The organism is Massilia sp. PAMC28688 (genome assembly GCF_019443445.1).
GTDB lineage: Bacteria > Pseudomonadota > Gammaproteobacteria > Burkholderiales > Burkholderiaceae_D > Telluria_A.
Window position 1 is genome coordinate 857,846 of record NZ_CP080378.1, and the last position, 112,916, is coordinate 970,761.

General features: G+C 62.7%; 109 protein-coding genes and 1 other RNA gene (2 of these 110 running past the window's edge). 41 read left to right on the plus strand and 69 right to left on the minus strand.

Features of this window, described 5'->3' with window-relative positions; all coding sequences use genetic code 11:
- Positions 1–1,446: the 5' portion of a xanthine dehydrogenase small subunit gene (gene xdhA / locus KY495_RS03740; RefSeq protein ID WP_219882418.1), read on the minus strand. 18 nt of this gene lie to the left of the window's left edge; only the first 1,446 of its 1,464 coding nucleotides appear in the window; its start codon is at positions 1,444–1,446; its stop codon lies beyond the left edge, outside the window.
- Positions 1,447–1,525: 79 nt separating this feature from the next.
- Positions 1,526–2,488 (minus strand): allantoinase PuuE, encoded by a 963-nt coding sequence (puuE, locus tag KY495_RS03745; protein WP_219882419.1) that lies wholly within the window; start codon positions 2,486–2,488, stop codon positions 1,526–1,528.
- 103 nt (positions 2,489–2,591) lie between these two features.
- Here puuE and uraH point away from each other — a divergent pair, with 103 nt between their 5' ends.
- Together uraH and KY495_RS03755 are read left to right on the plus strand one after the other, a co-directional pair.
- Positions 2,592–2,945, plus strand: a complete 354-nt coding sequence (uraH, locus tag KY495_RS03750) for a hydroxyisourate hydrolase (protein ID WP_219882420.1) — start codon at positions 2,592–2,594, stop codon at positions 2,943–2,945.
- A 49-nt stretch (positions 2,946–2,994) separates the two neighbouring features.
- Positions 2,995–3,555, plus strand: coding sequence for an ATP-dependent Clp protease proteolytic subunit (locus KY495_RS03755; RefSeq protein ID WP_219882421.1), 561 nt, complete (start codon positions 2,995–2,997; stop codon positions 3,553–3,555).
- A 5-nt stretch (positions 3,556–3,560) separates the two neighbouring features.
- Here KY495_RS03755 and KY495_RS03760 read toward each other — a convergent pair whose 3' ends face one another.
- Together KY495_RS03760 and KY495_RS03765 are read right to left on the minus strand one after the other, a co-directional pair.
- Positions 3,561–3,923: a hypothetical protein gene (locus tag KY495_RS03760; protein WP_219882422.1), complete on the minus strand. Its 363-nt coding sequence runs from the start codon at positions 3,921–3,923 to the stop codon at positions 3,561–3,563.
- A 105-nt stretch (positions 3,924–4,028) separates the two neighbouring features.
- Positions 4,029–5,723, minus strand: coding sequence for a methyl-accepting chemotaxis protein (locus KY495_RS03765; protein ID WP_219882423.1), 1,695 nt, complete (start codon positions 5,721–5,723; stop codon positions 4,029–4,031).
- 369 nt (positions 5,724–6,092) lie between these two features.
- On the opposite strand from KY495_RS03765, the gene KY495_RS03770 reads away from it, so the two are divergent.
- From KY495_RS03770 to yacG, 7 genes are all read left to right on the plus strand, one after another.
- A complete protein-coding gene (locus KY495_RS03770) occupies positions 6,093–7,376 on the plus strand; it encodes an HlyC/CorC family transporter (RefSeq protein ID WP_219882424.1) in 1,284 nt (427 codons plus the stop codon).
- A gap of 224 nt (positions 7,377–7,600) precedes the next feature.
- A complete protein-coding gene (gene pilB, locus KY495_RS03775) occupies positions 7,601–9,289 on the plus strand; it encodes a type IV-A pilus assembly ATPase PilB (RefSeq protein ID WP_229518491.1) in 1,689 nt (562 codons plus the stop codon).
- A gap of 7 nt (positions 9,290–9,296) precedes the next feature.
- The gene (locus KY495_RS03780) at positions 9,297–10,523 is read left to right on the plus strand and encodes a type II secretion system F family protein (protein ID WP_219882426.1); all 1,227 of its coding nucleotides are present in this window, start codon (positions 9,297–9,299) and stop codon (positions 10,521–10,523) included.
- A 100-nt stretch (positions 10,524–10,623) separates the two neighbouring features.
- The gene (locus tag KY495_RS03785; RefSeq protein WP_219882427.1) at positions 10,624–11,490 is read left to right on the plus strand and encodes an A24 family peptidase; all 867 of its coding nucleotides are present in this window, start codon (positions 10,624–10,626) and stop codon (positions 11,488–11,490) included.
- A gap of 2 nt (positions 11,491–11,492) precedes the next feature.
- On the plus strand, positions 11,493–12,137 hold the full coding sequence (gene coaE, locus KY495_RS03790) for a dephospho-CoA kinase (RefSeq protein WP_219882428.1): 645 nt from the start codon (positions 11,493–11,495) through the stop codon (positions 12,135–12,137).
- Between the two features lie 64 nt (positions 12,138–12,201).
- Positions 12,202–12,957 (plus strand): cell division protein ZapD, encoded by a 756-nt coding sequence (gene zapD, locus KY495_RS03795; protein ID WP_219882429.1) that lies wholly within the window; start codon positions 12,202–12,204, stop codon positions 12,955–12,957.
- Positions 12,958–12,967: 10 nt separating this feature from the next.
- Positions 12,968–13,153, plus strand: coding sequence for a DNA gyrase inhibitor YacG (gene yacG / locus KY495_RS03800; RefSeq protein WP_219882430.1), 186 nt, complete (start codon positions 12,968–12,970; stop codon positions 13,151–13,153).
- 6 nt (positions 13,154–13,159) lie between these two features.
- On the opposite strand, the gene KY495_RS03805 is transcribed toward yacG, so the two are convergent.
- Genes KY495_RS03805 through argJ form a run of 4 tightly spaced genes read right to left on the minus strand, consistent with a single transcriptional unit; the run spans position 13,160 to position 17,003 of the window.
- Entirely contained in the window at positions 13,160–14,413 is a 1,254-nt protein-coding gene (locus KY495_RS03805) for a D-amino acid dehydrogenase (RefSeq protein WP_219884072.1), read from the minus strand.
- A 57-nt stretch (positions 14,414–14,470) separates the two neighbouring features.
- Complete coding sequence (locus KY495_RS03810) at positions 14,471–14,884, minus strand: NUDIX domain-containing protein (protein WP_219882431.1); 414 nt, start codon at positions 14,882–14,884, stop codon at positions 14,471–14,473.
- Positions 14,881–15,759 (minus strand): ATP-binding protein, encoded by an 879-nt coding sequence (locus KY495_RS03815; protein ID WP_219882432.1) that lies wholly within the window; start codon positions 15,757–15,759, stop codon positions 14,881–14,883. Before KY495_RS03815 ends, KY495_RS03810 begins: the two co-directional genes overlap by 4 nt.
- 5 nt (positions 15,760–15,764) lie before the next feature.
- Positions 15,765–17,003, minus strand: coding sequence for a bifunctional glutamate N-acetyltransferase/amino-acid acetyltransferase ArgJ (gene argJ, locus KY495_RS03820; RefSeq protein ID WP_219882433.1), 1,239 nt, complete (start codon positions 17,001–17,003; stop codon positions 15,765–15,767).
- A gap of 184 nt (positions 17,004–17,187) precedes the next feature.
- Here argJ and KY495_RS03825 point away from each other — a divergent pair, with 184 nt between their 5' ends.
- On the plus strand, positions 17,188–18,252 hold the full coding sequence (locus KY495_RS03825; RefSeq protein ID WP_219882434.1) for an OmpA family protein: 1,065 nt from the start codon (positions 17,188–17,190) through the stop codon (positions 18,250–18,252).
- A gap of 6 nt (positions 18,253–18,258) precedes the next feature.
- Here KY495_RS03825 and KY495_RS03830 read toward each other — a convergent pair whose 3' ends face one another.
- Together KY495_RS03830 and KY495_RS03835 are read right to left on the minus strand one after the other, a co-directional pair.
- On the minus strand, positions 18,259–18,477 hold the full coding sequence (locus tag KY495_RS03830) for a hypothetical protein (protein ID WP_219882435.1): 219 nt from the start codon (positions 18,475–18,477) through the stop codon (positions 18,259–18,261).
- Positions 18,478–18,590: 113 nt separating this feature from the next.
- On the minus strand, positions 18,591–19,475 hold the full coding sequence (locus tag KY495_RS03835; RefSeq protein ID WP_219882436.1) for a hypothetical protein: 885 nt from the start codon (positions 19,473–19,475) through the stop codon (positions 18,591–18,593).
- A gap of 169 nt (positions 19,476–19,644) precedes the next feature.
- Here KY495_RS03835 and KY495_RS03840 point away from each other — a divergent pair, with 169 nt between their 5' ends.
- Complete coding sequence (locus KY495_RS03840; RefSeq protein ID WP_219882437.1) at positions 19,645–20,946, plus strand: DUF945 family protein; 1,302 nt, start codon at positions 19,645–19,647, stop codon at positions 20,944–20,946.
- A gap of 245 nt (positions 20,947–21,191) precedes the next feature.
- Here KY495_RS03840 and KY495_RS03845 read toward each other — a convergent pair whose 3' ends face one another.
- The 4 genes from KY495_RS03845 to secA all read right to left on the minus strand — a co-directional run bounded on the left by KY495_RS03845 (position 21,192) and on the right by secA (position 26,442).
- Entirely contained in the window at positions 21,192–22,862 is a 1,671-nt protein-coding gene (locus KY495_RS03845; RefSeq protein WP_219882438.1) for an alpha-amylase family glycosyl hydrolase, read from the minus strand.
- Positions 22,863–22,978: 116 nt separating this feature from the next.
- Positions 22,979–23,350, minus strand: a complete 372-nt coding sequence (locus KY495_RS03850) for a DUF1622 domain-containing protein (RefSeq protein ID WP_219882439.1) — start codon at positions 23,348–23,350, stop codon at positions 22,979–22,981.
- Positions 23,351–23,366: 16 nt separating this feature from the next.
- Complete coding sequence (locus KY495_RS03855; protein ID WP_219882440.1) at positions 23,367–23,543, minus strand: hypothetical protein; 177 nt, start codon at positions 23,541–23,543, stop codon at positions 23,367–23,369.
- 142 nt (positions 23,544–23,685) lie between these two features.
- The gene (secA, locus tag KY495_RS03860) at positions 23,686–26,442 is read right to left on the minus strand and encodes a preprotein translocase subunit SecA (RefSeq protein ID WP_219882441.1); all 2,757 of its coding nucleotides are present in this window, start codon (positions 26,440–26,442) and stop codon (positions 23,686–23,688) included.
- A 203-nt stretch (positions 26,443–26,645) separates the two neighbouring features.
- On the opposite strand from secA, the gene KY495_RS03865 reads away from it, so the two are divergent.
- Positions 26,646–27,110, plus strand: a complete 465-nt coding sequence (locus KY495_RS03865) for a DciA family protein (RefSeq protein ID WP_219882442.1) — start codon at positions 26,646–26,648, stop codon at positions 27,108–27,110.
- An 8-nt stretch (positions 27,111–27,118) separates the two neighbouring features.
- Here the strand turns inward: KY495_RS03865 and lpxC are convergent, their stop codons facing one another.
- The 5 genes from lpxC to KY495_RS03890 form a co-directional block, all read right to left on the minus strand.
- Positions 27,119–28,054: a UDP-3-O-acyl-N-acetylglucosamine deacetylase gene (lpxC, locus tag KY495_RS03870; RefSeq protein WP_219882443.1), complete on the minus strand. Its 936-nt coding sequence runs from the start codon at positions 28,052–28,054 to the stop codon at positions 27,119–27,121.
- Positions 28,055–28,129: 75 nt separating this feature from the next.
- Positions 28,130–28,966, minus strand: coding sequence for a DMT family transporter (locus KY495_RS03875; protein WP_219884074.1), 837 nt, complete (start codon positions 28,964–28,966; stop codon positions 28,130–28,132).
- A 35-nt stretch (positions 28,967–29,001) separates the two neighbouring features.
- On the minus strand, positions 29,002–29,451 hold the full coding sequence (locus KY495_RS03880) for a GNAT family N-acetyltransferase (RefSeq protein WP_219882444.1): 450 nt from the start codon (positions 29,449–29,451) through the stop codon (positions 29,002–29,004).
- Between the two features lie 64 nt (positions 29,452–29,515).
- The gene (locus KY495_RS03885; RefSeq protein ID WP_219882445.1) at positions 29,516–30,022 is read right to left on the minus strand and encodes a peroxiredoxin; all 507 of its coding nucleotides are present in this window, start codon (positions 30,020–30,022) and stop codon (positions 29,516–29,518) included.
- Between the two features lie 137 nt (positions 30,023–30,159).
- Entirely contained in the window at positions 30,160–31,284 is a 1,125-nt protein-coding gene (locus KY495_RS03890) for a hypothetical protein (RefSeq protein WP_219882446.1), read from the minus strand.
- 220 nt (positions 31,285–31,504) lie between these two features.
- Between KY495_RS03890 and KY495_RS03895 the strand changes: the two genes are divergently transcribed.
- Positions 31,505–32,167: an FMN-binding negative transcriptional regulator gene (locus KY495_RS03895; RefSeq protein WP_307728239.1), complete on the plus strand. Its 663-nt coding sequence runs from the start codon at positions 31,505–31,507 to the stop codon at positions 32,165–32,167.
- Positions 32,168–32,259: 92 nt separating this feature from the next.
- Here the strand turns inward: KY495_RS03895 and ftsZ are convergent, their stop codons facing one another.
- The 17 genes from ftsZ to rnpB all read right to left on the minus strand — a co-directional run bounded on the left by ftsZ (position 32,260) and on the right by rnpB (position 52,064).
- Complete coding sequence (ftsZ, locus tag KY495_RS03900; protein ID WP_219882447.1) at positions 32,260–33,459, minus strand: cell division protein FtsZ; 1,200 nt, start codon at positions 33,457–33,459, stop codon at positions 32,260–32,262.
- A 153-nt stretch (positions 33,460–33,612) separates the two neighbouring features.
- The gene (ftsA, locus tag KY495_RS03905) at positions 33,613–34,845 is read right to left on the minus strand and encodes a cell division protein FtsA (RefSeq protein ID WP_073219237.1); all 1,233 of its coding nucleotides are present in this window, start codon (positions 34,843–34,845) and stop codon (positions 33,613–33,615) included.
- A gap of 10 nt (positions 34,846–34,855) precedes the next feature.
- Positions 34,856–35,683, minus strand: a complete 828-nt coding sequence (locus KY495_RS03910) for a cell division protein FtsQ/DivIB (RefSeq protein ID WP_219882448.1) — start codon at positions 35,681–35,683, stop codon at positions 34,856–34,858.
- A gap of 7 nt (positions 35,684–35,690) precedes the next feature.
- Positions 35,691–36,659, minus strand: a complete 969-nt coding sequence (locus KY495_RS03915) for a D-alanine--D-alanine ligase (protein ID WP_219882449.1) — start codon at positions 36,657–36,659, stop codon at positions 35,691–35,693.
- Between the two features lie 2 nt (positions 36,660–36,661).
- The gene (gene murC, locus KY495_RS03920) at positions 36,662–38,053 is read right to left on the minus strand and encodes a UDP-N-acetylmuramate--L-alanine ligase (RefSeq protein WP_219882450.1); all 1,392 of its coding nucleotides are present in this window, start codon (positions 38,051–38,053) and stop codon (positions 36,662–36,664) included.
- A 6-nt stretch (positions 38,054–38,059) separates the two neighbouring features.
- Positions 38,060–39,145 carry an undecaprenyldiphospho-muramoylpentapeptide beta-N-acetylglucosaminyltransferase gene (gene murG / locus KY495_RS03925; protein WP_219882451.1) on the minus strand — a complete coding sequence of 362 codons (1,086 nt, stop codon included), beginning with the start codon at positions 39,143–39,145 and terminating at the stop codon, positions 38,060–38,062.
- Positions 39,142–40,356, minus strand: a complete 1,215-nt coding sequence (ftsW, locus tag KY495_RS03930) for a putative lipid II flippase FtsW (RefSeq protein ID WP_219882452.1) — start codon at positions 40,354–40,356, stop codon at positions 39,142–39,144. The genes murG and ftsW overlap by 4 nt, the downstream gene beginning before the upstream one ends.
- A complete protein-coding gene (gene murD / locus KY495_RS03935) occupies positions 40,356–41,852 on the minus strand; it encodes a UDP-N-acetylmuramoyl-L-alanine--D-glutamate ligase (protein WP_219882453.1) in 1,497 nt (498 codons plus the stop codon). Before murD ends, ftsW begins: the two co-directional genes overlap by 1 nt.
- Before the next feature lie 3 nt (positions 41,853–41,855).
- Positions 41,856–43,025 carry a phospho-N-acetylmuramoyl-pentapeptide-transferase gene (mraY, locus tag KY495_RS03940; protein WP_219882454.1) on the minus strand — a complete coding sequence of 390 codons (1,170 nt, stop codon included), beginning with the start codon at positions 43,023–43,025 and terminating at the stop codon, positions 41,856–41,858.
- A 1-nt stretch (position 43,026) separates the two neighbouring features.
- Positions 43,027–44,412 (minus strand): UDP-N-acetylmuramoyl-tripeptide--D-alanyl-D-alanine ligase, encoded by a 1,386-nt coding sequence (gene murF / locus KY495_RS03945; protein WP_219882455.1) that lies wholly within the window; start codon positions 44,410–44,412, stop codon positions 43,027–43,029.
- Positions 44,412–45,953 carry a UDP-N-acetylmuramoyl-L-alanyl-D-glutamate--2,6-diaminopimelate ligase gene (locus tag KY495_RS03950; protein WP_219882456.1) on the minus strand — a complete coding sequence of 514 codons (1,542 nt, stop codon included), beginning with the start codon at positions 45,951–45,953 and terminating at the stop codon, positions 44,412–44,414. The genes murF and KY495_RS03950 overlap by 1 nt, the downstream gene beginning before the upstream one ends.
- Positions 45,953–47,737, minus strand: a complete 1,785-nt coding sequence (locus tag KY495_RS03955; RefSeq protein ID WP_219882457.1) for a penicillin-binding protein 2 — start codon at positions 47,735–47,737, stop codon at positions 45,953–45,955. The genes KY495_RS03950 and KY495_RS03955 overlap by 1 nt, the downstream gene beginning before the upstream one ends.
- On the minus strand, positions 47,734–48,006 hold the full coding sequence (gene ftsL / locus KY495_RS03960) for a cell division protein FtsL (protein ID WP_219882458.1): 273 nt from the start codon (positions 48,004–48,006) through the stop codon (positions 47,734–47,736). Before ftsL ends, KY495_RS03955 begins: the two co-directional genes overlap by 4 nt.
- Positions 48,003–48,959, minus strand: a complete 957-nt coding sequence (gene rsmH / locus KY495_RS03965) for a 16S rRNA (cytosine(1402)-N(4))-methyltransferase RsmH (protein WP_219882459.1) — start codon at positions 48,957–48,959, stop codon at positions 48,003–48,005. Before rsmH ends, ftsL begins: the two co-directional genes overlap by 4 nt.
- A 9-nt stretch (positions 48,960–48,968) precedes the next feature.
- Positions 48,969–49,397, minus strand: coding sequence for a division/cell wall cluster transcriptional repressor MraZ (gene mraZ / locus KY495_RS03970; protein ID WP_219882460.1), 429 nt, complete (start codon positions 49,395–49,397; stop codon positions 48,969–48,971).
- 814 nt (positions 49,398–50,211) lie between these two features.
- Positions 50,212–51,702 (minus strand): glycerol kinase GlpK, encoded by a 1,491-nt coding sequence (gene glpK, locus KY495_RS03975; RefSeq protein ID WP_219882461.1) that lies wholly within the window; start codon positions 51,700–51,702, stop codon positions 50,212–50,214.
- 26 nt (positions 51,703–51,728) lie between these two features.
- Positions 51,729–52,064: RNase P RNA component class A (rnpB, locus tag KY495_RS03980), an RNA gene on the minus strand.
- A 167-nt stretch (positions 52,065–52,231) separates the two neighbouring features.
- Between rnpB and KY495_RS03985 the strand changes: the two genes are divergently transcribed.
- Positions 52,232–53,791 (plus strand): TerC family protein, encoded by a 1,560-nt coding sequence (locus KY495_RS03985; RefSeq protein ID WP_219882462.1) that lies wholly within the window; start codon positions 52,232–52,234, stop codon positions 53,789–53,791.
- A 33-nt stretch (positions 53,792–53,824) separates the two neighbouring features.
- On the opposite strand, the gene KY495_RS03990 is transcribed toward KY495_RS03985, so the two are convergent.
- Entirely contained in the window at positions 53,825–55,132 is a 1,308-nt protein-coding gene (locus KY495_RS03990; protein ID WP_219882463.1) for a hemolysin family protein, read from the minus strand.
- A gap of 183 nt (positions 55,133–55,315) precedes the next feature.
- Between KY495_RS03990 and KY495_RS03995 the strand changes: the two genes are divergently transcribed.
- Together KY495_RS03995 and KY495_RS04000 are read left to right on the plus strand one after the other, a co-directional pair.
- Complete coding sequence (locus KY495_RS03995; protein WP_219882464.1) at positions 55,316–58,168, plus strand: PAS domain S-box protein; 2,853 nt, start codon at positions 55,316–55,318, stop codon at positions 58,166–58,168.
- Between the two features lie 124 nt (positions 58,169–58,292).
- Complete coding sequence (locus tag KY495_RS04000; RefSeq protein ID WP_219882465.1) at positions 58,293–59,996, plus strand: thiamine pyrophosphate-binding protein; 1,704 nt, start codon at positions 58,293–58,295, stop codon at positions 59,994–59,996.
- Here KY495_RS04000 and KY495_RS04005 read toward each other — a convergent pair whose 3' ends face one another.
- Genes KY495_RS04005 through KY495_RS04040 form a run of 8 tightly spaced genes read right to left on the minus strand, consistent with a single transcriptional unit; the run spans position 59,997 to position 66,816 of the window.
- Positions 59,997–60,431 (minus strand): nuclear transport factor 2 family protein, encoded by a 435-nt coding sequence (locus KY495_RS04005; RefSeq protein ID WP_219882466.1) that lies wholly within the window; start codon positions 60,429–60,431, stop codon positions 59,997–59,999.
- Between the two features lie 7 nt (positions 60,432–60,438).
- Positions 60,439–61,206, minus strand: coding sequence for an SDR family NAD(P)-dependent oxidoreductase (locus KY495_RS04010; protein WP_219882467.1), 768 nt, complete (start codon positions 61,204–61,206; stop codon positions 60,439–60,441).
- Entirely contained in the window at positions 61,203–61,739 is a 537-nt protein-coding gene (locus tag KY495_RS04015; RefSeq protein ID WP_219882468.1) for a DUF3833 domain-containing protein, read from the minus strand. The genes KY495_RS04010 and KY495_RS04015 overlap by 4 nt, the downstream gene beginning before the upstream one ends.
- Positions 61,740–61,766: 27 nt before the next feature.
- The gene (locus KY495_RS04020; protein WP_219882469.1) at positions 61,767–62,999 is read right to left on the minus strand and encodes an MFS transporter; all 1,233 of its coding nucleotides are present in this window, start codon (positions 62,997–62,999) and stop codon (positions 61,767–61,769) included.
- Entirely contained in the window at positions 62,996–63,517 is a 522-nt protein-coding gene (locus KY495_RS04025; protein ID WP_219882470.1) for a chalcone isomerase family protein, read from the minus strand. Before KY495_RS04025 ends, KY495_RS04020 begins: the two co-directional genes overlap by 4 nt.
- Positions 63,518–63,519: 2 nt before the next feature.
- A complete protein-coding gene (locus KY495_RS04030; RefSeq protein WP_219882471.1) occupies positions 63,520–64,755 on the minus strand; it encodes a cyclopropane-fatty-acyl-phospholipid synthase family protein in 1,236 nt (411 codons plus the stop codon).
- Entirely contained in the window at positions 64,752–65,534 is a 783-nt protein-coding gene (locus KY495_RS04035) for a DUF1365 domain-containing protein (RefSeq protein ID WP_219882472.1), read from the minus strand. The genes KY495_RS04030 and KY495_RS04035 overlap by 4 nt, the downstream gene beginning before the upstream one ends.
- Positions 65,521–66,816 carry an NAD(P)/FAD-dependent oxidoreductase gene (locus tag KY495_RS04040; RefSeq protein WP_219882473.1) on the minus strand — a complete coding sequence of 432 codons (1,296 nt, stop codon included), beginning with the start codon at positions 66,814–66,816 and terminating at the stop codon, positions 65,521–65,523. The genes KY495_RS04035 and KY495_RS04040 overlap by 14 nt, the downstream gene beginning before the upstream one ends.
- Positions 66,817–67,113: 297 nt before the next feature.
- Here KY495_RS04040 and KY495_RS04045 point away from each other — a divergent pair, with 297 nt between their 5' ends.
- From KY495_RS04045 to rpoH, 5 genes are all read left to right on the plus strand, one after another.
- Positions 67,114–68,052, plus strand: coding sequence for a MerR family transcriptional regulator (locus KY495_RS04045; RefSeq protein WP_219882474.1), 939 nt, complete (start codon positions 67,114–67,116; stop codon positions 68,050–68,052).
- Between the two features lie 109 nt (positions 68,053–68,161).
- The gene (gene ftsY, locus KY495_RS04050; RefSeq protein ID WP_374040988.1) at positions 68,162–69,571 is read left to right on the plus strand and encodes a signal recognition particle-docking protein FtsY; all 1,410 of its coding nucleotides are present in this window, start codon (positions 68,162–68,164) and stop codon (positions 69,569–69,571) included.
- Between the two features lie 6 nt (positions 69,572–69,577).
- Entirely contained in the window at positions 69,578–70,237 is a 660-nt protein-coding gene (locus KY495_RS04055) for a cell division ATP-binding protein FtsE (RefSeq protein WP_219882475.1), read from the plus strand.
- Positions 70,234–71,154 carry a permease-like cell division protein FtsX gene (gene ftsX / locus KY495_RS04060; RefSeq protein ID WP_219882476.1) on the plus strand — a complete coding sequence of 307 codons (921 nt, stop codon included), beginning with the start codon at positions 70,234–70,236 and terminating at the stop codon, positions 71,152–71,154. The genes KY495_RS04055 and ftsX overlap by 4 nt, the downstream gene beginning before the upstream one ends.
- 352 nt (positions 71,155–71,506) lie before the next feature.
- Complete coding sequence (gene rpoH / locus KY495_RS04065) at positions 71,507–72,406, plus strand: RNA polymerase sigma factor RpoH (RefSeq protein WP_219882477.1); 900 nt, start codon at positions 71,507–71,509, stop codon at positions 72,404–72,406.
- A 79-nt stretch (positions 72,407–72,485) separates the two neighbouring features.
- Here the strand turns inward: rpoH and KY495_RS04070 are convergent, their stop codons facing one another.
- Positions 72,486–72,716, minus strand: coding sequence for a hypothetical protein (locus KY495_RS04070; RefSeq protein ID WP_219882478.1), 231 nt, complete (start codon positions 72,714–72,716; stop codon positions 72,486–72,488).
- A gap of 281 nt (positions 72,717–72,997) precedes the next feature.
- Here KY495_RS04070 and KY495_RS04075 point away from each other — a divergent pair, with 281 nt between their 5' ends.
- On the plus strand, positions 72,998–73,402 hold the full coding sequence (locus KY495_RS04075; protein ID WP_219882479.1) for a hypothetical protein: 405 nt from the start codon (positions 72,998–73,000) through the stop codon (positions 73,400–73,402).
- 16 nt (positions 73,403–73,418) lie between these two features.
- Positions 73,419–75,164, plus strand: coding sequence for a gamma-glutamyltransferase (gene ggt, locus KY495_RS04080; RefSeq protein ID WP_219882480.1), 1,746 nt, complete (start codon positions 73,419–73,421; stop codon positions 75,162–75,164).
- A gap of 68 nt (positions 75,165–75,232) precedes the next feature.
- Here ggt and KY495_RS04085 read toward each other — a convergent pair whose 3' ends face one another.
- The 4 genes from KY495_RS04085 to KY495_RS04100 all read right to left on the minus strand — a co-directional run bounded on the left by KY495_RS04085 (position 75,233) and on the right by KY495_RS04100 (position 78,310).
- On the minus strand, positions 75,233–75,814 hold the full coding sequence (locus KY495_RS04085) for a TerD family protein (protein ID WP_219882481.1): 582 nt from the start codon (positions 75,812–75,814) through the stop codon (positions 75,233–75,235).
- 15 nt (positions 75,815–75,829) lie between these two features.
- Positions 75,830–76,531 (minus strand): TIGR00266 family protein, encoded by a 702-nt coding sequence (locus tag KY495_RS04090; protein ID WP_219882482.1) that lies wholly within the window; start codon positions 76,529–76,531, stop codon positions 75,830–75,832.
- 63 nt (positions 76,532–76,594) lie between these two features.
- Positions 76,595–77,170, minus strand: a complete 576-nt coding sequence (locus KY495_RS04095) for a TerD family protein (RefSeq protein WP_219882483.1) — start codon at positions 77,168–77,170, stop codon at positions 76,595–76,597.
- Positions 77,171–77,260: 90 nt separating this feature from the next.
- Positions 77,261–78,310 (minus strand): DUF475 domain-containing protein, encoded by a 1,050-nt coding sequence (locus KY495_RS04100; protein ID WP_219882484.1) that lies wholly within the window; start codon positions 78,308–78,310, stop codon positions 77,261–77,263.
- A gap of 113 nt (positions 78,311–78,423) precedes the next feature.
- Between KY495_RS04100 and nhaR the strand changes: the two genes are divergently transcribed.
- Both nhaR and KY495_RS04110 read left to right on the plus strand, forming a co-directional pair.
- Positions 78,424–79,332, plus strand: coding sequence for a transcriptional activator NhaR (nhaR, locus tag KY495_RS04105; protein WP_219882485.1), 909 nt, complete (start codon positions 78,424–78,426; stop codon positions 79,330–79,332).
- 48 nt (positions 79,333–79,380) lie between these two features.
- Complete coding sequence (locus tag KY495_RS04110) at positions 79,381–80,721, plus strand: hemolysin family protein (protein ID WP_219882486.1); 1,341 nt, start codon at positions 79,381–79,383, stop codon at positions 80,719–80,721.
- Positions 80,722–81,208: 487 nt separating this feature from the next.
- Here the strand turns inward: KY495_RS04110 and KY495_RS04115 are convergent, their stop codons facing one another.
- Genes KY495_RS04115 through KY495_RS04140 form a run of 6 tightly spaced genes read right to left on the minus strand, consistent with a single transcriptional unit; the run spans position 81,209 to position 86,215 of the window.
- Positions 81,209–82,267: an AI-2E family transporter gene (locus KY495_RS04115; protein WP_219882487.1), complete on the minus strand. Its 1,059-nt coding sequence runs from the start codon at positions 82,265–82,267 to the stop codon at positions 81,209–81,211.
- Between the two features lie 26 nt (positions 82,268–82,293).
- Positions 82,294–82,875: an SCO family protein gene (locus tag KY495_RS04120; RefSeq protein ID WP_219882488.1), complete on the minus strand. Its 582-nt coding sequence runs from the start codon at positions 82,873–82,875 to the stop codon at positions 82,294–82,296.
- A gap of 1 nt (position 82,876) precedes the next feature.
- Positions 82,877–83,770 carry a heme o synthase gene (gene cyoE, locus KY495_RS04125; RefSeq protein WP_219884078.1) on the minus strand — a complete coding sequence of 298 codons (894 nt, stop codon included), beginning with the start codon at positions 83,768–83,770 and terminating at the stop codon, positions 82,877–82,879.
- Positions 83,771–83,778: 8 nt separating this feature from the next.
- Positions 83,779–84,885, minus strand: a complete 1,107-nt coding sequence (locus tag KY495_RS04130; RefSeq protein WP_219882489.1) for a heme A synthase — start codon at positions 84,883–84,885, stop codon at positions 83,779–83,781.
- A 3-nt stretch (positions 84,886–84,888) separates the two neighbouring features.
- Positions 84,889–85,488, minus strand: coding sequence for a cytochrome C oxidase subunit I (locus KY495_RS04135; protein WP_219882490.1), 600 nt, complete (start codon positions 85,486–85,488; stop codon positions 84,889–84,891).
- A complete protein-coding gene (locus tag KY495_RS04140) occupies positions 85,472–86,215 on the minus strand; it encodes an SURF1 family protein (RefSeq protein ID WP_219882491.1) in 744 nt (247 codons plus the stop codon). The genes KY495_RS04135 and KY495_RS04140 overlap by 17 nt, the downstream gene beginning before the upstream one ends.
- A 35-nt stretch (positions 86,216–86,250) precedes the next feature.
- Between KY495_RS04140 and KY495_RS04145 the strand changes: the two genes are divergently transcribed.
- Positions 86,251–86,451, plus strand: coding sequence for a twin transmembrane helix small protein (locus tag KY495_RS04145; RefSeq protein ID WP_219882492.1), 201 nt, complete (start codon positions 86,251–86,253; stop codon positions 86,449–86,451).
- Positions 86,452–86,593: 142 nt separating this feature from the next.
- Here the strand turns inward: KY495_RS04145 and KY495_RS04150 are convergent, their stop codons facing one another.
- The 6 genes from KY495_RS04150 to KY495_RS04175 form a co-directional block, all read right to left on the minus strand.
- Positions 86,594–87,448 (minus strand): cytochrome c oxidase subunit 3, encoded by an 855-nt coding sequence (locus KY495_RS04150; protein ID WP_219882493.1) that lies wholly within the window; start codon positions 87,446–87,448, stop codon positions 86,594–86,596.
- A gap of 75 nt (positions 87,449–87,523) precedes the next feature.
- On the minus strand, positions 87,524–87,739 hold the full coding sequence (locus tag KY495_RS04155; protein ID WP_219882494.1) for a DUF2970 domain-containing protein: 216 nt from the start codon (positions 87,737–87,739) through the stop codon (positions 87,524–87,526).
- A 20-nt stretch (positions 87,740–87,759) separates the two neighbouring features.
- Positions 87,760–88,338 carry a cytochrome c oxidase assembly protein gene (locus tag KY495_RS04160; RefSeq protein WP_219882495.1) on the minus strand — a complete coding sequence of 193 codons (579 nt, stop codon included), beginning with the start codon at positions 88,336–88,338 and terminating at the stop codon, positions 87,760–87,762.
- A gap of 160 nt (positions 88,339–88,498) precedes the next feature.
- Positions 88,499–90,094 carry a cytochrome c oxidase subunit I gene (gene ctaD, locus KY495_RS04165; protein ID WP_219882496.1) on the minus strand — a complete coding sequence of 532 codons (1,596 nt, stop codon included), beginning with the start codon at positions 90,092–90,094 and terminating at the stop codon, positions 88,499–88,501.
- Between the two features lie 14 nt (positions 90,095–90,108).
- Positions 90,109–91,308, minus strand: a complete 1,200-nt coding sequence (gene coxB, locus KY495_RS04170) for a cytochrome c oxidase subunit II (RefSeq protein WP_219882497.1) — start codon at positions 91,306–91,308, stop codon at positions 90,109–90,111.
- Between the two features lie 406 nt (positions 91,309–91,714).
- Positions 91,715–92,635 carry a methyltransferase domain-containing protein gene (locus tag KY495_RS04175; RefSeq protein ID WP_229518492.1) on the minus strand — a complete coding sequence of 307 codons (921 nt, stop codon included), beginning with the start codon at positions 92,633–92,635 and terminating at the stop codon, positions 91,715–91,717.
- Between the two features lie 84 nt (positions 92,636–92,719).
- Here KY495_RS04175 and KY495_RS04180 point away from each other — a divergent pair, with 84 nt between their 5' ends.
- The 4 genes from KY495_RS04180 (at position 92,720) to KY495_RS04195 (ending at position 95,821) form a co-directional block, all read left to right on the plus strand.
- Positions 92,720–93,463: a ComF family protein gene (locus tag KY495_RS04180; protein WP_229518493.1), complete on the plus strand. Its 744-nt coding sequence runs from the start codon at positions 92,720–92,722 to the stop codon at positions 93,461–93,463.
- A 19-nt stretch (positions 93,464–93,482) separates the two neighbouring features.
- A complete protein-coding gene (gene trmL, locus KY495_RS04185; protein ID WP_219882498.1) occupies positions 93,483–93,953 on the plus strand; it encodes a tRNA (uridine(34)/cytosine(34)/5-carboxymethylaminomethyluridine(34)-2'-O)-methyltransferase TrmL in 471 nt (156 codons plus the stop codon).
- 94 nt (positions 93,954–94,047) lie between these two features.
- On the plus strand, positions 94,048–94,356 hold the full coding sequence (locus tag KY495_RS04190; RefSeq protein ID WP_219882499.1) for a hypothetical protein: 309 nt from the start codon (positions 94,048–94,050) through the stop codon (positions 94,354–94,356).
- Positions 94,343–95,821 carry a S8 family serine peptidase gene (locus KY495_RS04195; protein WP_219882500.1) on the plus strand — a complete coding sequence of 493 codons (1,479 nt, stop codon included), beginning with the start codon at positions 94,343–94,345 and terminating at the stop codon, positions 95,819–95,821. Before KY495_RS04190 ends, KY495_RS04195 begins: the two co-directional genes overlap by 14 nt.
- A 189-nt stretch (positions 95,822–96,010) precedes the next feature.
- Here KY495_RS04195 and KY495_RS04200 read toward each other — a convergent pair whose 3' ends face one another.
- The 3 genes from KY495_RS04200 to KY495_RS04210 form a co-directional block, all read right to left on the minus strand.
- Positions 96,011–96,484 carry an adenylyltransferase/cytidyltransferase family protein gene (locus KY495_RS04200; RefSeq protein ID WP_219882501.1) on the minus strand — a complete coding sequence of 158 codons (474 nt, stop codon included), beginning with the start codon at positions 96,482–96,484 and terminating at the stop codon, positions 96,011–96,013.
- A gap of 134 nt (positions 96,485–96,618) precedes the next feature.
- Positions 96,619–96,891, minus strand: a complete 273-nt coding sequence (locus tag KY495_RS24205) for a M23 family metallopeptidase (protein ID WP_307728240.1) — start codon at positions 96,889–96,891, stop codon at positions 96,619–96,621.
- A 104-nt stretch (positions 96,892–96,995) separates the two neighbouring features.
- Complete coding sequence (locus KY495_RS04210) at positions 96,996–98,183, minus strand: PilT/PilU family type 4a pilus ATPase (RefSeq protein WP_219882503.1); 1,188 nt, start codon at positions 98,181–98,183, stop codon at positions 96,996–96,998.
- Between the two features lie 154 nt (positions 98,184–98,337).
- Here KY495_RS04210 and KY495_RS04215 point away from each other — a divergent pair, with 154 nt between their 5' ends.
- The 8 genes from KY495_RS04215 (at position 98,338) to KY495_RS04250 (ending at position 106,686) form a co-directional block, all read left to right on the plus strand.
- Positions 98,338–99,279: a hydrogen peroxide-inducible genes activator gene (locus KY495_RS04215; protein ID WP_219882504.1), complete on the plus strand. Its 942-nt coding sequence runs from the start codon at positions 98,338–98,340 to the stop codon at positions 99,277–99,279.
- A gap of 7 nt (positions 99,280–99,286) precedes the next feature.
- A complete protein-coding gene (gene ubiA, locus KY495_RS04220) occupies positions 99,287–100,141 on the plus strand; it encodes a 4-hydroxybenzoate octaprenyltransferase (RefSeq protein WP_219882505.1) in 855 nt (284 codons plus the stop codon).
- A 75-nt stretch (positions 100,142–100,216) separates the two neighbouring features.
- Entirely contained in the window at positions 100,217–100,543 is a 327-nt protein-coding gene (locus tag KY495_RS04225) for a YqjD family protein (protein ID WP_219882506.1), read from the plus strand.
- 3 nt (positions 100,544–100,546) lie between these two features.
- On the plus strand, positions 100,547–100,924 hold the full coding sequence (locus KY495_RS04230) for a phage holin family protein (RefSeq protein ID WP_219882507.1): 378 nt from the start codon (positions 100,547–100,549) through the stop codon (positions 100,922–100,924).
- Positions 100,917–101,225: a hypothetical protein gene (locus tag KY495_RS04235; protein ID WP_219882508.1), complete on the plus strand. Its 309-nt coding sequence runs from the start codon at positions 100,917–100,919 to the stop codon at positions 101,223–101,225. Before KY495_RS04230 ends, KY495_RS04235 begins: the two co-directional genes overlap by 8 nt.
- 342 nt (positions 101,226–101,567) lie before the next feature.
- Positions 101,568–104,393 (plus strand): type VI secretion system Vgr family protein, encoded by a 2,826-nt coding sequence (locus tag KY495_RS04240; RefSeq protein ID WP_219882509.1) that lies wholly within the window; start codon positions 101,568–101,570, stop codon positions 104,391–104,393.
- Between the two features lie 20 nt (positions 104,394–104,413).
- Complete coding sequence (locus tag KY495_RS04245; RefSeq protein ID WP_219882510.1) at positions 104,414–105,847, plus strand: DUF2515 family protein; 1,434 nt, start codon at positions 104,414–104,416, stop codon at positions 105,845–105,847.
- A complete protein-coding gene (locus KY495_RS04250; protein WP_219882511.1) occupies positions 105,844–106,686 on the plus strand; it encodes a hypothetical protein in 843 nt (280 codons plus the stop codon). Before KY495_RS04245 ends, KY495_RS04250 begins: the two co-directional genes overlap by 4 nt.
- A 318-nt stretch (positions 106,687–107,004) precedes the next feature.
- Here KY495_RS04250 and KY495_RS04255 read toward each other — a convergent pair whose 3' ends face one another.
- The 3 genes from KY495_RS04255 to KY495_RS04265 form a co-directional block, all read right to left on the minus strand.
- A complete protein-coding gene (locus tag KY495_RS04255) occupies positions 107,005–108,030 on the minus strand; it encodes a hypothetical protein (RefSeq protein ID WP_219882512.1) in 1,026 nt (341 codons plus the stop codon).
- A gap of 332 nt (positions 108,031–108,362) precedes the next feature.
- Positions 108,363–109,181 (minus strand): pyrroline-5-carboxylate reductase, encoded by an 819-nt coding sequence (gene proC / locus KY495_RS04260; protein ID WP_219882513.1) that lies wholly within the window; start codon positions 109,179–109,181, stop codon positions 108,363–108,365.
- Between the two features lie 14 nt (positions 109,182–109,195).
- Positions 109,196–109,897, minus strand: coding sequence for a YggS family pyridoxal phosphate-dependent enzyme (locus tag KY495_RS04265; protein ID WP_219884084.1), 702 nt, complete (start codon positions 109,895–109,897; stop codon positions 109,196–109,198).
- Positions 109,898–109,985: 88 nt separating this feature from the next.
- Here KY495_RS04265 and KY495_RS04270 point away from each other — a divergent pair, with 88 nt between their 5' ends.
- The 3 genes from KY495_RS04270 to KY495_RS04280 are packed head-to-tail and all read left to right on the plus strand — an operon-like array spanning position 109,986 to position 112,663.
- A complete protein-coding gene (locus KY495_RS04270) occupies positions 109,986–111,029 on the plus strand; it encodes a type IV pilus twitching motility protein PilT (RefSeq protein WP_219882514.1) in 1,044 nt (347 codons plus the stop codon).
- 15 nt (positions 111,030–111,044) lie between these two features.
- A complete protein-coding gene (locus tag KY495_RS04275; RefSeq protein WP_219882515.1) occupies positions 111,045–112,181 on the plus strand; it encodes a PilT/PilU family type 4a pilus ATPase in 1,137 nt (378 codons plus the stop codon).
- Positions 112,181–112,663, plus strand: a complete 483-nt coding sequence (locus KY495_RS04280; protein ID WP_219882516.1) for a glutathione peroxidase — start codon at positions 112,181–112,183, stop codon at positions 112,661–112,663. The genes KY495_RS04275 and KY495_RS04280 overlap by 1 nt, the downstream gene beginning before the upstream one ends.
- A 162-nt stretch (positions 112,664–112,825) precedes the next feature.
- On the opposite strand, the gene KY495_RS04285 is transcribed toward KY495_RS04280, so the two are convergent.
- Positions 112,826–112,916, minus strand: partial view of an SIR2 family protein gene (locus tag KY495_RS04285; protein ID WP_219882517.1) — the end only. 2,885 nt of this gene lie beyond the right edge of the window; only the last 91 of its 2,976 coding nucleotides appear in the window; its start codon lies off the right edge, out of view; its stop codon occupies positions 112,826–112,828.

Below are 112,916 nucleotides of genomic sequence, written 5' to 3' on the forward strand. Positions count from 1 at the left end.
GGCGTTGACGGCATTTGCCGCCAGCGGCGCGTCCTGGCGTGTCTCGTACCAGAAGCGCTTGAGCAGGTTCTGGGCAGCTTTCATGCGGTAGGCACTGGAGGCGCGCATGTCCGACAGTGGCGCGTAATCGGTGGCGAGCAGCGCCATGGCGGCAAGCAGGTTCGCCTCGGTCCAGGGTTTGCCATTCAAGGAGGCTTCAGCTGCGGCTGCACGCTTGGGGGTGGCCGCCATGCCGCCGAAGGCGATGCGCGCGCCAGTGACGATGCCACCGTCCAGGGAAAAAGCGAACGCCGCGCACACGGCAGAGATATCCTGGTCAAAGCGCTTGGCCAGCTTGTAGGTCCTGAACACGACATCTGCGCGCGGGAGTGGCACGCGCACTGAGGCCACGATCTCGTCCGGCTGCATGTCCTTTTTCTGGTAGGCGAGGTACAGCTCTTCCAGCGGCAGCACGCGCTCGCCGGCGGCCGAACGCAGTACCACCTGGGCGCCCAGCGCGATCAGCCAGGGCATGGAGTCGCCGATGGGCGAGCCGTTGGCGACATTGCCGCCCAGGGTGCCGGCATTGCGGATCGGCAGCGATGCAAAGCGCTGCCACATCTCGGTCAACTGCTGCGGATAGTGTTCGGCCAGTGCGCGGTAGGCGTCTTCCAGCGTGACGCCGGCACCAATGTGCAGCATCCCGTCCGCGCTGGTGACGCTTTTCAGTTCGGCCACATGGGCAAGATAAATGATGTCGCCCAGCTCGCGCATCTGCTTGGTCACCCACAGGCCAATGTCGGTGGAACCGGCCAGCAGCGTGGCGGCCGGATACTGCGCGCGCACGGCCAGCAGTTCGTCGAGCGTGCGGGGCGCGTGGAAGTGGCGGCCCGCCGCGCTGTAAGTGGCCATGGCGCCGCACTGCAGGGGCAGGAGTGCAGCGGCCAGCGCCTCGCGGTCAAATTCCACGCGCGGCAGTTCGCCCATGCGCATGGCGGCATCGATGATGGGACGGTAGCCGGTGCAGCGGCACAGATTGCCGGAGAGCGCATCATCGACCTGGCAGCGGCTTGGCCTGCCTTCTTGCTTGAGATACATGCCCCACAGGGACATGACGAAACCGGGCGTGCAAAAGCCGCACTGGGAACCGTGGCATTCCACCATGGCCTGCTGCACCGGATGCAGCGTGCCATCGGCCTGCTGCAGGTCTTCCACGGTGAACAGGGCCTTGCCGTCGAGGGTGGGGGTGAGCTGGATGCAGGAATTGACGGCCTTGAGTTCAACCTGGCCATCCTGCAGGGAACCGATGACGACCGTGCAGGCGCCGCAGTCGCCCTCGGCGCAGCCTTCCTTGGTGCCGGTGCAATGCAGGTCTTCACGCAGGTGCTGGAGCACGGTCTGCGTGGGCGCAGCGGAAGTGACCTCGCGCACGGCGCCCTGATAGTAGAAACGAATCGGTTGTGACATTATTGCCTCGGCTTTATCCCAGCCTACAAGGTTAGCACCGCAGGCCCCCTTCAATATAGGTTTTCGCTGATGTCAGTTATCAAGCATTATCAATAGTGAACGGATGTGTTGCTTTCCAGTGCCGCGCAATATCGATGCGGCGCGTGATCCATACTTTCTCGTGCGACTGCACGTAGTCCAGGAAACGCGCCAGGGCCGCGGCGCGCGCGGGACGCCCAACGATCCGGCAATGCAGGCCGATGGAGAGCATCTTGGGCCGGTTCAGCCCTTGCGGATCACCCTCTGTATACAGGACATCGAAGGCATCCTTCAGATAATCAAAGAACTGGGTGCCGGAATTAAAACCCTGCAGTGCTGCGAAACGCATGTCGTTGGTGTCGAGCGTGTACGGCACGATCAGCTGGGGTGTGACGGCCAGCTGTCCGTCTGCATTGCGGTGTTCCACGCTCTGCCAGAACGGCAGGTCGTCGCCATAATAATCGGCATCGTATTCAAAGCCGCCATGCTCCACCACCAGGCGCCGCGTATTGGGCGAATCGCGCCCCGTGTACCAGCCGCGCGGCGCCTCTCCCGTCATCTCGCGGATGATCTGCACGGCTTCGGCCATGTGGGCGCGCTCGGTCGCCTCGTCCACATTCTGGTACGAGATCCACTTGAGGCCATGGCAGGCAATCTCGTGGCCGAGCTGGCGGAAGGCGGCCACCGCTTCCGGATGCCGCTTGAGCGCCATGGACACGCCAAAAATGGTCAGCGGCAGCTTGCGGTCCTCGAACATGCGCAGCAGCCGCCATAGACCGGCGCGCGAACCATATTCGTATATGGATTCCATGCTCATGTGCCGGGCCGCAAAGGCGCCCGCGCCGATGATCTCCGACAGGAACGTTTCCGAGGCCGGATCACCGTGCAGCACATTGTTCTCCGCCCCCTCTTCGTAGTTGAGCACGAATTGCAGGGCCACGCGCGCGCCGCCCGGCCACTGGGCGTGCGGCGGGGTGCTGCCGTAGCCGACCAGGTCACGCGGATAATGTTGATAGCTGTTCATTGTCGATCGGGGATGTCGGTATATCGCCCATCATATATTGCCGGCAGAACAAGGGTATATGATTCGCTACATAAGCACATCACTTTGCCAATATAGGACTACCATGGGAAAACTGACTACGCACGTTCTCGACACCACCCAGGGCAAGCCGGGCGCCGGTGTCGCCATTGCCTTGTACGCCGTACAGGGGGAACAACGCAGGCTGATCAAGGCCGACACCACCAATGACGACGGCCGCTGCAGCACGCCCCTGCTCGAAGGCGACGCCATGCTGGAAGGCCGCTACGAGCTGGTGTTCGCCGCCGGCGACTACTTTGCCAGCCAGGGCGTGGCCATGCCGGAACCGCGCTTCGTGGACGTGGTCACCATCGCATTCGGCATTGCGCACGAAGACCAGAATTACCATGTGCCACTGGTGGTCACCCCCTGGTCGTACGCAACCTACCGCGGAAGCTGATGTTTCGGGAAAACTGATATGCTTCCCCGAAAGAAAATCGGGAGACATTATGTCATTGCACATCGTTCACTTCATCGGACCGATCAATCATGCCTCCGCCTGCACGGTGCGCAACCTGTGCCTGCAGGCGCTGCAAAGCGGCGCCACCTCGATCGAACTGCACATGTCGACCGAGGGCGGCAATATGACCGCCGGCTTTGCGCTGTATTTTTTCCTTAAATCGCTGCCGCTGCCGCTGACGACATTTAATGTGGGCAGCGTGGAATCGGTGGGCGTGGTGATTTTCCTGGCCGGGCAAAAACGCTATGCCTGTCCCGGCACGCGCTTCCTGGTTCACCCCCTGCACTGGGGCTTTGGCGCCCTGGTGGCAGCCGACCATTCGCGCGTGAGCGAGTGGCGCGATTGCCTGGACTTCGATGCCGAGCGCTATGCCACCATCTTTGAAGACGCCACCCGCGCGGCCGGGGTTAGCGACGATATCCGCACCCACCTGTTCGGCAATGCGCGCATCTACGATGCGGGCCAGGCCGTCGCGGCCGGCATCATCCATGAAGCGAAGCAGGCGCGGCTGCCGGAAATGGGCGAAACGTCCCACTGGTGGAACGGCTAGACGATTCAGTCGGGCCTGCTCATCAGGCCTTTGAGTTCCGCCGTCAATGCTTCGATGCGCGAGATCAGGTAAGCGGCATGGGCATCCTTTTTTGCCCGGGCCGACGGCCCCACCACCAGGGCACTGCCGTCATAGTCGAAGATGGCGCCCTGGGCCGCATGCTTCTCGCAAAAATCGGCAATCGCCTTGCACGCCGTGGCATGAAAGCCGGCCGGTACGTCGCAGCTGCCGATATTCACCGTCAACACGTCCTTGTCGATGGTGATGACATCGTCAGCGTCAGGATCGAGAACCGACACCAGGGCCGGCAAGGCGCGGCGAGCGCTTGCCTTGACGGGTACACGTCCGTGCAAGGAAATTGTAGTCATAGGTAAGCTCCGTTCGATGTTGAAGCTTCCATATTGCAGCAAGTTCGCAAATTATCAAGGCAGGGCGTCAAACGTGCGCGCCCTGCCCCGCCCCTGGAGCGGCAGTCAGAATTCTTCCCAGTCCTCGCTGGCCTGCGCCCTGGCGGCCGCCCTCGGCTTTGGCAGCCTGGCAGGCGCACGGGTGGCCGCACGGGCCATCGGCGCCGCTGCCGGCACAGGCGCGGCGCGCACCGCGGCGGCAGGCTGCCCGCTCTCATTGACCTGGAAGACGCTCACCACCTGGGCCAGTGCCAGCGCCTGGTCCTGCATGGAGGACGATGCCGCAGCCGCCTCTTCCACCAGCGCCGCATTTTGCTGGGTCACTTCATCCATCTGGTTAATGGCCTGGTTGACCTGCTCGATGCCCGCCTGCTGCTCGTCGCTGGCACTGGCAATTTCACTGATGATGTCGTTCACGCGGCGCACACTGCTCACCACCTCTTCCATCGTCACGCCAGCCTGGTCCGCCAGGCGGGAACCAAGGGTCACCTTCTCGACCGAATCGTCGATCAGGGTCTTGATTTCCTTGGCCGCGCCCGCCGAGCGCTGGGCCAGGCTGCGCACTTCCGATGCCACCACGGCAAAGCCGCGTCCCTGTTCGCCGGCCCGGGCCGCTTCTACGGCCGCGTTGAGCGCCAGGATATTGGTCTGAAAGGCAATCCCATCGATAACGCCGATGATGTCGACAATCTTGCGCGCCGAGTCGTTGATGGCGCCCATGGTCTGGACCACTTCCGTCACGGCCGTCCCGCCGCGCACGGCCACTTCGGAGGCGGAAGTGGCCAGCTGGTTGGCCTGGCGCGCATTGTCGGCATTCTGCTTGACGGTGGAGGTCAATTCTTCCATCGAGGAGGCGGTTTCTTCCAGCGAACTGGCCTGCTGCTCGGTGCGCGCCGACAAGTCCATATTGCCGGACATGATTTCGGAGGAAGCGGTGGCGATGGTGTCGGTCCCGGTGCGCACTTGGGCAACAATCCGTGCGAGCGAGGTATTCATGCTGTCGAGCGCGGTGAGCAGTTCGCCCATCTCGTCGCGCGAATCGATGGTGACCACGGTGCGCAAGTCCCCCTTGGCCACTTGCTGCGCCAGGTCCACGGCGCGCCGCAGCGGCACCGTGATATTGCGCGATTGCCAGAAGGCGATCAGGGCGGCCAGCAGCGTGGCAATGATGCCGCCGCCGATCAGCATGCCGGAAGTCTGCGCCTGCAGGGCAGCAGCCTCGGCCCTGCGCTGGGACAGCAGGCTGGTTTCCGCGCCAATGATGGCGTCGATGTGCATGCGCATGGCATCCATGCCGCGCTTGCCCTTGCCTTCCCTGACCAGCGCCAGCACCGGCGCCACATCTCCGTCGCCCGCTTCGCGCCGCAGGGCGATCACCGGGTCGATCGCGTCCCTGATCCATGCCTCCTGCTCGCGGCCCAGCTGCTGCAGGCGTTCCTGCTGCCGGGGATTGTCGGCAGTGAGCTGGGTTGCCCCTTTCAGGTAGCCCTGGAAGGCATTCTTGCCATTGTTGTACGGCTCCAGCGAAGCAGGATCGCCCGTCAGGGCAAAGCCGCGCTGGCCCGTTTCAATGTTCAGCAGCGACTCCAGCGCCCCCTTCACCTGCGCCATGACCTGGTAGGTATGGACATTGATGTCGTTGGCGCGACTGAGCCTGGCAAAATTATTGTAGGCCACGCTCACCAGGATAATCAGGATCAGGACCACGGCACCATAACCGAGGTACATGCGGGTACCAATCTTCAAGTTCGACAAGTTCATCAATATCTCTCAAGTAGTCGTCCGGCGACAGATGCATTTGATTATGCAGCGGACCCGGAGTGCACGCCGCAAAAATTGTGTCGCGCGGTAGCGTAGATGAGACAATTGCTTGAAAGAATTTTATGGCCGGGAAGGTTTGTTCAGCTTTACGCTTGCCAAGGCCGCTTACGTGGCAGATTCCAGCCCAGCGTGGCGCCGGCCCCTGCGCGCTACCAGGCATGCAGCGTTGCCATTCGGCAGCAACTTGCACGTTGCATGTGCTTGTCTTAAAATTGTCAGCTCTGCGGCCGCCCCTGGCGCGCCGTTTCGTTCTGGTCCGGCCGCTCTACCGCCGTCCAGTTTCCCACGCACGTTTCTTTACGGTGAGCCTTGGATACCGTGCCCCTTTGGGTGCTAGTTTGCGCACTCATCTTCCTGATTTCCTGTTCCGCATTTTTCGCGATGGCCGAGACGGCCCTGATGGCGGCCAGCCGGCATCGCCTGCGCAGCTACGCCAAGCGCGGCCACCGCGGCGCAATGACGACCCTGTGGCTGCTGGAGCGCACCGACAGCCTGCTGTCGCTGATCCTCATTGCCAACACCCTCATCAATGCCCTGGCCACGGCCCTGGCGACGGCCATCGCCATCATGTTCTTTGGCTATGATTACAGCGCCATCTTCATTGCCATCGCCCTGCTCGCCTTTGTGCTGATCGTGTTTGCCGAGATCTCGCCAAAGTTCGTCGGCGCGCGCTACCCGGAAAATATTTCGCTGGCCGCCGCCACCGTGCTCAAACCCCTGATGGCGCTGGCCATGCCCCTGGTATGGTTTGTCAATCAACTGGTTCAGCTGGTACTGAAACTGGCCGCGGTGCGGCCGCAGGCGGCCCAGCACCGGGTCTCGCCCGAAGAATTGCGCTCAATCGTGCTCGAAGGCGGTAATTTCATCCCGCAAAAGCACAAGAGCATCCTGCTCAACCTGTTTGATCTGGAAACCATTTCGGTTGACGACATCATGACGCCGCGCGCCCAGATCGAAGCGCTCAACCTGGCCGTGCCGGTGGCCGAGATCAAGGCCCAGCTCACCACCTGCTATCACAACAAGCTGCCCGTGTATGAAGGCGAGATCAACCAGATCCTCGGCATCCTGCACGTGCGCCACGCCATCGCCCTGCTCAACGAAGAAGAAGACTTGACGGTGCAGCACTTCCGCGACCTGCTCACAACGCCTTACTATATTCCCCAGGACACCCGGGTCTTCACCCAGCTTCAGTATTTTCAGGAGAACAAGGAGCGGCTCGGCATCATCGTCGACGAATATGGCGAAGTGCAAGGCCTGGTCACGCTCGACGATATCATCGAAGAAATGATCGGTGAATTTACGACATCGGTCCCCGGCGCTGCACGCAGTGAAGTCTTCGACTGGGACAAGCGGGGCGAGTGTCTGCTGGAAGGCACAACGGCCCTGCGCGATATCAACAAACGTCTCGGTCTGCATTTCCCCGTGGACGGTCCGAAGACCCTCAATGGCTTGATGCTCGAACAACTCCAGGATATTCCCGAGTCGCCGGTCGGCCTCAAAATCGGGGACGTCATCATTGAAGTTATCCAGGTAAAAAACCAGGCCATCAAGGTCGCCAAACTGATCCGTCCGAGCACGCGCCTCTTTGCATAAAGCTATATAGAGCAAGCAAAGCAACAGGTGGTGCCATCTTGACTACGTGGTAAGAAGACCCCACTGCAAACGGTAAACCCTTTACAAATTTGATGCTCCGGGGCATGATCCAAGGCAGTTCCCCGTTCCAGTCAGCGCTGGGCGGCGCCTTCGCTGTTTCCTGTTTTTTTACTACGCATCCACTTATGGCAGCAGTCCTTCCAAACCCAGCAACCGGTGCACCCATGTCCGGGCTGGCACGCGCGCTCATGCAGGCGGGCCGCCTTTCCATGGCCCAGGCTGATGCGCTGCAAAAGAAGGCAGCGGTAGAAAAGATCCAGTTTATCGACGCCTTGATTTCCGGCGGCGCCATCGATGCCAAGTCGCTGGCTGCGTTTTGCGCCGAGACGTTTGGCTATCCCCTGATGGACCTGGCCACCTTTGGCCAGGACTCGCTACCGCAAGGGGCCATCGACAACAAGCTGATGCAGGCGCAGCGCGTGATCGCCCTGGCCAAGCGCGGCAACAAGATGTCGGTGGCCATTTCCGACCCCACCAATACGCAGGCGCTGGACCAGATCAAGTTCCAGAGCGAAGCCCAGGTCGAACCGGTGATCGTGGCCCACGACACCCTGGTGTCCTGGCTCAACAGCCTGAGCAAGACCGCCGAGCAGACCATCACCGACATGGTGGGCGACGATGAAGAGATCACGTTTGCCGAAGAATCGGGCCCGGCCTCGGTGCTCGACGCGGCCCAGAACGAGATCGAAGACGCGCCGATCGTCAAGTTCCTCAACAAGATCCTGATGGATGCGATCAACCTGGGCGCCTCCGACATCCACTTCGAGCCGTTTGAAAAGTTTTACCGGATCCGCCTGCGGGTTGACGGCGTACTGCGTGAACATGCCCAGCCGCCCATCACCATCAAGGAAAAGCTGGTCTCGCGCATCAAGGTCTTGTCCAAGCTCGACATTTCAGAAAAGCGCGTGCCGCAGGACGGGCGCATGCGCCTGGTGCTCTCGCCGGTCAAGGCGATCGACTTCCGGGTCAGCACCTTGCCCACCCTGTTCGGCGAAAAGACCGTCATGCGTATCCTGGACGCGACCCAGGCCCAGATGGGTATCGATGCCCTCGGCTACGATCCGGACCAGAAGGAATTGCTGCTTGACGCCATCCAGCGTCCCTACGGCATGGTGCTGGTGACCGGCCCGACCGGTTCCGGCAAGACCGTGTCGCTGTATACCTGCCTGAATGTGATCAACAAGCCCGGCATCAATATCTCTACCGCGGAAGACCCGGCCGAGATCAACCTGCCGGGCGTGAACCAGGTGAACGTGAATGACCGCGCGGGCCTGACTTTCCCGGTGGCGCTCAAGTCCTTCCTGCGCCAGGACCCGGACATCATCATGGTCGGCGAGATCCGCGACCTGGAAACGGCCGACATCGCCATCAAGGCTGCGCAAACGGGTCACATGGTGTTCTCGACCCTGCACACCAACGATGCGCCGTCGACATTGACGCGCCTGATGAACATGGGCGTGGCCCCTTTCAATATCGCCTCGTCGGTGATCATGATTACCGCCCAGCGCCTGGCGCGCCGCCTGTGCACCTGCAAGAAGCCGGTCGAGACTTCGCGCGAAATCTTGCTGGCGGCCGGTTTCAAGGAAGATGAACTGGAGGGCGGCTGGAAACCCTATGGACCGGTGGGCTGCGAGCGCTGCCTCGGCGGCGGCTACAAGGGCCGGGTGGGTATCTACCAGATCATGCCGATCACCCCGGCCATTGAAAAAATCATTCTGGCTCACGGCAACTCAATGGAGATTGCCGAACAATCAGAACGGGAAGGCGTGAAATCCCTGCGCCGCTCCGGCCTGATGAAAGTCAAGCAAGGGCTGACCAGCCTGGAAGAAGTGCTTGGCTGCACCAACGAATAGGAAAATTATGGCTACTGCAACATCCAAAGGCATCGCCGCCGTCAAGGAACATATCTATGCCTGGGAAGGCAAGGACAAGTCCGGCAAAATCGTGCGGGGCGAGATCCGCGCTGGTGGCGAAGCCATCGTGAACGTGACGCTGCGCCGCCAGGGGGTCCTGGTCACCAAGGTCAAGAAAAAGGTGATGCGCGGCGGGAAAAAGATCACCGACAAGGATGTGTCGCTGTTTACCCGCCAGCTGGCCACCATGATGAAGGCCGGTGTACCGCTGCTGCAATCATTCGACATCGTGGGCAAGGGCCATTCCAATCCCTCCATGGCCAAGCTCATTGCGGACCTGCGCGCCGATATCGAGACCGGCACCAGCCTGAACAATGCATTCCGCAAGTATCCGCTGTACTTCGATGCCCTGTTCTGCAACCTGGTGGGCGCGGGCGAACAGGCCGGTATCCTGGAAGACTTGCTCACGCGCCTGGCCGTGTACAAGGAAAAGACGCTGGCGATCAAGAAAAAGATCAAGTCGGCGCTCATGTATCCGGTCTCGATCCTGGGCATCGCCTTTGTCGTGACCGCCGTGATCATGATCTGGGTGGTGCCGGCCTTTAAATCGGTGTTTGAAAGTTTTGGTGCCGACCTTCCAGGGCCAACCCTGGTGGTGATGGCCATGTCCGATTTTGTGGTCAGCTATGCCTATATCATCTTCCCCGGCATTGCGGCGGCGATCTACTTCTTCCTCCAGAGCTGGAAGCGCTCGCTGGCCATGCAGCGCCGCATGGACTTGCTGCTGCTCAAAGCGCCCGTATTCGGCTCGGTGATCCGCAAGGCCGCCATTGCGCGCTGGACGCGCACCCTGGCCACCATGTTTGCCGCCGGCGTGCCGCTGGTGGAAGCGCTCGACTCGGTGGGCGGCGCCGCCGGCAATGCCCTGTACCTGGACGCGACCAAGAAAATCCAGAATGAAGTCAGTACCGGTACCAGCCTGACCATGGCCATGCAGAACTCGAACGTGTTCCCGCCGATCGTCACCCAGATGGTCGCCATCGGCGAAGAATCGGGCGCGCTCGACGCCATGCTGGGCAAGGTCGCCGGCTTCTTTGAAGATGAAGTGGACGAAGCGGTCGGCAACCTGGCCGCGCTGATGGAACCGGCCATCATGGCCATTCTCGGTATCCTCATCGGCGGCCTGGTGGTGGCCATGTACCTGCCGATCTTCAAGCTCGGTGCAGTGGTATAAGCGTGTAACAGCACGGCGGCGCAAGGCTGCCGTGCCGGTTTTTCATGGCGCCCAGGCGCGCTTGCTGCTGTGCAGCCCTCCCAACGTCAAGTGACAGCTTATGGAAACACTACTTTTTGCAGCGCCTGGCGCGCTCATGCCGGCCCTGGCCGCGGCCCTGCTGGGTCTGTTGATCGGCAGCTTCCTCAATGTGGTGATCTACCGCATGCCCAAGATGATGCAGCGCGAATTCGACAACGCCTGCGCCGAAAACTGTGGCAAGGAGCCGCCCCACACGGATGCCTTCAGCCTGTGGGGTCCGCGGTCGTGCTGCCCCAAGTGCGGCCACCAGATCACGGCGCTGGAAAACATTCCCGTGATTAGCTGGCTGGTCTTGCGCGGCAAGTGCAGCAGCTGCAAGGCCCCCATCTCGGCCCGCTATCCGGCCGTGGAACTGATTTCCGCCATCCTGTCCGGCTTGCTGGTGTGGCAATTCGGCAGCGGCTGGGCCGGCATGGCCGTCATGGCCTTCGGCCTGATCCTGCTGGCGCTGACGCTGATCGACTTCGACACCCAGTTCCTGCCGGACGACCTGGTCTATCCCCTCTTGTGGCTGGGCCTGCTCATCAACCTGAACGGCACCTTTGCCTCGCTGCGCGACGCCGTCATCGGCGCCGTCGCCGGCTACATGGTGCTATGGTCGGTCAATGAACTGTTCAAGCTGTGGAAGAAGATGGATGGCATGGGCAATGGCGACTTCAAGCTGCTGGCCGCGCTGGGCGCCTGGATGGGCTGGCAACTGCTGCCGGCCATCATCGTGCTCTCGTCGGTGGTGGGCGCCGTGGTCGGCATCGCCATGATGCTCCTGGGCGGCAAGAGCCGCGAGACCAAGATCCCGTTTGGCCCCTACCTGGCCGGTGCCGGCATGCTGGCCATGCTGTTCGGACCGGAACTGTCCAGCAGCATGCTGGGCATCGTCCAGCCCTGAGCATGGACAGCGCCCGGCCCCGTTTCAGCGTCGGCTTAACCGGCGGCATTGGCTGCGGCAAGACCACCGTGGCCAATATGTTTGGCGCGCTGGGCGCCACCCTGGTCGATACCGACGAGATTGCACACGCCCTCACCGCGCCCGGCGGCGCCGCCATGGCCGCCATCGACAGCGAATTCGGCCGCGAGTTCCTCACCCCTGAAGGCGCGCTCAACCGGCCGCGCATGCGCGCCCTGGTGTTTTCCGACCCCGGCGCCAAGGCCCGGCTCGAAGCCATTTTGCACCCCCGCATCCGCGACGCCGCGCTGGCCCAGGCCGCCATTGCCAGCGGCAGCTACGTCATCTTCGTGGTGCCGCTGCTGATCGAGTCCGGCACCTGGCGCCAGCGCGTCACCCGCGTGCTGGCCATCGATTGCGACGAAGCGGTGCAGGTCGCCCGTGTCATGACACGCAATGGCTTAACAGAAGAACAAGTGCGCGCCATCATGGCCACCCAGGTCACGCGCCAGGAACGCCTGGCCGCCGCCGACGACGTCATTACGAACAATGGCGCCAAGGCACTGCTGGAACCCCAGATCACCCGTCTGCACGCCCAATACCTGGCCTTTTCCGAAAGAATGTCACGATTGCCCGTAGAGCGTTTGTAATTTTGCTCCTATTGGTTCAGAATCACGTGATTGACCACTGGCCAACAAGTAAAGGGATGTCATTTTGATCGTCTACGAATACCCTTTCAACGAGCGCATTCGCACGTTGTTGCGGCTGGAAGACCTGTATGACAAATTCAAGTTCTTTGTTCAACAAGAACATGCGATGCAACACCACGTCGCGCTGGCCACCATCTTCGACATGCTGGAAGTGGCGGGCCGGGCCGATCTCAAATCGGACCTGCTGCAGGAACTGGAGCGCCAGAAGCAAAGCCTGCTGAGCTACCGCTCCAATCCCAACGTGGCCGCCGACATGCTCGATGCCGTGCTGGGCGAACTGGAAACCGTCAGCACCGCCCTGGTGGGCGCCCAGGGCAAGACCGGGCAGAACGTGCGCGACAACGAGTGGCTCATGAGCATCCGCGGCCGCACCATCATCCCGGGCGGGGCCTGCGACTTTGACCTGCCGTCCTATTTTGCGTGGCAACAGCGCCCGGCCGAGCAGCGCTACGCCGACATCATGGCCTGGTTTGCGCCGCTGGCGCCCCTGTTCGATGCCCTGTCCCTGGTCCTGCGCCTGCTGCGCGACTCCGGCGGGCCTGTTAAGATGATCGCCATCGCCGGCAGCTATCAGCAGATGTTGCAGGGGAAGGTGTACCAGATGCTGCGCCTGACCCTGGACGAAACGCTGGGCGCCATCCCGGAAATTTCAGCCAACAAATACATGCTGTGGGTACGCTTCACCAGCCAGGGCGGCGACCTCAAACCCAAGCCGCTCGAAGGCGACGTGCCGTTCGAACTCACGCTGTGCAACTTTTGAGTCCCTTGCCATGCCAGTCGTAAATTGCCCTACCTGTTCCGCCAAAGTGGAATGGACCGAGGCCAACAAATACCGTCCCTTCTGTTCCAACCGCTGCAAGCAGATCGACCTGGGTGCCTGGGCCGAGGAAAAATACACCATCCCGGCCGCCGCGCCATCCGATCCCCTGCTGGACGACGAGAACCAGCCGCAGTAAGGCCCGTCAGGCGTAGCGGGCGAGGGTCAGGCCGTCCAGGCTGATGTCCGGCTGCTTGCCGCTCACCAGATCCGCCAGCACGCGCGCCGAGCCGCACGACATGGTCCATCCCAGCGTGCCGTGACCGGTATTGAGATACAGGTTGCGATAGGGCGTGGCGCCGATCACCGGCGTGCCGTCCGGCGTCATGGGCCGCAGGCCGCACCAGAAGGAAGCCTGCGCCAGGTCGCCGCCATGCGGGAACAGGTCGGTGACCGCCCGTACCAGCGGCGCCCGGCGCTCCTGGCGCAGGCGCAGGTCGTAGCCGGCCAGTTCGGCCGTGCCGCCCACCCGGATCCGCTCGCCCAGGCGCGTGATGCCGACCTTGAAGGTTTCGTCCATCACGGTCGACTCGGGGGCGCCGCCGGCATCCTTGATCGGCATGGTGATGGAGTAGCCCTTGACGGGAAACACGGGAATCTGCACGCCCAGCGGCTTCAGTAGCAGCGGTGAATAGCTGCCCATGGCCATGACGTAGGCGTCGGCCGTCATTTCCCCTTCGCTCGTCATTACGCCCGTGATGGCGCCACCCGCCGCCTGCAGGCCGCGAATGTCCACGCCCTGGCGGAACTGCACGCCCTCCTGCTGCGCCATGGCGGCGAGCGCCTGGGTGAACTTGAAGCAGTCGCCCGTTTCGTCGCCCGGCAGGCGCAGGCCGCCCACGATGCGCCCGCGCACGCGCGCCAGCGCCGGCTCCACCTGCTCGCAGGCGGCCGGATCAAGCAGCGCGTAGGGCACGCCGTAGCGCTCCAGCACCGCCACGTCATGCGCGGCCTCATCGACCTGGCGCTGGTCGCGGAACACCTGCAGCGTGCCGCGGCTGCGTTCATCGTAGGCGATGCCGGTGTCGGCGCGCAGCTGCACCAGGCAATCGCGGCTGTATTCAGCCAGGCGCACCATGCGTGCCTTGTTCACTTCGTAGCGCGCCACGTTGCAGTTGGCGAGCATCTGCCGCATCCAGCGCCACATCGTGGGGTCAAACCGGGCGCGCACCACCAGCGGGCCGTCCCGCATGGCCAGCCACTTGAGGGCGCGCAGGGGAATGCCGGGCGCCGCCCACGGCGCGGCCATGCCCGGCGAAATCTCGCCGGCGTTGGCAAAACTGGTTTCCATCCCGGCCCCGCTCTGGCGTTCGACGACGGTCACTTCGTGCCCGGCCCGGGCCAGGAAATAGGCGGACGTGGTGCCGATGACGCCACTGCCAAGGACGATGATTTTCACGGTACGGCTTTCATTGACGACAAACAGCGGCGGCACGGGGCCACCGCCTGAAAAAGATTACGCGGTGCGCGAATAACGCAGCTGGTCGAGCCACTCAAGCAGCGGAATGGTGGCCGGCAGCAGCGGCGCCACGCCGACCGTTCCCTGCCACGCAAAGGCTTGCCCTTCCAGGCTTTGCGGTTCGCCATGCCAGGCATGGCTGATAAAAAAATGCAGCCGCACGTGGGCGTGTTCATACACGTGCTCCACGCCGCACCATTCTTCGGCGCTCTCGATCTGCACGCCCAGTTCTTCCACAAACTCGCGCTTGAGGGCGTCCAGGATGGCTTCGCCCTCCTCCACTTTACCGCCGGGGAATTCCCAGTAGCCTGCATACGGCTTGCCTTGCGGGCGCTGGCCGAGCAGCACATCCCCGTTGGGCTGCATCAGGATACCGACGGCGACGTCGATTGGCTTGGCGGTTTTGGTCATGGCGAAGGCAGTTTTCCGGCATAGTCCCTGGCGAACTGCCAGGCCACGCGGCCCGACCGCGAGCCGCGCGCCAGGGCCCAGCGCAGCGCCTCGGCGCGCGCGGCCTCGATCTGCTCGCCGCTGCAGCCAAAGCTGGCCAGCCAGTGGGCCACGATGCCGAGGTAGTCATCCTGCTTGAAGGGATAGAACGAGAGCCATAGGCCGAAGCGCTCGGACAGCGAAATCTTTTCTTCCACCGTCTCGCCGGGGTGCAGGTCGCCGTCTTCGGCATGGCGGTAACTGGCATTGTCGCTCATCTTTTCCGGCATCAGGTGGCGCCGGTTGGAGGTGGCGTAGATGATCACGTTGTCGGACTGCGCCGCAATGCTGCCATCCAGGGCCACCTTGAGTGCCTTGTAGCCGCTCTCGCCTTCTTCAAACGACAGGTCGTCGCAGTAAATGAGGAAGCGCTCCGGCCGGCCCGCCACCAGCTCGACAATGTCGGGCAGATCGGCCAGGTCGGCCTTGTCCACTTCGATCAGGCGCAGGCCGTCGGCGGCAAACTCGTTCAGGCAAGCCTTGATGAGGGACGATTTGCCGGTCCCGCGCGCGCCCGTGAGCAGCACGTTGTTGGCCGGGCGCCCCTGCACGAACTGGCGCGTGTTCTGCGCGATCTGGCGCTTCTGGGCGTCCACATGCTGCAGGTCGGCCAGCGCAATCGGCGCCACGTGCATGACCGGCTGCAGGTAGCTGGCGCCACCTGCCGCGCGGCGGCGCCAGCGAAAGGCAGTGCTGCGCTTCCAGTCAGGCTCGCGCGGGTGCGTCGGCGGCAGCACCGCCTCCACCCGGGCAAGCAGGGCTTCGGCGCGCAGCAGGAATTGTTCGAGCGGCGTCATGCGCCTTAGGAACGGTAGTCGGCGTTGATGGTGACGTAGTCGTGCGACAGGTCGCAAGTCCAGACGGTGGCAGCGTGGCTGCCGCGGCCCAGCTTGACGCGCACGGTGATTTCACTTTGCTTCATCACGCGCTGGCCATCGGCTTCCTGGTAGTCGGGATTGCGCCCGCCATTTCTGGCCACCCACACGTCGTCCAGATACAAATCGACCTTGCTCACGTCCAGGTCGTCCACGCCGGCGTAGCCGACGGCGGCCAGGATGCGGCCCAGGTTCGGGTCGGAGGCGAAGAAGGCGGTCTTGACCAGCGGCGAGTGGGCAATCGCGTAGGCGATCTTGCGGCACTCCTCGACGCTGTTGCCTTCATCGACCGTGATGGTGATGAACTTGGTCGCGCCTTCGCCGTCGCGGATGATCATCTGGGCCAGCGTACGGGCCAGGTCCGTCACCGCCGTTTTCAGTTCGCCGTATTCGGTCGAATCGGTATTGGCAATGGCCAGGCTGCCGGTGCCGGTGGCAATCAGCATGAACGAGTCGTTGGTCGAGGTGTCGCCGTCAATGGTGATGCTGTTAAAGGAGTGGTCGGCCGCGTGGCGCACCAGTTCTTCGAGCACGTCCTGCGAGACCTTGGCATCGATGGCCAGGTAGCCCAGCATGGTGGCCATGTTTGGCTTGATCATGCCGGCGCCCTTGCTGATGCCGGTCATGGTGACCGAGTGGCCGCAAATGTCGACCGTGCGCGAAGCCGCCTTGGGCTGGGTGTCGGTGGTCATGATCGCCTCGGCGGCGTTGTACCAGTTATCGAGCTGCAGGTTGGCGACCGCGTCCGGCAGCCCGGCCACGATTTTTTCAACAGGCAGGGGCTCCAGGATGACGCCGGTGGAGAACGGCAGGATCTGCTGGGGCTCGCAACCGAGCAGCTTGGCCAGGGCGGCGCAGGTCTGATTGGCACGCGCCAGGCCTTCTTCGCCGGTGCCCGCGTTGGCGTTGCCGGTGTTGACCATCAGGGCCCGGATCGGCTTGCCGCCATTGCCCACTGCCGCCAGGTTGGCCTTGCTGATCTGGACGGGTGCTGCGCAAAAACGGTTGGTGGTAAACACGCCGGCCACGGTGGCGGTATCGGCCAGCTTCATGACCAGCACGTCCTTGCGATTGGGCTTCTTGATGCCCGCTTCGGCAAAGCCGATCTCGATGCCGTTGACGGGTTTGAGGTCGGCTGCAACAGGCAGGGGGGAATTGACGGCCATGGCGGTATCTCCAGCAGGTGAATGCGAAGGCGCTATTGTACCGTGCAGGGCTGCAGGACGTATCTTGTTGACATGGTTGGTGGGTGGCCACGCATCCGGTAAAGCTGCGTGCATTTTACCGGCGTGTTTTTTTGTCAATTGGATATAAAATGCAAGCCGCCTACCCATTTATTGAACGGATATCATGACCTCGACCTTCAAACTCGTCTCGACCCTGGTGATGGCCAGCGCCGTTGTGCTCACTGGCTGCAACAAGAAGCAAGCCGATGCCACCCCCGACGCGGTGGTGGCGCCTGCGCCTGCTGCCGCCGAAACTGCAGCAGCTGCACCCGCCCCGGCGGCCAACCCTGCTGCCACGCCGGCACCGGTCGCCGCACCGGGCGCGAGCTTCGACATCAACAGCGTGCCGATGTCGACCGCCACGCTGCCGCCTTTTCCTTACCTCGACTGGCCGGCGAAACTGGAAGAAGGCCAGCGCAATGAGGAAGAACAGGAGTTCGACGGTGTCAGCGTCATTGCGGGCACCGATGTGCGCCCGGTGGAAGGCCGGGTATCGCGCCGCTACTATTCTTTATCCAACGCCAAGCTGAGCAAGCTCGCTGCCGAGCGCAACTACGAAGCAGCGCTCAAGGCCATGGGCGCGGTGCAGGTGAACCAGATCCAGATGGACGACCCGAAATTGCTCGAAGCGCACCCGGCGCTGCGGGAAGTGTCGGGGCTGCGCAAGACGTTCAAGGTCCTCGACCGTGGCGACTACAAGAGCTACCTGATCCGCACACCCAAGGGCAGTATCTGGATCGCAGTGGCCATCGACGACTACAACGCAACCGTGGTGGCAGTTGAAGAAAAGGCCATGGAGCAGTCGATCAAGCCCCTGAGCGCGGCGCAGATGCAGTCCGAACTGGCGGCCAGGGGCCATGTGGCGCTGTACATGAACTTTGATACCGACAAGGCCATCATCCTGGACAAGGACCAGGGCATCATCGACGAGGTCAGCCGCATGATGGCCAGCGACAGCAGCCTCAGGCTCAAGGTGGAAGGCCACACCGACAGCAGCGGCGACGCCAAGCGCAACGAGCGCCTGTCGGCCGAGCGGGCCGGTGCCGTGGTGGCCTCACTGGTTGACAAGGGCGTCGACAAAATGCGCCTTGCCGCGCTGGGCATGGGCGGCAGCAAGCCGGTGGCCGACAATGGCACCGAAGAAGGCCGTGCCAAAAACCGCCGCGTGGAACTGGTCAGGCAGGGCTAAGCAAGCTCAGCGCGCGACGCAGGCAGTGCCGGACCAGTCCGTGCCGCGCGGGCACACGCACAGCTTGCCCTCCAGCGTTGTCCCGGCCGGGCACTGGCCGAGTTTTTGCTCGGCCAGCGGCAGCCCGGTGGGCGGCGCCATGGTGGGCGGCATCGCCGCCCAGGCCAGTGCCATGATCAATCCGATTGCGACCAGGATCGCGCCGCGCAGTTTCGTCATTTTCATTCTCCAGTTCGCCGTTCGACAAACCAGAATTGCACGCCGCGTCCCGCAGCGATTGCGCAAACTCAACAAGAGGCCAGATTGATCAACCAGCTGCCGGGCCGCGGCATGGCGCCCTAGCGCGGCGCGCGGGCGCAGGAACCGATGTTCGCCCCCCGGTAGCCGCTGACCGTCAAGCCCGATATCCTGCCGGTGCGGTTCAGCGTCAGCAGGACGCGTTTGCCACCGTCGGTCTCGCGCCGGTACGTCAGGGTGCCGTCGCCGGCATTGACGGTGGCCACTTCATTTGCGTCATCGTCCAGCGCCAGCGTGTCGTTGCCCACACTGAGCGTGTTGCCGGCGGCGACGATGCGCGATGAGCGCGCTTCGGCCCTGCCCTGCGCGCACTGCAAGGTTGACCCGCCGGCACTGATATGCCGGGCCAGCGCCTGGTACAGATTGGCCGCGCGGCCCTGCTGGGGCGGCCGCGAATCGACGCATTTGATGGGATTGCCGCGGTCGGAATAGACCGTGGTGAGGTCGCCCTTGCGCTGGGACGACACGCTCCATTGGGCCCTGTCATTGCCGCCCAAGAAGGTAATTTCCGAGGGCTGGCCGTCGGCGCCCTGGATCGACAGCGTAAGGTTGGCGTCCGGGTCCATGAGGTTGCGGGCCGGCAGGCCCGGCGCGCTGATGCGGCCGTCCGCATCCACCGTGACGGCGCCGCGCGACACGGGACCGGACCTGGTGCTGCAATCGCCCGCGTAGCTGCCGGCGATCAGTCCGAGCATGGTGCGCTTGTAATCGGCCGTGCGCACCGGCCCCCTGTCCTGCTCGGCTTCTTCGCGGTCGCGCCGGGCGTCGTCGATGGCGGCGGTGGCTGCCTCCTGCGACGCCTCCACCTCGGCCTGTACCTGCGCCGTATCGGGAGCGGGTTTTTCACCAGTTTGCGAGGACGAGCCGCGCTCACCGCAAGCGGCAAGCATGCTCAGGGTACAGAGAGCAATAGCGATATTTTTCATGGGATTGGATGGAAGTAGTCAACAATGCAAGCAAGTATAGGGGAGTAATTTTGTACACGAGACACGATAGGCCACCATGTCGCCCGTGAGAAATAGTGCACACAGGATAGTGACAAAACGCTTGGCAACATTGATAATGGGAAACGTTAAACATTGTTCAATTCAAGCCATGAAAAAGTCTGCCCTCAGTGTCGGCGTCGCCCTCGCCCTGTTCGCCAATTCCCCCGCGCACGCGGCACCGCTCACGATCGAAACGAAGCGGGCCGAGGCAACGGCCAAGCAATCACCATCACCCCGCGTGGAAGCCTTCACCGCTGCGCTCCAGGAATTGGCCGATGTATTTGGCACCGGAAAAGGCAACCCCATTCCCCTGCTCGACAAACTCGTGCAGCACCGGCACTCGGAACAAACCCGCGCCCAGCTGATGCAGCATTTCGGCATCGACAGCCTATTTACGGTCACGCCAGCGAGCGCGCCGGCGGGCAAGGTCGCCTACGCCATCACCACACCGGCCAATCGCCACATGGACCCGAACGGCGAAGCCGTCGAATGGGCCACCCTGAACGCGAAGATCGAACTGGACAAGGCAGGACGGCGGATGATTTCTTCCGGGTCCTGGCCATCGTTCTCAGTCCACGGCCTGAAGTCCAGTATGCGGCTCAGCGATATCACGCTGACCAGCGACCAGACCCGTTCCAGCCGCGACGTGTGGCTTGGCAAGGGCGGATACCGCATCGGCTCCATCGTGTTTGGCAATGCCAGCGGCGATGGTGGTGTGGAGATCGAGGACTTGACGATCGATGCCGATGTCATCGAGCGCAAACAGGCCGTCACCATCGGCTTCGACATGCGCATCAAGGCGGTCAAGGTTGCAGGCGAGCAGGTTGACCATGTCCGGTTTGCCTCCCGCATGAGCAATGTGGACATGAAGGCATTCGAGGCCCTGAGCAAAGCAATCGCTGCCAAGGAAAAGCAGATGGATCCGGCCCTGGCATTCCTGAGCGCCAGGCCGGAACTGATTGCCTTCGGCAAAACCATGGCAGCACGCGGCACGGCGATCGAGATTGACGAGATCAGCGCCGGCTACCGCGGCCACCAGGCCAAGATTAAGGGCCGCGTGTCGCTGGCCCCCATGAAGGACGCCGACTTCGCAAACGCCGCCGCCTTTGTCAAGAAGCTGGTGGCGCGCATGGAAGTGCAGGTGCCACTGGCGCTGGTGAGCGAGGTGGCAGGCACGGTGACCAGCAAGCAGGCTGAGGCCAAGGGCCAGCCGATGGCCGATGGCGCCGTGGCGCAGGCCAGCCAGGGCATTACCGACGCCATGGTCGGCAAGGTCGTCACCAGCGGCTATGGCCGCGTCCACAACGACATGCTGGTCACTGTCATCGAATTTAAGAATGGCAAACTGACGCTCAACAACAAGGAAGTAGCGATGCCTGCCAGGAAGCCTACGCCAGCCGCCAGCAAATAGTGCTGCCGGCGGCTTGCGCTGCCAGCCCGTCCAAACAGGCGAACTGATCATGCGTTGTCATGCCGCCCCGCTGGCCATGCTGCTCACCCACGTCAAGTGCGCAAGACCCTGATCAAGCCGCCTGCGCGGACCTACTCGTCCGCCGATTCATGCCGGCGATGGTCCTGCCGTTTCCACCAGCCTTGACGCGGGCAGGCGTGCATGACGACCGCCCCAGGGCGGCCGCCGTCAACGCAATGAGCTGCTCAGAACTTCAGCAAGCGTCCGCTCAACCCGGCCACATCAAGCACGAGGCGGCCATCCGCGCCGGCCTTGACCTGTTCGCCGGTCACCAGGTCGGTCAGCACCGTCGCGGCGCTGACCACTGCCGGGTCCAGGGTGACACTGGCCGGCATTTCCTTCACATTCATTACCAGCAGTACGCGATTGGCGCCATGGTCCTTGCGGTCGATGTAGAGCGCATTGTCGGCAAACACATGCGTGCGTGAACCGTTGTACAGCGCCGGGTTGATGTCGCGCAGCTTCAGCAGCGCCGCCACATGGTCCTTCAGCTCGCGCGCCCGCGCGCCGGGCGCAGCGGTGGTCACGCCGTCCACGACGCCGGCGTCGCGCCCGACATGGTCGTCGCACAGGCCGGCGCTGGCGCAGTCGCCCGTCACCTTCGCCGCGAAGTTCGGCACTTCCTGGCCGATCTCGTCGCCGTAGTACACCGTCAGCGGGCCGCTGAAGGCAGCCATGAAAGTGAAAGCAGCCTTGTGGCGCAGCCAGTAGCCATTGCTGTCCGGATTGCCAAGCCCGGCGCGCTGGATCAGGTCGCCAAATCGGACCAGGTCATGGTTGCCGAGCATGAGGTTGGGCATGGCGTGGTCTGGGTAGGCAAGGTGGGTGGCGAAGCCGCTGGCCAGGTTGGCGGCCGGCCGCCCCGACAAGCCGGATTCTTCACCCGCCAGCGTCTGCACCAGCCGGTAGCGCAATGGAAAGTCGAAGGCGGAGCCAAGGCCCGGGCTGGCGTTGCTGCCGTAGGCCTGCTGGGCGATGTCGCTTTCGCCGCGCCAGACTTCCGCCACCATGTAGCCGAGCGGACGCACTGGCTGGCCATCCGCGCCGGCATAAGTGACCGAGCGCGACGCTTCCTGCACGGCTGCGCGCAGGCTGGTCCAGGCCGGCATCGGCACCTGGTAGGCCTGGTCCAGGCGCCAGCCATCGATCTTCAGTTCGCGAATCCAGTAGGTGGCCACCTCGCGATAAAAGGCCAGGGTATCGGGATTGCTGTAGTCGACCGGATTATTGCCGCCGGCGGGCTTGAGTCCGGACGGCGAGGCGGCGACATCGCCCTTGTGATGGCCGAACACGCCGTCGAAGAATACGGCCAGGCCGCGCTTGTGCGCCTCGTCCACCAGCTGACGCGCCTGGTCCAGGGTACCGAAGCGCGGATCGATCTTGAAATAGTCGCTGGCGAAGTAGCCGGTCGCATCGAGCCGGTCGGCAAAGATGTCCTGGCCGGTGCGAGGCGCCGACAGGAAGATCGGGGTCAGCCAGATGGCGTTCACGCCCGTGCTCTTGATGTAGTCGAGCGAGGCCGTGATTCCGGCCAGGTCGCCGCGGTGATGGCTGGTGCCATAGCCGACGCCAAAGTTGGCGGCCGCGTCCGCATCCACGAACGCTTCCACCATGACCTGGTACAGGCGCAGGCCGCAAGCAGGTTCCAGCGTGACGCGGTTGCATGGCAGGCGCGCTTCGGCGCTGCCGCTCGCCTTCTGCACCGTGACTGCGTGAATGACGGGGGCGGGAACGGCCGGGGCTGGTGCGGGCGGGGTCGGCGATGGCTGCGGCCCCGGTGCGGAGCCGCCGCCGCATGCCGACAGCGTCAATATGAGCAGCGCCTGTGGCAACAGGCGCATGGAAGGAAAGGTCATTCGTGTCTCCACATTATTATCATGGTAAGAATGTGTAATATTACTACACATAAAATTCCATGAGAATGACCTATAGCGCCATATTTTTTACTTCGACTACAGCATCGGCACGCCCGTCAACCTGGCGACACATCCTTGTTCCGTTTCCGCTCGCCCTCTTCCTCCCGGATTTCCAGCATCAGGAAATAGTTGAGCAGTGTGCGGATAATGGCAATGGCGGCGAGCTTGCCGATCTGGTCCCAGCTGGGGGCAATGGCGGTGGACAGGATGTCAGCGGCAAGCTGCAATTCAAGTGCCAGCAGCAGATACCGCCCGAGCCGGAGCCGGACCTGGTTGAACCCGGCGTCGGAGCGGCCCAAGGCATGACGGACCAGGGCCAACAATGCCGCGGCGATGCCAACGGCAATGACGATGGCACCGAGCGTTTCCACCAGCAGGCGCAGCCAGGCCAGTGCGTCGCGGGTCAGGGTCTCTGCAGCTTCAAACATCGCTTGCGCCGGCCCGTCAGGCCGTGCCGTCCTGCAGCAAGCGGCGCGGCATGCGCGGCGCCATGAGGCAGGCGCCACGCTCCCAACGCCCGCCGCGGCCGCGGCCGGCGCTTGCGAAAGGCCGGGCTAGGCAATCGATGTCGACTGAAAGCAGGCTGGCGTGCATGGATGGTCCCTGTTGTGTACCAGACATGATTGTGATCGAGGCGGGCAGATCGGGGAGCCACGTTGCCTGCTGACAGCTTCGCACTGCCAGCGCCTCCACCGCGCAAAGTGCCCATCCATAAAAAAACGGCACCGCAGTGCCGTTTTCGAGAATGCCGCAAGCGGCGGGCTTATGACAGCTTGCCGTGGCAAGCCTTGTACTTCTTGCCGCTGCCGCAAGGGCAAGGATCGTTGCGGCCCACTTTTGGCCCGGCGTCCTCGTCCATCGACTGGCGGATGCCGGCACCCGGCGAGAGCAGTTCTTCCGGCGCCGCATCGGGATTGAAGTCGGCATGCTGGAAGCTCAGGTTTTCCACATGCGACTGCTGCATCGCCGCTTCGGCCGCCTCGATCTCTTCGCGCGTCTGGATGCGCACCGTCATGATCATCTTGATCACTTCATTCTTGATCATGTCCAGCATGGAGCCAAACAGTTCAAACGCTTCGCGCTTGTATTCCTGTTTTGGATTCTTTTGCGCATAGCCGCGCAGGTGAATACCCTGGCGCAGGTGGTCCAGCGCCGCCAGGTGCTCGCGCCAGTGGCTGTCCACGCTTTGCAGCATGACGTTGCGCTCGAAGCCGCCAAACGACTCCTTGCCCACCAGCTCGATCTTGGCGGCGTAGGCCGCTTCGGCCGCAGCGAGCACCTTTTCCAGGATGTCTTCGTCGGTAATGTTCTCGTCCTGGGACAGCATGTCCTTCAGTGGCACATGCAGCTGCCACTCGCTGGCCAGGACTTCCTGCAGCGCTGGAATATCCCACTGCTCTTCCACCGACTCGGCAGGCACGTAGGTGCGCACCAGGTCGTGGAACACGCCTGCGCGCAGCGAGGCGATGAGTTCCGAAATGTCGGTCGTTTCCAGCAGTTCGTTACGCTGGGTGTAGATCACCTTGCGCTGGTCGTTGGCAACGTCGTCGTATTCCAGCAGCTGCTTGCGGATGTCGAAGTTGCGTGCTTCCACCTTGCGCTGGGCGGTCTCGATGGAACGGGTCACGATGCCCGCCTCGATCGGCTCGCCTTCCGGCATCTTGAGGCGCTCCATGATGGCGCGCACGCGGTCGCCCGCGAAGATGCGCAGCAGGGCGTCGTCCAGGCACAGGTAGAAGCGCGACGAACCCGGATCGCCCTGGCGGCCCGAGCGGCCGCGCAGCTGGTTGTCGACGCGGCGTGATTCATGGCGTTCGGTGCCGACGATATGCAGGCCGCCGGCCTTGACCACGTGCTCGTTGAGCGACTTCCACTCCGAACGGATCTTTTCGGCCTGGGCGGCCTTCTCGGCGTCCGACAGGGCCGGGTTGGCTTCGATGATCTGGATCTGCTTTTCCACGTTGCCGCCGAGGACAATGTCGGTACCGCGGCCGGCCATGTTGGTGGCGATGGTGATCATTTTCGGGCGGCCCGCCTGGGCAATGATTTCCGCTTCCCGGGCGTGCTGCTTGGCGTTGAGCACGTTGTGCTCCAGCTTGGCCTGGGTGAGGATGCCCGAGAGCATTTCCGAGTTTTCAATCGAGGTCGTACCCACCAGTACCGGCTGGCCGCGCTCATAGCAGTCGCGGATGTCGATCAGCATGGCGTTGTACTTTTCCTGCGACGACTTGTACACCTGGTCCTGGCGGTCCTTGCGCTGCGACGGCCGGTTGGGCGGAATGACGACCGTTTCCAGGCCATAGATTTCCTGGAATTCGTAGGCTTCCGTGTCGGCGGTACCGGTCATGCCGGCGAGCTTGGCATACATGCGGAAGTAATTCTGGAACGTGATCGAGGCCAGGGTCTGGTTCTCGTTCTGGATGCGCACGCCTTCCTTCGCTTCCACGGCCTGGTGCAGGCCATCGGACCAGCGGCGGCCCGTCATGAGGCGGCCCGTGAATTCGTCAACGATGATCACTTCATTGTTCTGCACCACGTAATGCGTATCCTTGTGGTACAGCGCGTGGGCGCGCAGGGCCGCATACAGGTGGTGGATCAGGAGAATATTGGCCGAGTCGTACAGCGAGGCGCCTTCCGGCAGCAGGCCCATCCGGGTGAGGATGGCTTCGGCGTTTTCGTGGCCCGCTTCGGTCAGCAGCACGGTGTGTGCCTTTTCGTCCAGGGTGTAGTCGCCCGGTACCGAAATGACGCCCTTGCCGTCCGGCGTTTCTTCGCCCACCTGCTTGGTCAGCAGGCGTGGCACTTCATTCATCTTGTGATACAGCTCGGTGTGATTTTCAGCCTGACCGGAAATGATCAAAGGGGTACGCGCTTCGTCGATCAGGATCGAGTCCACTTCGTCGACCACGGCAAACGACAGGCCACGCTGCACCCGCTCGCGCGCATCGTACACCATGTTGTCGCGCAGGTAATCGAAACCAAATTCATTGTTGGTGCCGTAGGTAATGTCGGACGCGTACGCCTTCTGCTTGACGTCATGGTCCATTTGCGACAGGTTCACGCCGGTCGACAGGCCCAGCCAGCCGTACAGGCGGCCCATCCAGTCGGCGTCGCGCTGCGCCAGATAATCGTTGACGGTAATGACGTGCACGCCCTTGCCCGACAAGGCATTGAGGTAAGTGGGCAGGGTCGCCATCAGCGTCTTGCCTTCGCCGGTGCCCATCTCGGCAATCTTGCCATAGTGCAGTACCATGCCGCCCAACATCTGCACGTCGAAGTGGCGCATCTTGAGCACGCGCTTGGCAGCTTCGCGGCAGACGGCAAATGCTTCCGGCAGCAGCTCGTCGAGCGTTTCGCCCTTGGCAAAGCGCGCCTTGAATTCCGGCGTCTTGGCCTGGAGTTCAGCATCGGACAGCTTTTCAATCTGCGGCTCGAGCGCACTGATCTGGCGAACCGTTTTTTGGTACTGCTTGAGCAGCCGCGTATTGCGGCTACCGAAAATCTGGGTCAGAAATGACATGCTTGAATTCTTGAAAAAAACGCCGCAAAAAGAAGCCGCAATGATGTCAAATAGACATCGCCATGCGACCGACTATGGCAAAAAGAGGGTGATTTTATCATGCGATCCTGCCCCAAATGGGGATTACACGTCCGATAACAAGTGGACATTGGCGAATGAGCTTGTTACGCTGGCGCCTTTCGCATCTGAAACGACCGCCTTCCATGCACATTTACGGCACCAAGAACCGCAAAACCTCGATCGAGGTCACGGATTTCCTGCGCCGCAATGACAAGATGGCAGCCCTGATGCCCGCTGCCATGCGCATGGCCAGCCTGCAGCAGGATTGTGCCGATGCCCTGCCGTCCATGTTTGGCAAATGCGATGTGCTCTCGTTTGAAGACGGCAACCTGGTGCTGGCGACGCCCTCTTCCGCCGTCGCGGCCAAGCTCAAGCAGCAGCTGCCGAAGCTGCAGCTGGCCCTGCACAAGCGCGGCTGGGTGGTCAATGGGATCAAGCTCAAGGTGCAGGTCATCCGCAGCATGGAGCCGGTGGTCCATACGCGCCAGCTGGTGCTGCCGCAGGTGGCGGTCAAGGCGTTCGACGAGCTGGGCGATGCGCTCGCGCCCACGGCGCAGAATGCGACGCTGATCGCAGCGCTCAAGGCAATGGCGGCGCGCCGCCGCTGATCGGCTTATTAAGTCAGGGCCCACTCGCGTGCCATCTGGCGCACGTAGGACGCCGGCGCCGTGCCCGGCGTGGCAAAGGACACAATTTCGTACGCATCCGGGTGCTTGAGCAATTCCAGCAGCAGCAGGTTGTTCAGGCCGTGGCCGGATTTGTGCGCTTCGTAGCTGGCCAGCAGCGGGTGACCGACCAGATACAGGTCGCCGATGGCGTCGAGGATCTTGTGGCGCACGAACTCATCGTCGTAGCGCAGCCCGTCCGAATTGAGGATGCGGTATTCATCCATGACAATCGCATTTTCCAGCGAGCCGCCCCGGGCCAGGCCCATGCCGCGCAGGCTTTCCACATCCTGCATGAAGCCGAAGGTGCGGGCCCGCGCCACGTCGTGCACGTATGACACGTCGCCAAAGTCGACGTGGGCGCGCTGGGTGGTGCCGTCGACGGCCGGGTGGTTGAACTCGATGAAAAAATCAAGTTTGAAGCCATCGTAGGGCGACAGGCGCGCCCATTTTTCGTCCATGCCGGCGCCCTGGCGTACTTCCACCGGCTTGAGCACGCGGATAAATTTTTTGGCCGCATCCTGCTCCTGCACGCCCGCCTGCTGCAGCAGGAACACGAAGGACGAGGCTGAACCATCCATGATGGGGATTTCTTCGGCCGACACGTCCACGTACAAGTTGTCGATGCCCAGGCCGGCGCAGGCCGACATCAGGTGCTCGACGGTGGACACGCGGGCGCCACCGCTGATGAGAACGGACGCCATGCGGGTATCCCCCACCACGCCCGCGCTGGCGGGGAACTCCACCACCGGGTCGAGGTCGACGCGGCGAAACACAATGCCGGTGTCGGGCGCGGCCGGATGCAGGGTCAATACCACCTTGGTGCCTGAATGCAGGCCCACGCCGGTGGTACGGACAACTTGCTTGAGGGTTCTTTGTTTGAGCATGCGCCGATTATATCGGACTTGCTTCGGGCTTGCCGCCGGGTGAGACTGATTGTCAGAGTCGTAATAATTCTGCAGTCACGCTGCCAGGGGGCGGGATTTTTCGCTGCGAATGAGGTACACCCCGCTGCCGATGATGATGGCGGCGCCCACCAGCGTGTAATAGTCGGGCAGCGTGCTCCAGATCAGCCAGTCCAGCGCCACAGCCCAGGCCAGGGCCGTATATTCCAGTGGCGCTACGGACGACGGTTCGCCGCGCGAGAATGCCTCGGTGATGGCAAGCTGCCCTATAAAGCCAGTTGCGGCCAGGGCGCTGAGGAGCCAGATGTCCTGGCCCCGGATGGTGACCCAGTTGGGAGCTGCGAGCACGGTCGCGCCAAGTGCCACCATGGCCATCAGCCACAGCACCATCTGGTCGCCGGAATCGGTACGTCCCAGCACCCGCGCCATGATGGCGGAGATGGCGTAAAAGGAGGCCGCAGTCAGGATCGCCAGGCCGCCGAGCGTGAACATGCCCTCCCCGGTCGGACGCAGGACCACCAGCACGCCAATGAGCCCCACCCCGATGGCGATCCAGCGCGTGCTGCTGACCTGCTCCTTTAAGAACACCACCGACAGCATCGTAATCAACGCAGGCGAGATGAAAAAAATCGTGTAGGCCTCGGCCAGCGACAAATTCCTGATGCCGAACGTGAACAGCGCGAGCATGAATACGCCCAGCACCGCGCGCCATACATGCAGCGCCCAGCGCACCTTGAAAATGGTCTTGAAGGCGCCGCGCCACCAGATATAGAGCAGCACCAGCGGCAGGGACGTGAGCGCGCGCAGTGAAGCGACCTGCATCGAGGGATAGTGGCCAGAGAGCTGCTTCATCACCGCGTCCATGAGCGAAAACATGGCCACGGCCAGCAGCATCGCATAGATGCTGCGATGGCTGCCCTGCAGAATCTTCACAGCGCACGCTCCATGAACAGCGACAGCGGATCGCTCTGGTAATCGCCAAATGGCGCGCACAGGGTGAAGCCGTCACGCTGGTAAAGGGCGATGGCCTCGGGCTGGCTGATGCCGGTTTCAAGCTTCAGGCTTGTCATGCCGGCCTGGGTGGCGCGCACGATGATCTCGGCCATCAGGGCGGCGCCGATACCCTGGCCGCGAAATGCCGGGTCCACGAACATGCGCTTGACCTCAGCGTAGCTGCCACGGTTGACAAACGCACCGCAGCCGGCTGCCTTGCCATGTTCATCGCGCGCGACCAGGAACACGACATCGCTCCTGGTGAGCGAGTCGACATCCATCAAGTGGTTGCTTTCGGCCGGATACAGCTCGCCGCAATACGCATCTAGCTGGTCGAGCATGGCGATGACGTCGGCCTGTTTGGGGGATTCCTGGTGAATGATCATGGCAGTCCAATAGCGAAAAACGGCGCCGAAGCGCCGTCTGGGTATGCGCAAAAATTCTAGTCGATCAGGCCAGCTGCTTGAGCATGGTTTCGGCGTTCGACACTTCGAAGCCGCCGCCCTGCTCCACGTTGAGCTGCTTGACCACGCCGTCTTCCACCAGCATCGAGTAGCGCTGCGAGCGCGTGCCCATGCCGTACTTGGAGAAGTCCGAGTCCAGGCCGAGCGCCTTGCTGTAGGCGGCGTTACCGTCGGCCATCATGCGCACGATGCCGGTCGACTTCTGCTCGCGGCCCCAGGCGCCCATCACGAAGGCGTCGTTGACCGAGATGCACCAGATTTCATCAACGCCCTTGGCCTTGAGTTCTTCGGCTGCCTTGACGTAGCCCGGCACGTGCTGGGCCGAGCAGGTCGGGGTGAACGCGCCTGGCAGGCCAAAGATGGCGATCTTTTTGCCCTTGACCAGGTCAGCGACCTGGAAGGTGTTGGGGCCGAGCGAGCAGCCGGCGGTTTCGGTTTCTACGAATTCCGAGAGAGTGCCTTCCGGCAGACGGTCGCCGATCTTGATGGTCATTGATGACTCCTTTATTTAATATGGGGGAAAAGCGCGCGCGGCGCGGGGCGCCACGGCACATCCGGCAAGTATGCCTGATCCGTCATTTTCTTGCAGAAGGGGCAAGGAAATGCGCGGGGCGCGCTTTTGGCCCTCAGCTATTCTTTCGATCGTCCGTTGCAGAGGTAGATCGCAACGGGCAGGCCAAGCAGCAGTGACAGCCACCCGTAGGCGGTGATCAGGTTGGACAGCGCCAGCAACAGCAGGCTGATCACGCCGAGCAGCAGTATGAAGACGACGGCCTTGGGCCAGGCCCTCTCATGGGTGCCATGGCTCGGCTCTTCATCGTTGCGTGGGTCGGCGCCCTTGCCGATTGCCGGCGCCGCCTCGGCCTGTCTGGCTGCCTTTGCCCTGGCCTTGCGGCGGCGCGGTGCCGGGTTCATTTCCGGGACAGCATCGGCTGCCTGCGCAACGGCACCTTTCAAGCGGAATTCGTTGGCGCAGCGCAGCTGAACTTCACGCATCCATTTGTCGAGCCCTTGTCCGCGCTCGGCCACTTCCTCGTAGCTCATGTGCTGAAAGGGGCTGCTTTCGTTCTTGGGGTTGGCGTTATTGGCATATTCGGCCTGCGCAGCGGTAAGCAGCGCCATCAGCCGATGGGGGATTGGCCTGTTGCCAGCGTACGGGAACAGCGGGAACTTCGTCCATTCGGGTGCGTCGTATTTGTTTACGCGGAATGGTCCGGGCTGCGCTGAACCGTAGTTCAGCCCCAGCTCCTGCCTGATGTCGGCGGCAAGGGCGTTCCAGTCGGTTTCCGGCACCGTCAGCGCACCCTTGATCTGTTCGACGCACCAATAGCTGTCGATATCACCCCCGTAAGCGGCGGCGGGCGGACATTCTGAACCGTACTGGTAGCTACCCTCCGGCAATTGTGGATGTGACCACCATGCGGCTTTTTCCTCGCCGACTACCCATAGCTCGTAGTGCTCCGGATAATGAACAGCGATGACCAGCGTGCCTGCGCACGGCGCTGTCCCTGACTTGATACTGAATTCTTCGACAGCGTGCAACGACAGGCGGCGCGCGCCCAGGCCCTGCAGGATGCCCAGCCACAGCGTGAAGTCATCGGCCAGCAATGCGTTGTCGTCGACCGAGCGAAACAGCAGGCGGTGGCCGAAAAACACGCCGTGCCGAAAAAATTGCTCCAGCGTCAGTTCATCCCGCAGGTATTTGTTGCCATAGCTGACCAGGGCCACCTGGCGCATCACCATATCGTCGTTCACACTTTTCCTTGTTGTCAGTGCATGCAGGGAAATGATACACATTCCGCGCACACCTCCCCGGGTCGTATCATGATTGCCTCGACAGCATGCCCCGGGCCGTTTAGTCACGAATCGGCCGCATTTCCAAACTACTCTCCTTGCCTCGAGAGTATTGCGCATGGGCATCACGAGGGCTGGATGAATGCTACAGATGACTTCGGTACAATGCTGGAAACCAGCCTTGACCGAAATCATCCTTGATCGAGAAATTTCCATGTACGAGCCGAAGCATTTTTTGGAAACCAGTCTCCCGGTGCTTCATGCGCTGATTGAAGCGCATCCGCTCGGCACCTGGGTAACACATGCCGACGGCCAGCTCGCCGCCAATCACATCCCCTTCATGCTCGACCGCTCGCGTGGAGAATTTGGCACCTTGGTAGCCCACGTGGCACGCGCCAACGATGTGTGGAGCGCGCGCGGCGAAAGCCTCGTCGTGTTCCAGGGGAGCGACGCTTACATCAGCCCTTCCTGGTACGCGAGCAAGCAGGAGGCGGGCAAAGTGGTTCCGACCTGGAATTACGCCGTCGTGCATGCCCACGGACGGGTCAGGGTAATCGAGGACGCAGCATGGCTCCTGCGTCACCTGGCCGACATGTCGGCCAGACATGAGGCGGCGCGGGAGCTGCGATGGAAACTGTCGGACGCGCCCTCCGATTTCATCGAACGGCTGCTTCCGGCGATCGTCGGCATCGAAATTCCGATCACCCGACTGACGGGCAAGTGGAAAGTGAGCCAGAACCGTTCGCAGGCGGACCGGGAAGGTGTGGTTGCAGGACTGCGTGCGCAGGCAGACCACGAATCCAACGCAATGGCCACGCTGGTGGCGCGCCACCGAACCAGTTAGCGATACCGCCCCTGGCGGCCCACCGCAAAAAGCACCATAAAAAAACGCCGTCCCTGGCTTGCGCGGGGACGGCGTTTTTCAGTTGAATAGACTTAGTCGGCTTGCTTGCGCAGGAATGCCGGAATGTCGTAGGTTTCCACGCCATTACGCTGCATCGCCTGTACCTGCTCGGACGCCTGCTCGCGGCGCCATACGGCCGGCTGCTTGATGGTGTCCATGCCGGCCAGGCCCGAGGCCGAACCCATGGTCACGCCCGAAGACGCGGCCATGCCGGTGCCCGATGCCACGGGGCCGTGGGTACCGGTGCGCAGCATTGGCGTTTGCACCAGCTGCATGGCCTTCTTGGCCTTGCCCAGACCCGTGGCGACCACGGTCACGCGGATGTCGTCGCCCATGTCGTCGTCGTAGGCGATACCCTGGGCAATCGACGCATCCGGTGCGGCAAAGGCGCGCACGGCTGCCATGACTTCCTTGATTTCCTTACCCTTCAGGCCACGGCTGGCGGTGACGTTCACCAGCACGCCGCGCGCGCCCGACAGGTCAATGCCGTCCAGCAGCGGCGAGGCCACTGCCTGCTCGGCCGCGATGCGCGCGCGGTCCACGCCCGAGGCGGTCGCGGTGCCCATCATGGCCTTGCCCTGCTCGCCCATGATGGTCTTGACGTCGTTGAAGTCGACGTTGATGTGACCTGGCACGTTGATGATCTCGGCGATACCTGCCACGGCGTTGTTCAGAACGTCGTCAGCGTGCTTCATCCAGTCGATCATGCTTTCGTCTTCGTAGATCTCTTCCAGCTTTTCGTTGAGGATGATGATCAGGGAGTCGACGTGCTGGGACAGCTCTTCCAGGCCGGTTTCGGCGATGTCCATGCACTTCTGGCCTTCGTACGAGAACGGCTTGGACACCACCGCCACCGTCAGCGCGCCCATGCCCTTGGCAATTTCTGCCACGATGGGCGCGGCGCCCGTACCGGTGCCGCCACCCATGCCGGCGGCGATGAAGACCATGTGCGCGCCGCGCAGCGAGTCTTCGATGCGCTGGCGCGATTCTTCGGCCAGGGCCCGGCCCACGGTCGGCTTCATGCCGGCGCCCAGGCCCGAGTCGCCGATCTGGATGATGTTGTGGGCGGACGAGGCAGCGAGCGCCTGCGCATCCGTGTTTGCTGCGATGAACTCAACGCCCGAGACGCCTTTGTTGATCATGTGCTGGACTGCGTTGCCACCTGCTCCGCCGACGCCGACAACTTTGATGACGGTTCCCAGTGCTGCGTTATCGACCATATCAAACTCCATGATGTACTCCTAATCTAGTCAAGTGCGGTTTCCAAGCGCCAGGGCTCATATCGGTATGAAACCTGGGGATTGAAAACTGCGGTTAAATGCGAAAGTTAAATTATAAATAACTATATAAACAGTTACTACTAAATCCGTAATGAATCTGCTACTTTAAAAATTCCCGAGGAACCATTCCTTCATGCGCTGCCACACCGCCTTTACCGAGCCGTCCTGCCTTGTCACGATGTGGCCCCGCAAATACTGTTTCTTCGCTTCCAGCAGCAGGCCGAGCACAGTCGCGTAACGCGGACTGCGAACGACATCGGCAAGCTGGCCGCGGTAGTCCGGCGTGCCAAGGCGCGCCGGCTTGAGAAATATGTCTTCCGCCATCTCCACCATGCCAGGCATGATGGCGGTGCCGCCGGTGAGCACGATGCCCGACGAGAGCACGCCCTCGTAGCCGGACTCGCGCACCACCTGGTGCACCATGGCGAACAGTTCTTCCACTCGCGGCTCGATCACGGCCGCCAGCGCCTGGCGCGACAGGTTGCGCGGGCCGCGGTCGCCCAGGCCAGGCACTTCGAGCGACTCGTGCGGATCGGCCAGCACCTGCTTGGCCACGCCGTAGCGGATCTTGATTTCTTCGGCTTCCGAGGTCGGCGTGCGCAGCGCCATGGCGATGTCGTTGGTGATCTGGTCCCCGGCAATGGGAATGACGGCCGTGTGGCGGATCGCGCCGTCCGAGAACACGGCAATGTCGGTGGTGCCGCCGCCAATGTCGATCAGGACCACGCCCAGTTCTTTTTCGTCCGCCGTCAGCACCGCATCGGCTGACGCCATCGGCTGCAAGATCAGGTCCGACACTTCCAGGCCGCAGCGGCGTACGCACTTGACGATGTTCTGCACCGCCGACACGGCGCCGGTCACGATGTGCACGCGCACTTCCAGGCGGATGCCGCTCATGCCGATCGGCTCGCGCACGTCTTCCTGGCTGTCGACGATGAATTCCTGCGGCACCGTGTGCAGCAGCTGCTGGTCGGTCGGGATATTGACCGCCTTGGCGGTTTCGATCACGCGCGCCACGTCGGTGGCGGTGACTTCCTTGTCCTTGATGGCGACCATGCCGCTCGAATTGAAGGAGCGGATATGGCTGCCCGCGATGCCGGCGTAGACATTGCGGATCTTGCAGTCGGCCATGAGCTCGGCCTCTTCGAGCGCGCGCTGGATCGACTCGACGGTGGCCTCGATATTGACGACGACGCCCTTTTTGAGGCCCCTCGATTCATGCTGACCGAGTCCGATGACTTCATGACGTCCATCGGACATCACCTCGGCCACGACCGCCACCACCTTCGAGGTGCCGATGTCGAGTCCGACGATCAGATTTTTCGCGTCTTTTGTCATTTCTTGTCGCCTACCGTAACTGGTTTCTTCTACTGGTTGATGTAACTGTCTGCTGTGCTGCTGCCGGCTTCGCCGGCTTTTTTCCGTCTTCCGGTATCTTCAGTCCGGAGGCAGTCAGCGCCATGCCGTTCTGGTACCGCATATCCACCGACTCGATCCCGTCCGGCAGCCGCTCGGCCAGCACCGGATAAAAGTGCACCAGCCGATCGACACGCTTCTTGAGCGTCGTCTTGTCCTGCTCCCGCCCCAGCGCCACCCGCATGCCGTTATCGAGTGTCACGGTCCATGCATAGCGGCTCGACAGATGCAGCTTTTGCGGCGCCAGCTTCAGCGGCGCAAACCATGCCCGCAATTCGGCAAACCGCGCCAGCACCTCCTGCTCACTGCCATCCGGACCACCCAGTTCCGGCAAGGTCCTGTCTTCGTCCGCCTCGGCCAGGTTGGCGGTAAATACGTCACCCTTGACCGACAGCAGCCTGCCATCTTCGCCCCAGGTGCCGAGCGGCTCATGCTCCTCGACTTCCACAATCAGCTGGTCCGGCCATTCGCGCCTTACCGTGGCCCGCCTGACCCAGGGCACCGATTCAAACGCGGTGCGCACCTGTTCCAGGTTGGTCGTAAAAAAATTGCCCTTGATGCGTCCGACCACGCCTGCGCGCAGGGTCAGCTTGTTCACATGCTTCAGTTCCATCCCATACATGCTCTCGACGGTCACCGTGCGCAGGGTGAACACCGGGCGCTGCGAGACCCACCACACGCCCGATGCAATCAAGGCCAGTACTACCGCGGCCACCAGGCCGCTGGCGCTTGCATTCAATGCCCGAACGTCATGCCACATTACGTAATCAGCCCTGTCCCTTTGCCAGCTTCAAACGGGCCGTTGCCGCGATCTCCACGCACAAATCTTCGTAACTCATACCGGTCGCACGCGCCGCCATCGGCACCAGGGAATGGCCGGTCATGCCTGGCGAAGTATTGACCTCGATCAGGAACAGCTTGTTGTCGCTCGCGCGCAGCAGGAAGTCCACCCGTCCCCACCCTTCGCAATCGAGGGCATTGAACGCTTCCACCGCCAGGCGCGCCATTTCCGCGCTGATGGCCGGGTCAAGCACGGCCGGGCAGAAGTACTGGGTGTCGTCGTTGAAGTACTTGTTCTGGTAGTCGTAATTCCCACCAGGGGCGACGATCTCAACGGCCGGCAGTGCCCGCGCGTTGACACCCTTGCCCAGGATCGCCACGGTAAATTCGCGGCCGGTCACAAATTCTTCAGCCAGCACCACGTCGTCGTAGCCGGCCGCGATATCGTAGGCAGCCTGCAGTTCTTGCGCGGCGCGCACCTTGGTGATGCCGATGGTGGAACCCTCGTGCGGCGGCTTGACGATGAGCGGCAGGCCAAGTTCCGCCACCACCTGCGCCAGATCGCTGCTGTCGGTCAGCGACAGGTAGCGCGGGGTCGGCAGGCCCTTCATGAGCCAGATCATCTTGGTGTAGATCTTGTCCATGCCGATGGCGCAGGCCATCACGCCACTGCCGGTGTACGGAATGTTCAGCTGTTCGAGCGCGCCCTGCAGGCTGCCGTCTTCGCCGAAGCGGCCGTGCAGCGCAATGAAGACCCGGTCGAACTTTTCGGCGGCCAGTTCGGCGATGCTGCGCTCGCCCGGATCGAACGCGTGCGCGTCCACGCCCTTGCTCTTGAGGGCCGCCAGCACGCCGGTGCCGGACATGATCGAGACTTCGCGCTCGGCGGAACGGCCGCCAAACAGCACGCCCACCTTGCCCAGGCTTTTCGGATCGAGGGTAGTAGTTGCAGTCACTGTCACGCCTCCGTGTAAGTCGTCAGTTTTGCGGGAACGCCGCTGATCGATCCCGCACCCATGGTCAGCACCACGTCGCCGTCCTGCACCAGGTCCATCAGGGTGGACGGCATGTCGGCAATGGCTTCAACGAAAATTGGCTCGATCTTTCCGATCACGCGCAGCGCGTGTGCCAGCGAGCGGCCGTCGGCGGCCCGAATCGGGGCTTCGCCGGCAGCGTAGACTTCCGACAGCACCAGCACATCCGGCTTGGAGAGCACCTTGACGAAGTCCTCGAACAGGTCGCGCGTGCGGCTGTAGCGGTGCGGCTGGAATGCCAGCACCAGGCGGCGCCCCGGGTAGGCGGCACGGGCAGCGGCCAGCGTGACTTCGGTTTCAATCGGGTGGTGGCCAAAGTCGTCCACCAGGGTGAAGGTGCCGCCGGCCGGAATGGCCACCTCGCCATAGCGCGTGAAACGGCGGCCCACGCCATTGAATTCGGCCAGGCCCTGCTGGGTGTGGGCGTCGTCAATGCCAATTTCGCGCGCGATGGCGATGGCCGAGCAGGCGTTCTGCACATTGTGCAGGCCGGGCTGGTTGAGCACGAAATCGGTGTCGGGATAGCCCTGCTGGATGACCGTGAAGTGCATTTCGTGGCCGTGGGCACTGGCATTGACGGCGCGCACCTCGGCTTCTTCCGAAAAGCCGTAAGTGGTAATCGGCTTGGTCACCTGCGGGATGATCGAGCGCACATGCTCGTCGTCGATGCACAGCATCACGCGCCCGTAGAAAGGCAGGCGGTGGGTGAAGTGGACAAAGGCGGCCTTGAGCTTTTCAAAGTCGTGCTCATAGGTTTCCATGTGATCGGCATCGATGTTGGTGATGACTTCGATCATGGGGCTCAGGTTCAGGAACGAGGCGTCCGATTCGTCGGCTTCGGCCACGATGTATTCACCCGTGCCCAGCTTGGCGTTGGCGCCGGCACTGGTCAGGCGCCCGCCAATGACAAAAGTCGGATCGAGCCCGCCCTGCGCCAGTACCGACGCGACCAGGCTGGTGGTGGTGGTCTTGCCATGGGTGCCTGCAATGGCGATGCCGCGTTTCAGGCGCATCAGTTCACCGAGCATGATGGCGCGCGGGACGATCGGCGTTTTCGCGGCGCGGGCAGCGATGACTTCCGGATTGTCTTCCTTGACGGCGGTCGAGGTCACGACCACGTCGGCGTTGGCCACATTGTCCTGCGAGTGGCCCAGCATGACCCTGGCGCCAAGGCTTTCCAGCCGCTGGCTGGCGGCATTGCTCGACAGGTCGGAGCCGGAAACGTTGTAGCCCAGCGTGAGCAGCACTTCGGCAATACCGCTCATGCCGCTGCCGCCAATGCCGACGAAATGGATGTTCTTGATTTTATGTTTCATGTCGTGTCAATTCTTGTTATTGGTTGCTGCAAGTTGTTCGAGTACTTCTGCGATCGCTTGGTTGGCGTTGCGTTTGCCGACGGCGCGCGCGGCTTCTGCCATGGTCCGGCACTTGTCGCGGTCCAGCGACTGCAGCAGCGCTGCCAGGCTGGCGGCGGACAGCTCGGTTTGCGGCAGGTGAATGGCCGCGTTCTGCGACGCCATCCACTTTGCATTGTCGCGCTGGTGGCTGGTGGTGCTGGCCACCAGCGGCACCAGCACGCTGGCCACGCCGGCAGCGGTCAGTTCCGACACCGTGATGGCGCCGGCGCGGCAGATCACCACGTCGGCACCGGCATAAGCGGCGGCCATGTCGTCAATGAAGTCCACCACGGTGGCCGTCACACCTGCCGCCGCGTAGGAGGCGCGCAAGGCGTCGATATTTTTCTTCCCGGACTGGTGCGTCACCACCGGACGCACGGCGTCGGGGAGCATGGCCAGTGCGGCGGGGATGCTGTCGTTAAGGACCTTGGCCCCAAGGCTGCCACCCACCACCAGGATGCGCAGCACACCGGTGCGGCTGGCAAACCGTTCGGCCGGCGCGCTCATGCCCAGGATCTCCTGGCGCACCGGGTTGCCGGTGACAAGCGCCTTGCCGGCAGCGCGGCCAAAATCTGCGGGAAAGCCAAACAGCACCTTCTGGGCGATGGGCGTGAGCGTCTTGTTCGACAGCAGTAGCGCCGCGTCGGCATTGACCAGCACCAGCGGCACGCCGCGCAGGCGCGCCATCATCCCGCCAGGCACGGTGACATAGCCACCCATGCCGAGGACGACCGAGGGCTGGCGGCGGCCGATGTGGCGCAGGCAGGTCAGGAAGCTGTTCACCAGCTTGAACGCACCGGAGACGGTATGGCCCAGCCCCTTGCCGCGCATGCCGGAAAATTCGATGGTATCGATCTCGATGCCCTGCTTTGGCACGAAGTCCTGCTCCATGCCGTGCGAGGTGCCGAGCCACGTCACTTCCCAGCCGCGCGCGCGCATGGTCTGCGCAATCGCGATGCCCGGGAAAATGTGGCCACCGGTGCCGGCTGCCATGATCATGAGACGCTTCATGGACGGCCTCCGCGCATCAGGACCCGGTTTTCATAGTCGATGCGCAGCAGGATGGCCAGGCCGACGCAATTGATCAGGACACCGGAGCCGCCATAGCTCATCAAAGGCAGGGTCAGGCCCTTGGTAGGCAAGAGTCCCAGGTTCACACCCATATTGATGAAGGTCTGCACGCCGATCCAGATGCCGATGCCCTTGGCGACCAGGCCCGCAAACACCTGGTCAATCGCAATGGCCTGGCGCCCTATGTCAAAGGCGCGTTTGACCAGCCAGTAGAACATGGCAATGACGACCAGCACGCCGGCCAGGCCCAGTTCTTCGCCAATGACGGCCATCAGGAAGTCGGTATGCGCCTCCGGCAGGTAATGCAGCTTCTCGACGCTGGCGCCCAGGCCCACGCCAAAGAATTCGCCGCGGCCAAAGGCGATCAGCGAATGCGTGAGCTGGTACGCCTTATCGAGCGAATTGCCCTCTTCCCACGGATCGAGGTAGGCGAACATGCGCGCCCGGCGAAATGGCGAGAATGCGATGATCAGGCTGAAGATCCCGACCAGCAGGCCGGCGATGCCGCCGAACCAGACGATGTTGATCCCGCCCAGGAAAAGGATGCCCATGGCGATGCAGACAATCACGCCAAACGCGCCCAGGTCCGGTTCCAGCAGCAGGGCCAGCCCCACCAGCGTGATGGCGGCGGCCATGGGCAGGAAACCCTTGGTCAGCTTGTGCATGTATTCCTGCTTGCGCACCGTGTAGTCGGCCGCATACAGGACGGCGGCGATCTTCATCACTTCCGACGGCTGCAGGTTGAACACGCGCAGGTTCAGCCAGCGCTGGGCGCCGTTGACCGAAAAGCCCAGGCCCGGAATGAACACGGCAAACAGCAGCACCAGCGTGGCGATGAAGAGCACGGGAGCCCATTTCTGCCAGACGGCGATACGCACGCGGAAAAAGACCGCTGCGCCGGCAATGAGCGACACGCCAATGAACATGGCCTGACGCTGCAGGAAGTAGGCATTCTTGTAGTTGGCGTACTTGGGCGAATCGGGCAGCGCAATCGAGGCCGAATACACCATCACCATCCCGAACAGCATCAGCAGCACCGTGACCCAGACCAGGGGCTGATCGTATTCCATCATTTTCGACGGCCGCCCGCGAGGGCTCGTCAGAGCCTCGCTGGACGAACCGGAGAACTTGAATGGAAGCTGGAAGGCCATCAGATATCCTGTCCCTTGGCCAATGCCAGCTCGCGCACCGCATCGCAGAACACCTGCGCGCGGTGGGCATAATTGGTGAACATGTCCATGCTGGCGCACGCGGGCGAGAGCAGCACGGCGTCGCCGCTGTGTGCCAGGCTTGACGCGCGCTGCACGGCTTCTTCCAGCGTGGCGCAGTCGGCCATCTCGACGCCGGATGGCGCGATGGCGGCGCGGATCTTGTCCGCATCGCGGCCGATCAGCACGATGCTGCGCACATAGCGCGCGCACGGCTCGGCCAGCGGATCGAACTGTTGCCCCTTGCCGTCGCCGCCGGCAATCAGTACCAGTCGTTGCGATTCGCCCCCAAACGCCTTGCCCAGACCATTGATGGCAGCAACCGTGGCGCCGACGTTGGTGCCTTTGCTGTCATCGTAGTAATCCACCCCGTCGATCGATGCCACCAGTTCGACGCGATGCGGCTCGCCCTTGTATTCGCGCAGGCCATGCAATAGTGGCGCGAACGGCAGGCCAATGGCACGGCACAGGGCAAGGGCGGCGAGCGCGTTCGATGCATTGTGCAGGCCGCGGATGCGCAGTGCATCGGCAGGCATCAGGCGGCTGACCGAAAACGGCAGCGGCTCGATAGGGTCATTCTTCTTGCGCTTCTTTTCCGGTTCGTCGCCGGGCGCGGCAAAGGTCAGCCACAGTACGCCGCGCTCATTGTGCAAGCCGAAGGCGCCTGCCGCATTCGGCGCGTCGGTGCCGAAGGTGACCACTTCATTCATGGCGCCGGCCATGCTCATGACCGCGCGGTCGTCGCGATTGAGCACGCGCACCGTATTGGCGCCAAAAATGCGGGCCTTGGCGGCGCCGTAGGCGGCCATGTCGCCATGCCAGTCCAGGTGGTCCTGGCTCAGGTTCAGCACTGTGGCGGCATCGGCCTGCAGGCTGAAGGTGGTGTGCAGCTGAAAGCTTGACAGTTCCAGGATCCAGGCCTCGGGCAGCTCGCCGCTGTCGATCACTTCGCGCAGCACATCGAGGGCGGCGGGGCTGATGTTTCCGGCCACGCGGGTGGACAGGCCGGCGCGCCGGCACAGCTGACCGGTCAGGCTGGTCACCGTCGTCTTGCCATTGGTGCCGGTGATGGCGATGACCTTGGGCGCATAGCCCCGCTCTTCCTTAAGGGCGGCGAGGGCCTGGGCGAATAATTCAATTTCGCCCCACACCGGGATCGCGCGCCCGGCGGCCGCGGGAGTGATCTCGGCCAGTTCACGGGCCGGCATCAGGCCGGGGCTGACGGCGACAAAATCAACACCTTCGAGCAGAGCGGCGGTCAGGGCGCCGCCCACGAATTCGACACCAGGGATAGCCTGGCGCAGCTGCGGCAGCCGCTGTGGCTCGTCGCGCGTGTCAGCCACGCGCACGCGCGCGCCGCAACGGGCGAGCCATTGCGCCATTGCGAGCCCGGATTCACCGAGCCCCAGTACCAATGCGAGTTTGCCGTCGTAGTTCATTGATCAGCGCAGTTTGAGGGTGGACAGGCCAACCAGCACCAGCATCATGGTGATGATCCAGAAACGCACCACAACCTGCGTCTCCTTCCAGCCTTTTTGTTCAAAGTGATGGTGCAGTGGCGCCATCAGGAACACGCGGCGGCCGACGCCGGTGCGCTTCTTGGTGATCTTGAATACGGCTACCTGGATGATGACCGACAGCGTTTCGGCCACGAACACGCCGCCCATGATGAACAGCACGATCTCCTGGCGCACGATCACGGCAATGGTGCCGAGCGCGCCGCCCAGCGCCAGCGCGCCCACGTCGCCCATGAACATCTGGGCCGGGTGCGCGTTATACCAGAGGAAGGCCAGGCCCGCGCCGGCCATCGCGCCGCAGAAGATCAGCAGCTCGCCCGCACCCGCAATGTGGGGAATGAACAGGTATTCGGAGAACTTGGCGCTGCCGGTCAGGTAGGCAAACAGGCCAAGGGCCGAGCCGACCATCACGGTTGGCATGATGGCCAGGCCGTCCAGGCCGTCGGTGAAGTTCACCGCGTTGCTGGTGCCGACGATGACGCAGTAGGTCAGCGCGATGAAGCCCCACACGCCCAGCGGATAGCTGATGGTCTTGAAGAACGGGACGATCAGATCGGCCTTGGGCGGCAGGTCCATGGCAAAGCCGGACTGCACCCACGCAAAGAACAGCTCCCACACCTTGGCCGGCGTCGGCGCCGACACCGAAAACGCCAGGTACAGCGAGGCCGCGATGCCGATCAACGACATCCAGAAGTATTTTTCGCCCGAGCGCATGCCGTTGGGATCCTGGTACACCACCTTGCGGTAGTCGTCGGCCCAGCCGATGGCGCCAAAGCCGAGCGTGACGACCAGCACTGGCCAGATCAGGCGGTTGGACAGGTCGCACCACAGCAGCGTGGAAATGGCAATCGAGATCAGGACCAGGACGCCGCCCATGGTCGGGGTACCGTGTTTTTTCAGGTGCGTCTGCGGACCGTCCTGGCGCACTGCCTGGCCTACCTTGAGCGAGGTCAGCTTGCGAATGACCGCGGGACCGGCAAACAGGCCAATGAGCACGGCCGTGATGGTGGCAAACACCGCACGGAAGGTGATGAAGTTAAACACGCGCAGGAAGCCGAAGTCCTGCTGGAGATATTGTGCGAGCCAGAGCAGCATGTCAGTGTGCGTCCTTGTTATTGTTTTGTGAGCCAAGCAGGTGCTGGACCACGCGTTCCATCTTCATGAAGCGCGAACCTTTGACCAGCACCGTGGCCGATGAGTCGTGACCCAATTTTTCATCCAGCACAGCCAGCAGTTCCTCAATCGTTTCAAAATGTCGGGCGCCGGCGCCGGCCATGTGGCGCGCCAGCTCGCCCAGCACCAGCACATTGGCAATGCCATGGCTGGCCGCGTAGGCGGCAATCTCTTCGTGGAATTCACGTCCCTGGGTGCCCACTTCACCCATGTCGCCCAGTACCAGAACGCGCGGCTCGGGCACCTTGGCCAGCACGTCGATGGCGGCGCGCACCGAGTCGGGATTGGCGTTGTAGGTGTCGTCAATGATGCAGGCGCCGCCCGCTGCCATCTTCTTTTGCAGGCGCCCGGACACGGGTTCAAACGCATTGATGCCGCGTTCGATCGCTTCATCCGGCACACCGGCGCCGACGGCGCATGCGATCGCAGCGAGCGCATTGCGCACGTTATGCAATCCGGCTGCGGCCAGGCGCACCGGGAACTGGCGCGCTTCCATGCCCTCTTCCCTCACCAGCACCATCAGCTCGCTGCCAAAGTCGCCGCCGCTGTGGGTGCAGCTGACATGGCAGGCGGCATCGAGGCCAAAGGTGATGGTGCGCCGTCCTGCCGCCAGGCCCTGCCACAGGGTCGTGTAGGTATCGTCGCCCGGGAACACCGCCACCCCGTCCGGCGGCAGGCCAGCCAGCACCGCGCCGTTTTCCTCGGCCACCGCTTCCACGGTGTGCATGAATTCCTGGTGCTCGCGCTGCGCGTTATTGACCATGGCAACGCCAGGCTGGGCGATCGCCGTCAGGCGCGCGATTTCGCCGGGATGATTCATGCCCAATTCGACCACGGCCGCTTGGTGCTGCGCCGACAGGCGGAACAGCGTGAGCGGCACACCAATTTCATTATTCAGGTTGCCACGCGTGGCCAGGCGCGCCTCGTCGCCAAAGGCAGCGGCCAAAATGGCGGCGATCATTTCCTTGACCGTTGTCTTGCCGTTGCTGCCGGTGACGCCGATGACGGGAATATCGAACTGCCTGCGCCAGCTGTTGGCAATGCGGCCGAGCGCCACCAGCGTGTCCGGCACCACCAGCGCCGGCAGCGTGAACCCTGGCGGCAGTTCTTCGGCTACCACCGCCGCGGCGCCCTTGTCTGCCACCTGCTGCAGGAAGTCGTGCGCATCGAAACTGTCGCCACGCAGCGCCACGAACAGCGCACCGGCGCCGGCGCTGCGGCTGTCGGTCGACACGCTGTCGAAGGCGGCGTCCGCCGTCATGGTGGCGCCATCAATGGCAGGAAGCAGTTGTGCCAGCGAGCCGCGCATCAGTTGGTCCTTTTCATGGTGGCGCGCGCGGCCAGTGCCAGCGCAGCGTGGTCGGCGTCGGAAAATGCCATCTTGCGGCCCTTGATTTCCTGGTACGGCTCGTGGCCTTTGCCGGCCAGCAGGATCACGTCGGCGCGCGCAGCATGGCGCACGGCCCACAGGATGGCGCCGGCCCGGTCTTCATTGGTCTGGAAGGTCGACGTGGGATGGCTCGCATCCATGCCCCCCACGATCTGGGCGATGATGGCGGCCGGCTCCTCGCTGCGCGGATTGTCGCTGGTGACCAGCACATGGCCGGCAATCTGCGAGATGGCACCCATCTGCGGGCGCTTGCCCGGATCGCGGTCGCCGCCGCAGCCAAACACGCACCACAGCTCGCCGCCGCGCTCCTGCGCCACCTGGCGCAACGCTTCGAGCGTCTTTTGCAGCGCGTCGGGCGTGTGTGCGTAATCGATGACGACCATCGGTGCATCCTGGCCGCCGAGTTGCTGCATGCGGCCCGGGGCGGGCGTGAGCGACTCGATGGCGTCGAGGGCGGCGCGCAGCTCCACTTTCTTGGCCAGCAGCGCGCCCAGGACTGCGAGCGCATTGCTCACATTGAAGTGGCCCACCAGCTGCGTCTTCACGGTTGCCGCGCCCTGGGGCGACTCAAGATGGAACTCGGTGCCGGAATGGCGGCTCTTGAATTGCGAAGCGCGCAGGATCGCCACGCCGTCGATGGCCGGCTGCGCCAGTTCATCGCGCAGGGTATAGCCGATCAGCGGCAGGGTATTGCCAAAGCGGGTTTGAAGGTGCCCGACCAGGCGCAGTCCTGCCGGGTCGTCGAGATTTAACACTGCCGTCTTTAATCCTGGCCACTCGAACAGCTTTTGTTTGGCTGCCTCGTAGCGTTGCATGTCACCGTGATAATCGAGATGGTCGCGCGTGAGGTTGGTAAATAGCGCCACATCGAAATGCATGCCCGAAGTACGCCCCTGATCGAGCCCGATGGAGCTTACCTCAATGGCCAGCGTGCTGGCGCCCGCTTCACGCACTTCGGCCAGCGTTTGGGCCAGCAGCACCGCGTCCGGCGTGGTGTAGCCGGTGGCGTCAAATTCTGGCTCGCCACGTCCCTTGAACAAGCCCACGCCGAGCGTGCCGATGACGGCGGCCGTCTCGCCCAGACGCGCGAACGCCTGTCCAAGCCAGACCGCGCATGAGGTTTTGCCATTGGTGCCGGTGACGCCGACGGTGAACATGGCGCTGTCGGGCATGCCGTGGCAGGCGTGTGCGATCGCGCCGGCGTTTTTCTTCAGGCCGGCCACGGCCAGGTGCGGGACCGTCCATGCAGGCTGCCACGTGAAGCCGGCGCCGTCATACACGACCGCTGCCGCGCCCTGCTCGATGGCCCTGGCAATGTAGGCGCGGCCGTCGCCGGCGTCGCCCGGATACGCAAAAAAGACATCGCCGGGCGTGATGCGGCGCGAGTCCGAGGCCAGCTTGCCGCCCGGGGCGCTGGCCGCGATGAAGTCGCACACTTGTTGCATGTTCAATTCATCCATCACATCACCTCGTCGTCGCTGCTGGCGGTGGTGACAATGTCGGTCACGGTCGAATCCGGCGGCACATTGAGCGCGCGCAGGGCATTGGAGGCCACGGCGGCAAAGGTGGGCGCCGCGACGATGCCGCCGAAGTGGCCGTTCGCGGTCGGCTCGTCGATCATGACGGCGATGATGAAGCGCGGGTCCGACATCGGCACCATGCCGACGAAGGAACCGATGTACTTGCGCGGAATGGCATAACGGCCGTTTTCCACCTTGTAGGCAGTGCCGGTCTTGCCGCCCACGCGGTAGCCCGGCACGTGCGCCTGCTTGGCCGTGCCGCCTTCGCCAACCACCACGCTCTCGAGCATTTCGCGCATCTGGCGCGCCGTCTGCGGCTTGATCACCTGGCGCCCGACGGGCGGCTCGGTCAGTTTCTGGAATGACAGCGGGATGATGTCGCCATTGCGGGCGAAAATCATGTAGCCGCGCGCCAGCTGCAACAGCGACACCGAAATGCCGTTACCGTAGCTCATGGTGGCCTGTTCAATCGGACGCCAGGATTTGTAGGGACGCACGCGGCCCGCAACGGCGCCGGGGAAGCCGAACTTGGGCTGCTGGCCAAAGCCGACTTCCGTGAACATTTCCCACATCTCCTGCGCCGGCATGCTCAGTGCCATCTTGGCCGTGCCGATGTTGGACGAAGTCTTGATGATCTCGGCCACCGAAATGATGTGATGCGGCTTGGTGTCGGAAATCGGCGCGCCGTTGATCACATAGCGGCCATTGCCGGTATCGATCAGGGTGCCCGGCTTCACGCGGCCACTGTCCAGCGCCAGCGCCACCGTGAACGGCTTGAGCGTGGAGCCTGGCTCGAAGGTATCGGTGATGACGCGGTTGCGCAGCTGGGCGCCGGTCAGCTTCTTGCGGTCATTCGGGTCATAGGTGGGCCAGTTGGCCAGCGCCAGCACTTCGCCGGTTTTCACGTCCAGCACCACGGCCGCTCCCGCCTTGGCCTTGAACTTTTCCACGGCATTCTTCACCTGGGTGAAGGCGATGTACTGGATCTTGCTGTCGACCGACAGCGTGATGTCCTTGCCATCGTGCGGCATCTTGTACATGCCCACGTCTTCCACGATATTGCCCAGGCGGTCGCGAATGACCTGGCGGCTGCCCGTGGTACCCACCAGGTTCTTTTGCTGCGCCAGTTCCATCGCATCCTGACCCGCGTCTTCCACATTGGTAAAGCCCACCAGATGGGTCACCACTTCGCCCTGCGGATAGAAGCGCTTGTATTCCTTGCGCGTGTCCAGGCCATCGATCTTGAGCTTTTCAATCTCGGCGATGATATCCATTTCCACCTGGCGCTTCAGGTACACGAAGGTGCGCGGCGAATCGAGCTTCTTGCGCAGGTCCGCCTCGCTCATGCCGAGCAGGCCGGCCAGCTTGTTGAGCTTTTCGGCCGGCGACTTGAGCACTTCCTCGGGAATGGCCCACACGGCTTTTACCGGCAGCGACGAGGCCAGCACCTGGCCATTGCGGTCCATGATCTTGCCGCGCGTGGCCGGCAGCTCGATGGTGCGCTCGTAGCGGTTCTTGCCCTGCTTTTGCAAAAATTCGTTGGAAATCCCCTGCAGCCACAGGGCGCGCGCGGCCAGCGCCGCAAACGAGGCAAACAGCACGAACAGCACGACGCGCGAACGCCAGGTGGGCAGGCTGACTGCCAGCACCGGGCTTTTCGAGAACGACACGCCCTTGGAGGCAGCCACCCGCGATCCTGTGACGCCATTACCGCCGCGCTTCATTTTTCACCTTCCGTCAGATACTGGGTGCGCTCGGGTGTGAGCGGCACCATGTTCAAATCCGTACGCGCGATCTGTTCGATGCGCGAATTTTTCGATAATGTCGAGTAGTCCAGACGCAGCTGGTCCCAGTCGATTTCAAGCTGGCTGGCCTGCTGGTCAAGCTTGCCCTTTTCAATGAACAGGTTGCGCGCCTCGTACTGGCTCTTGACCAGCGACAGTGCGCAGCCCACCAGCAAGACCGTCAGCACCACGTTGATCTTGCCGCTCATGGCTTGCCTCCCAGGCGCTCGGCCACACGCATCACGGCGGAACGGGCGCGCGGATTGGCCGCGATTTCGGCCTCCGACGGCTTGATCTTGGCCACCAGTTTCATCAGAGGCTGAGGCAGGTCCACGGCCCGGATGGGCAGGCGGCGGTCGGGCTGTTCCAGTTTGGCCTTGCTGGCCAGGAACTGCTTGACCATGCGGTCTTCCAGCGAATGAAAGCTGATGATCACCATGCGTGCGCCGGGCGCGAGCATGGCATAGGCTTCGCTCAGGCCTGCTTCCAGGTCTTCAAGCTCTTGATTGATGAAAATCCGGATAGCCTGAAAGGTGCGGGTGGCCGGATCCTTGCCCTTCTCCCGGGTTTTGACCGCGTTTGCCACGATACCGGCAAGCTGTCGTGTGCCTGAAATTGGCTCGACTGCCCGGCCAGCAACAATCGCCTTTGCAATCTGAAAAGCAAACCGTTCTTCCCCATATTCCCTGATCACCTTCTCTAATTGTTGTTCCGGCACCGTGGCCAGCCAGTCGGCCGCGGAGACGCCGCGCGTGGTGTCCATGCGCATGTCCAGCGGGCCATCGTTGCGAAAGCTGAAGCCGCGCGCGGCATCGTCCACCTGGGGCGAAGAAATGCCCAGGTCCAGCAAGATGCCGTCCACCTGCGCCACGCCCCGTTCCTGCAAGGCAGTTCTCATGGTGGCAAAGCTGTCATGCACGATCTCGAAGCGCCCGTCGGCAATCTCGCCGGCCGTGGCGATGGCTTGCAGGTCCTTGTCGAACGCGATCAGGCGCCCCGTGGCGCCCAGTGTCGACAGGATCAGGCGGCTGTGGCCGCCGCGCCCGAAGGTGCCATCTATATAGATGCCGTCGGCGCGCGCGCCAGTGATGCCGAGGGCATCGACCGCCTCATCGAGCAGCACCGTTCGATGCTGAAACTCAGGCACCGCGACTTGGGTCATCTGGGCGCCTCAGAAAGAGAAATTGGAAAGAACATCGGGCATGCCGTTGGCAACGGCCGCCTGCTCGTTCTCGTTGAGCTTGGCGGCATCCCAGATCTCGAAATGGGTACCCATGCCGAGCAGCATAACGTCACGCGTCAAGCCAACGGCCGAGCGCAATTCAGGCGAAATGAGGACGCGGCCGGCCGAATCCATCTCGACATCGCAGGCATTGCCAAGGAAAATGCGCTGCCATGCCTTGGCCGCCATGGGCCAGGCAGCAATTTCCTGGCGGTGCGCCTCCCACACCGGGCGGGGGAAGAACAGCAGGCAACCGTGGGGATGCTTGGTCAGCGTAAGGCGCCCTTCGCACTGCACCGCGAGGGCGTCACGATGCTTGGCCGGGATGGACATCCTGCCTTTTGCATCGAGATTGATCGCTGAAGCGCCTTGGAACACGTTTTACCTAGCTTGAGAGTTGGAGTGATTGCGGTGTCTTGGCGCTGAAACCCGGGATTTTCTCCCACAAAACTACACTTTTTCACACTGTCGCCCACTTTAGATGAACCAATTCCCATGGTCAAGCGAATTCCGCGAGGCAAAATGCGAATTTTGCCAATGAAGTCAAGGACTTAGCGAACATCGCTCAAGCGTTTCCAAACTAAAATATGCCGTAAATCAGGCACTTAGAATGCACAGTGAATGTGCTACCTCATCTGTACACATGTGTTTTGAATGTTCAACAATAATTAAAATAATTGCACTCAGTTGATTCTTCGCAACAAACCGCCCGTCAACTCCCACTCTGCCTGCAACCGCGACACCAAAGTGAGTACCCACCAACAACACGCCATCGCAGCGCAATCCTGCCGCCTCATCAATGCAAACCAGCACTTTTCACTTCGGGGTCAGACCACTTAAACCGCATGAAAACAATTGATTTGAAAAACTGAACAGCTGTTTTATTGCACGATGAATAGGGTGCTTGAATTCGGGAAATGGCCAGAGTCGCGATTGTTGCGGGAAGTAAGCCGACTGAAGATTTTTGGCGGGGACGTGGAATTGAATGCCGCAATAATGGTCTGGAGCGGAAGAAAGCTTTCAAAAACCGCTTTTAAGTGGTCTGACCCTGAAATTTGGAAACAAATCGATAGGCGGACCGATTCTCGTTGCGGGGAATGGAAGGCGCGAGAAAAGCCGCCACGGATGCGACTTTGCGAGGCCAAAAAATGGGCGGGGATGAGTCAAGACTAGTTGCTGTCCCGCAGCCAGCTCAGGAATCGCTGCTCCAGCCGCGCGAGCGCGCAACCGCGTGCTGCCAGGTGGCCATGCGCGCCTGCCGCTCGTCTTCGGACAACATCGGTTCAAACTGGCGTTCCGCCTGCCATTGCGCCGCGATCTGCGCTTGCGACTCCCAGAAGCCGACAGCCAGCCCGGCCAGGTAAGCGGCGCCCAGCGCGGTCGTTTCCGTGACCCTGGGACGCACCACCGGCACACCGAGGAGGTCGGCCTGGAATTGCATGAGCATGTTATTGCACGCTGCGCCGCCGTCGGCCCTCACTTCCGCCACCGGGCAGGCTGCATCCTTCTGCATCGCCAGCAGCAATTCCGCGCTCTGGTAGGCAATCGCCTCCACCGCGGCGCGGGCGATGTGCCCACGGTTGGTGCCGCGCGTCATGCCCACCAGGGCGCCACGGGCGTACGGGTCCCAGTGCGGTGCGCCCAGTCCGGCAAAGGCGGGCACCAGGTAGACGCCGCCGCTGTCCGGCACACTGGCCGCCAGCGCTTCGACGTCCGCCGAGCGCTCGATGATGCCCAGCCCGTCACGCAGCCACTGCACTGTCGCGCCACCCATGAACACGCTACCCTCCAGCAGGTAGTCGGTGTGGCCATCCACGCGCCAGCCCACCGTTGAGAGCAGGCGGTTGGCCGACGAGGGCGCCTGGCTGCCCGCATGCATCAGCATAAAGCAGCCGGTGCCGTACGTATTCTTGACCATTCCCTTCTGGTGGCAGGCCTGGCCAAATGTGGCAGCCTGCTGGTCGCCTGCCATCCCGGCAATGGGGATGGGGTGGCCAAACAGGTCGGCGCGAGAATGGCCAATCAGCTCCGCGCTCGACACGAGCCGCGGCAGCACGGCCCGCGGAATGCCGAACAGTTCCAGCAAGGCGTCGTCCCAGCGCAGCTGGTGGATATCGAACAGCATGGTGCGGGCGGCATTGCTCACATCCGTCACGTGGCGGCCGCACAATTTAAAGGCGAGCCAGCTGTCGACGGTGCCGAAGGCCAGCTCTCCCTTGTCCGCGCGGTCGCGGGCGCCGGGAACATGGTCCAGGAGCCAAGCAAGTTTGGTGGCGGAAAAATACGCGTCCAGTTCCAGCCCGGTGCGCTGCTGGATCAGCGGGGCGTGGCCGGCCGCGCGCAAGCGGTCACAGGCGCCGGCCGTGCGCCGGTCCTGCCACACGATGGCGGGGGCAACAGCCTGTCCCGTGGCGCGGTCCCACAGGAGCGTCGTTTCACGCTGGTTGGCAATGCCGATGGCGGCAATCTCGGGACCAGACACGCCATGCTCGCGCAGGACCTGGCGCGCGACGGCCAGCTGGCTTTCCCAGATGTCGGCCGGATCATGCTCGACCCAGCCGGGCTGGGGAAAGTGCTGGGGAAATTCCTGCTGCGCGCTGGCACAGGGATGGCCATGGCGGTCAAACAGGATGGCGCGCGAACTGGTGGTGCCCTGGTCGAGGGCAAGGATGTATTGTGGCATCTGGGTCCCGCTGGCAGGCAAATTCAAGGTGAAGCAAGCCGATAGGCCGGATTTTGTTACGGCGCGCCCCTTGCGGTTTGCGCTATGACAGCCATTCCTCTAGGCGCAGAATTACTCCTGCGCTCAAGCTCCCTACCCGCACGCTCCGCGAGCCGCCTCAACGCGTGCCTATTTGGGATTGCTCCAGGTGGAGGTTACCGCGTTTCACCGTAACTAAATACGCTCGTCTCTGTGGCCCTGTTCCTCGCCTTATACCTTGCGGCTTTCGGCGGACGGCCGTTAACCGTCACCCTGCTCTATGGAGTCCGGACCTTCCTCCCGCCAACGCATTACCGTCAGCCAGCGGCTGTCTGGCCTGCTTCACGGGCGTATTGTACCGCGCCCGGCCCCGGCAGTCGAACTGGCAAGCATGCGCGGCCTTCAGCGCCGGGTTTTCCCATGTGCGCCCGCCAGGCGGCGATGTTCGTGTAACCTGTCAGATGCGGCCCGCATGTGGCCGCATACTTCATTAACTTCACAGGCTCTGACAATGGAATGGTTCTTCGACCCGAATATCTGGGTAGGCTTACTGACACTGGTTGTTCTCGAAATTGTTCTCGGGATCGACAATCTCATCTTCATCGCCATCCTGGCTGAAAAAGTTCCACCCCACCAGCGTGACAAGGCGCGCCTGATCGGCCTGTCGCTGGCCATGCTCATGCGCCTTGGCCTGCTGACCATGATTTCGTGGATGGTGACCCTGACCGAACCGCTGTTCGAGGTCATGGGCAAGCCGGTCTCCGGGCGCGACCTGATTCTGCTGCTGGGCGGCATTTTCCTCTTGTTCAAAGCCACGATGGAACTGCATGAACGGGTGGAAGGCAAGATCCACGTGCACACGGGCCCGCGCGTGTATGCCACCCTGGGCGCCGTCATTGCCCAGATCATTGTGCTCGATGCCGTCTTTTCCCTCGACGCCGTCATCACGGCCGTGGGCATGGTCGATGAACTTGGGGTGATGATGGCGGCCGTGATCATTTCCATGGCGGTCATGATCTTTGCTTCCAAGCCCCTGACGCGCTTTGTCAACGCCCATCCGACCGTGGTGGTGCTGTGCCTGAGCTTTCTGCTGATGATTGGCCTGAGCCTCGTGGCCGAAGGCCTGGGCTTCAAGATTCCCAAAGGGTATCTGTATGCGGCAATCGGCTTTTCCATCGTGATTGAATTCTTCAACCAGCTGGCCCGCAAGAACTTTGCCAAGCGCGACGCCCACGTCCCGCTGCGCGAACGCACTGCCGATGCCGTGCTGCGCCTGCTGGGCAGCCGCAAGCGCGACGAGGTGGCGCAGGAGCAGGAAAACATCGCCATGCCCGCCGAAGCACCTGCTTTCGATACGGAAGAGCGCAATATGGTCAGCGGTGTGCTCAGCCTGTCGCAGCGCTCGGTGAGGTCGATCATGACGACGCGCTCGGACATGACCTGGGTGGACCTCAATGCCGCTGCCGAGGTGGTGAGGCAGCGCATCATGGAAGCGCCGCACAGCTTTTTCCCGGTGTGCCGCGGCCAGCTGGACGACATTGTCGGCGTGGCGCGTGCCAAGGACCTGATTGCGGACCTGGCCGTCCACGGCAAGATCGCGCTGGCCAGCGTGCGGGAACCGATCGTCATGCCGGACTCGGTGGGCGTATTGAAGGTCATGGAAACCTTGAAGCGCTCGCACGGGCAGCTGGTCCTCATTGCCGATGAATACGGCACCATCCAGGGACTGGTGACGCCAATTGACATCCTGGAAGCGATCGCCGGCGAATTTCCCGATGAGGACGAGCAGCCCGTCGTGCAGCAGCTCGGCGAGGATCGCTGGCAAATTGATGGCACGGCCGACCTGCTGTATCTGCAGCAGGTGCTGCACAGCGACGCCCTGGTGTCGGGTAATGATGAATACACCTCGCTCGCCGGCTTCATGCTGGAACGGTTCAACACGCTGCCGGCAGCGGGCGACAAGATCGAGGTGGACGGCCTTCAGTTCGAGGTGCTGGAAGTCCAGGAGCGGCGCATTGCATCGGTGCTCGTCACGCGGCTGCCGGCCCAGCCGGCGCCGCTGGAGAACTAGCGGCACGGGGCGCGCCATGCCGGGCCGCGCCCATCAGGTCCTTGCCGCGTCCTGGGGCGCCGCTACCAGTACCCTGTCCACCCGCTGCCGGTCCATGTCCATCACTTCAAACCGATAGCCATTCCACTCGAACGCATCCGACTCCGTGGGCACGCGGCCCAGCTGATGCAGCACCAGCCCGGCCAGGGTGTGAAAGCCCGTCCCTTCGCCGGGAAACGCCGCGTCGGTACCGAGCAGCTCGCGCAGCCGGTCAAGCGGCATGGCACCGTCCACCAGCCAGCTGCCGTCTTCGCGCACGACGGCCTCGCTTTCATGCGCTGCGGCGCCCGGTACGCCCCCCAGCAGGGCGCCCATGAGGTCGGCCAGGGTCACCATGCCCTGCACCTGCCCATGCTCATCGATCACCAGCGCCAGCTCCGCGTTATGCTGCTGAAACTGCTCCAGCAGAGCGCGTGCGCTCATCGACGCCGGCACGCGCATGGGCGCAGCCGAGGCGGCGCCGATGTCGACGGTATGCAATGCTCCGGACTCGATCGCCTGCTGCAGCAAATCCCCGGCATCGACCACCCCCACCACCTGCGTGCGGTCGGTGCCGAATACGGGGAAACGGCTGTGCGGGCTGGCAGCGAGCTTGCGCAGGCTCGCTGCCGCATCATCGCCCAGGTGAATCGCTTGCACATCGATGAGCGGCGTCATCAGAGCCCTGAGGCGCTGGCTATCGAGCCGCAGGGCGCGCCGTGCAATGTCATACTCGGTGTGATCGAGCACACCCGCATCGCTGCCCTCGCGCAGCATGCCGCTGATTTCCTGCTCGGTGGGCGCATTGTCGGGCGGGCGGTCCAGCCCGAGCAGACGCACAATGGCCTCGGTGCAGAGCGACAGCAGTGTGACGAAAGGTGCCATCACGCGGCTGAGTAGCCGCAGGGGCCGCGCCGCGATCATGGCTGCCGTCTCCGGATACTGCATGGCAATGCGCTTGGGCACCAGTTCGCCCAGCAGCAAGGAAACGAAGGTAATCGCCACGATCACCACGCCCAGGGCCACCGCCGGCGCATACGGCCCCAGCACAGGGACAGTGGCCAGCCATGGCGCCAGGCGCGCGGCCAGCGACGACTGGCCAAAGGCCCCATTGAAAATGCTGATCAGGGTTATGCCGACCTGAACGGTGGACAGGAAGGTGCTGGGATTGGCCGCCAGCGCCAGCGCGGCCGCCGCCCCGGTACTGCCGCCGCGCGCCGCCTCTTCAAGCCGCAGCCGCCTGGCCGACGCCAGCGCCAGCTCGGTCATGGCAAACAGGCCGTTCAGCAAGATCAGCAACAAGATAATCAGCACGTCTGACATCGGTCCGTCCTGGAAAGGCAAAACGGTCACGGTAGCGCGCCCGCGCAGGGCGCCATTGAGACAGCCCAATGTCGTGCCATGGCCCGTTGGACGGAAGACACATTGTTGTGATTGTGCAATCAATTGAAAAGGCCCCGCGCCATATTTCCTATATGATATGGAACCCTTTTTGAAACGACTCCCATGCGCGCCAGCCCAGGCCCCACCACCACGTCCGAAATCCGCTTCCGCGAGGTCTTCGAGCAGTCGCCCATCAGCATGCAGCTGCTGGCCCTGGATGGCACCACCGTCGGCGTCAACAAGGCATGGGAAGCATTGTGGCTGGGCGCGCACGGCGACGCGCTCAAGGCGCTGGTATTGAGCGGCCGGTATAACATCCTTTCCGATCCCCAGCTCGAGGCCAAGGGAATCGCGCCTTTCCTGCGGCGCGCTTTTGCCGGCGAGACCGTCAACATCCCGCCCATCCTGTATGACCCCACCGAACTGGGGGTGGAAGGCCGGCCGCGCTGGGTGACCTCGCGCGCCTACCCCATTCGCGACCATGGCGGCGCGATCGTGGAGGTCATGCTCATGCATGAAGACATCAGCGACCGCGTCGAAGCCGAACGCACCCTGCGCCTGGGCGAAGAGCGCTTTCGTTCGCTGGTGGTGGCGATCAGCCAGATCGTGTGGCTATGCGACGAGGATGGACAGCTGACCGACGATTCTCCCTCATGGGGCCAGTTCACGGGGCAGACGGTGGAGCAATGGCGCGGCAATGGCTGGCTGGACGCCGTCCATCCGGAAGACCGCGCCGGCGCGGCCGCCGCCTGGGCGGCCAGCCAGGCCGCCGCCACCCTGTACCAGACCGAATACCGCGTGCGCCGCGCCGATGGCGCCTACCGCCTCATGGAGGCGCGCGCCGTGCCGCTGCAGGGGACGCACGGCAAGGTGCGCGAATGGGTCGGCATCAATACCGACATCACCGAACAGCGCCGCGCCGAGCAGGCGCTGCATCACAATGAACAGCGCATGCGCCGCATGTTCGACACCATGCAGCTGAAGGTATTTACCGCCACCGCCAGCGGCAGCGTGGACTATGCCAACCAGGCCTGGACGGACTTTACCGGCCTGCCCCACGGCGGCATCATGGGCTGGGACTGGGCCGGCCTGGTGCATCCCGACGACCTCGCGCCCAGTCAGCGGGCATGGGAGCGCTCGCTGGCGACCGGCGCGCAGCTGGAAACGGAGCAGCGCTTCCGCCGCCAGGACGGCGCCTATCGCTGGCACCTGACACGGGTCGTGCCGATGCGCGGCGATGACGGCGCCATCCTGATGTGGGTGGGCTCGAACACCGATATCCACGAAGTCAAGTCGGCCGAAACGGAGCTGGCAAGGCGCCTGGCAACCGAACGGCGCCACTTTGCCATCCTCAGCAAGGTGGCAGCTGCCTCGCACCAGCTGCACAGCGCCACCACCGTGGAAGACATGGCGCGCCAGCTGGTCGAGATGGTGCGTGACATTCTTGAGGTCCACCAGGCCGCCATATCCATCAGCAGCGGCGAGCAGCCGGCCCAGGCAATCACGGCCTGTTCGCGGTCGGACCAGTACGCAGCAGCCCGTCCAGCGGACGGCGCGCCGGGCCTGGACGCATTGATGGGCGCCGCCGGGCGCACCCTGCGCCTGACCCGGGCGCAGCTGGTGCGCCAGCTGGAGGCGGCCGGCGCCCCGGCCCTGCCCGGCCAGCTGCCGCAGCAAGGCGTCCTGGCCGTGCCCCTGCTGGCCAGCGACGGCACGCGCATCGGCCTGCTGCAGGCGTCGGACCGGCGCGAGGGCGACTTCACGGAAGAAGATGAAGCCATCCTCACGCAGCTGGCCGCGATTGCCGCCAGCGGCTTTGAAAACGCGCGCCTGTATGCATCCCTGCAGGACCAGCACCGCCACAAGGATGAATTTCTGGCCATGCTGGCCCACGAGCTGCGCAACCCGCTGGCGCCGATCCGCACGGCGGCCGACGTGCTGGCCATGGCCACGCCCGACCAGGCCCGGGTGCGCCAGATGAGCGGCGTCATCGGGCGCCAGGTGAGCCACATGTCGGCCCTGGTGGACGACCTGCTGGACGTTTCACGCGTCACGCGCGGCCTCATCGAGCTGGCCGACGACGAACTGGACGTCCGGCACCTGGTGCGCGAAGCGATCGAACAGGCGCAGCCCATGGTGGAAGCGCGCGGCCACACACTGACGGTGGTGCTGTGCCCCCAGCCGGCACAGGTGCGTGGCGACTCCAAGCGCCTGGTGCAGGTGCTGGCCAATATCCTCAACAACGCGGCCAAGTACACGCCCCGGGGCGGCACCATCGAAATGCGCACCGAATCGACGGCCGATACGGTCACGCTGCAGGTCACCGACAACGGCTCGGGCATCGCCCCCGATCTGCAGCCTTACGTGTTCGACCTGTTTTCCCAGGCCAAGCGCAATTCCGACCGCTCCCAGGGCGGCCTCGGGATCGGCCTGGCACTGGTGAAGAACCTGGTGGAGCTGCACGGCGGCAGCGTGACCTGCTTCAGTAGCGGGGCCGGCACCGGCAGCAGGTTTACCGTGTCGCTGCCGCGCCTGGTGGTGCAGGGCCCGCGCGCCGCCGGCGCCCGGGAAACGGCCAGCGAAGCGGTCCCGGGCCAGCCGGTGCGCATCCTGCTGGTGGACGACAATATCGACGCTGCGCACACGCTGGCCTGCTACCTGGAGGCAGCCGGGCACGAAGTGATGGTCGAGCATGCGGGTGCACCCGCCCTCACGCGCGCCCGGGTCCATCTGCCCCACGTGTGCATTCTCGATATCGGCCTGCCCGACATGGATGGCCATGCGCTGGCGGCGCGCCTGCGCGACCTGCCCCACATGTCCGGGGTCATGCTCATTGCCGTCACCGGTTATGGCAGTGAGCTGGACAAGGAAAAGAGCCTGGCCGCCGGTTTCGACCACCACCTGGTCAAGCCGGTCGACGTCCGGCTGCTGCCGGCACTGTTCGAACAGGCGCGCGGCACGGGTCAGGGCACCTGAGCTTACCTTTAAGGCAAGCACCATGCCCCCCTGCAGAAATTGAAATTTGGTGTCGTTATTTCAAAAGCTGCAAGGAAAGGCGTCGCTTAGAATGACGCATAGTCAACCATACAGGCAGAGCCATATGACGCATCCTTCCCGCAGCGGCGGCCAGATCCTGGTCGATGCCCTGAAAATCCACGGTGTCGACACCGCCTTTGGCGTGCCTGGCGAGAGCTACCTCGACGTCCTCGACGCCCTGCACGACTCGGACATCCGCTTCATCATCAACCGCCAGGAAGGCGGCGCGGCCTTCATGGCTGAAGCCTACGGCAAAATGACCGGCAAGCCGGGCATCTGCTTTGTCACGCGCGGCCCCGGCGCCACCAATGCCGCCATTGGCGTGCATACCGCGTTCCAGGACTCGACCCCGATGATCCTGTTCATCGGCCAGGTCGGCACCGACTTCATGGACCGCGAAGCATTCCAGGAAATCGACTACCGCCGCATGTACGGGCAAATGGCCAAGTGGGTCACCCAGATCGAGCGCGCCGACCGCATTCCTGAATACCTGGCACGCGCGTTCCAGGTGGCCACCAGCGGCCGTCCCGGCCCGGTGGTGCTGGCGCTGCCGGAAGACATGCTGATCGACGTGGCCGCCGTGGCCGACACGCGCGCCTATACGCCGGTGCAGGCCTCCCCCTCGCAGGCGCAGATCGACACCGTGCGCGCCCTGCTGGCCGGCGCCCGCCGCCCCATGCTGCTGCTGGGCGGCGGCACCTGGAACACCCAGGCCTGCGCCGACCTGCAGCGCTTTGCCGAAGCGAACCGGCTGCCTGTCGGCTGCGCCTTCCGCTTCCAGGACCTGCTCGACAATGCGCACCCCAACTACGTGGGCGACGTCGGCATTGGCATCAATCCGAAGCTGGCCGCCCGCGTGCGCGAGGCTGACCTCCTGATCGCCATCGGCCCGCGCCTGGGCGAGATGACCACCAGCGGCTACTCGCTGCTGGCCTCCCCGGTACCGAAGCAAAAACTGGTGCATATCCACGCCGACCCGGAAGAACTGGGCAGCGTGTACCAGGCCGACCTCATGATCGCCAGCGGTGCGCCGCAAGCATGCGCCATGCTGGCGGCCATGGAGCCGGTGGACGCCTCGGCGTGGGCCGCGACCGTGGCAGAGGCGAAGGCGGAACTTGCGGCCTACCAGGAGCAGCCGCCAATTTTCATGGACGGCCAGGCCCCGCTCGACCTGTGGCAGGTGGTCCAGCAATTGCAGGCCGCGGTACCGAAGGACACCATCATCACCAACGGCGCCGGCAACTACGCCTCGTGGGCACACCGCTTCTACCGCTACGGCGGCATGCGCACCCAGCTCGCGCCCACCAACGGCGCCATGGGCTACGGCGTGCCGGCCGGAGTGGCCGCCAAGATCGTGGACCCGGCGCGCACCGTGATCACCTTTGCCGGCGACGGCGAGTACATGATGAATGGCCAGGAACTGGCCACTGCGGTGCAGTACAAGGCGGGCGTGATCATCATCGTCTTCAATAACAGCATGTTCGGCACCATCCGCATGCACCAGGAACGGGATTATCCGGGCCGCGTGTCGGGCACCACCTTGCACAATCCGGATTTCGCGGCCCTGGCCCAGGCGTACGGCGCCCATGGCGAAGTAGTCAACACAACGGCCGAATTCGGCCCGGCGCTGGAACGGGCCCTGGCCCATACCCGCGGCCAGTCGCTGCCGGCCGTGATCGAACTGCGCTACGACGGCAACCTGATCACGCCCAACGCCACGCTGGACACCATCCGCAAGACTGCCGAAGCATCCAGGGCAGCGAAGTAATCAGCGATTGGCAGAGCGCTTCAGCCAGCGCATCAAGGCGCCGAGGACTGGCAGTTTTTCGTACAGCTCCTCGGCCGCATCCCAATAATCCCGGTGCTGCGTGACCATGCCATGGCCGTCGAAGACGATGTGCGTGGCGCCACGGATGCACTGCGGCTCCCTGGAATAGCGCTTCATCACAAACCGGAATTCCCAGCACAGGAACGCTTGCGCCCCCTGCAGCACGCTGGTGGTGACCACGAAATGCGGCTGGTCGACCTGCTCGAACATGTGGTCGAAGATTGTTGCGATGGCGTCAATGCCACGCACTTCATTGAACGGGTCCTTGAAGGCGGCATCGGCAGCGTACACGCGGGCGATGGCGGCGCGCAGCTGGTCGCGGCCGATGGTTTCGTAAAAGGCGACCAGGCGCAGGAGGGCAGGTTGATGATTCATGAGTGGTTCACAGACCGGTGACCTTGCGGATCAGCCAGAAGTACAGGCGGTAAGGCAGCAGGCGCGCCAGGCGCAGGCCGTTGGTGAAGCGGCGCGGGAAGTGAATATGGAAGTGACCCCGCTCGATGCCGGCCACCAGCTGCTCTGCCGCCTCCTGGGCCGTCATCAGGGACGGCATCCTGAAATCATTATTCCTTGTCAGCGGCGTATCCACAAATCCCGGGCAGATCTGGTAGACGGCAATGCCGCGCGGATGCAGGTCGAGATACAGCGACTCGGCCAGGTTGATGAGGGCCGCCTTGGTGGGGCCGTATACCAGCGCCTTGGGCAGGCCGCTGTAGCCGGCCACGGACGACACGATACCGATCCCGCCTGATCCCTGGCGCAGCAACACCGGCAGCACCGGCGCCAGGCAGTTGAAGACGCCGCGCAGGTTCAGGTCAATCAGGCCGTGGGCGGCGGCCAGGTCGAAGCTGTCGGCCCGCATTTCGTTGTAGCCGCCTGCCACCACCAGCACCAGGTCAATCCCGCCCCACTGCGCCACCAGGCGCTGGCACACCGCCGCCACGCTGGCCGGATCGGTGACGTCGAGCGGCAGCGCCAGCGCACGCGGAGCGCTGGCGGTGGTGGCAAGCAGCTTGTCCAGGCTGCGCGCGGAAAACGCCACCAGCGCACCGCCATCGACCAGCAGATGCGCGGTCGCTTCGCCAATGCCGGTGGACGCGCCGATCACCCAGACGCGCTTGCCCGCCCAGTCGTCGATCCCTGGATTCATTGCGCCCGCTTGGAAAACGAGAGCGTGATGTTGCCCAGGCCGACCCCGAACTTGCTCATGGCGGTGCGGTTCAGCATGACCTTGTCATCAATCAGGAACATCCAGTCATCCATGTCGACATTGATGATCTTGCCGTCCACCGGCAGCGCCAGCACGTAGCGCCAGCGCAGCGAGTTGCCGGACACGATGCCTTCCGCCGTACCGATGACGTCCGGCGCGGTGGCGGTAAAGCGGCCCTCGCCCGTCTTCTTCAGGGTCCAGACGCGTTTCTGTTTGGTGCCGTCGGAATAGGTGAAGTCCTCGTCCAGCGTGCCTGTATCGCCCTGCCAGCTGCACTTGATGACGACGACAAAGCGCTTGATGACGTCGCCCGAGCGGTCCTGAAACATGCCGTGGGCGTCGAGCGTGCCGTTAAAGTAGCTCTCCACGTCGAGCTTTGGCAGTTCGCTCGCATACTGCGCCGGTTGCGGCGAACTGCAGGCGGCGACGACGGCGACGGCGGCGCCGATGGCGACGAGTTTGTATAGTTTCATGATGATGGTCCTGTCCATGGTGATTGTTTAGAGATCGCGCAGCGGCGCGCGCCACAGGAGCGCGGCCGCTGCAAGCTTGAGGGTGCACGGCAGCAGCGCATAAGCCGCCACCAGTGCCCCTGTCCCGGCGCCCGTGCCCGGTACAAAGCCGAGCCATTCGAGCAGCGGCAGGGCGATGCCCGCCGCCAGCGCCAGGGTGATTTGCACTCCCCAGTTCCAGATTCCGAAATAGGCCGCTTCGCGTGCACCGGCGTGGCCCGCCTTGGCGATCACGCCGGCCAGGAGAGCCGGCGGCAGCGCCAGGTCGGCCCCCACGGCCAGGCCGGACAGCACGCAGATGGCGCCAAACGCAAGCGCCGCGCCCGGCGGCAGTACAAAGGCCCAGATGAAGACGGCGCACGCGAGCAGCATGCCGCCGGCCCAGGCGCGCGCCTCGCCATGGCGCACCGCCAGTGCCACCCAGCCGGGAATGGACACGGCGGCAGCACCGAAGTAGATGATCAGGAACAGGCCCGACATGGACGCCAGGCCCAGGTGGTCGGCCACGAAGAACAGGAACAGGGTGGCGGGAATGGCGGAAGCGACGCCATTCATGACCAGGACTGCGAACAGGCTGCGAAAGCGCGCCTGCGCAAACGGCGCCGCCATGGCGCGCCAGCCGGCAACCGGGACGTCCAGCGCCAGCGCCGGGCGCGGCGCGCGCGCCAGCAGCAGTGCGGCGCCGACCGCCAGCGCGGCGCCAAACAGCATCGTCATGGCGCTGTAGCCGGCCAGCCCGGTGACGGCGGCCACCAGCACCACGCCGGCCAGGCCACAGGCTTCGCGCACGCCGGTCACGCGCGAGCGCTCGCGCACGTCCTGCGTCAGTGCCGCACCCCAGCTCTGGTGGGCAATGGTGGCAATCCCAAAGCCCAGGTAGACCAGCATGAGGGTAGCCAGGAACCAGGCCAGCGCCCCTGCCTGGCCCAGGGCCGGCGGATGAAACAGGGCCGCGAACCCGAGCAGCAGGGGCGCCAGCGAGAGCGCAATGTAGCGCGCATAGGCGCCCTTCCCGCGCGCGATCCAGGCGCCCAGCAGGGGATCGATGAAGGCGGCGGCCACGCGCGCCGTGAGCAGCACCGCGCCGATCAGCGCCAGCGACAGTCCCGCGCGCTCGGCGTAGAACTGCGGCAGATACACGTAAATGGGCAAGGCGACCATCGCCAGCGGCAGGCCGAGCGCGCCGTAGGAGAGCAGCATCGGCATGCGCAGGATGGTCATCGGGGTGCAGTCTGCCCGAGCAGCGCAGCGCGCAGCGCGGGGGCGGTCGTCTTCGGGTCCAGCCAGATGGCAAAGAAGGCACGGGCAAACGCCGGATCGGGCACGCTGGCCAGCGGCCTGCCATCCAGATAGAAACGGGCGCCGCTGCCTGGCAGGTGCACGCCGCTGATGCGCGTGCCCTCCTGCACGTTGGGGAAAATCTCCCGCATGCGGGCCAGCCAGGCAGTGCGCTGGGCGGGCGTGCCGGCACCGATCTTTTCCATCTGTTCGGCGCTGGCCTGGGCGATCTTGCCGCCATCGAGCTTGCGCGCATAGACCAGTTCAAGCACGAACGGTGCGTCCGGCTGGTAGCCTTGTTCGCCAACCCACAACTGCGCGTGGTAGATCGTCAGGCCAAACCACTTGAAGGTACCCTGCCCGGCCACCCGCGGCGCGGTGAGGTGGGCATCGATATGGGGCGCGGCCGCATGGGCGCCGGTGAATGCACACAGCAGCAGCAGGGTGGCAAGCACGCGCATGGTCAGTCCCGGGTCAGGGTGAAGTGCATGACGTCGGTATTGCGCTCCCTGAAGGCGGCCTCGCAGTAGCACAGGTAGAACTCCCAGGTGCGGATGAAGTGCTCGTCGAATCCCTGCGCGCGCACGGCTTCAAGGCGGGCATGGAAAGCGGCGCGCCACATGGCAAGCGTGTCGGCATAGTCGATGCCAAAGGCGAAACTGCTGCTGACGGTGAGACCGTGCTTTTTCGCCATGGCGGCAAACACGGCTGGCGAAGGCAGCATCCCGCCCGGGAAGATGTACTGCTGGATGAAATCGGTACTCTTGCGATAGCGCTCGAACAGTTCATCGGCAATGGTAATGGTCTGGATGCAGGCCCGCCCGCCCGGCTTGAGGTTGCGCGCCAGGCAAGCGAAGTAGCTGGGCCAGTAGCTCTCGCCGACCGCCTCGAACATTTCAATCGAGGCGATGGCGTCGTACTGGCCATCGCTGTCGCGGTAGTCGCACAGCTTCAGGTCCGTCAGGGACGACAGGCCCGCCTTGGCCAGCCGCGCCTGGGCATAGGCCAGCTGCTCGGTCGACAGGGTCAGGCCGGTGACATGCACGCCCGCTTCGCCGGCTGCCATTTCAGCAAAACCGCCCCAGCCGCAGCCAATTTCCAGCACCCTGTCGCCGCGCCTGACCTGCAGCTGGTTGAGGATGCTGCGGTACTTGGCCGCCTGCGCCAGTTCCAGGCTGCCGCCGGCAGCTTCCGTAAACAGCGCGCTCGAATAGGTCATGGAAGGATCGAGCCACAGCTGATAAAAGGCGTTGCCGATGTCGTAGTGGGCATGGATATTCTTGCGGCTGCCGGCTTTGGAATTGCGGTTCAGCAGATGCCTGATGCGGTAGGCCAGCCTGCCCCACCAGCTGCCATACACGGCCTGCTCCATCTGGGCGCGGTTGCGGATCAAAAGCGCGATCAGGGCCGGCAGGTCGTCGGTTTGCCACTGGTGGTCGATATACGACTCGGCAAAGCCGATGTCGCCGGAGCGCAGGGCCGCGCTGAACAGATCCCAGCTGTGCATCTCCAGCCGGACCGGGACGCCGCCGCTGCCAAAGCTCATCAGTTCGCCCTCGGGCGTACGCAGGTGCAGCGTGCCGTGGCGCAGGCTGGCGAGCAGCTTGAGGATGATTTGGGCGCAGGCCGGCGCCGCTGTCTTCGCGCGCAGGGGTGTCATGGCGGGCGTCGAAAAGCCTGGCGTGGTGGGGATGCTCATCGGGTGACCTTTTGTTGAGGTGGAACGGGTTTGCTGAAAAACGGCACGCGCCGCAGCCAGAGGCGCAGCGCCTGCACATGGATGCGCGCGACCACGCCCAATGTCATGAGCGGATAGGCGAAGAATGCGCGCAGGACGCTGGCACTGGTGATCGGTGCAGCCAGGCCGGACACGCTGGTCTGGATCAGGGGACCGTCACGGTCGTCATAGTCGATGCAGGCCAGCGTATGTTCGGCGCCGCCGCGCATGGCGCGGATGAAGCGGAAGCGGTAGCCGCCCGCCACCTCGCAAAATGGCGACACGTGAAACACCTTGCGGGCGGTGAGTTCGGCGCCGCTGACGATCTCGCGGCCCGTGTCAAGCAGGTAGAAGTGGCGCTCGCCAAAGGTATTGCGCACATCACACACGATGGCACGCAGGCCGCCATCGCTGCGGTGACAAAACCAGAACGACACGGGATTGAACACGAATCCGAGCACGCGCGGCATGGTCTGGAGCCAGATTTCGCCGTCGGCATCGCTCACGCCATCTGCCCGGAGCAAGCCATCGATCCAGTCGGCGAGCGGCTGGCGGCCATCGCCATGGTCACGGTCCATGAACGAGAGCAGGTTGAAGCGGTTACGCGACAGCAGCGGGCAGGCAAAGCCGCGCGCGCCGAGGCTGCGCACCGGGATGCGCAGATAGTAGGTGCCGTAGGCGAAGGCATTGCGCACCGGTCGCAGGCGCGTGTGCCGCACCTGGCCGAAGCACAGCACGGGAGCGGAATCAGGCTGCGACATCGGCTTGCGTCTGCATCAGGCTGCGGATGGCGGTGGCGACCTTGAGGCCGGACTTGAGGCCATCTTCATGGAAGCCGTAGCCGGTCCAGGCGCCGGCGAACCAGGTGTTCTGCTCTCCCTGGAAGTCAAGCAGACGGGTTTGCGCCGCCACGGCAGCTTCATCAAACACCGGGTGCGCATAGTCAAAGCTGGCCAGCACGCAGGCGGGATCAGGCGCGTCGATCGGGTTGAGCGAAACAATCACCGGGGTGGTGCAAGGCAGGGGCTGCAACTGGTTGAGAAGGTAATGGACACAGACGCGCGGCGTGGGCGCGGCGTTGCTTTGGTAGTTCCAGGCCGACCAGGCCTTGCGCTTGCGTGGCAGGCAGCTGGCATCCGTGTGCAGGACTGCACGGTTGGGCTGGTATCGCACCGCGCCCAGCACGGAGCGCTCGTCGGCACGGGCATCGGCCAGCAAGGCCAGTGACTGGTCACTGTGACAGGCCAGCACCACGTGGTCGAACTGCTCGGCGCCGTGCGCCGTTTCCACCCGCACCGAGCGGGCACCGGTAGCGCCGCGCGTGACGGCCGTGACCGGGGTGGCCAGGCGCTGGCCGGGAATGGCCGCCAGCAGCTTGTTGACATATTGGCGCGAGCCGCCGCGCACGGTGCGCCACTGGGGCCGGTTGCTGACCTGCAGCAGCCCGTGGTTGTGGCAAAAGCGGATAAAGGTCGACACCGGAAAGGCGAGCATCTGGTCGGACGGGCATGACCAGATGCAAGCGGCCATGGGCAGCAGGTACCAGGCACGGAATTGCTCACTGTAGTCATGGGAATCGAGGAACTGGCCCAGCGTGAGCGCCGGCATGGTGCCGCTGGCCGCCATGGCGGTGGCCTGCTGGTTAAAGCGCAGGATGTCGCGGACCATGCGCAGGAAACGGGGCCGCAGCAGATTGCCGCGCTGGGCAAACACGGTATCGAGATTGCTGCCGGCCCATTCCAGCAAGCGCGCGCCGCGCTCCTGGCCCACGGGCAGCTTGACGGAAAACGACATGTCGCTGGGCGCCGTCTCGACACCGAGCTCGGCGAACAGGGCAATCAGGTTCGGATAAGTGCGGTCGTTAAATACCAGAAATCCCGTGTCCACCCCGAAGGTACTGCCGTCCAGGGTCACATCCACCGTATTGCTATGGCCGCCAAAATAGCTGCCTGCCTCGTACAGCGTCACGTCCGCTCCGCCTTGCACCAGCCGGTACGCACATGACAGGCCGGAAATGCCGGCACCGATCACTGCCACTTTCATCTTGCTCTCCCGATTTTCCGTCTTTGTCCAGGACAAATACGATACAATACGCATAGTCGCGGAATTAATAGCTAAAGTCAACACTTTGTCCAAGACAAACGCTGCTCATGCTATTTATACGTGGCAAGTCGACAATTGGATTCAAGAAATGATGCGAGGCGGAACAATGCGCTGCGATCTTCGTGGCATTATTCATACGATGCGCAGGGGACTTCACCTGCCTGGACGAACAGTCGATAAATTACGATGAGCAAGGATTACAATGAGATGTGTCCTGAACAAACCACGGAAACTGTCATGACGACGCAAGCACCAACCGTTCTTAGCAGCATCAGCGACGTTGAGCGCGAAACGGGGATTCCCAAGGAAACCCTGCGGGTGTGGGAGCGCCGCTATGATTTTCCCCAGCCCCAGCGCGACGACAATGGCGAGCGCCTGTATCCGCTGGAGCAGGTGCAGCGCCTGCGCGTGGTCAAGCGCCTGCTGGACCTGGGCTACCGCCCGGGCAAGATCATGCATATGGGCACCGACGAACTTAGCGAACTGGCCAATAAGGCTGGAGCGACCACGCCGCCCCCGGACGCCAGCGACCCGGAACTGAGCCTGTGCCTGGAACTGATCCGTGGCCACAAGATGCACGAACTGCGCCAGCGCATGGCCCAGGCCCAGCTGCAACTGGGGCTGCGCCGCTTCGTCACCGACGTGGTGGCGCCGCTGACGACGCTCGTTGGCGATTCCTGGGCCGCCGGCAAGCTGGCCGTGTTCGAGGAACACTTGTACGCGGAAACCTTGCAAAGCGTGATGCGCAATGCCATTTTTGCGGCCAACCAGCAGATCGGGCATGCCAGTGCCACCCCGCGCGTGCTTCTCACCACGGTGCCGCAGGAACGCCACGGCCTGGGCTTGCTCATGGCGGAAGCGCTGCTGGCCCTGGAAGGGGCGCACTGCGTTTCGCTCGGTGTGCAGACGCCGCTGTCGGACATCGTCCATGCGGCCCGCACCCAGCAAGCCGACATCGTGGCCCTGTCGTTCTCCACCGTCATGTCGCCGCGCGCGGCCATTGAAAACGTGGTGGAACTGAAGAACCGGCTCGGTCCCGGCACCGAAGTCTGGGCCGGTGGCAGCTGCGCGGCACTGGCCCGGCGGCAGCTGGGACCGCAGTGCGTGCTGGATTTATCCGACATCCCGGGCGCCATCGCCCGCTGGCGTGCACAGCATGCGGCCCTTGCCAGTTAGGCAGGATTGAAAAAGAAACCGCAGTCTGCTCTGGTAGAATACGCGCGATCCATTTCATCGTGCCCGCGATTGCCGGGCATGTGCATGCTGCGCCCTCCCATACAGACCAATGTTTAGTTTTTTCAAGAAAAAACCGCCGCCTCCCGAGATTGCGCCGCCACCGCCGCCTGAGCCGGTAAAGCAGGCGACGGCTGTGGCACCGCCTGAGGTGGTGCCCGCACCGCTGCCGCCGGCCGCGCTACCCCCGGCCCCTGCTGCACCGGCCCCTGTATCGTCAGCCGCGGTATCACCGGCCTACGTTCCGCCGGCCCACGTTCCACCGGCCTACGTTCCACCGGCCTATGTTCCGCCAGTTGGTGTGCAAGCGGTCGATGTGGCGCCTGTCGACGTGCCGCCGGTACCGGCCGCAGAGGCGCCCGTCACCATCTCGACGCCGCCGGCCACACCTGCCCCTGCCGTCAGCTCGCGCCGCTATGGCACGACGTCCACCTTTGTCCCGCCCCCGGTGGCACCGCCGCCGCCGCCCGAGCCGGTGTACGAACCGGAACCGGAACCGGAACCGGAACCGGAAGTCGAGATCATTCCCGAAACGGCCGAGCGCCCGACCACGGAAGCGGAAAAGAAAAAGACGTGGATGGAGCGGCTCAAGTCCGGCCTGTCCAAGACATCGAGCAACCTGAGCCTGCTATTCGTGGGCGCCAAGATCGATGAAGACCTGTATGAAGAGCTCGAAGCGGCGCTGCTCATGTCCGACGCCGGCATGGACGCCACACAGTTCCTGCTCGATGGCCTGCGCCGCAAGGTCAAGGATGAGCGCCTGCTGGACGCCGCCGCCGTCAAGGGCGCCCTGCGCGTTCTCATGACAGATATGCTGCGCCCGCTGGAAAAGCCGCTGGAACTGGGCCGCTACGAGCCGCTCGTGATGATGATTGCGGGTGTCAACGGCGCCGGCAAGACCACCACCATCGGCAAGCTGGCCAAGCACATGCAGAAGTACCAGCAATCGGTCCTGCTGGCCGCCGGCGACACCTTCCGGGCTGCCGCCCGCGAGCAGCTCATGGTCTGGGGCCAGCGCAACAACGTGACCGTCATTGCCCAGGAATCAGGCGACCCGGCCGCGGTGGCGTTTGATGCGGTGCAGTCGGGCAAGGCGCGCAAGATGGATGTCGTCATGGTCGACACCGCCGGCCGCCTGCCCACCCAGCTGCATCTGATGGAAGAACTCAAGAAGATCAAGCGGGTGATCGGCAAGGGCATGGATGGCGCGCCCCATGAAGTGGTGCTTGTCATTGACGGCAACACGGGCCAGAACGCGCTGGCCCAGGTCAAGGCCTTCGACGACGCCCTCAGCCTGACCGGCCTCGTGATCACCAAGCTCGACGGCACAGCCAAGGGCGGCGTGCTGGCGGCCATTGCCCGCACCCGCCCGATTCCCGTGTACTTCATTGGCGTCGGTGAAAAACTCGATGACTTGCAGCCTTTTAAGGCCGACGAATTTGTTGAAGCATTGCTCGGATAAGGCCTCATGATTGAATTTCAGTATGTGTCCAAACAGTATTCGCCCGATGCCATTGCACTGCGCGAAGTATCGCTCACCATTGCCAGGGGCGAACTGGTCTACCTGGCCGGCGCATCCGGTGCCGGCAAATCCACCCTGCTCAAGATGATTGCCGCCATCGAGCGGCCCACGTCCGGCCAGGTGCTGGTCAACGGCCAGGACATTGGCAAGCTGCCGCGCGCCAGCGTGCCCTACCTGCGGCGCAACCTGGGCCTGATTTTCCAGCAGCAGCGCCTGCTGACTGACCGCTCGGTATTGGCCAACGTGATGCTGCCCATCCTCGTAACCGGCGCCTCGCGCGCCGAAGCGGATCGCCGCGCGCGCGCCGCCCTCACCCGCGTGGGCATGGAAACGCGGGCCCTGGCGCGGCCGCTGGAACTGTCGGGCGGCGAACAGCAGCGCGTGGCGATCGCGCGCGCCATCGTCAACCGCCCCCAGATCATCCTGGCTGACGAGCCCACTGCCAACCTTGACCGCGTGAGCGCCGACAAGGTGCTCGACGCCCTGCGCGCCTTTAACGCCGCCGGCGTGACGTGCATGATTTCCACCCACGACGAGCAGGTGCTGGACCGCGCCGGTCGCGTGATCCGGCTCGACCATGGCCAGCTGACGGGGAGCACGCAATGAAGAGCTGGTTTCGTGAACACCGCTTTGCCATGGGCGCGGCGCTGGCGGGCCTGTCCCGCGCGCCCGGCAGCTTCCTGTTTAACGTTTTGGTGGTGGCAATTGCCCTGGCCCTGCCCTTCGTGGGCCTGACCTTGCTGGAAAACGTGCGCCCCATGTCGCGCCAGCTCTCGGTCGACCCTGAAATCAGTGTGTTCGTCAGCACCGCCACCACGCGCGAGCAGGCACTGGCGATCAAGCCGGCCCTGGCCACTATTGTCAAGGATTACAGTGCCCAGATCACCTTCGTGCCGCGCGAAGACGCCCTGGCCACGCTCAAGGCGCAAAGCGGCCTGTCGAACGTGCTCGACACGCTCGGCGAGAACCCCTTGCCGGACAGCTACGTCATGAAGCTCAACAGTTCGGGCGCGGCGTCCGATGCGGCCCGCGTGGAAGCGGTCGCGGCCCGGTTGCGCGCCCTGCCCGGGGTTGACACGGTGCAGGTGGACTCGGCATGGGTCAAGCGCCTCTCGGCCCTGCTCGGGGTGCTGCGGACAGCCTTGCTGCTGCTGGCCATCACATTGGGGATGGTGGTGATCGCGGTGGTGTTCAATACCATCCGCCTGCAGGTGCTGACCCAGCGCGAGGAAATCGCTGTCAGCAAGCTGCTGGGCGCAACCGACAATTTCATCCACCGCCCCTTTTATTACACGGGCGCCCTGCTGGGACTGTGCGCCGGGGCCGTGGCCCTGGGTGCCGTGGTGCTGTCGCTACGCCCGCTCAACACTGCCATTGCCGAGTTCGCAAAACTGTACGCATCGCAATTCCAGCTGGTGCCCCTGCATCCGCTGGCCATGGCCTTGCTGCTGGCGATCAGCGCCTTCCTCGGCCTGCTGGGAGCGATGCTGTCGGTACAGCGCCACCTGGCGCGGCTTCGTTAAGCGAAGCTTAAACGCGCCGGCGTTTGCACTCACCGTGTGCGAACGAACAGTTCCACGGTGGGTCAAAGCGTAAGGTGAGAACTCCCGAGTGAAGCAGCAATGGTTTGACACCGATCAAATCGCACTATGATCGCTCCTCTAGAGTGAGGTCTGCCCTGATCGTTTTGCCGAGAAGTAATATTTTATTGCTATCGGGGCCATTTAATCCATTGATTGGCACTCATCCTTGGGGAGTGCTAATATATGCCTGCATGGCGGGGTTATCGAACAAATCCGCCGCCAGCAGCCCAGCATTACGCGTCGCGCCACCGCTGTATGGCGCCTTTGCAGTCCATCTCTTACGAGGAAAAACATGACGACGTTGTCCGCACAATCTGCCCTGGTTCCGGCCGGTAATCGTGCTCTCGGACTCGGCTTTACTGGCAACCTTGGCAATATTGACGCCTATATTTCGGCGGTGAACCGCCTGCCCATGCTGAGCCACGACGAAGAGATTTCCCTCGCCAAGCGCCTGCAGGAAAACAATGACCTGGCTGCCGCGCAGGAGCTGGTTCTGTCACACCTGCGCCTGGTGGTGTCGATTGCGCGCGGCTACCTCGGCTATGGCCTGCCACACGCCGACCTGATCCAGGAAGGCAATATCGGCCTGATGAAGGCAGTCAAGCGTTTCGACCCCAACCAGGGCGTACGCCTGGTGTCGTACGCCATGCACTGGATCAAGGCCGAGATGCATGAGTACATCCTCAAGAACTGGCGCCTGGTCAAGGTCGCCACCACCAAGGCACAGCGCAAGCTGTTCTTCAACCTGCGCAGCAACAAGCAGGGTCTGGACGCCATGTCGCCCACCCAGATCGATGCCCTGGCCAAGTTGTTGGACGTGAAGCGCGAAGAAGTGATCGAGATGGAAACCCGCCTGTCCGGTCGCGATATCGCGCTGGAGGCGCCAACCGATGACGAGGACGACAAGTTCTCGCCCATCGCCTACCTGTCGTCCGACCTGTCGGAGCCGACCAAGGTGCTGGAAGCCGAACAGGTCACGCGCCTGCAGTCCGAAGGCCTGGAAAGCGCCCTGTCCAAGCTCGATGCCCGTTCGCGCCGCATCGTGGAAGCGCGCTGGCTGGCCAACGACGATGGTTCCGGTGCCACGCTGCACACGCTGGCTGAAGAGTTTGGCGTGTCGGCGGAACGGATTCGCCAGATTGAATCGGCTGCTCTCAAGAAAATGAAGGGTGCGCTGTCGGCTTACATGTAAGCGGCCAACTCTGCCTCAAAAAAAATGCCGCGCAGTTTGCACTGCGCGGCATTTTTTATGGGCGACAACCGGCGCTGAGTTACCGGTTGTGCACTGCCGGCGGAACGCCCAGATCACGCGCACGCTTTTCGCGATTGACACGATCACCATCGCGCATGGCAATGGCGGCATCCGCGTGCTGCACCTGGCGTGCCGCTTCCGCATCCTGCGCCACTTTTCCGTCTGGTGACATTGCATTGTCAGAGGTGGCGCAACCGGCAAGTCCGGCAAAAGACAGCAAGGTGATGAGGTAAGAAACATTCTTTTGCATTCAATTCTCCAGTTCGTTTGTGATTTTTCTCTCCTTTGAATCAAACAACCAGGTTCGACCTACTTCGATGTCACACCTACCGGTGGGCAGTTCATCAATTCAGACGGCGACTGTCATACAAGAATATTCCACATCAAATAATATGCCAGCAATATGCCGGAGGTGGGCATCTTACGTTCACTTACAAATCGGCGACGACCTCACGCCAGGGCCGTGGCGCGCTACGCAATCTGTACTTTTTGTCTATGATTGCTTTTTCGACTCATCCAAGGAGTGCGAACATGAAAGCCAACTTCCTGTATCCGATTGCCGCAGTGATGCTGGCGACCGGCTGCGCTGCTGCCCCACCCAAGGAAATTCCCATGAACGCTACCATCAAGCTCCAGCCAACCCGTACCGCCGAGATTGGCGACAACGCCCGGCTGCGATTTGACGGTGTCGAAGACAGTCGCTGCCCGCCAGATGTCCAGTGCATCACTGCCGGCATGATCACTTACAAGTTCACGCTGACGGCCGACAATGGCACCGAGTCCTTCGCGCTCAACAAGGACAAGCCTTCTTACGACGCAACCACCGTCGCGGCGCGGGTCGCCCTCGGCCCGCTGGTGGAACCTGCTCCGCGTGCCACCACCGCGTCCACCCCGCCACCGGTCCACACGGTGACGCTCAAAATCACCCGGCGCTAAGCTACTCCGACCCATCATGAGCAATAACGCGCCGCGTTACCTGGCCCTGGTCCTGTCACTGCTGATTGTCCTGCCCGCCGCCGCCAAGACCCCGGTGGCCACCGGCCGTGGCGGCGCGGTGGCCACCATCAGCGAACAAGCCTCGCAGTCGGCAATGACCATCCTGAACCAGGGCGGTAACGCGATTGACGCCGCCGTTGCCGCAGCTGCCACGCTGGGTGTGACCGACCCGTTCAGCTGTGGCATTGGCGGGGGTGGCTTCATGGTCATCTACCTGGCCAAGGACAAGCGGGCGGTCACCATCGACCACCGGGAAATGGCACCTGCCAGCACCACGCCGTCCCTGTTCATGGAAAATGGCAAGGAGATGGACTACACGGGCGCCATTGCCAGCGGCGCTGCCGTGGGCGTGCCGGGCACGGTGCGCGGCTGGCACGAAGCCCTCTCGCGCTATGGCCGCATGTCGTTCAGCCAGGTGCTGGCCCCGGCGATCCGGGTCGCCAAGCAGGGCTTCAAGGTCAATGAAACTTTTCATCGTTTGAGCCGCGAAAATGAAAGAAAATTTCAGCTCTTTGCGACCACGCGCAAGCTCTATCTGAAGGATGGCAAGGCACTGCCGGTCGGCACCGTCATCCGCAATCCCGACATGGCCAGGGCCTACGGCGAAATTGCCACGCGCGGCACCAAAGGCTTTTACACCGGTCCCATGGCGCGGGCCATCACGCAGGCAGTCAACCAGCCGCCCGCAGCAGCGGGAGTGAAGGTCCGGCCCGGCAATATGACGATGGCCGATCTGGCCAATTACGAAGCGCGCATCCGCGCCCCCATCCGCAGCACCTATCGCGGCCATGACATCATCGGCATGCCGCTGCCGTCAAGCGGCGGCGTGACCATTGCCGAAGCGCTCAACATTCTGGAAGCCTACGACCTCCAATCCCTGCCGCGCGCAAACGCCGAGCACTTGTACCTGGAAGCGAGCCGCCTGGCCTTTGCCGACCGCAACGCCTATCTGGCCGACCCGGAATTTGTCGATGCGCCCGTGGCCGGCCTGCTGAGCAAGGAGTACGCGACCAAGCGCCGCGCCCAGATGAGCACCAACCGCGCGGCGGGCAAGGTCGCGCCGGGCGACCCTTACCCGTTCCAGAACGACGCCAGTGTGCCGCTGCGGCCGCAGGCGGCAAGGCTGCAGGCAGAAAGCGCGCACACCACGCACCTGACAGTGTCGGACAAGGAAGGCAATGTGGTGGCCTACACTTTCACCATCGAAGACTGGGGCGGCAGCGGCATCGTGGTGCCCGGTTACGGCTTTTTGCTCAATAACGAAATGACGGACTTCGACTTTGCCGGTCCCCATCCCAACGTGCCGGAAGCGGCCAAGCGCCCGCGCAGCAGCATGGCGCCCACGATCGTGCTCAAGGATGGCAAGCCTGCGTTTACCATCGGCAGCCCGGGCGGCGCCACCATCATCACTACCGTGCTGCAGACAATCGTCAACCACATCGACTTCGGCATGCCCATGGAACGGGCGCTGCATGCGCCGCGCCTGTCACAGCGCAACGATGCGGTGACCGACACGGAAGCGGGCTACGTGGGCGGCGCGCACGCGAAAAACCTCGACAAGTTTGGTCACAAATGGGGGGCCAAGCCGGAAGAAATCGGCGCTGCCAATGCCATTGTGTTCCATAGCGACGGCAGCGTGACCGCCGTCAGTGAAGCGGCGCGCCACAGCGGCGGCAGCGCCCTGGTGCAGCGGCCGCGCTAGTGCGCGCGGCATAAAAAAACGCAGGCCCGTGTCACCGGTGCCTGCGCTGTGCTGACGGAGCAATCTGATTACAGATGCGCCTTGATCTGGCTGACCAGGTCTTCGATGGTGCGGCCGCTGCCGTTTTCGCCGATCGCGTGCATCTTCCATTCGCCATTGTGGCGATACACCTTGCTCATGATTTGCGCCGTGTGCGAACCCTGCACCGACAGGTCGTAGCGGGCGATTTCCTTGTTGTCGCTGGCATTGAGGATGCGGCAAAACGCATTTTGCACCTGCGCAAAGCTCTGGCCCGTGAAGCTGTTGACGGTAAACACCAGCGACTTGACGGTGGGCGGCACGCGCGACAGGTCGACAATGATCTGCTCGTCGTCGCCATCGCCGGCGCCGGTGCGGTTATCGCCCGTGTGGACCACGCTGCCATCCTTGCTCTTGAGCTGGCGGAACCATACGACGTCGACCGGGTTGTTGGCTTCATCGAACATGACGCACGACGCGTCCAGGTCCACCGTTTCCGACTTGCTGCCAAAGCCGAACAGGCCCTTGGATTTCACGGCGTCCCAGCCCAGACCCATTGTTACCTTGGTCAGCGCGCCGCCGGCTTCCTTCTCGAGCGAGATCTTCTGCCCTTTGGATAAATTCACTGCCATGCCATCTCTCCTTGTTTAACGTGCCTGGGCGACCGATGCCACCCACGCGCGGAATGATTCGCGATTGCGCGAACACACATACACTCTGCCACTGCCGGAAAACTTCAGCACCATGCCTTCGCCGCTGGTCTGGCTGTTGATCAGGTTGCCGAGAAAGCCTCCGCTCTGGCCGGTCGTGATCGAAATGTCGTAGCGCAGCGTGCTGTCCCAGCACACCACGTGCGAATTGTCGATCGTAATATCCTTGCCTGGCTCCACCACCAGTTCCGACATCGAGCCAAACCCCGATACCACCACCTGCCCGTTGCCGCTCGTTTCGGTGACAAAAAAGCCGCCACTGTTGGCAAACAGGGCATTCCCCAGGCTCTGGGTGCGCACCTTGAGGTCCACCTTCTGGCTGGCGGCAACAAACGCGCCGTCGGACAGGATGTACTGGCGCGCCCCGCACTCGATCACCTGCATGGCACCTGGCAAGGTAGGCGACAACAGGCAATCGCCGTCGCCGCGCACCGCTTCGATGTGCTGCTGGAAAAACGATTCGCCATTGGCGAAGCGGCGCATGATGGCGCTGCCGATACCGCCCTGCATCTTGCCCTTGAGGTCAAGATTGGACTCCATCATGACCATGGCGCCGGACTCGCAGTAAATTGTCTCGCCGCGCGTCATGGACACGTGCAGGAATGGATCAACATCGCCTGTAACTGTAAAAACTGGCATGGAAACTCCTTTGATTCAAACGGCCGGCACCATACAGGGGCCGGCCCTGCTTACAGCGTCTGATTACACATTCACGCCATAGTTCTTGGCCAGTGGGCCAAGACCGCCCTTGAAGCCCTGGCCGATGGCCTTGAACTTCCAGTCGCCGCCGGCGCGGTAGACTTCGCCAAAGATCATGGCAGCTTCGGTCGAGCCGTCTTCCGACAGGTCGTAACGGGCCAGTTCGGTGTTGCCGGAGGCGTTGACGCAGCGGATAAAGGCCTTCGACACCATGCCGAAGTTCTGCTTGCGCGCTTCGGCATCGTGAATCGTCACGGCCACGATCACCTTGTCCACGTCGGCCGGCACGGCGGCCAGGTCGATGGTGACGGTCTCGTCATCACCGTCGCCGGCACCGGTCAGGTTGTCGCCCGAGTGCACGACGGAACCGTCGGTCGACTTCAGGTTGTTATAGAAAACGAAGTCGGCATCGGAACGAACCTTGCCAGCTGCATTGACGAGAAATACCGCACCGTCGAGGTCAAATGCGGCGCCGTCGGTGGCGCGGGTATCCCAGCCCAGGCCGACGATGATCTTGGTCAGGCCAGGTGCTTCTTTGCTCAGGTTGACGTTGCCGCCTTTTTGCAGACTGATTGCCATCTTGTATATCTCCTAGTGAAGTGAATGAAACCAAGGGAACTACGGTCCTGCATGCGCGGCAAAGCGGGCTTCCCCTTTGCCGCGGCTTCCTTACCCAGCAGCGAGCTTTTCTTTCTTGCGGTGCTGGAGCGACGACCACAGCGAGGCGACAATGAAGGCCACGCCGATCAGGCCGGTGAAGATTTCCGGGATGTGGTACTTCATGCTGGCAAGCATGATCACGGCCAGGATACCGATGGCATAGTGGGCGCCATGCTCGAGGTAGACATACTCGTCCAGCGTGCCCTGGCGCACCAGGTAGACCGTCATCGAACGCACGAACATGGCGCCAATGGCCAGGCCCAGCATGATGATCACGACATCGTTGGTGATGGCAAAGGCGCCAATCACGCCGTCGAAGGAGAACGAGGCATCCAGCACTTCGAGGTACAGGAAGCCGCCGATACCGCCCTTTTTGACCATGTCACCTACATCTGGACCACCTGCGCCGTCGGAGTCCTTTTCGAGCAGGCCGGAGATCATGTCCACGCCCACGTACACCAGGATGCCCCACAGGCCAGCCATCAGCACCACCAGCTTGGTTGCCTCTGCCACCAGCGTCATGCTGAAAATGAGCGCAGCAATCGCCACCATGACCGAGATCGACGAGACCTTGCCCAGCGCGCCAAGCTTGCGCTCGACATTGCCCAGCCAGTGCATTTCCTTCTCTTCGTCGAGCAGGAAGTTGAGGAACACCAGCAGCAGGAACATGCCGCCGAAGGCCGCCACTTCCGCGTGGTGCGCAATCAGGTGACCCGAAAAGGCCTTGGGATCGGTCAGTGCCAGATTCCATACCTCTGCCATGCCCAGGTCCGCGGCGACGGCCACAATGACGAGCGGGAATACGAGACGCATACCGAACACGGCGATGATGATACCCAGACCGAGGAACAGTTTTTGCCAGAATTCGTCCCAGTTTTTCAGGACGGAGGCGTTGACGACAGCGTTATCGAAAGACAGCGAGACTTCCATGACTGACAGGATGGTGGCAATACCGAGCGCCGTCAGGGCGGCGGTCCAGCCACCGTGGGTGTAGCCCCAATAGCCTGCTGCTGCCAGGCAGACGATGGTGACCACAATAGACCACTTGAAATGCTTCATACGTAAAAACTCCCCCATTATTAATAAGCTATCCCGTAGTGTAGACCGATCATCACAATTTAAAAATAGGAGATAATGAGAGCGTTACTTCGGAAAAACAGAAGAATTACCACATGAAACAGACTGGCATCAATTTTCGGCACCTTTATTTCTTCTGGGTAGTGGCCAAGGAAGGTGGTGTGACCCGTGCCGCCAGGCGCCTTGGCCTGGCAGTGCAGACAGTGAGCACCCAATTGCTGCAGCTGGAGCAGTCGATCGGCAAGGCCCTGTTCATGCAGCAGGGCCGCAACCTGCTGCTCACGGAAGCGGGGCGCCTCGCGCTCGGCTACGCGGACCAGATCTTCCTGCTGGGCGAGCAGATGCAGGAAGCACTGAGTGAAGCGGACAGCGTACGCACCCGACTGGCCGTGGGTATTTCCGATTCCCTGCCCAAACTCACCGCCTTTCGCCTGCTCGAGAGCACCATGAAGCTGCCCAAGCCGGTCCGGCTGGTGTGCTACGAAGACCAGTTCGAGGCGCTGCTGGCTGACCTGGCGCTGCACAAGCTGGACGTCGTGCTGACCGACCGCGCCGTGCGCTCCGGCACCACGCTGCGCGTGTTCAGCCATATGGTGTTTGAAAGCGGCACCATTGTGGTGGGCGCCCAGGCGCTGGCGCAGACCTACAGCGCGGGCTTTCCGGCCAGCCTGGACCGCGCCCCGTTCCTGCTACCGACCCGCAACAACGCCCTGCGCGGGCGCATCGATGAATGGTTTGACATGCAGGCCGTGCGGCCCGACGTGGTGGGCGAATTCGAGGACAACGCCCTGCTCAACACCTTTGGGCGCCGCGGGGCTGGACTGTTCTTCGCGCCGGCCGCCCTGGAATGGGACTTGCGCGAACAATTCGGCACCTCCGTAGTAGGCCAGGTGCCGCAGGTGCGCGAGCAGGTGTATGCCATTTCCAACGAGCGCAAGATCAAGCATCCGGCCGTCGAAGCGATTCTTTCCTCGGTGCATGAGGGTGTCTTCGCGCCCGCTTGATCTGTACAATGCATTTTCCGGCGCCGTTAGCCAATCGACACCACCTCTATGCAAAATGCCTTATTAGTTCTGCTCGCCCTGTTCCTGGTCGTGCTGAATGGTTTTTTCGTTGCTGCCGAATTCGGCATTGTCAGCCTGCGCAAGACGCGCGTACGTGCCATTGCCAAGACCCAGGGTTTGCGCGGCCGCATCCTGGGCAAGGTCCACGGTGAACTGGACGCCTACCTCTCGGCCTGCCAGCTCGGCATTACGCTGGCGTCGCTGGGACTGGGCTGGGTGGGCGAGCCGGCATTTGCCGGCATGATCGAGCCCGTGTTTCTGGCGCTGGGCATCGACAATGCCGCGCTGATGCACACGGTATCGTTCATCGTCGCCTTCAGCGTCATTTCGTTCCTGCATATTGTGGTGGGTGAGCTGGCGCCGAAATCGTGGGCCATCCGCAGTCCGGAAGTGGTGGGCCTGTGGACGGCGCCGCCCCTGTATGTGTTTTACTGGGCCATGTACCCGGCCATTTACCTGCTCAATGGCAGCGCCAATGCCGTCCTGCGCATGGCGGGGCTGGCCGGACCTGGCGGGCATGACGCCCACTACTCGACCGAAGAACTCAAGCTGATCCTGCGCACCAGCCAGCCCGGCGAGAAATTCACGCGCGACGAGCGCCACATCCTGGCCCAGTCGCTCGACTTCAGCCAACTGTCCGTGTCCGACCTGATGCGGCCGATCAATGAAGTGATCGCCCTGCACGCGAGCAAGTCGCTGGAAGAAAATTTGCAGACGGTGGTGCGCAACCGCTTCAGCCGCTACCCTTACTTTGATGTCAATGGCGAGGACGTGCTCGGCATCATCCACTTAAAGGATCTGTTCTTTGCGCAGCAGGCCGGGCGCCAGATCACCGACCTCACGCCATTTTTGCGGCCGGTGGAAACCATGTCGGCGCGCACCCCGGCGCAAACGATGTTCCGCCGCTTTCGCGACGGGGCCCCGCACTTTGCCCTGATCGGGGAAAAAGGCAAGCGCCCGGTGGGCTTCATCACGCTCGACAACCTGCTGGGCGCCATGGTGGGCGAGATCCGCGACGAATTCCGCCTGAACGAGAATGACTGGCTGCGCCAGCCGGACGGGACCCTGATCGGCAAGGCCAGCCTGCCCATCTTCTCGCTCGAGCGCATTCTCGGGCTGGACATCGATAACGAAACGCTGGGGCTTGACGAAGTGGAATCGGTGGGCGGCCTGATCATGGTGAAACTGGGCGACATTCCCAAGCAGGGGCAGAAAATCGAGTTCCCCTACTTTGATATCGTGGTCAAGAAGATGAATGGGCCGCGGATTGTACTGGTGAAGGTGATTCCGCAGGCGCGCAAGGCGGGCGACCCGGACGAGCACGATTGAATCTGGATAGCGGGGCGCCGTCAATATCCGTTCCCGCCGCAAACGCCCTCCAAATCAATTTCCCCACACCAGGGTCAGACCACTTAAAAGGGTCGAAATCAATTTCCCTACGCCAGGGTCAGACCACTTAAAGCGGCCGAAAATCAATTTCCCTACGCCAGGGTCTGACCACTGGGCACGGCACGACCGGTCGCCGGGCCAGCCAGCCACACCGGGCGATATTCCACGATACTGCTGCAGGGATGAGGGGTGCTTGGCGGATATTCATCGCACAGGGTTGACAACGGGCTGCCGGCAAGCGTCGGTTGGCGAGCACCCGCGGCACTCTGCTTACGACATTGATTACGCTGCTGACAGTCATGCTCTGGGAAGAAATTGATTTGGACCGTTTTAAGTGGTCTGACCCTGGCGTAGGGCAATTGATTTTGACCGCTTTAAGTGGTCTGACCCTGGCGTATGGAAACTGTCTAGCACTTGGATTGGGCGCTCACACCGAGTCGACCGCGGCCGGCTCAATCCCGGTCCATTCACGCATCAGCGAATAGCCCACCGCCAGCAGCACCGGGCCGATGAACAGGCCCACGAAACCAAAGGCGAGCACGCCGCCGAGCACGCCCAGCAGCACCAGCAAAAATGGCAGGCTGCTGCCACGGCTGATCAACATGGGCTTGACCACGTTATCCACCCCGCTGATCAGGAATATGCCCCACACCAGCATGAAGATGCCCCAGCCCGTCTCGCCCGCGTTGAACAGCCACAGCGTCGCCCCGCCCCAGATCAGCGGCGGCCCCACCGGTACCAGCGACATGACGAAGGTGGCAAAGCCGAGCAGCAGCACGCCCGGCACCCCGGCTATGGCAAAGCCAAGTGCTGCCACCAGCGCCTGCGCCAGCGCCGTGCCCAGCAGGCCATACATGACGCCCCGCACCGTCAGGCTGACCGTGCTGGTAATGCGCGGCGCGCCTTCGCCAATGATGCGTTCCATGGCCACGTTGATGGCATGACGGATGGTGATGCCATCCCGATACAGGAAAAAGGCCACGAAAGCGGCCAGCGACAGTTGCGCCACGCCCGCGCCCAGCACGATGCCGCCGCCGAGCACGTAGTGCCGCGCCGGCTCGAGCATGCGCTTGGCAGCGTCCATCATCTGCTCGCGGCTGGACCCGAGCTCGAGCACGTAGCTGTAGACCCATTCGCCGACAAAGGGGATTTGCTGCAGCCAGATGGGCGGCTCCACATGGCCCGCCTCCACTGCCAGACGCAGCTGCTCGTAGATGCGTCCCACGTCATCGGCCAAGTTGTAGGCCACCAGCGCAATGGGCATCACGACCAGCAGCGTGAGCGTGAGCGTGAGGGTGAGGGCGGCCAGCGAGCGTCGTCCCTTCATGCGGTCGAGCAAAAAGAGATACATGGGCCAGGAAGAGATCACCACCGCGGCTGCAAACAGCATGCCGGGCAGGAAAGGCCGCAGCACATACAGGCAGCCAATGACCAGGAACGCAATGGCGCCAATGGAGGCCAGGTTTCTACCGCTTCTTGCTTCCATGATGCTCCAATCGCGTTTCGATGTTTTTATTTTAGCAACTGGCGGATATCTTGTGCAATGGGCGCCGCACCTTTACCGTGCCGCACGAACAGGCGCACGCGCCCTTCCCGGTCAAACACGTAGCTGCCGGCCGTGTGGTCGATGTTGTAGTTCTCCGGCGAACTGCCGGCGCTCTTGGCGTAAAACACCTTGAATTCCTTGCCGGTCTTGGCGGTTTCCGCCGCGGTGCCGTACAGGCCGATAAAGCTCGGATGGAAGGCAGGCACGTACTGGGCCAGCAATTCCTGGGTGTCGCGCTCGGGGTCGACGGTGATGAACAGCACTTGCACATCCTTGGCCTGGGGGCCCAGCTCCTTGAGCACGTTGGCCATCTCCACCATGGTGGTGGGACACACGTCCGGGCACTGGGTAAAGCCAAAGAAAATGAACACGACCTTGCCCTTGAAGTCGGCAAGAGTGCGGCGCTTGCCCGTATGGTCGGTCAGTTCGAAGCCACGCGCATAGTCGGCGCCGGTAATGTCGACACTGTTGAAGGCCACCGGCGCGGCCGGCTTTTGACAGGCCGACAGGCACAGTGCCAGCAGGCACAGGGAAAGAAATTTCTTCATCTCAGAATTTGATGTAATGGTCAACCAGCAGCGCCGCAAACAGCAGCGACAGGTAAATGATGGACCAGGTGAAGGCCTTGCGTGCCACCAGGTCGGAATAGTGTTTGTAGACGCGCCAGCCGTGCCACAAGAACACGGCATTGAGAATGACGGCGGACACCAGGTAAATCAGGCCGCTCATCTTGACCACAAACGGCAGCAGCGTGGTGGCGGCCAGGGCAATCGAATACAGCCACACGTGGAAACCGGTGAAGTTCATGCCGTGCGTGACCGGCAGCATGGGCAGGCCGGAGCGCGCGTAGTCGTCGCGCCGGTACATGGCCAGGGCCCAGAAGTGGGGCGGGGTCCACACAAAGATGATCAGCACCAGCAGCCAGGCCTGCATCGGCACTTCATTGGCAATGGCGGCCCAGCCCAGCGCCGGCGGCATGGCGCCCGACAGGCCGCCGATGACGATGTTTTGCGGCGTGGCCGGCTTGAGGATGAGGGTATAGATGATGGCGTAGCCAAGAAAGGTCGCCAGCGTCAGCCACATGGTCAGGGGATTGACCAACCGGTACAGCACGGCCGCGCCGATGCCGCCGATCACCAGCGAGAACACGATGGTCTGGGTGCGCGTCAGTTCCCCGCTGGCGGTGGCGCGGCGCGCGGTGCGGGCCATGCGCGCATCGATCTCGCCTTCCAGGATGCAGTTGACGGCAAAGGCGGCGCCGGCCAGCAGCCAGATGCCCACCGTGGCGGCCAGCACGGTCCACATGTCGGGCAGCGTGTCGGTCGCCAGGAACATGCCGATGACGGCGCAGAACACGGCCAGCTGCGTCACGCGCGGTTTGGTCAGGGTCCAGTACTGGGCAAAGCGGCTGCTCGATTTCTGTGTTGCGGTCTGGGTCGTCATTGTGTGGGTCATGCGTGCGCCGGGGCGCCGAGGCTATGCTTAGTCTTGTAGTTTAACATGGTCACCAGTACTACCAGCAGGGCGGCGCCGGCGTTATGCAAGACCGCGATGGCCAGCGGGAACTCGAGGTAGACGGTGGCAATGCCGGTGGCGGCCTGGGCAGCGAGCACGATGGCCAGGCGGCGCCCCGTGGTGCGCAGTGCCGGGTGGCCCATGGCGCGCCAGGCGGTCCAGCCAATGATGAGCAGCACCACGTAGGCGAAATTGCGGTGGACCCAGTGAATGGCCGTCAGCGCCGAAAACGGCAGGTAGCTGCCGGCCGCAGTCTTGCCCAGCTCGCGCCACAGGGTAAAGCCATGCTCGAAGTCCATCTCGGGAATCAGGTTCCCGTTGCATAGCGGGAAGTCGGCACAAGCGAGGGTGGCGTAATTGGTGCTCACCCACCCGCCCAGGCCAATCTGGACCACCAGCACCACGGCGGCGGCCAGCGCCAGCGGACGCAAGGCTGACGCGCCTGCGGGGGCCGCAGCCGGGGTTGCGCCAGCCTGGTTCTGGCGCGCGCCCAGCCAGCACATCAAGGCCAGCAAGCCCATGCCCAGCAGCAGGTGGATGGTGACGATGACGGGCTGCAGCTTGAGCGTGACGGTCCAGGCCCCAAAGGCACCCTGCACGCACACGGCCACCAGCAGCGCGGTGGGCAGCGCCGGCTGGTATTCGATGCGGCGCGTCTTGCGCCACTGGTACCAGGAGGTGGCCATGATGGCCAGGCACAGTGCACCCACGCCCATGGCCAGGTAGCGGTGGATCATCTCGATCCAGGCCTTGACCACCGTCACGGGTCCGGTCGGCATGGCCGCTTCGGCGCGGCTGATCTCGGCATGGGCGAGAAAGGGATTGGCCGCGCCGTAGCAGCCGGGCCAGTCCGGGCAGCCCAGGCCGGAATCGGTCAGGCGGGTAAAGGCGCCAAACACGATCAGGTCGAAGGTGAGGAAGGCCGTCACCCATACCAGCTTGCGGTATTTATTGGGATCGGACGACATATACACGATCGCCGCCGGCAAGATGGTGGCCAGCAAGCCTTTGATGAGCAGCAGGATCAGCGCGGACAGTTCCATGGCCTAGCCGATCGCGGACGCTTTAAGCAGCTTGCTGAGGTCCTTGGACACTTTTTTCGGGTCGGCATTCTTGGGGAAACGCATCATCAGGTTGCCCAGCGGATCAATCAGGTACAGGTGGTCAGTCACCTGCGTGCCCTCTTCCGTGGGCAGCCAGGCCTTGAGTGCTTCCGGCTTGACGCGCAGCATGTGGGTGCCGTCAATCCATTTCATCAGTTCGGTCGACAAAGGCTGCTCGTCCGTCACCAGCCACACGCGCTCGATGCGCTCCATGCCCTTGTTTTGCATCACGCGCAGCTGGCGCATGGCGATCAGCTGGTCGACGCAGGGCTTGTCGCACTGGCCGGGCGCCGGCTGCAGCATGATCCATTTGCCCTTGAACTGGTCCAGGGTTGCCGCCTTGCCGTCCAGCGCCACCGTGCCCAGGGCGGGCGGGATCGGATGCGCTTTCGGGTCGATCAGGGCGCCGTAATTGGTGCGCCCCTCGGGCTTGATGACGTAATAGGTCAGGTAGGAAAAGATCATCGGCGCCGCGCACACGGCAACGACGGCCAGCAGCTTCCAGCGCCCTGCCTTTTGCTTCGCTTTATGTTCGGTTTGCATTGGTTCCACGTCTGAATCCTGTAGTGATGAAAAAGAGCAGCGCCATGACGGCCAGCGCATACCACTGGAAGGCATAGCCCTTGTGCTTGTCGGCGCCCAGCGCCGGGGCCGGCCAGTCGCGCACCAGCTTGTCGGCGGGGTCGGCCGGACCCGACTGTTCAATAAAAAACGGTTGCACCGGCTTGCCGGTGGCTGCGGCAAACTGGGCCGGTTCCAGGTTTTGCAGGATGGCACGGGGCCGCAGCACGTTCGCCTCGCCCAGCTGCATCACCTTGCCCATGCTGGCGCGGGCAATGCCTTCGACGATCACGGTCCCGGAAGGCGTGCCGAACTCGGGCAGGCGGTCGTACTCGCCCGTGTAGCGCGGCAGCCAGCCGCGCGCCACCAGTACGTGCGTATCGCTGCCGGCAATCTTAAAGGGCATGACCAGGTAAAAGCCCACCTTGCCGTTTTGCGGGCGGTTGTTCAGGAACAGGGGATAGTCGGCCACGAATTGTCCTGCCACCGACACCTTGCGGTATTCCATCTCCGCGGGCTCGCGCAACTGCGGCCCCAGCACGAAGGGCGCGCCGCTGCTGCGCTCGGTCAACAGGGCCTGGCGGCTGAGCTTTTCGGCGGCCCGACGGTCTTGCCATTGGCCCAGCGACACCCCCAGCGCCACCAGCAGTGCAGTGGCAATGAAGGGAATGACCCGGAACCGGAAGCGGCTTTTCTCTATGTTCGGCATTACAATCAAGCCTTGATCAATTGGACTGCATACCTATGAAAATCCTCGTCGCCATCGCCTTCATCATGATCCTGGGCAGCCTGGGCTCGGCCCTGTTCTTCCTCATGCGCGACAAGGGCAAGAGCAACCGCACGGTCCAGGCCCTGGCGCTGCGCGTGGGCTTGTCCATCACCCTGTTCCTGCTGATCCTCGCTGCCCACTACCTGGGCTGGATCGAACCGACCGGGATTCGCTGAGTCCGGGCCGGGCAGGCCCTTATCAAAAAACCGGGGACAGTCCACCAACGTCTGGCGGCCTGTCCCCGGTTTTTTTATTCTTGTCGCGGGGGGAGTCGTGCCGCTCCCTGCCCGCTTCGCGCCGGCCACGCGGCCAGGCTGCTTACATCCAGTACACGACCACGTACAGGCCCAGCCAGACGACGTCGACGAAGTGCCAGTACCAGGCGGCGCCTTCGAAACCGAAGTGGTTGTCGGCCGTGAAGTGGCCCTTGAGCACACGGTACAGGATCACCGACAGCATGATGGCGCCGAGCGTGACGTGGAAACCGTGAAAGCCGGTCAGCATGAAGAAGGTCGAGCCGTAGATGCCGGAGGTCATCTTCAGGTTCAGGTCGCTGTAAGCGTGCATGTACTCGTACACCTGGAAGCCCATGAAGATGGCGCCCAGCAGCACCGTGGCAGCGAGCCAGAAGGCGGTCTTGCCGCGCTGGCCCGCGCGCAGGGCGTGGTGCGAAATGGTCAGCGTTACGCCGGAAGCGAGCAGCAACAGGGTATTGATGGTCGGGATCGGGAACGGACCCATGGTCTGGTACGGATCGATGGTGCCGGCCGGCGAGTTGCCCCACTGGGCCACGAAATCAGGCCAGATCACCTTGTGGTCCAGGTCGCCCAGCCATGGCAGGGTGATGGCACGGGCGTAGAACAGGGCGCCAAAGAAGGCGGCAAAGAACATGACTTCGGAGAAGATGAACCAGCTCATCGACCAGCGGTAGGACAGGTCGATCCGGGCGTTGTACTGGCCCGATTCGGATTCGCCGATCGCATCGCCAAACCAGAAATACAGCACGGCAATGGTGGCCAGGATGCCGACGATATTGACGGCCGGTCCCCAGGACGCGCCATTGACCCAGCCCGAGGCGCCGATCATCGTGACGAGCAGCGAAATGCCGGCAAACATCGGCCACTTGGACGGACCCGGCACGAAATAATACGGTGCGGCGTGGTTAGAACTCATTGTCATCTCCTAAATCAAAACTGTATAAGCGGTGTGTACTGCCAATGCTGCGAATTCCATGATGCTACCTGATCCCTACTGCGCTACCGCCACCCGTACCAGCAACAGGAGCACGCCGATAAAGATCGCCACCCCGATCAGGCCGGCGATGATCACATGCACCGGATTGAGGCTGGCCGAATCGTTTTCGTAGTCACTGCGCTTGCGGATACCGAAAAACGACCAGAACACCGCTTTCATGCTGGCCCCGAACGACGACTTGCGCCCGGTCACTTTCTTCAACTCGTCCATCGCGCTCCCTGCCAACCGGCTTAATTGACCTTGGTATCACCCTCGGCCTTGGCCTGGGTACCGGCCACTTCAAAGAACGTGTACGACAACGTGATGGTTTTCACATCGCGCGGCAGGTCGGGGCTGATGAAAAACACCACCGGCATCTGGCGCGCTTCATTCGCCTTCATGGTCTGCTGCTGGAAGCAGAAGCATTCCACCTTCATGAAGTGCGGCGTGGCCGAGTACGGGGCATAGCTCGGAATGGCCTGGGCCTGCACTTCACGGTTTTTCGTATTGACCACTTCATACATGACGGTGGCCAGTTCGCCCGGGTGCACCTCGATGCTGCGCGTGGTCGGACGGAAGCGCCACGGGCCTTGCGAATTGCCATCCAGTTCCACCGTGATGGTGCGGGTCTTGTCCACCTGCGTATTCTTGTCGTACTTGACGAAATTGCCTTCCTGCGTGGTCAGCACATTAATGCCGAGCACTTCACACATCTGCTTGTACACCGGTACCAGGGCATAGCCAAAGCCAAACATCATGAAGGCGATGACGACCAGCTTGCCCAGCATCTTGCGGTTGAGCGTCAAGCGCCCCGATTCTTCGGTTGCCATGCTTACATCCAGATCCGTTTAGCAAACACCAGCACAAAAAAGAACAAGGCCAGACCACCGATGATCAGGCCAGTCTTGAGGTTGTTCGGCTTCTTACGATCAGACATGCTCGGACTCACAAAAACCGGTCCGGGCCGCGAAGCCGCCCGGACCGAGGGTATTACTTGACCAGCGGTGGCGTTTCAAAGGTGTGGAACGGAGCCGGGCTTGGCACGGTCCACTCCAGGCCTTCCGCGCCATCCCATGGCTTGTCGGCAGCTTTTGCACCGCCACGGATGGTCGGCAGCACCACTGCGAACAGGAAGTATGCCTGCGACAGGCCGAAACCAAACGCGCCGATGGTGGCGATCGTGTTGAAGTCGGTGAACTGCGCTGGATAGTCCGCATAGCGGCGCGGCATACCGGCCAGGCCCAGGAAGTGCATCGGGAAGAAGGTGATGTTGAACGTGATCAGCGACAGCCAGAAGTGCATCTTGCCGCGGAACTCGCTATACATGTGGCCCGTCCACTTCGGCGACCAGTAGTAAAAGCCGGCAAACAGGGCAAACAGGGAACCTGCCACCAGGACATAGTGGAAGTGCGCCACCACGTAGTAGGTATCCTGCAGCTGGATGTCGATCGGCGTCACGGCCAGGATCAGGCCGGTGAAGCCGCCCATGGTGAACACGAAAATGAAGCCGACCGAGAACAGCATCGGGGTTTCAAAGGTCATGGAACCGCGCCACATGGTGGCAATCCAGTTGAACACCTTCACGCCGGTCGGTACCGCGATCAGCATGGTGGCGTACATGAAGAACAGCTGGCTCGTCACCGGCATGCCGGTGGTGAACATGTGGTGGGCCCACACGATGAACGACAGGATCGCGATCGAGGCGGTGGCATAGACCATCGATGCATAGCCGAACAGTGGCTTGCGGGCAAATGCCGGCAGGATCTGCGACACGATACCGAAGGCCGGCAAAATCATGATGTACACCTCGGGGTGGCCGAAGAACCAGAAGATGTGCTGGTACATGACCGGGTCGCCGCCGCCGGCAGCGTTAAAGAACGAGGTGCCGAAGTGACGGTCGGTCAGGGTCATGGTGATGGCGCCGGCCAGCACTGGCATGACGGCAATGAGCAGGTAGGCGGTGATCAGCCAGGTCCAGCAGAACATCGGCATCTTCATCAGGGTCATGCCGGGCGCGCGCATGTTCAGGATGGTGACGATGATGTTGATCGAACCCATGATCGACGAGGCGCCCATCAGGTGCATCGCAAAAATACCCATGTCCATGCCGGGGCCCATCTGGGTCGACAGTGGCGCGTACAGGGTCCAGCCGGCCGCGGTGGCGCCGCCCGGAACAAAGAAGGAACCGGCCAGCAGCAGTGCCGCAGGCGGCAGCAGCCAGAACGAGAAGTTGTTCATGCGCGCGAAGGCCATGTCGGAGGCGCCCACCTGCAGCGGGATCATCCAGTTGGCGAAGCCGACGAAGGCCGGCATGATGGCGCCGAACACCATCACCAGGCCGTGCATGGTGGTGAGCTGGTTGAAGAACTCAGGCTGGAAGTATTGCAGGCCAGGCTGGAACAGTTCCGAGCGGATCATCAGGGCCAGCACGCCGCCCGACATCAGCATAATCAGGGAGAACCACAGGTACAGGGTACCGATATCCTTGTGGTTGGTTGCAAACAGCCAGCGGCGATATCCGTGCGGATGGTCGTGCGCGTGGTCGTGGCCGTGGTCGTGGCCTTTGTCCAAAGTAGTTGTGCTCATAGTTTAACTCCCGATTACTTGCGTGCAGCCTGAACTTCGGCTGGTTGAACGATGTTTTCCGCTGCCTTGTTCGACCAGCTGTTGCGGGTGTAGGTGGTCACCGCAGCAATATCCGTGTCCGACAACTGTGCAAATGCCGGCATGGCCGATGGATATTTGTCGCCGTCCTTGCCGTGGAGCAGGACATCGATCTGTCCGGCGCGCGGACCCGTCACAATCTCCGATCCATCCAGCGCCGGGAAGGCGTTCGGCACACCCTTGCCATTGGCCTGGTGGCAAGCCACGCAGTTGCTGGCGTAGACTTTCTCGCCGCGGGTCTTCAATTCGTCGATGGTCCAGACCTTGCTTGGATCGTCAGCCAGGGCTGCCATTTCCTTTTGCTTGGCGGCGACCCAGGCGCTGTATTCGGCGTCGGTGACGACCCGCACCACGATCGGCATGAAGGCATGCTCTTTACCGCACAGCTCGGCGCACTGGCCGCGGAACACGCCCGTCTTTTCCGACTTGAACCAGGCATCGCGCACGAAACCGGGAATCGCATCCTGCTTGACGGCAAACGCTGGAATCATCCAGGCGTGGATCACGTCGTTGGCGGTCAGGACCATGCGGATTTTCTTGTTGACTGGAACGACAACTTCATTGTCGACTTCCATCAGGTAATTCACGTTAAAGCCCGTGCCGCCTTCAGGGTTGGGCGAACCGGCCGACGCGCCGGTCTGGTCGACGCGCTGGCCGGCCAGGTTGGACAGGAAGGAAATACCAGCGCCTTCGCCGTTGAGGTAGTCATAGCCCCAGCGCCACTGCATGCCGGTGGCCTTGATGGTGATGTCGGCGTTGGAGGTATCCTTCATGGCCACCACGGTCTTGGTGGCGGGCAGCGCCATGCCGATGACGATCAGGAATGGCACCACGGTCCAGGCGATTTCCACCGCGGTCGACTCGTGGAAGGTGGCCGGCTTGTGGCCCTGCGAACGGCGATGCTTGAACACCGAATAGAACATCACGCCAAATACCGCGACAAAGATCACCAGGCAGACGATCATCATCCAGGTATGCAGGTCGTACACTTCGGCAGCGATCTTGGTGACCGGCTCCTGGAGGTTCAACTGGTACTCAACCGGGCGTCCCTGCACTCCTGGAGTCGCCAGTGCCGGAACGCTGGCCGAAACTGCCAGGCCGAGCATCAAGGCGTGAAGTCGCTTTGCATATGTCATGTTTTCCCCAACCACCCAAAAATAAGAATATTTTTTAAACGTCCAGCGAACCGCAGTTGACCCGCTGACGCTCCGAAACCATCGCACCAAAAGGCCCCAATCCCGTTCCCGCGCCATTAAGCGCCCGGTCCGGCTGGAACCCTGACATCGCACATAGGTGAATAAACACTGTGAACGCTGCTTCTCTGTTGCTGGCGACTGCCAAAACGCTGGTGTGAACCGCCCAAATTTCAGGCACCACGCGCGCAATCGACAAAATTAGTCGTTGATTATACTCAATGAAGGCACTCTGCATCAAGGACAAATGCGGCTGCGCGCGCCTGTCGGCCTTGCAATTGCACACATCATCGCCACCTGTTGGGCCCGTCCTGCAAGGCCGCCGCGCGCGCCCGCTCGCACCCTGCCTTCAACCGCCCTTTCTTGGCATGAAGCGGACGATGGCCTCGCCCGACTGCGTCACCCGCGGCGCCGGGCGGAAGGCATGGCCGTAAATGACTTCAAACGTCAGGCCCAGCTGGCCGTCAGGGCGGCGCTGCTTTTCGAGCGCGGCTTCTAATCTTTTATAGCCGGCGCGCCCCACCAGGCCACGTCGGCGCGTGTCGAGCGGATTGCCGCCCAGGGCCCGCACGTCGGCCAGCAGGGCCGCCACCGTGCCGTAGGTGACGGTAATGACTTCCATGTCCATGACCGGGGTGGAAAATCCTGCTTCCACCAGCTGGTCGCCAAAATCATGCATGTCGACAAATGGCAGCACGTGCGGGTAACCGTCGAGCTCGGCAAACGCGGTGCGCAGCTCGCGGCAGGTATCGGGGCCGAAGACGGAAAACATGAGCAGGCCGTCGAGCCGGAGCACGCGGCGCCATTCGGCAAACACCCGGTCCGGCTGCGGGTGCCAGTGCAGCGCCAGGTTCGACCACACCAGGTCGACGCAGTTCGGCGGCAGCGGCAGATTGCCGAAGTCCCCTCCCAGCACATCCACCCCGGCCTTGGCCGGCAGCAGGCGGCTGAGCACCTTGTTGAGCGATGACAGGGCCGAGGCCGGCGCCTGGGCCTGGCGCAGCATGGCGGCGGCCGCGTCAATACCGAGAATGTGGGCGGCCGGATAATCCTTGTGCAGGAGGGCCAGGTCGGCCCCGCTGCCGCAACCGGCGTCGAGCACGCGCCGCGGCGCCACCTTCACCAGTTCCAGCCGCTCGTGCATGCGGGCAGCGATTTCGCGCCGCAAGAAGTCGGAGCCGGCGATCTTGTCAGGCGCGGCGAACAGGCTGCGCACCAGGCCGAGATCGATCGGGGCGCTCATGTTGGAAGGGGAAACCGGTGTGGCCATGATGAATGACGCCAATGGTTGACGCCGAAATGCGATAATGCAGCAGTGTACCTTGCAGTGCCTTTTCTTGCCGGGAGCCGAGCCATGAACTTGATGCCGCCGGGCCTGTGGCGCCACCCGCTGCAGCTGGCCGCCGACGCCCTGCTGCCCTCGGCCTGCGCCCTGTGCGCGGCGCGCTGCCGCGAGGCCCTGTGCGCGCCCTGCCATGCGCAATTCCTGGCCGGGCGGCGTCCGCGCTGCCGCCAGTGCGCCAATCCGCTTGGCGCGGCCGACCTGGCCTGGCCCTGCGGCGCCTGTCTGGCCCGGCCACCGCCCTTTGACGCCACCGTGGCCGCCGCCGACTATGCGGCGCCGCTGGACCAACTGGTGCTGCAGCTGAAATTTGGCGGGGTGCTGCCGCTGGCACCCTGCTTTGGCCGGGCGCTGCACGCGGCGCTGACGGAGGACGGCCGGATAGCCCTGCCCGAGCTGCTGTGCCCCGTGCCCCTGGGCCGCGCCCGGCTGGTCGAGCGCGGCTTCAACCAGGCGCTGGAAATGGCGCGGCCGCTGGCCAGGCTGCTCGGCATCGGCCTTCACGCCCGGCTCGCCGAGCGGGTGGTGGAAACGGCCGCCCAGTCCAGCGTCGCGCCCAGCGCGCGCCGGCGCAACATCCGCCACGCCTTTACGGTGGCGCCGGCGGCACTGGCCCTGGTGCGCGGCCGCCATATTGGCGTGGTCGACGATGTGATGACCAGCGGCGCCACGCTGGCCGAACTGGCAGCCACGCTCAAGCGCTTCGGCGCCGCGCGCGTGACCTGCCTGGTGTTTGCGCGCACCCCGCCCCATTGATGTTTTCAAGGAGAAGTCTGTGTTTCATGTTGTCCTGGTCGAACCTGAAATCCCGCCCAATACTGGCAATGTCATCCGCCTGTGCGCCAATACCGGCGCCCAGCTGCACCTGATCGAGCCGCTCGGCTTCCCGCTCGACGACACCAAGATGAAGCGCGCGGGGCTCGACTACCACGATTACGCGACCATGAAGGTACACAAGAGCTGGCAAGCTTTCCTCGATGCCGAGCAGCCTGACGCGGCCCGCATGTTTGCCATGACCACCCACGGCTCCTCCCCGTTTGCCCAGGCCGCGTTCCGGCTGGGCGACTACTTCGTGTTCGGTTCGGAAACACGGGGCCTGGCGCCGGCGCTGCGCGAGTCGTTCGCGCCGGCCCAGCGCATCCGCCTGCCGATGCGGCCCGACAACCGCAGCCTCAACCTGTCCAATACGGTGGCGGTGGTGGTGTTTGAAGCGTGGCGCCAGAACGGTTACGCGGGCGGGGCATAAGGGGGCTGGCGCAAACATCGCGCACAATTGATCTCGGGCAGCAGAAAACTTTGCAAAGCGATATCATCAAAGCGTCCATCTCGCCGGCCTTGCCATGATCAAACTACAGCTCTTGCTGCGCCATCCGGCGCCTGAACCCGCCATCGACGCCAGCTTGCGCGCGCGCCTGGAACAGCTGGGTTTTCAGATTGATGGCTGCGGGCGGGCTTCGGTGACTGCCCACATGACTGAGGGCAACTTCATCAGGCTGTTCGGCCACAACGCGCCGCAGGCGGCCGTGGCGCCGGCGCGCACCCCCGACCTGGCCATTCCTGACGCGCTGCAGGAAGATATCAGCCTGATTACCAGCGCACCGCGGCACGACCTGACCACCACCAAGGGGATTCCCCATGCATCCATTTAAGCCTTCTGCGCCCCAGCCCAGCCTGGACACCCCGGTCCCCGGCGACGCCGTGCTGCGCATAGCCGTCACCTTCAAGGGTCCGTCCGATATCGGCCTGACCAAGCTGCCGGCACGTCTGAGCTCCCAGAGCATCACCAGTTTCGAGCCGCAGCCGGGGGAAATGGAGCTGGCCATCGAGGCACTGCGGCGCCATGGCTTTCGCGTCACCGGCATCGGCCGCATGACGGTATCGGTGCGCGGCACGGTCAACCAGTTCGAGCGCGTGTTCGGCACCCGCCTGGCCAACTTTCCGCTCGATGAAAAAATGTGCTATTCCAGCCCATGCGTGTATTACCCCCCCGAAGGCGCGCCGTGGAATCCCGACCCGGCGGTGGCGCAACTGATTGACGACGCCTACATCCAGTGGCCGCACATCTACCTGTCCACCGCCAGCGCCCGGCCGCCGGACGTGGACTACTTTCACCTCGACGTCATGAACGACGTCCCGGCCAAACTGAACGTGCCGCCCATCCACCGCGAACGCCATCACGGCGAAGGCATCCGCGTGGCCATGATCGACACCGGCTTTGATCACTCGCACCCGTTTTTTGTCCGCAATGGCTTTGCCTCGTCGGTGGTACTGGCGCCGTCGGCCACTAACCGCTGCACCGATCCGGGCAGCCACGGCACGGGCGAGTCGGCCAACGTGTTCGCCATCGCGCCCAAGGTCACCTTCATTGGCGTCAAGCTGGGCGATGACGCCGATCCCTACGGCGGCGCCAGCATCCTGGAAGGATTCCAGGAAGCGCTCAAGCACCGGCCCCACATCATTACCGTCAGCATGTGCTACGACTTGCGGGATCCGGAAGGGCGCGGCGAGCTGCCGCAGCTGCCCAATGGTTTGAAGCCGCTGGAAGCGGAAATCCAGGCTGCCATTGCCGCCGGCATCGTGGTGGTGTTCTCGGCCGGGAATGGCCACTACGCGTTTCCGGCCTCGATGCCGGAAGTGCTCAGCGTGGGCGGGGCCTGCGTGGACCAGGAAGGCGACATCGAAGCATCCAACTACGCCTCGGCCTTTACCAGCACCATCTATTCAGGGCGCCATGTGCCCGACGTGTGCGGCCTGGTGGGCATGCTGCCGCACGCCGACTACATCATGCTGCCGGTCCCGCCGGGCCACGAGATCGACACCGGCAATGCCCAGCATGACGGCACCACACCGGGCGACGGCTGGGCGGTCTTTAGCGGCACCTCGGCCTCGGCGCCGCAGATCGCTGCCGTGTGCGCCCTGCTGCTGCAAAAGAACCCGCGCCTGGCACCGGCCGAAATCAAGGCCCTGCTGGCGCGCACGGCAGTGGACGTACGGCGCGGCGCCGCCAACCCGGCCAGCGACCCGGCCGGCATCGGCATTCGCGCCGGCGTGGGCATCGATGGCGCCACGGGTGCAGGGCTGGTGGACGCCCACGCCGCATGGATGCAAGCCTGATCCTCATATGCCGCCAAACAATGTCCGCAAACCAGGGTCAGACCACTTAAACGCACCAAAATCAATTTCTGTAAACCAGGGTCAGACCACTTAAACGCAGCAAAATCAATTTCCTCATACCAGGGTCAGACCACTTAAAAGCGGCAAAAGCAATGTCTTGAAGGCGAAGCCGCGACCGCCTGTCCGGCGTCAGCCGCGAATTTTGCCCAGCAGCTTGGTGGTGGAGCGGTCGTGCTCGAAGTCGATCGCCACCGCCTGCCCCCCGTACGCCAGCACGGCCTGCCCTTCCGGGATCGCGTTCATGTCGTAGTCGCCACCTTTGGCGTAAATTTCCGGCTGCGCTTGCAGCACCACTTCCAGCGCCGTGTCCTCATCAAAATCCACCACCAGGCTCACCGACTCCAGCGCGGCCAGCACCGCCATGCGGTCGGCGCAGGCGTTGAGCGGACGGTCATCGCCCTTGCCCAGGCGTTTGACCGAGGCGTCCGTGTTGGCCGCCACCACCAGCGAGGCGCCCAGCGCGCGCGCCTGCGCCAGATAGGTCACGTGGCCCCGGTGCAGGATGTCAAACACGCCGTTGGTGAGCACTACCGGCTTGGGCAGTGCAGCCACGCGCGCCTTGAGTTCGGTGCGCGGACAAATCTTGCTTTCAAAATCAGGCATACAGTTCCTTTGAATTCAGTTGTGCCACTGGCGCGGCACAGGCGGCGCAGAGTCAATCGGCATGTCGCGCAGCGGCAGCTCTCTGGTGCGCGTCTCCCATTGCCCTTGCGGGATTTTCAACCGGTATGTGTCGATCAGGCAGGGCAGGCCTTCGGACGCCAGCAGGTGGAGCCGTAAGCCAGCTGGAAGTGGACATGGGGCTGCCAGGCATCGCCCGAATTGCCGATCTTGCCAAGCAGCTGCCCGCGCTTCACGCGCTGCCCGGGCCGAGCGGCGTGCGAATCACCAGCTGCCGCGGCGGAAAGTGGCGCTGCCAGAAACCGAAAACCGGCCTTGGGGGGCGCCACAATGTGGCATCCCTCCGGCTGGCACCCGGCTTGTTCCGCCTGCGTCGGCACTACCGTCACAGGCGCCAAGCGCCATCAGCACATCACGCAATCGCATCGCCACCTTCCCTTGCAACTTCACCTTGAATGATCACCAAGGCGCGATCGTAGCAGAGAGGCCGCGCTCAATGGCCCGGCTCTTCCTCTTCCGGCTCCTCTTCGATCGCCATCGACAGGTCGGCCGACGCATTTTTCGCTTCCACGCCGGGCTCCTTGCGCTCGCCCCGCAGCTTGATCTGGAGGCGCAAGCCGTTGGCGGAATCTGCATTGCGGATCGCTTCATCGTAGCCGATGTGGCCCTTGTTATAGAGCTCGTAGAGCGCCTGGTCGAAGGTGCACATGCCCAGTTCGCGCGACTTGTGCATGATCTCCTTGATGCCCTGGAAATTCCCCTTCAGGATCATCTCGCCGATGGTGGCCGTATTGAGCAGGATTTCAATGGCTGCCTTGCGTCCCTTGCCGTCTTCGGTGCGCACCAGGCGCTGCGAGACAATGGCGCGCAGGTTGGACGACAGGTCCATCAGCAGCTGGTTGCGGCGCTCTTCCGGGAAGAAGTTGATGATCCGGTCCATGGTCTGGTTGGAATTGTTGGCGTGCAGGGTACCCAGGCACAGGTGGCCCGTCTCGGCAAACGCAATGGCGTGCTCCATGGTTTCGGTATCGCGGATTTCGCCGATCAGGATCACGTCCGGCGCCTGACGCAGCGTGTTCTTGAGCGCGTGGTGCCATGAATGCGTGTCCACGCCCACTTCGCGGTGCGTGATCAGGCAGCCCTTGTTCTTGTGGACGTACTCCACCGGGTCTTCCACGGTAATGATGTGGCCCGCCGAATTGGCATTGCGGTAGTCGATCATGGCCGCCAGCGTGGTCGACTTGCCCGAGCCGGTACCGCCCACCACCAGCACCAGCCCGCGCTTGGTCATGATGACGTCTTTCAGCACGTCGGGCAGGTCCAGCTTTTCAAAATTGGGAATTTCGGACGCGATGGTACGCACCACCATGCCGACGCACTGCTGCTGCACAAAGACGTTGACGCGAAAGCGGCACACATTGGGCAGCGAGATGGCGAAATTGCACTCCATCTCCTGCTCGAATTCGCGCGTCTGCTTGTCGTTCATGAGCGACAGCGCCAGGGCACGCGTGACGTCGCCGGTGAGCTTTTGCTGGCTCATGGGCTTCATCGCGCCCTGGTGCTTCATACTGGGTGGGAAGTCGGCCGAGATGAACAGGTCGGAGCCGCCCTGGTGGTGCATTACGGTGAGCAGCTTGTGGATATAAGCCTGGGCTTCGGCCGGGCCAAAGGTCGTGGACATGCGTGCCTTTCTGCGAGAGGTCCGGTTTGAAAACCGTCGTCAAACAATTATATCGACTGCATTCCGGTAGAATATAATTTCTTTGCTGACTGATTAGCAACTGTGTATCCATGCATCCACGCTTGCTCCCACAATCACTCTGTTCCTGGCCACTATGACATTGACCGAACTGAAATATATCGTTGCCGTAGCGCGTGCGAAACATTTCGGGCATGCAGCGGAAGCGTGCTACGTCGCCCAACCGACACTGTCTGTCGCCATCAAAAAGCTGGAAGACGAGCTGGGCGTTGTGCTGTTTGAACGGGGCGGCGCCGAAATTTCCGTCACCCCGCTGGGCGCCCAGATCATTGCCCAGGCCGAACGCGTGCTCGAGCAGACGGCCGCCATCAAGGAACTGGCAAAGCAGAACAAGGATCCGCTGGCCGGGCCGCTGCGCCTGGGCGTGATCTACACCATCGGCCCCTACCTGCTGCCGCCGCTGGTCAAGCATGTGATTGACCAGGTGCCGCAGATGCCGCTGATCCTGCAAGAAAATTTCACGGTGCGCCTGCTGGAACTGCTGCGCCAGGGCGAGCTCGATGCCGCCATCATGGCGCTGCCACTGCCGGAGCACGGCATGTCGATGCAGACACTGTACGACGAGCCGTTCGTGGTGGCAGTGCCACGCAGCCATCCCTGGGCAAGGCGCAAGTCGGTCTCGGCCCAGGACCTCAAATCGGAAACCATGCTGTTGCTTGGCAATGGCCACTGCTTTCGCGACCAGGTGCTGGAAGTATGTCCCGAGATGGCGCGCTTTTCGGCGCCAGGCAACGGCATGCAGCGCACCTTTGAAGGCTCGTCGCTGGAAACCATCCGCCACATGGTGGCCAGCGGCATTGGCCTGACGGTGCTGCCGCGCGCCTCGGTGCCGGACATGGACGCCAAAGATGGCATGCTGGCCTTTGTACCGTTCGACGCACCGGTCCCCTCGCGCCGCGTGGTGCTGGTATGGCGCAAGAGCTTTACGCGCAAGGCAGCCATCGACGCCATCTGCGCCGCCGTGGCCGCCTGTGACCTGCCGGGCGTGGACATGATTGCGCTGGAGGAAGCAGCCTGATGCATCGATGAACAGGCTGGCTCTCTATTACCGGCTGATCCGGCTGGACAAGCCAATCGGCATCCTGCTCCTCTTGTGGCCCACGCTCATGGCGCTGTGGATGGCGTCCGGCGGTGTTCCCGACCTTGGCATCCTCGCCATCTTCACCCTGGGCACGGTGCTGATGCGCTCGGCCGGCTGCGCCATCAATGACTATGCCGACCGCGACTTCGACAAGCATGTCAAGCGCACCGCCGAGCGGCCCCTGACGAGCGGCAAGATCCGCAGCTGGGAAGCGCTGGCCGTCGCCGGTGTGCTGGCCGTGGTCTCGTTTTTGCTCATCTTGCCCCTGAACAGCCTGACCAAGCAGCTGTCGGTAGCTGCCGTCATCATTGCCGGCAGCTACCCCTACTTCAAGCGCTTCTTTGCCATTCCCCAGGCTTACCTCGGCATTGCCTTTGGCTTCGGCATTCCCATGGCCTTTGCCGCAGTACAGAACACTGTACCGATGGTGGCCTGGCTGCTGCTGCTGGCCAACGTATTCTGGGCCGTGGCCTACGATACCGAGTACGCCATGGTAGACCGCGACGACGACCTCAAGATCGGCATCCGTACTTCGGCCATTACCTTTGGCCGGTTTGACGTGGCAGCCGTCATGCTGTGCTATGGCGCAGCCCTGGCCCTTATCCTCGTGTGCGGCTGGCAACTGGGCCTGCGCTACTGGTTCGTCGCCGGCATCGCCGTGGCCGCAGTTATTGCCCTGTATCACTACACCCTGATCCGTGACCGCGACCGCATGCGCTGTTTTCATGCATTTCGCCACAACAATTGGTTGGGTGCGGCCCTATTTGCCGGTTGCGCGGTAGACTACGCTTTCGGATAATGTTGTCCTTCTTGCACGGGCAACAGAATCGTTTCGAAGCGCACTGTTCAAATCAATAATCGTGAGGAAAATAAAATGATCGAATCCATCCCAACCAAGCCAGGCACCCGTGACCAGCTGCTGACCGACCTGAAATCCGTGATCCAGGATGCCGAAGCATGGCTGACCAAAGGCAGCCAGATGACCGGCGACGAGTTCCAGGCTGCCAAGGCCAAGTTCGAGCGCACCCTGACCACGGCCAAGGACGAAATCATCCGCATCGAAGAAGCGGTGGTGGAAAAGACCAAGTACGCTGCCAAGGCCACCGACGAATACGTCCATGAGAATCCATGGAAGGCCGTCACGGTCGGCGCCACCATCGGCCTGCTGGCAGGCCTGTTGATCTCGTCGTCGCGCCGCTAAACGATGTCGATCAGGGAAAAGGCCGGGCGGATCGGCGCCGGCGTACTGGCCATGCTGCAAACGCGCCTGTCGCTGGCGGCGCTGGAAATTGAAGAGGAGTCGCAGCGGCTGCTCGGCTATTTCGTCATCGCGCTGGTAGCGCTGATCCTGTTCGGACTGACCCTGGTCATGATCGCCGTGACCGTGGTGCTGGCATTCTGGGACACCGCGCCGCTGCTGGCGGCCGGTGGCCTGGCGCTGGCCTTCGGCATCGGCTGCGCCGTGGCCGCGTTCAAGCTCAAGTCCGACTTTGCCAATCGTCCGCGCCTGCTTGGTGCCACCATGGACGAGCTGCACAAGGATGTCAATTTCATCCGCAACGTGAGGGGGACCCATGAGTGATACGAGCAAAAAAGAGCTGACCCGGGCCGAGCGCAAGGAAGCGCTGATCGCCCAGTGCGCAGCCCAGCGCACGCAGATGGGCCGCGAGATCGAAGTCATGCGCGCGCCCAGCGTGCTCACCGGTGGCGGCATCGGCCAGTATTTTTCCGGTGGTGTCAAGGCACCGCTTGCCATCGCCGGGCTGGCACTGGCAGCCTTTGCGGCGCGCTCGCAAAAGCTCGCGCGCGTGCTCACAACCGGCATGTCGGTCTACAAGCTGGCGAAGGGTGGCCTGACCATGCTACGCAACCGCGCGGTCTGAAGATTGCGCTGCCAAGAAAAAGGGAGCGGCACCACTGCGTGCCGGCGATAGCGCAGCCTTCAGCGCTGGCCACTCCCTGCTTCCCCACTTCCGCCGTCAGCCCCATCTGCGCAATTTGCCGCGGGCCTGACCGCGCCGAAGCCAGCCCTGTCTCGCCGCAAGCGTGCAGGCAACACCTCAGTCCATCTTGCCCATGATTACCTATCAAGACGCGTAGTTACGAGCAGCTCTTGGCCAGCGTATAGTGGCATAAAAGGCAATATTTATTCATTTGCCCGCTTGAACGTTGGCAGAGATATTGATGCCGCTGCCTCCATTCCCGATTCTAACCTTCGCCACCTCATGCATATTCTCGCTGAATCCATGCCCGTTGCCTTTCCACTAAAGGGCCTTGGCCAGCATGCACGGCTGGTGACTTTGACCAGCGTTCAGGAACGATCACTGCCCGAAACACTTATGGTCGATCAATTTGACGGCCGCGAGGCAATAAGCGGATTATTCCGGTTTGAAATCGATGCTTTGAGTGTATCGACAGACCTGGAGCTCTCAATCTTCATCGGTGAAGAACTGACCATTGGACTCCTCCAGCCCGACGGCAGCCGTCGCGCTTGGCACGGACTGTGCACACATTGTTCCTGGCTTGGCGCTGATGGCGGCGTCGCCCGCTATCGCCTTCGCCTCGAGCCTGCCCTGTCGTTGTTGAAGCTTCGGCGTGATTGCTACATTTTCCAGGACAAGAACGTCCAGGAAATCGTCACCGAATTGCTGGCGGATTATGCGCAAGTACGATTCGAGTTCGACGTCACGCAAGAGCTCGAACGGCGCGCCATCGTAACGCAATATCGCGAGAGCGATTACGAGTTCCTGGTGCGGGTGCTGGCCAGCGAAGGGCTGAGCTGGCGTTTCGAGCACGACCAGCTTGATGCCCATGAGGAAACGCACGGCGATGGCCAGGCCCGGCACCGGGTCGTCATTTTTGACCGTCATGCCCAGGTGCCGCCCACGCGCGGCGATGAAGCCATCCGGTTCCACGCTGTGCGCGCTACCGAATGCGATGACGCAATCGACGAGTTCCGTCCGCGGCGCCAGCTCCAGGCCAATGCAGTCACCATCAGTAGCTGGGACCCGTGCCAGCTGATGGCACCCTCAGCCACCCAACAGTCCGGCCTGGATGCCGGCGACGTGCCTGAACTGGCGCTCTACGACGGCAGCGGTGAACGCCTTGCCAGCGACGCGGCAATAGCGACGCCGCACAGTGAGCTGATGCTGCAGGCACTGGAGATGGCAAACAAGTCTTTTGAAGGCGCAGGCTCGGCGCGCAGGCTGGCGGCTGGCCATGGGTTCATCCTGACCCAGCACGACCACTATGCGGGCGATGAATCGCGCTTTACCGTGTTGTGGGTGCGCCATCAGGCGCGCAACAATTTTCAGGCGCAGATCAAGGGCGGCGCCGACCACGCCATCGACGCCGGCACGTATTGCAACCAGTTTGGCTGCGTGCGTCATAGCGTGGCCATTGTTCCGCAGTCAATAACGGCACCGGCGCCTGCCACCGCGCTGGGGCCGCAAACCGCCCTGGTGGTAGGCTTGCCAGATGCCGCATGTACCACCATGCGCGATCATCAGGTAAAGGTCCAGTTTGCATGGCAACGGGGGGCCAACCCGAATGCGGGCGGCATGGCGCATAACACTGGTGCGCTCGGCAACGCGCCGGGCGACGACACATCCGGCACGTGGATACGGGTGGCCGAAGCGCTGGCCGGGCCCAACTGGGGTTCGCAATTTACGCCGCGCGTGGGCAGCGAAGTGCTGGTCGACTTCATCGAAGGCGACGTGGACCGTCCCATGATTGTGGCCCAGCTTTACACCGGGTCGGACCTGCCGCCTTTTTCTGCCGGTATCGATTCGGCAGCCAATCATGGCGGGACGCTATCGGGAATGCACAGCCACAACCATGACGGCAGCGGGTTTAACCAGTGGCAGCTCGATGACACAGCCGGCCAGGTGCGCACTCGCCTTGCCACCAGCACGGCTGCAAGCCAGCTCAACCTGGGCTACCTGGTCGCACAGTCACCAGGCAGTAGCCAACGCGGCAGCTATCGTGGCAGCGGCTTCGAACTGCGTTCCGATGCCTGGGCTGTAGTGCGGGGCGGTGATGGTGTTCTGCTCACCACTGCCGCCCGCGCACAACAAGGAAGCAGCGTCGTATCAACGCAAATGGATGCGGCCGAAGCGGCCGGCCTGCTTGACGGCGCCGGCGAGCTAGCCGAGCGCCTGCGACAGTCCGCCAGCGAGCAAAAGGCCCTGGCAAGCAGTGCTACGGCCGAGGCACACCGCGAGTTTATTGCACAGATCGACCCCGGGCAAAAGGGCAAGCACAGCGCAGAAGTGGGTGGACAGGAGCCGTTCAAGACGCAGCCGGGCGGGCGCGATCTTGATCAGTCCATGCCCGCGGAAAAATTTGGCGCGCCGGTCGTTTTGATGACGGCTGCGGCGTCAATCAACTGGGCCACGCCCGCGTCGACCATGCTGTTTGCCGGCGAGCATCTGCAATGGACCACGCAATCGGACTTTCAACTAACGGCGCAGCACACGGTGTCGGCCGTCGCCGCCCATGCAGCCGGGCTGTACACCCACAGCGGCGGCATTCAGGCCATCGCGGGCAATGGCGCGGTGTCACTGCAGGCTCATACGGATCAACTGGAGATTCTGGCCGATCAGGCAGTGACCATCGTGTCGGTGAATGACTGCATTGAGATCCAGGCAAAGGAAAAAATCGTGGTGCAGGCTGGCACATCATCGATCACGCTGGAAGGTGGCGATATCACGTTCGCGTGTCCCGGTAACTTTACCGTCAAAGGTGCTCAGCACACGCTCGATGACGGCGGGGAGGAAGCTGCACAACTTGCTGGCTTGCCACGCGGCGCCGTGACGGTCGTCCCACCGGGCGTGTCGCTGCTGGAAAACTACGATGAGCAAGTCGTCTTCAAGGATGCCGATGGCCAGCATATTGGCGCCATACCGTTCCGTCTTTTCAACGAGGCGGACGACACACAGCAGCTCGTCAACAAAACCGATGCGCTGAGCGAGCTGGAGCGGATTACCACGCCGCAGGCGGAAACACTTCAATACGCGCTGCGCTATGCGACGTTCAAGTTTGCGAAATAAACCCATCAGGAAAATTGATAGTGACGACAAATATCAAGGGTGTAACGCTGGAAGTACTGGGCAAGTGCATGACCAATACCACGCCCGGCTCACAGCACGAAGCCACGGTCGAATATCGGCATTTATGGTCATTCGCGCAGCAGGCGGCACTGATCGCCGTAAGTAAAAAAGATCAGGCCGATGGCTGCTACCACCTGATCACGGATCCCGAGCATCGGGCACGGCGCATCGCGGCGCATTACGCCGATCTATACTTCAAGAGTGCTGCCAAGTCCCGGGGAAAGCTGCATTTTCACTGGTGCGCGCTGGCGGCGTTCGTGGTCAAGGATATCGTTGAGGCGTTCCGCTATTCGCGGGAAGAAGTGCTGCAACGCGAATGGAAATGGAGCGACAAGGCGAGCGTGCTGCGCAATTCGTCGATGGCCGATCTCGGCAGCCTGCTGATGACGGATGACTCGCCCTACGACCATGTTCTGCGCACCTACGGGGCGCTCGCCAAGGGAAATCTCTGGCTGTTCATGGATATTTATCCGTGGCTGTGGTATTTCCTGGAGTACGGGATCAATGAAGACGGCACCCTGAACAAGAAGCGGATCGAGGCGGGACCGGCCAAGCGGGATTGGTCCACTTATCAATCGGCGTCCAAACAGGCAGTGGAAGAACTGCCTTTCGGTCCCAACTGGATTACCAGGTTGTCGGGCCGGCTCAAAGGTGACATCGTCTTCAAAAAAGCGCAGACATTTTTTGACGTCGGTCCTGCGCCCTCGTATGACGGTGGCCGGGGGGCGTACGCGACCGCCGCGATGATGGCTAATCGGCACTGCCGCACGCAGGTAAAATCGTATGACGCAGGGTACAGAATGCCGCCTAGCCAATACTGGGCCAAGTTCCCGGAGGCGTTTCATGTGATGGAGGCAGAACACAAGGAACTGACTGCCATCGTAAAAGATAATGAGGCAATGAAAGCCTTGCTGAAAGTCAGACAACAGAAGTCGATGCCGGAGATTGTCACGGCTTACAAGCATCTGTCCGATCAGTTCGCCATGAAGTCCGATACAGAAAAAATAAAAATGCAGGCGGCCGAGTTAAATATAATTGCGCGTCATGAGCAAATTAACGTATTACAGCCGCTAATCTACAGCGACGTCCGCTTGAAGGAGACTATGGACATGAATCATTGGTCCAGTCGTGCTACATCAGGCTGGCTATCGCCGCAATTCAAAGTGGTCTATGCATTTGACCCTTCTATAAAAGACAAAAAGTATCAAACCATTTTCGACCCAGCTACAGGATTTACCGATGGCGTCATTGGCAGGCGGAAAAGCCTGACCAATGAAGAAGACCGAATGGGCTTTGTCGGGGAGATTGCCGACCACTTTGATTTTCTGATGAAATTTGAACGTTCATACATGGAAACAGAACTACGGAAGATTCGATTATGGATGAAAGAATGAAACTTGTTACTTGCCGCACCGCTGTTCTTTTTTTCGGATTGAGCTTATTGCTGGGATGCACTCAACGTATGAACACAATGAAACTTGTAAGGGTCGATCTTGGACGAAACATCGTTGAAACGGCAAGATCTTCCGGTATCTCAAGCTACGGGGTGGATGACGTCAACGGTAGTATTCAATTCAGCGCTGTGGACTTGCCTGATGATCTGTATGTGCGTTTTAGTAGACCCGGTTTGGAGATTCAGGCTAGATCTGTTTTCTCGGTCGCACTGGTCACAGACAGAAAGCGGATGGCAAATGAAGAAGTTTTTTTGGCTCGAATAAAAATGGCCGCTTCAAAGCTTAACTCGCACTCCGCAGCAAGGCTTCATCTCAATGAGATACTGATCCAGTTCGCCAAAGGAAAATGGAAACGCCATATCCCGGAACATTGTCCGGCCGTGACTGGACGATCAACGATGTTGGGATTGTCAGGGGAATTTCATAGTTCCACCTGCCCCATTGATCCGTCGTATAGATTTAGCGATACGGAATACCTTGCGCTCTTCAAACAAACTCAGGAATATCAATGGATGGGAGATGGCGTGCTCGCCACCTTAGCAGTTGATTACAGCGAAACCGGCGGAATATTAATGTACAACTTTCTGCTAAAGTTTGAGGACCATCGCATAATGAAGAAAATTGAAGAAGAGGTCGCAGCATGGAAGAGGCGTGAAGGTGACGCCAAGGGCTGGAATAGCACTCAACAATACGAAATCGGCCTGGTGGAAACAGCCGAACGGAACAAGATACTGGAACAGAACGCGATTGCCCGCGGCGACAGCGTGGTGCCGCGATAACAGTCAAACCTCGACGCCCCGTGTTGGCAGCGTGCCGCACGCTAGCGAAAGGTCGCGCCCATGCTCGCTACCGGCATGTCGGCCCACAAGCTGGTCCAGGTGGCCTGACCATGCTGCGCAACTGCGCGGTCTGAGCCTGTCATTCGCGGCACCGGCGCAGGCAAGGTCCTATGCGGGCCTTGCCTGCGCTGGTGTGCCCCTTCCCTTCCCGTGGTCACTCGTTGAACAATCCCGGCGCCGCGTCAGCCTGCCAAAATCATCGCACGGCCATCGACCGCCTCGTCCGCGCAGCCCTTCCCTGCCCTGATGCGACCGGCATCACTTTCGCGCGGTGCAGAATTCGGGCACCTGACCAAGCTGTCCAAGCCAGGCACACAGCGTCCCTCCCGTGAACGGATAGCTCGGATGGGTATTCGATGCATGGATGTGCCCGTTTGGCGCAATGCCGGATGGGTGCAGTGCATTTTTCGCCAGGTCCGGATGCGTCCCTGCAAACGTGCCACAGGGATTCAACTCATAAATCCACGCATGCAACATGTGGAACTCGGGCGTCCACTTTGCGTTGCTCGACACGGGCAAGCCATTTTTCACGGCGCTGCCGGGCAGGCACTGCTGCGGGCTCAGCCCTTCGCGAAATGAGAGCCGGGCCGGATCCATGACGGGCTGCTCATAGTTCAAACCCTTGAAGCATCCGCCGGCATGGTGGTGCCATACATCGGCGTCGCCGCAGAACCCTTCCGGCGCCTGGGAGAATGGCTTGAAGCGGTCACCGGGAGGATACTTGGTGCCGTCCAGGCGGGTTGGCGATGGTCCAATATAGTAGAACACAGCCCACAAGCGGCCGTCGGCATCGTAGTTCAGCCCCTCCGGCGCTGCCGGGTTGAACGTGTAATCAAGCGTCCCCCTTTCCGGCCGCTGCACGTAATGGGCGCCGTGGCCATACAGTGCTTCGGTCCAGGGCACGAACCCGTCTGCGGTAGCCTTGCTCAATTGGCGATAGGCCTTGGTGCCGTGATAAGCCGCGGCCAGTTCCCGGTCCAGCTGCGTGCTGGCGGCGCCTGCTTCCGCGGTCGCAATTGCCACATCCTTCTGGTCCAGCACATGGTCGGCGTTGCGGTCAAAAAAGGCGATGTACTGCTGCTTGCCGATCTGCTCAGCAAGCAGCTGAATGTCCTTCCGGGTAACGGTCCCGTCGCCGTCAAAGTCGCCCTTGCTCAGCACTGGCGTCGCCTTCGAGTCTGGCGCGCAAAATTCCAGGTGCCCGTGCTGGGCTTGAGCGCTGCCGATCGACGCGGCAAGCAAGGTCAGGGCCGTGGCGGCCTTGATGTGATGGATTGATTGCATGATGTCCTCCGATGAGATGGCGGGCATGCCGGCGTGTGGCATGCCCGATTGCACCAGGCTTGTAGCTGCCAGTGCGCAAGGCGAGAAATGTTGGTGAATGTCACAGGACATCACTCTTCAGCTCGCTTCTACAAGGCGATTATCGGAGGCGGTCTTGCCGCAGGCCTTGCGGCATATGAAGGTTTGAACAGTGCACCGTCAGCGGCACCGTCGATTTACTTTCAGGTCGGAAGGATTGCTACGTCGGCGTGTCAGGACCACCGGCGGCATTGCAGCGGCAACGAGGCGTGTGCCTGGCGCTGACGCGGGCGCTCGGATCGACGCGCCATAAATCAGGCATGCCCCAGCTCATCACCCAGCTCGCGCCCGCGCGCAGCTGCCGCCTTGACTGCCGCGACGATCTTGTCCTTGACCCCGGCCTGCTCCATGCTGGTGATGGCCGCGTAAGTGGTGCCGCCCTTGGACGTGACCTTCTCCCGCAGCAGCGGCACCGGGTCTTCCGACTGCGCCGCCAGCTGCGCCGCGCCGGTAAAGGTGGCCAGCGCCAGCTCCCTGCCCTGCGCTTCCGACAGGCCCAGTTCCAGCGCGGCCTGCTGCATCGCTTCAATGAAGTAAAACACATAGGCCGGGCCGCTGCCCGACACCGCCGTAACGGGATCAATCTGCGCTTCGTCGTCCAGCCACAGCGTGGTGCCCACCGCCTTCATGATGTCGTCGGCCGCCATTTTTTGCGGCGCGCTCACGCCCGCCATGGCGACCATGCCCGTGATGCCCTTGCCGATCAGCGCCGGCGTATTGGGCATGGTGCGCACGATCGCGCTGTAGCCGCCCAGCCAGCGCGCCAGGTCGGCCCCGCGGATGCCCGCCGCAATCGACAGGATCAGCGGCTGCGCGGCGCCCAGGCGCGGCAGCAGCGCCGCCGCCACCTCGCGCATGTTCTGCGGTTTGACCGCCAGCACAATCACGTCGGCCAGTGCCAGCGCATCACCAATGGCCGGCGCAATCGTCACCGCATACTGCAGGCGCAGGCGATCGAGCGCTTCGGGATTGGGATCAACTACATGGATGTCCTCACCCTTGGTGAGCTTGCCGGCCAGGCCCGCAATCAAGGCCGCTGCCATGTTCCCGCCGCCGATAAACGCAATTTTCATGATGATCCTGAGAGTTATTCGTAATGGCGCGAGCCGAAGATGGCGCTGCCCACGCGCACAATGGTGGCGCCTTCTGCGATTGCGGCCTGCAGGTCGGACGACATGCCCATCGACAGCGTGTCCATCTCCATGCCTTTCGCGTTGAGTCCTTCGAACAAATTCCGCAGCCGATGAAACGCGGCACGCTGCCGGTCAAATTCCGTTTCCGGCTCCGGGATCGCCATCAGGCCGCGCAGGCGCAACCGTGGTAGCTGTGCCACAGCCTGGGCCAACGCTTCCAATTCTTCTGGTGCCGCACCGCTCTTGCTAGCTTCACCACTGATGTTAACTTGCAGGCAAATGTTGAGCGGCGCCTTGTCTTCCGGCCTTTGCTCGGACAAGCGCTGCGCAATTTTCAGGCGCTCGACCGTGTGCACCCAGTCAAAATGCTGCGCGATGGGCCGCGTCTTGTTGCTCTGTATGGGGCCGATGAAATGCCACGCGATTTCCTGGGCCGGCACGGCGCGCGAAACCGCAGTCATTTTGTCTAGCGCTTCTTGCAAGTAATTTTCGCCGAAGGCATGCTGGCCGGCGGCAATTGCTTCCAGCACCGCTTCTGGCGGGAATGTTTTGGAAACGGCGAGCAAGCCAATCGCTTCGCGGGCCCGTCCCGCAGCGCTCGCAGCGGCAAGAATACTCGCATCGACAGCTTGCAAGTTCTGGGCGATTGTGGACATAATCATTTTCAGAGGGCAATTAATGCAGACGATTATTGCGAAATGCGCACACATCGGCATGCGCCCATACACGGCACAGGGATTATAAATGGACATCTCCGAATTACTCGCATTCTCCGTCAAGAACAAGGCATCCGACCTGCACCTCTCATCCGGCCTGCCGCCGATGATCCGCGTGCACGGCGACGTGCGCCGCATCAACCTGCCGCCGCTCGAGCACAAGGACGTGCACGGCATGATCTATGACATCATGAACGACGGCCAGCGCAAGGCGTACGAAGAAATGCTGGAGGTGGACTTTTCGTTCGCCATTCCCGGCCTGGCGCGCTTTCGCGTCAATGCCTTTAACCAGGAGCGTGGCGCCGCTGCCGTGCTGCGTACCATTCCTTCCAAGATCCTGAGTCTGGAAGACCTGAACGCGCCCAAGATTTTTGCGGAACTGGCGATGCGTCCGCGCGGCCTGGTGCTGGTGACCGGCCCGACCGGCTCCGGCAAGTCGACCACCTTGGCGGCCATGGTAAACCACCTGAACGAAAACGAGTATGGCCATATCCTGACCATTGAAGACCCGATCGAATTCGTGCACGACTCCAAGAAATGCCTGATCAACCAGCGCGAAGTGGGGCCGCACACGCTGTCGTTCAACAATGCGCTGCGCTCGGCGCTGCGCGAAGATCCGGACTGCATCCTGGTGGGCGAATTGCGCGACCTGGAAACCATCCGCCTGGCCCTGTCGGCCGCCGAAACGGGTCACCTGGTGTTCGGCACGCTGCACACCTCGTCGGCCGCCAAGACCATCGACCGTATCGTCGACGTGTTCCCGGCCGATGAAAAGGAGATGGTGCGCGCGATGCTGTCCGAATCACTGCAGGCCGTCATTTCACAGACCCTGCTCAAGACCAAGGATGGCGGCGGGCGGGTGGCGGCGCACGAGATCATGATCGGCACCCCGGCAATCCGCAACCTGATTCGCGAAGCGAAGATCGCCCAGATGTATTCGGCCATCCAGACCGGCAGCAACGTGGGCATGCAGACGCTCGACCAGAACCTCACCGACCTGGTACGCCGCAACGTGATTTCTTCGGCTGCAGCACGCAATGCGGCGAAAATCCCAGACAACTTCCCAGGCTAACAGGACCCCCCACTCATGGAACGCGACCAGGCTTCAAAATTCATGTTCGACTTGCTGCGCTTGATGACCAGCAAGGGCGGATCCGACCTGTTCATCACCGCCGGCTTCCCGCCCGCAATCAAGATCGACGGCAAGATGACACCGGTGTCGAGCCAGGCGCTGACGCCCTCGCACACCGCCGACCTGGCCCGTTCGATCATGAACGACAAGCAGACGGCCGGCTTTGAGCTGTCCAAGGAAGCCAACTTCGCCATCAGCCCGGGCGACCTGGGACGCTTCCGCGTTTCGGCCTTCGTGCAGATGAGCTGCGTCGGCATGGTACTGCGGACCATCACCACCACCATTCCCCGTCTGGACGACCTGGGCCTGCCGGAAGTGCTCAAGGATGTGGTGATGACCAAGCGCGGCCTGGTGATCATGGTGGGCGCGACCGGCTCCGGCAAATCGACCACGCTGGCGGCCATGGTTGGCTACCGCAACGAAAACAGCTACGGCCACATCATCACCATTGAAGACCCGGTGGAATATGTTCACCCGCACCGCAACTGCGTGATCACCCAGCGCGAAGTGGGCGTGGATACGGAAACGTTTGAAGCGGCGCTGAAAAACTCGCTGCGCCAGGCGCCGGACGTGATCCAGATCGGCGAGATCCGCGACCGCGAAACCATGGAGCACGCCATCGCGTTTGCGGAAACCGGCCACCTGTGCCTGGCCACGCTGCACGCCAACAGCGCCAACCAGGCGCTCGACCGCATCATCAACTTCTTCCCCGAAGAGCGCCGCCAGCAGCTGCTGATGGACCTGTCGCTGAACCTGAAGGGACTGATCTCGCAGCGCCTGATCCCGATGAAGGAAACCAAGGGTCGCTGCGTGGCGATCGAGATCATGTTAAATTCTCCCCTGATCTCGGACCTGATCTTCAAGGGCAATGTCCATGAAATCAAGGAGATCATGAAGAAGTCGCGCGAGCTGGGCATGCAAACCTTCGACCAGGCGCTGTTCGACCTGTACGAAAATGACCTGATCAGCTACGAAGACGCACTGCGCAACGCCGACTCGGTCAACGACCTGCGCCTGGCGATCAAACTCAAGGGCAAGGACGCAAAGAACCGCGACCTGTCGGCAGGCACTGAACACCTGGGGATTGTGTGATGAGTACATTCGATTTTACGGCGCAGGATATTGCCGGTTCTACCGTGGACCTGTCCAAATACAAGGGCAAGGTGCTCCTGATCGTCAACACGGCGAGCGACTGCGGCTTTACCCCGCAGTACAAGGGTTTGGAAAAGGTGTACGAGCAGTTCAAGGACAAGGGCGCGGTGGTGCTGGGCTTTCCCTGCAATCAGTTCGGCGGCCAGGAACCGAAGGGCGAAGCGGAAATCGGCGCGTTCTGTGAAAAGAACTTCGGCGTCACCTTCCCCCTGTTTTCAAAGGTGGATGTCAATGGCGCCGGCGCCCATCCCCTGTTCCAGCACCTGAAAAAAGAAGCGCCTGGCTTGCTGGGCACCCAGGCCATCAAGTGGAACTTCACCAAATTCCTGATCAAGAAGGATGGCAGCGTGTACAAGCGCTATTCGCCGCAGACTTCGCCTGAGGAACTGGTGGGCGACATCGAAAAACTGCTGGCCGAATAGCCTGCCATGACTAACCACAAGGGGCGTGCGCGCCCCTTTTTCCATTGAAGAGAGCTTGCAATATCGTTGTGGGTGACGAACTCGCCCTTCTTCGCTTGCTTTGAGGACTTTCTACGCGCCCAACCGCCGATAAAGACACGCATTAACAGCGGGGACAGCCGACTACCCGACGGCTGGACTGTTCGCCAGGATGCGCTGGTATAGACTGTTTGCCAGCACCATCAGGACGTTTCCGCTTCCGCGCCGAGCGATG

What these genes read in the sequence shown, in the direction of transcription:
- puuE (WP_219882419.1), bottom strand. Translation starts at nt 2,488, where the DNA reads ATGAACAGCTATCAACATTATCCGCGTGACCTGGTCGGCTACGGCAGC.
- uraH (WP_219882420.1), top strand. Translation starts at nt 2,592, where the DNA reads ATGGGAAAACTGACTACGCACGTTCTCGACACCACCCAGGGCAAGCCG.
- KY495_RS03755 (WP_219882421.1), top strand. Translation starts at nt 2,995, where the DNA reads ATGTCATTGCACATCGTTCACTTCATCGGACCGATCAATCATGCCTCC.
- KY495_RS03760 (WP_219882422.1), bottom strand. Translation starts at nt 3,923, where the DNA reads ATGACTACAATTTCCTTGCACGGACGTGTACCCGTCAAGGCAAGCGCT.
- KY495_RS03765 (WP_219882423.1), bottom strand. Translation starts at nt 5,723, where the DNA reads ATGAACTTGTCGAACTTGAAGATTGGTACCCGCATGTACCTCGGTTAT.
- pilB (WP_229518491.1), top strand. Translation starts at nt 7,601, where the DNA reads ATGTCCGGGCTGGCACGCGCGCTCATGCAGGCGGGCCGCCTTTCCATG.
- KY495_RS03780 (WP_219882426.1), top strand. Translation starts at nt 9,297, where the DNA reads ATGGCTACTGCAACATCCAAAGGCATCGCCGCCGTCAAGGAACATATC.
- KY495_RS03785 (WP_219882427.1), top strand. Translation starts at nt 10,624, where the DNA reads ATGGAAACACTACTTTTTGCAGCGCCTGGCGCGCTCATGCCGGCCCTG.
- coaE (WP_219882428.1), top strand. Translation starts at nt 11,493, where the DNA reads ATGGACAGCGCCCGGCCCCGTTTCAGCGTCGGCTTAACCGGCGGCATT.
- yacG (WP_219882430.1), top strand. Translation starts at nt 12,968, where the DNA reads ATGCCAGTCGTAAATTGCCCTACCTGTTCCGCCAAAGTGGAATGGACC.
- KY495_RS03810 (WP_219882431.1), bottom strand. Translation starts at nt 14,884, where the DNA reads ATGACCAAAACCGCCAAGCCAATCGACGTCGCCGTCGGTATCCTGATG.
- KY495_RS03815 (WP_219882432.1), bottom strand. Translation starts at nt 15,759, where the DNA reads ATGACGCCGCTCGAACAATTCCTGCTGCGCGCCGAAGCCCTGCTTGCC.
- argJ (WP_219882433.1), bottom strand. Translation starts at nt 17,003, where the DNA reads ATGGCCGTCAATTCCCCCCTGCCTGTTGCAGCCGACCTCAAACCCGTC.
- KY495_RS03825 (WP_219882434.1), top strand. Translation starts at nt 17,188, where the DNA reads ATGACCTCGACCTTCAAACTCGTCTCGACCCTGGTGATGGCCAGCGCC.
- KY495_RS03830 (WP_219882435.1), bottom strand. Translation starts at nt 18,477, where the DNA reads ATGAAAATGACGAAACTGCGCGGCGCGATCCTGGTCGCAATCGGATTG.
- KY495_RS03835 (WP_219882436.1), bottom strand. Translation starts at nt 19,475, where the DNA reads ATGAAAAATATCGCTATTGCTCTCTGTACCCTGAGCATGCTTGCCGCT.
- KY495_RS03840 (WP_219882437.1), top strand. Translation starts at nt 19,645, where the DNA reads ATGAAAAAGTCTGCCCTCAGTGTCGGCGTCGCCCTCGCCCTGTTCGCC.
- KY495_RS03845 (WP_219882438.1), bottom strand. Translation starts at nt 22,862, where the DNA reads ATGACCTTTCCTTCCATGCGCCTGTTGCCACAGGCGCTGCTCATATTG.
- KY495_RS03850 (WP_219882439.1), bottom strand. Translation starts at nt 23,350, where the DNA reads ATGTTTGAAGCTGCAGAGACCCTGACCCGCGACGCACTGGCCTGGCTG.
- KY495_RS03855 (WP_219882440.1), bottom strand. Translation starts at nt 23,543, where the DNA reads ATGTCTGGTACACAACAGGGACCATCCATGCACGCCAGCCTGCTTTCA.
- secA (WP_219882441.1), bottom strand. Translation starts at nt 26,442, where the DNA reads ATGTCATTTCTGACCCAGATTTTCGGTAGCCGCAATACGCGGCTGCTC.
- KY495_RS03865 (WP_219882442.1), top strand. Translation starts at nt 26,646, where the DNA reads ATGCACATTTACGGCACCAAGAACCGCAAAACCTCGATCGAGGTCACG.
- lpxC (WP_219882443.1), bottom strand. Translation starts at nt 28,054, where the DNA reads ATGCTCAAACAAAGAACCCTCAAGCAAGTTGTCCGTACCACCGGCGTG.
- KY495_RS03875 (WP_219884074.1), bottom strand. Translation starts at nt 28,966, where the DNA reads ATGCTGCTGGCCGTGGCCATGTTTTCGCTCATGGACGCGGTGATGAAG.
- KY495_RS03880 (WP_219882444.1), bottom strand. Translation starts at nt 29,451, where the DNA reads ATGATCATTCACCAGGAATCCCCCAAACAGGCCGACGTCATCGCCATG.
- KY495_RS03885 (WP_219882445.1), bottom strand. Translation starts at nt 30,022, where the DNA reads ATGACCATCAAGATCGGCGACCGTCTGCCGGAAGGCACTCTCTCGGAA.
- ftsZ (WP_219882447.1), bottom strand. Translation starts at nt 33,459, where the DNA reads ATGGAGTTTGATATGGTCGATAACGCAGCACTGGGAACCGTCATCAAA.
- ftsA (WP_073219237.1), bottom strand. Translation starts at nt 34,845, where the DNA reads ATGACAAAAGACGCGAAAAATCTGATCGTCGGACTCGACATCGGCACC.
- KY495_RS03910 (WP_219882448.1), bottom strand. Translation starts at nt 35,683, where the DNA reads ATGTGGCATGACGTTCGGGCATTGAATGCAAGCGCCAGCGGCCTGGTG.
- murC (WP_219882450.1), bottom strand. Translation starts at nt 38,053, where the DNA reads ATGAAACATAAAATCAAGAACATCCATTTCGTCGGCATTGGCGGCAGC.
- murG (WP_219882451.1), bottom strand. Translation starts at nt 39,145, where the DNA reads ATGAAGCGTCTCATGATCATGGCAGCCGGCACCGGTGGCCACATTTTC.
- ftsW (WP_219882452.1), bottom strand. Translation starts at nt 40,356, where the DNA reads ATGGCCTTCCAGCTTCCATTCAAGTTCTCCGGTTCGTCCAGCGAGGCT.
- murD (WP_219882453.1), bottom strand. Translation starts at nt 41,852, where the DNA reads ATGAACTACGACGGCAAACTCGCATTGGTACTGGGGCTCGGTGAATCC.
- mraY (WP_219882454.1), bottom strand. Translation starts at nt 43,025, where the DNA reads ATGCTGCTCTGGCTCGCACAATATCTCCAGCAGGACTTCGGCTTCCTG.
- murF (WP_219882455.1), bottom strand. Translation starts at nt 44,412, where the DNA reads ATGCGCGGCTCGCTGGCACAACTGCTTCCTGCCATTGATGGCGCCACC.
- KY495_RS03950 (WP_219882456.1), bottom strand. Translation starts at nt 45,953, where the DNA reads ATGGATGAATTGAACATGCAACAAGTGTGCGACTTCATCGCGGCCAGC.
- KY495_RS03955 (WP_219882457.1), bottom strand. Translation starts at nt 47,737, where the DNA reads ATGAAGCGCGGCGGTAATGGCGTCACAGGATCGCGGGTGGCTGCCTCC.
- ftsL (WP_219882458.1), bottom strand. Translation starts at nt 48,006, where the DNA reads ATGAGCGGCAAGATCAACGTGGTGCTGACGGTCTTGCTGGTGGGCTGC.
- rsmH (WP_219882459.1), bottom strand. Translation starts at nt 48,959, where the DNA reads ATGACCCAAGTCGCGGTGCCTGAGTTTCAGCATCGAACGGTGCTGCTC.
- glpK (WP_219882461.1), bottom strand. Translation starts at nt 51,702, where the DNA reads ATGCCACAATACATCCTTGCCCTCGACCAGGGCACCACCAGTTCGCGC.
- KY495_RS03985 (WP_219882462.1), top strand. Translation starts at nt 52,232, where the DNA reads ATGGAATGGTTCTTCGACCCGAATATCTGGGTAGGCTTACTGACACTG.
- KY495_RS03990 (WP_219882463.1), bottom strand. Translation starts at nt 55,132, where the DNA reads ATGTCAGACGTGCTGATTATCTTGTTGCTGATCTTGCTGAACGGCCTG.
- KY495_RS03995 (WP_219882464.1), top strand. Translation starts at nt 55,316, where the DNA reads ATGCGCGCCAGCCCAGGCCCCACCACCACGTCCGAAATCCGCTTCCGC.
- KY495_RS04000 (WP_219882465.1), top strand. Translation starts at nt 58,293, where the DNA reads ATGACGCATCCTTCCCGCAGCGGCGGCCAGATCCTGGTCGATGCCCTG.
- KY495_RS04005 (WP_219882466.1), bottom strand. Translation starts at nt 60,431, where the DNA reads ATGAATCATCAACCTGCCCTCCTGCGCCTGGTCGCCTTTTACGAAACC.
- KY495_RS04010 (WP_219882467.1), bottom strand. Translation starts at nt 61,206, where the DNA reads ATGAATCCAGGGATCGACGACTGGGCGGGCAAGCGCGTCTGGGTGATC.
- KY495_RS04015 (WP_219882468.1), bottom strand. Translation starts at nt 61,739, where the DNA reads ATGAAACTATACAAACTCGTCGCCATCGGCGCCGCCGTCGCCGTCGTC.
- KY495_RS04020 (WP_219882469.1), bottom strand. Translation starts at nt 62,999, where the DNA reads ATGACCATCCTGCGCATGCCGATGCTGCTCTCCTACGGCGCGCTCGGC.
- KY495_RS04025 (WP_219882470.1), bottom strand. Translation starts at nt 63,517, where the DNA reads ATGCGCGTGCTTGCCACCCTGCTGCTGCTGTGTGCATTCACCGGCGCC.
- KY495_RS04030 (WP_219882471.1), bottom strand. Translation starts at nt 64,755, where the DNA reads ATGAGCATCCCCACCACGCCAGGCTTTTCGACGCCCGCCATGACACCC.
- KY495_RS04035 (WP_219882472.1), bottom strand. Translation starts at nt 65,534, where the DNA reads ATGTCGCAGCCTGATTCCGCTCCCGTGCTGTGCTTCGGCCAGGTGCGG.
- KY495_RS04040 (WP_219882473.1), bottom strand. Translation starts at nt 66,816, where the DNA reads ATGAAAGTGGCAGTGATCGGTGCCGGCATTTCCGGCCTGTCATGTGCG.
- KY495_RS04045 (WP_219882474.1), top strand. Translation starts at nt 67,114, where the DNA reads ATGACGACGCAAGCACCAACCGTTCTTAGCAGCATCAGCGACGTTGAG.
- ftsY (WP_374040988.1), top strand. Translation starts at nt 68,162, where the DNA reads ATGTTTAGTTTTTTCAAGAAAAAACCGCCGCCTCCCGAGATTGCGCCG.
- KY495_RS04055 (WP_219882475.1), top strand. Translation starts at nt 69,578, where the DNA reads ATGATTGAATTTCAGTATGTGTCCAAACAGTATTCGCCCGATGCCATT.
- ftsX (WP_219882476.1), top strand. Translation starts at nt 70,234, where the DNA reads ATGAAGAGCTGGTTTCGTGAACACCGCTTTGCCATGGGCGCGGCGCTG.
- rpoH (WP_219882477.1), top strand. Translation starts at nt 71,507, where the DNA reads ATGACGACGTTGTCCGCACAATCTGCCCTGGTTCCGGCCGGTAATCGT.
- KY495_RS04070 (WP_219882478.1), bottom strand. Translation starts at nt 72,716, where the DNA reads ATGCAAAAGAATGTTTCTTACCTCATCACCTTGCTGTCTTTTGCCGGA.
- KY495_RS04075 (WP_219882479.1), top strand. Translation starts at nt 72,998, where the DNA reads ATGAAAGCCAACTTCCTGTATCCGATTGCCGCAGTGATGCTGGCGACC.
- ggt (WP_219882480.1), top strand. Translation starts at nt 73,419, where the DNA reads ATGAGCAATAACGCGCCGCGTTACCTGGCCCTGGTCCTGTCACTGCTG.
- KY495_RS04085 (WP_219882481.1), bottom strand. Translation starts at nt 75,814, where the DNA reads ATGGCAGTGAATTTATCCAAAGGGCAGAAGATCTCGCTCGAGAAGGAA.
- KY495_RS04090 (WP_219882482.1), bottom strand. Translation starts at nt 76,531, where the DNA reads ATGCCAGTTTTTACAGTTACAGGCGATGTTGATCCATTCCTGCACGTG.
- KY495_RS04095 (WP_219882483.1), bottom strand. Translation starts at nt 77,170, where the DNA reads ATGGCAATCAGTCTGCAAAAAGGCGGCAACGTCAACCTGAGCAAAGAA.
- KY495_RS04100 (WP_219882484.1), bottom strand. Translation starts at nt 78,310, where the DNA reads ATGAAGCATTTCAAGTGGTCTATTGTGGTCACCATCGTCTGCCTGGCA.
- nhaR (WP_219882485.1), top strand. Translation starts at nt 78,424, where the DNA reads ATGAAACAGACTGGCATCAATTTTCGGCACCTTTATTTCTTCTGGGTA.
- KY495_RS04110 (WP_219882486.1), top strand. Translation starts at nt 79,381, where the DNA reads ATGCAAAATGCCTTATTAGTTCTGCTCGCCCTGTTCCTGGTCGTGCTG.
- KY495_RS04115 (WP_219882487.1), bottom strand. Translation starts at nt 82,267, where the DNA reads ATGGAAGCAAGAAGCGGTAGAAACCTGGCCTCCATTGGCGCCATTGCG.
- KY495_RS04120 (WP_219882488.1), bottom strand. Translation starts at nt 82,875, where the DNA reads ATGAAGAAATTTCTTTCCCTGTGCCTGCTGGCACTGTGCCTGTCGGCC.
- cyoE (WP_219884078.1), bottom strand. Translation starts at nt 83,770, where the DNA reads ATGACGACCCAGACCGCAACACAGAAATCGAGCAGCCGCTTTGCCCAG.
- KY495_RS04130 (WP_219882489.1), bottom strand. Translation starts at nt 84,885, where the DNA reads ATGGAACTGTCCGCGCTGATCCTGCTGCTCATCAAAGGCTTGCTGGCC.
- KY495_RS04135 (WP_219882490.1), bottom strand. Translation starts at nt 85,488, where the DNA reads ATGCAAACCGAACATAAAGCGAAGCAAAAGGCAGGGCGCTGGAAGCTG.
- KY495_RS04140 (WP_219882491.1), bottom strand. Translation starts at nt 86,215, where the DNA reads ATGCCGAACATAGAGAAAAGCCGCTTCCGGTTCCGGGTCATTCCCTTC.
- KY495_RS04145 (WP_219882492.1), top strand. Translation starts at nt 86,251, where the DNA reads ATGAAAATCCTCGTCGCCATCGCCTTCATCATGATCCTGGGCAGCCTG.
- KY495_RS04150 (WP_219882493.1), bottom strand. Translation starts at nt 87,448, where the DNA reads ATGAGTTCTAACCACGCCGCACCGTATTATTTCGTGCCGGGTCCGTCC.
- KY495_RS04155 (WP_219882494.1), bottom strand. Translation starts at nt 87,739, where the DNA reads ATGGACGAGTTGAAGAAAGTGACCGGGCGCAAGTCGTCGTTCGGGGCC.
- KY495_RS04160 (WP_219882495.1), bottom strand. Translation starts at nt 88,338, where the DNA reads ATGGCAACCGAAGAATCGGGGCGCTTGACGCTCAACCGCAAGATGCTG.
- ctaD (WP_219882496.1), bottom strand. Translation starts at nt 90,094, where the DNA reads ATGAGCACAACTACTTTGGACAAAGGCCACGACCACGGCCACGACCAC.
- coxB (WP_219882497.1), bottom strand. Translation starts at nt 91,308, where the DNA reads ATGACATATGCAAAGCGACTTCACGCCTTGATGCTCGGCCTGGCAGTT.
- KY495_RS04175 (WP_229518492.1), bottom strand. Translation starts at nt 92,635, where the DNA reads ATGGCCACACCGGTTTCCCCTTCCAACATGAGCGCCCCGATCGATCTC.
- KY495_RS04180 (WP_229518493.1), top strand. Translation starts at nt 92,720, where the DNA reads ATGAACTTGATGCCGCCGGGCCTGTGGCGCCACCCGCTGCAGCTGGCC.
- KY495_RS04190 (WP_219882499.1), top strand. Translation starts at nt 94,048, where the DNA reads ATGATCAAACTACAGCTCTTGCTGCGCCATCCGGCGCCTGAACCCGCC.
- KY495_RS04195 (WP_219882500.1), top strand. Translation starts at nt 94,343, where the DNA reads ATGCATCCATTTAAGCCTTCTGCGCCCCAGCCCAGCCTGGACACCCCG.
- KY495_RS04200 (WP_219882501.1), bottom strand. Translation starts at nt 96,484, where the DNA reads ATGCCTGATTTTGAAAGCAAGATTTGTCCGCGCACCGAACTCAAGGCG.
- KY495_RS04210 (WP_219882503.1), bottom strand. Translation starts at nt 98,183, where the DNA reads ATGTCCACGACCTTTGGCCCGGCCGAAGCCCAGGCTTATATCCACAAG.
- KY495_RS04215 (WP_219882504.1), top strand. Translation starts at nt 98,338, where the DNA reads ATGACATTGACCGAACTGAAATATATCGTTGCCGTAGCGCGTGCGAAA.
- ubiA (WP_219882505.1), top strand. Translation starts at nt 99,287, where the DNA reads ATGAACAGGCTGGCTCTCTATTACCGGCTGATCCGGCTGGACAAGCCA.
- KY495_RS04225 (WP_219882506.1), top strand. Translation starts at nt 100,217, where the DNA reads ATGATCGAATCCATCCCAACCAAGCCAGGCACCCGTGACCAGCTGCTG.
- KY495_RS04230 (WP_219882507.1), top strand. Translation starts at nt 100,547, where the DNA reads ATGTCGATCAGGGAAAAGGCCGGGCGGATCGGCGCCGGCGTACTGGCC.
- KY495_RS04235 (WP_219882508.1), top strand. Translation starts at nt 100,917, where the DNA reads ATGAGTGATACGAGCAAAAAAGAGCTGACCCGGGCCGAGCGCAAGGAA.
- KY495_RS04240 (WP_219882509.1), top strand. Translation starts at nt 101,568, where the DNA reads ATGCATATTCTCGCTGAATCCATGCCCGTTGCCTTTCCACTAAAGGGC.
- KY495_RS04250 (WP_219882511.1), top strand. Translation starts at nt 105,844, where the DNA reads ATGAAACTTGTTACTTGCCGCACCGCTGTTCTTTTTTTCGGATTGAGC.
- KY495_RS04255 (WP_219882512.1), bottom strand. Translation starts at nt 108,030, where the DNA reads ATGCAATCAATCCATCACATCAAGGCCGCCACGGCCCTGACCTTGCTT.
- proC (WP_219882513.1), bottom strand. Translation starts at nt 109,181, where the DNA reads ATGAAAATTGCGTTTATCGGCGGCGGGAACATGGCAGCGGCCTTGATT.
- KY495_RS04265 (WP_219884084.1), bottom strand. Translation starts at nt 109,897, where the DNA reads ATGTCCACAATCGCCCAGAACTTGCAAGCTGTCGATGCGAGTATTCTT.
- KY495_RS04270 (WP_219882514.1), top strand. Translation starts at nt 109,986, where the DNA reads ATGGACATCTCCGAATTACTCGCATTCTCCGTCAAGAACAAGGCATCC.
- KY495_RS04275 (WP_219882515.1), top strand. Translation starts at nt 111,045, where the DNA reads ATGGAACGCGACCAGGCTTCAAAATTCATGTTCGACTTGCTGCGCTTG.
- KY495_RS04280 (WP_219882516.1), top strand. Translation starts at nt 112,181, where the DNA reads ATGAGTACATTCGATTTTACGGCGCAGGATATTGCCGGTTCTACCGTG.